The 113,191-nt window shown below is 57.3% G+C and carries 109 protein-coding genes, 3 tRNA genes and 1 pseudogene (2 of these 113 running past the window's edge); 71 read left to right on the top strand and 42 right to left on the bottom strand.

What is annotated here, in order from left to right; translation table 11 throughout:
* The 5 genes from AC2FJ5_RS10060 to AC2FJ5_RS10040 all read left to right on the top strand — a co-directional run.
* Window positions 1-515, top strand: partial view of a DMT family transporter gene (locus AC2FJ5_RS10060; protein WP_496793260.1) — the 3' portion only. Its footprint begins 394 nt before the window's first position; only the last 515 of its 909 coding nucleotides appear in the window; its start codon lies off the left edge, out of view; it ends in the stop codon at window positions 513-515.
* Between the two features lie 87 nt (window positions 516-602).
* Complete coding sequence (betI, locus tag AC2FJ5_RS10055) at window positions 603-1,175, top strand: choline-binding transcriptional repressor BetI (protein WP_271949443.1); 573 nt, start codon at window positions 603-605, stop codon at window positions 1,173-1,175.
* Window positions 1,172-2,680, top strand: a complete 1,509-nt coding sequence (gene betC / locus AC2FJ5_RS10050; RefSeq protein WP_142636786.1) for a choline-sulfatase — start codon at window positions 1,172-1,174, stop codon at window positions 2,678-2,680. Before betI ends, betC begins: the two co-directional genes overlap by 4 nt.
* An 86-nt stretch (window positions 2,681-2,766) precedes the next feature.
* On the top strand, window positions 2,767-4,425 hold the full coding sequence (gene betA, locus AC2FJ5_RS10045; protein ID WP_496702021.1) for a choline dehydrogenase: 1,659 nt from the start codon (window positions 2,767-2,769) through the stop codon (window positions 4,423-4,425).
* Between the two features lie 78 nt (window positions 4,426-4,503).
* Window positions 4,504-4,743, top strand: coding sequence for an HP1242/YdcH family protein (locus AC2FJ5_RS10040; protein ID WP_142636790.1), 240 nt, complete (start codon window positions 4,504-4,506; stop codon window positions 4,741-4,743).
* 59 nt (window positions 4,744-4,802) lie between these two features.
* On the opposite strand, the gene AC2FJ5_RS10035 is transcribed toward AC2FJ5_RS10040, so the two are convergent.
* Window positions 4,803-6,203, bottom strand: a complete 1,401-nt coding sequence (locus tag AC2FJ5_RS10035; RefSeq protein ID WP_142636792.1) for a helix-turn-helix domain-containing protein — start codon at window positions 6,201-6,203, stop codon at window positions 4,803-4,805.
* Between the two features lie 65 nt (window positions 6,204-6,268).
* On the bottom strand, window positions 6,269-7,474 hold the full coding sequence (locus AC2FJ5_RS10030; protein ID WP_281972733.1) for a multidrug effflux MFS transporter: 1,206 nt from the start codon (window positions 7,472-7,474) through the stop codon (window positions 6,269-6,271).
* A 183-nt stretch (window positions 7,475-7,657) separates the two neighbouring features.
* Between AC2FJ5_RS10030 and AC2FJ5_RS10025 the strand changes: the two genes are divergently transcribed.
* From AC2FJ5_RS10025 to AC2FJ5_RS10005, 5 genes are all read left to right on the top strand, one after another.
* Entirely contained in the window at window positions 7,658-9,190 is a 1,533-nt protein-coding gene (locus AC2FJ5_RS10025; protein WP_142636795.1) for an acyl-CoA carboxylase subunit beta, read from the top strand.
* A 257-nt stretch (window positions 9,191-9,447) separates the two neighbouring features.
* Complete coding sequence (locus AC2FJ5_RS10020; protein WP_271949451.1) at window positions 9,448-9,774, top strand: DUF6497 family protein; 327 nt, start codon at window positions 9,448-9,450, stop codon at window positions 9,772-9,774.
* Between the two features lie 73 nt (window positions 9,775-9,847).
* The gene (locus AC2FJ5_RS10015) at window positions 9,848-10,201 is read left to right on the top strand and encodes a hypothetical protein (RefSeq protein ID WP_142636799.1); all 354 of its coding nucleotides are present in this window, start codon (window positions 9,848-9,850) and stop codon (window positions 10,199-10,201) included.
* Between the two features lie 706 nt (window positions 10,202-10,907).
* Window positions 10,908-11,111, top strand: coding sequence for a hypothetical protein (locus AC2FJ5_RS10010; protein ID WP_496793259.1), 204 nt, complete (start codon window positions 10,908-10,910; stop codon window positions 11,109-11,111).
* 114 nt (window positions 11,112-11,225) lie between these two features.
* On the top strand, window positions 11,226-13,271 hold the full coding sequence (locus AC2FJ5_RS10005) for an acetyl-CoA carboxylase biotin carboxylase subunit (RefSeq protein WP_281972736.1): 2,046 nt from the start codon (window positions 11,226-11,228) through the stop codon (window positions 13,269-13,271).
* 76 nt (window positions 13,272-13,347) lie between these two features.
* On the opposite strand, the gene AC2FJ5_RS10000 is transcribed toward AC2FJ5_RS10005, so the two are convergent.
* Window positions 13,348-13,794 (bottom strand): DUF4174 domain-containing protein, encoded by a 447-nt coding sequence (locus AC2FJ5_RS10000; protein WP_496690937.1) that lies wholly within the window; start codon window positions 13,792-13,794, stop codon window positions 13,348-13,350.
* A 168-nt stretch (window positions 13,795-13,962) separates the two neighbouring features.
* On the opposite strand from AC2FJ5_RS10000, the gene scpA reads away from it, so the two are divergent.
* The 6 genes from scpA (at window position 13,963) to AC2FJ5_RS09970 (ending at window position 19,429) form a co-directional block, all read left to right on the top strand.
* Window positions 13,963-16,089, top strand: a complete 2,127-nt coding sequence (scpA, locus tag AC2FJ5_RS09995; protein ID WP_496793258.1) for a methylmalonyl-CoA mutase — start codon at window positions 13,963-13,965, stop codon at window positions 16,087-16,089.
* Window positions 16,090-16,197: 108 nt separating this feature from the next.
* A complete protein-coding gene (locus AC2FJ5_RS09990) occupies window positions 16,198-16,800 on the top strand; it encodes a VOC family protein (protein WP_271949459.1) in 603 nt (200 codons plus the stop codon).
* On the top strand, window positions 16,797-17,285 hold the full coding sequence (locus tag AC2FJ5_RS09985) for a GNAT family N-acetyltransferase (RefSeq protein ID WP_271949461.1): 489 nt from the start codon (window positions 16,797-16,799) through the stop codon (window positions 17,283-17,285). Before AC2FJ5_RS09990 ends, AC2FJ5_RS09985 begins: the two co-directional genes overlap by 4 nt.
* Before the next feature lie 45 nt (window positions 17,286-17,330).
* Window positions 17,331-18,011 (top strand): molecular chaperone DjiA, encoded by a 681-nt coding sequence (locus AC2FJ5_RS09980; protein WP_142636813.1) that lies wholly within the window; start codon window positions 17,331-17,333, stop codon window positions 18,009-18,011.
* Between the two features lie 4 nt (window positions 18,012-18,015).
* Window positions 18,016-19,020, top strand: coding sequence for an endonuclease/exonuclease/phosphatase family protein (locus tag AC2FJ5_RS09975; RefSeq protein ID WP_496793256.1), 1,005 nt, complete (start codon window positions 18,016-18,018; stop codon window positions 19,018-19,020).
* 37 nt (window positions 19,021-19,057) lie between these two features.
* On the top strand, window positions 19,058-19,429 hold the full coding sequence (locus tag AC2FJ5_RS09970; protein WP_496689681.1) for a hypothetical protein: 372 nt from the start codon (window positions 19,058-19,060) through the stop codon (window positions 19,427-19,429).
* Window positions 19,430-19,432: 3 nt separating this feature from the next.
* Here AC2FJ5_RS09970 and AC2FJ5_RS09965 read toward each other — a convergent pair whose 3' ends face one another.
* The 5 genes from AC2FJ5_RS09965 to AC2FJ5_RS09945 form a co-directional block, all read right to left on the bottom strand.
* Complete coding sequence (locus tag AC2FJ5_RS09965) at window positions 19,433-20,977, bottom strand: Ppx/GppA family phosphatase (RefSeq protein WP_271949467.1); 1,545 nt, start codon at window positions 20,975-20,977, stop codon at window positions 19,433-19,435.
* 49 nt (window positions 20,978-21,026) lie between these two features.
* The gene (locus tag AC2FJ5_RS09960; protein ID WP_496793255.1) at window positions 21,027-21,716 is read right to left on the bottom strand and encodes a P-loop NTPase family protein; all 690 of its coding nucleotides are present in this window, start codon (window positions 21,714-21,716) and stop codon (window positions 21,027-21,029) included.
* Entirely contained in the window at window positions 21,717-22,790 is a 1,074-nt protein-coding gene (locus AC2FJ5_RS09955; RefSeq protein ID WP_142636822.1) for an AI-2E family transporter, read from the bottom strand. It abuts the gene before it with no gap.
* 91 nt (window positions 22,791-22,881) lie between these two features.
* Window positions 22,882-23,856 carry an isopenicillin N synthase family dioxygenase gene (locus tag AC2FJ5_RS09950; RefSeq protein ID WP_496793254.1) on the bottom strand — a complete coding sequence of 325 codons (975 nt, stop codon included), beginning with the start codon at window positions 23,854-23,856 and terminating at the stop codon, window positions 22,882-22,884.
* Window positions 23,856-25,220: an FAD-dependent oxidoreductase gene (locus AC2FJ5_RS09945; RefSeq protein ID WP_496793252.1), complete on the bottom strand. Its 1,365-nt coding sequence runs from the start codon at window positions 25,218-25,220 to the stop codon at window positions 23,856-23,858. Before AC2FJ5_RS09945 ends, AC2FJ5_RS09950 begins: the two co-directional genes overlap by 1 nt.
* A gap of 167 nt (window positions 25,221-25,387) precedes the next feature.
* Here AC2FJ5_RS09945 and proS point away from each other — a divergent pair, with 167 nt between their 5' ends.
* Both proS and AC2FJ5_RS09935 read left to right on the top strand, forming a co-directional pair.
* The gene (gene proS, locus AC2FJ5_RS09940; RefSeq protein ID WP_271949474.1) at window positions 25,388-26,728 is read left to right on the top strand and encodes a proline--tRNA ligase; all 1,341 of its coding nucleotides are present in this window, start codon (window positions 25,388-25,390) and stop codon (window positions 26,726-26,728) included.
* On the top strand, window positions 26,712-27,602 hold the full coding sequence (locus AC2FJ5_RS09935; RefSeq protein ID WP_496793251.1) for a glycosyltransferase family 2 protein: 891 nt from the start codon (window positions 26,712-26,714) through the stop codon (window positions 27,600-27,602). Before proS ends, AC2FJ5_RS09935 begins: the two co-directional genes overlap by 17 nt.
* On the opposite strand, the gene AC2FJ5_RS09930 is transcribed toward AC2FJ5_RS09935, so the two are convergent.
* A complete protein-coding gene (locus AC2FJ5_RS09930) occupies window positions 27,599-27,958 on the bottom strand; it encodes a hypothetical protein (protein ID WP_281972745.1) in 360 nt (119 codons plus the stop codon). The genes AC2FJ5_RS09935 and AC2FJ5_RS09930 overlap by 4 nt on opposite strands.
* Window positions 27,959-28,205: 247 nt before the next feature.
* Here AC2FJ5_RS09930 and AC2FJ5_RS09925 point away from each other — a divergent pair, with 247 nt between their 5' ends.
* The 3 genes from AC2FJ5_RS09925 to AC2FJ5_RS09915 all read left to right on the top strand — a co-directional run bounded on the left by AC2FJ5_RS09925 (window position 28,206) and on the right by AC2FJ5_RS09915 (window position 31,326).
* Window positions 28,206-29,288 carry a DUF6492 family protein gene (locus AC2FJ5_RS09925; RefSeq protein ID WP_496702040.1) on the top strand — a complete coding sequence of 361 codons (1,083 nt, stop codon included), beginning with the start codon at window positions 28,206-28,208 and terminating at the stop codon, window positions 29,286-29,288.
* 63 nt (window positions 29,289-29,351) lie between these two features.
* On the top strand, window positions 29,352-30,647 hold the full coding sequence (locus AC2FJ5_RS09920; protein ID WP_496793250.1) for a lipoprotein-releasing ABC transporter permease subunit: 1,296 nt from the start codon (window positions 29,352-29,354) through the stop codon (window positions 30,645-30,647).
* On the top strand, window positions 30,640-31,326 hold the full coding sequence (locus tag AC2FJ5_RS09915; protein ID WP_496701624.1) for an ABC transporter ATP-binding protein: 687 nt from the start codon (window positions 30,640-30,642) through the stop codon (window positions 31,324-31,326). The genes AC2FJ5_RS09920 and AC2FJ5_RS09915 overlap by 8 nt, the downstream gene beginning before the upstream one ends.
* Here AC2FJ5_RS09915 and AC2FJ5_RS09910 read toward each other — a convergent pair.
* Window positions 31,310-31,747, bottom strand: a complete 438-nt coding sequence (locus tag AC2FJ5_RS09910) for a DMT family transporter (protein ID WP_271949483.1) — start codon at window positions 31,745-31,747, stop codon at window positions 31,310-31,312. The two genes, AC2FJ5_RS09915 and AC2FJ5_RS09910, sit on opposite strands and share 17 nt — an antisense overlap.
* 91 nt (window positions 31,748-31,838) lie before the next feature.
* Between AC2FJ5_RS09910 and AC2FJ5_RS09905 the strand changes: the two genes are divergently transcribed.
* Complete coding sequence (locus tag AC2FJ5_RS09905; protein ID WP_496706570.1) at window positions 31,839-32,243, top strand: c-type cytochrome; 405 nt, start codon at window positions 31,839-31,841, stop codon at window positions 32,241-32,243.
* A 3-nt stretch (window positions 32,244-32,246) separates the two neighbouring features.
* On the opposite strand, the gene AC2FJ5_RS09900 is transcribed toward AC2FJ5_RS09905, so the two are convergent.
* On the bottom strand, window positions 32,247-32,933 hold the full coding sequence (locus tag AC2FJ5_RS09900; protein WP_496793249.1) for a hypothetical protein: 687 nt from the start codon (window positions 32,931-32,933) through the stop codon (window positions 32,247-32,249).
* Window positions 32,934-32,977: 44 nt separating this feature from the next.
* Window positions 32,978-33,640, bottom strand: a complete 663-nt coding sequence (locus AC2FJ5_RS09895; protein ID WP_271949489.1) for a DNA-3-methyladenine glycosylase I — start codon at window positions 33,638-33,640, stop codon at window positions 32,978-32,980.
* Window positions 33,641-34,026: 386 nt separating this feature from the next.
* On the opposite strand from AC2FJ5_RS09895, the gene AC2FJ5_RS09890 reads away from it, so the two are divergent.
* The 5 genes from AC2FJ5_RS09890 (at window position 34,027) to AC2FJ5_RS09870 (ending at window position 39,460) form a co-directional block, all read left to right on the top strand.
* Complete coding sequence (locus tag AC2FJ5_RS09890; protein ID WP_271949491.1) at window positions 34,027-34,977, top strand: ABC transporter substrate-binding protein; 951 nt, start codon at window positions 34,027-34,029, stop codon at window positions 34,975-34,977.
* Between the two features lie 10 nt (window positions 34,978-34,987).
* Window positions 34,988-36,037, top strand: a complete 1,050-nt coding sequence (locus AC2FJ5_RS09885) for a quaternary amine ABC transporter ATP-binding protein (RefSeq protein ID WP_496689692.1) — start codon at window positions 34,988-34,990, stop codon at window positions 36,035-36,037.
* Window positions 36,034-38,097, top strand: a complete 2,064-nt coding sequence (locus AC2FJ5_RS09880; protein WP_496793247.1) for an ABC transporter permease — start codon at window positions 36,034-36,036, stop codon at window positions 38,095-38,097. Before AC2FJ5_RS09885 ends, AC2FJ5_RS09880 begins: the two co-directional genes overlap by 4 nt.
* A 105-nt stretch (window positions 38,098-38,202) precedes the next feature.
* Window positions 38,203-38,868, top strand: a complete 666-nt coding sequence (locus AC2FJ5_RS09875; protein WP_142636854.1) for an NnrU family protein — start codon at window positions 38,203-38,205, stop codon at window positions 38,866-38,868.
* A gap of 70 nt (window positions 38,869-38,938) precedes the next feature.
* Window positions 38,939-39,460: a DUF2478 domain-containing protein gene (locus AC2FJ5_RS09870; protein WP_496694801.1), complete on the top strand. Its 522-nt coding sequence runs from the start codon at window positions 38,939-38,941 to the stop codon at window positions 39,458-39,460.
* A 110-nt stretch (window positions 39,461-39,570) separates the two neighbouring features.
* Here AC2FJ5_RS09870 and AC2FJ5_RS09865 read toward each other — a convergent pair.
* Window positions 39,571-39,654, bottom strand: a tRNA-Tyr gene (locus tag AC2FJ5_RS09865).
* A 116-nt stretch (window positions 39,655-39,770) separates the two neighbouring features.
* Between AC2FJ5_RS09865 and rlmB the strand changes: the two genes are divergently transcribed.
* From rlmB to AC2FJ5_RS09845, 4 genes are all read left to right on the top strand, one after another.
* Complete coding sequence (rlmB, locus tag AC2FJ5_RS09860; protein WP_142636858.1) at window positions 39,771-40,544, top strand: 23S rRNA (guanosine(2251)-2'-O)-methyltransferase RlmB; 774 nt, start codon at window positions 39,771-39,773, stop codon at window positions 40,542-40,544.
* Between the two features lie 15 nt (window positions 40,545-40,559).
* Window positions 40,560-40,838: a hypothetical protein gene (locus tag AC2FJ5_RS09855; RefSeq protein ID WP_142636860.1), complete on the top strand. Its 279-nt coding sequence runs from the start codon at window positions 40,560-40,562 to the stop codon at window positions 40,836-40,838.
* Between the two features lie 108 nt (window positions 40,839-40,946).
* Window positions 40,947-41,393 (top strand): YHS domain-containing (seleno)protein, encoded by a 447-nt coding sequence (locus tag AC2FJ5_RS09850; protein ID WP_496789578.1) that lies wholly within the window; start codon window positions 40,947-40,949, stop codon window positions 41,391-41,393.
* Between the two features lie 200 nt (window positions 41,394-41,593).
* Complete coding sequence (locus tag AC2FJ5_RS09845; protein WP_496793246.1) at window positions 41,594-42,064, top strand: CoA-binding protein; 471 nt, start codon at window positions 41,594-41,596, stop codon at window positions 42,062-42,064.
* Window positions 42,065-42,068: 4 nt separating this feature from the next.
* Here AC2FJ5_RS09845 and AC2FJ5_RS09840 read toward each other — a convergent pair whose 3' ends face one another.
* The 3 genes from AC2FJ5_RS09840 to hisF form a co-directional block, all read right to left on the bottom strand.
* A complete protein-coding gene (locus AC2FJ5_RS09840) occupies window positions 42,069-42,635 on the bottom strand; it encodes a hypothetical protein (protein WP_496694804.1) in 567 nt (188 codons plus the stop codon).
* A 61-nt stretch (window positions 42,636-42,696) separates the two neighbouring features.
* The gene (locus AC2FJ5_RS09835) at window positions 42,697-43,014 is read right to left on the bottom strand and encodes a phosphoribosyl-ATP diphosphatase (protein WP_142636868.1); all 318 of its coding nucleotides are present in this window, start codon (window positions 43,012-43,014) and stop codon (window positions 42,697-42,699) included.
* Window positions 43,011-43,772: an imidazole glycerol phosphate synthase subunit HisF gene (gene hisF / locus AC2FJ5_RS09830; protein ID WP_271949509.1), complete on the bottom strand. Its 762-nt coding sequence runs from the start codon at window positions 43,770-43,772 to the stop codon at window positions 43,011-43,013. Before hisF ends, AC2FJ5_RS09835 begins: the two co-directional genes overlap by 4 nt.
* Before the next feature lie 170 nt (window positions 43,773-43,942).
* On the opposite strand from hisF, the gene AC2FJ5_RS09825 reads away from it, so the two are divergent.
* Window positions 43,943-44,335: a DUF302 domain-containing protein gene (locus AC2FJ5_RS09825; RefSeq protein WP_271949511.1), complete on the top strand. Its 393-nt coding sequence runs from the start codon at window positions 43,943-43,945 to the stop codon at window positions 44,333-44,335.
* A gap of 1 nt (window position 44,336) precedes the next feature.
* Here the strand turns inward: AC2FJ5_RS09825 and hisA are convergent, their stop codons facing one another.
* Window positions 44,337-45,056, bottom strand: coding sequence for a 1-(5-phosphoribosyl)-5-[(5-phosphoribosylamino)methylideneamino]imidazole-4-carboxamide isomerase (hisA, locus tag AC2FJ5_RS09820; RefSeq protein WP_496690915.1), 720 nt, complete (start codon window positions 45,054-45,056; stop codon window positions 44,337-44,339).
* A 134-nt stretch (window positions 45,057-45,190) separates the two neighbouring features.
* On the opposite strand from hisA, the gene AC2FJ5_RS09815 reads away from it, so the two are divergent.
* Entirely contained in the window at window positions 45,191-45,598 is a 408-nt protein-coding gene (locus AC2FJ5_RS09815) for a DUF2147 domain-containing protein (protein WP_142636876.1), read from the top strand.
* 4 nt (window positions 45,599-45,602) lie between these two features.
* Here AC2FJ5_RS09815 and hisH read toward each other — a convergent pair whose 3' ends face one another.
* Together hisH and hisB are read right to left on the bottom strand one after the other, a co-directional pair.
* Window positions 45,603-46,241 carry an imidazole glycerol phosphate synthase subunit HisH gene (hisH, locus tag AC2FJ5_RS09810; protein WP_496793244.1) on the bottom strand — a complete coding sequence of 213 codons (639 nt, stop codon included), beginning with the start codon at window positions 46,239-46,241 and terminating at the stop codon, window positions 45,603-45,605.
* The gene (gene hisB, locus AC2FJ5_RS09805) at window positions 46,242-46,829 is read right to left on the bottom strand and encodes an imidazoleglycerol-phosphate dehydratase HisB (RefSeq protein WP_496793243.1); all 588 of its coding nucleotides are present in this window, start codon (window positions 46,827-46,829) and stop codon (window positions 46,242-46,244) included.
* Between the two features lie 154 nt (window positions 46,830-46,983).
* Between hisB and AC2FJ5_RS09800 the strand changes: the two genes are divergently transcribed.
* The gene (locus AC2FJ5_RS09800) at window positions 46,984-47,223 is read left to right on the top strand and encodes an Lrp/AsnC family transcriptional regulator (protein WP_142636899.1); all 240 of its coding nucleotides are present in this window, start codon (window positions 46,984-46,986) and stop codon (window positions 47,221-47,223) included.
* Here the strand turns inward: AC2FJ5_RS09800 and AC2FJ5_RS09795 are convergent.
* The 3 genes from AC2FJ5_RS09795 to AC2FJ5_RS09785 form a co-directional block, all read right to left on the bottom strand.
* Window positions 47,220-47,375 (bottom strand): hypothetical protein, encoded by a 156-nt coding sequence (locus AC2FJ5_RS09795; protein WP_496793241.1) that lies wholly within the window; start codon window positions 47,373-47,375, stop codon window positions 47,220-47,222. The genes AC2FJ5_RS09800 and AC2FJ5_RS09795 overlap by 4 nt on opposite strands.
* 56 nt (window positions 47,376-47,431) lie before the next feature.
* A tRNA-Gly gene (locus AC2FJ5_RS09790) sits at window positions 47,432-47,506 on the bottom strand.
* A 33-nt stretch (window positions 47,507-47,539) separates the two neighbouring features.
* Window positions 47,540-47,614: transfer RNA gene (locus tag AC2FJ5_RS09785), tRNA-Gly, on the bottom strand.
* Between the two features lie 201 nt (window positions 47,615-47,815).
* Between AC2FJ5_RS09785 and AC2FJ5_RS09780 the strand changes: the two genes are divergently transcribed.
* Window positions 47,816-48,199: an MAPEG family protein gene (locus AC2FJ5_RS09780; protein WP_496690910.1), complete on the top strand. Its 384-nt coding sequence runs from the start codon at window positions 47,816-47,818 to the stop codon at window positions 48,197-48,199.
* 133 nt (window positions 48,200-48,332) lie between these two features.
* Entirely contained in the window at window positions 48,333-49,280 is a 948-nt protein-coding gene (locus AC2FJ5_RS09775) for a hypothetical protein (protein WP_496793240.1), read from the top strand.
* A gap of 53 nt (window positions 49,281-49,333) precedes the next feature.
* Here AC2FJ5_RS09775 and AC2FJ5_RS09770 read toward each other — a convergent pair whose 3' ends face one another.
* Both AC2FJ5_RS09770 and AC2FJ5_RS09765 read right to left on the bottom strand, forming a co-directional pair.
* The gene (locus tag AC2FJ5_RS09770) at window positions 49,334-52,771 is read right to left on the bottom strand and encodes a pyruvate carboxylase (RefSeq protein ID WP_281994913.1); all 3,438 of its coding nucleotides are present in this window, start codon (window positions 52,769-52,771) and stop codon (window positions 49,334-49,336) included.
* A 600-nt stretch (window positions 52,772-53,371) separates the two neighbouring features.
* A complete protein-coding gene (locus AC2FJ5_RS09765; protein ID WP_496793358.1) occupies window positions 53,372-55,159 on the bottom strand; it encodes a sensor domain-containing diguanylate cyclase in 1,788 nt (595 codons plus the stop codon).
* Window positions 55,160-55,340: 181 nt separating this feature from the next.
* Between AC2FJ5_RS09765 and AC2FJ5_RS09760 the strand changes: the two genes are divergently transcribed.
* The gene (locus AC2FJ5_RS09760) at window positions 55,341-57,737 is read left to right on the top strand and encodes an ATP-dependent helicase (RefSeq protein ID WP_496793239.1); all 2,397 of its coding nucleotides are present in this window, start codon (window positions 55,341-55,343) and stop codon (window positions 57,735-57,737) included.
* Window positions 57,738-58,131: 394 nt separating this feature from the next.
* Here AC2FJ5_RS09760 and AC2FJ5_RS09755 read toward each other — a convergent pair whose 3' ends face one another.
* Window positions 58,132-58,356, bottom strand: coding sequence for a DUF1127 domain-containing protein (locus AC2FJ5_RS09755; RefSeq protein WP_142635057.1), 225 nt, complete (start codon window positions 58,354-58,356; stop codon window positions 58,132-58,134).
* A gap of 917 nt (window positions 58,357-59,273) precedes the next feature.
* On the opposite strand from AC2FJ5_RS09755, the gene mraZ reads away from it, so the two are divergent.
* The 9 genes from mraZ to AC2FJ5_RS09710 all read left to right on the top strand — a co-directional run bounded on the left by mraZ (window position 59,274) and on the right by AC2FJ5_RS09710 (window position 68,916).
* Window positions 59,274-59,741 carry a division/cell wall cluster transcriptional repressor MraZ gene (gene mraZ, locus AC2FJ5_RS09750; RefSeq protein ID WP_246097158.1) on the top strand — a complete coding sequence of 156 codons (468 nt, stop codon included), beginning with the start codon at window positions 59,274-59,276 and terminating at the stop codon, window positions 59,739-59,741.
* A gap of 4 nt (window positions 59,742-59,745) precedes the next feature.
* On the top strand, window positions 59,746-60,738 hold the full coding sequence (gene rsmH / locus AC2FJ5_RS09745) for a 16S rRNA (cytosine(1402)-N(4))-methyltransferase RsmH (RefSeq protein ID WP_496793356.1): 993 nt from the start codon (window positions 59,746-59,748) through the stop codon (window positions 60,736-60,738).
* Window positions 60,735-61,103, top strand: coding sequence for a cell division protein FtsL (ftsL, locus tag AC2FJ5_RS09740; RefSeq protein ID WP_142635053.1), 369 nt, complete (start codon window positions 60,735-60,737; stop codon window positions 61,101-61,103). Before rsmH ends, ftsL begins: the two co-directional genes overlap by 4 nt.
* A complete protein-coding gene (locus AC2FJ5_RS09735) occupies window positions 61,100-62,887 on the top strand; it encodes a peptidoglycan D,D-transpeptidase FtsI family protein (protein WP_496793237.1) in 1,788 nt (595 codons plus the stop codon). Before ftsL ends, AC2FJ5_RS09735 begins: the two co-directional genes overlap by 4 nt.
* Before the next feature lie 21 nt (window positions 62,888-62,908).
* Window positions 62,909-64,390, top strand: coding sequence for a UDP-N-acetylmuramoyl-L-alanyl-D-glutamate--2,6-diaminopimelate ligase (locus AC2FJ5_RS09730; protein WP_496690903.1), 1,482 nt, complete (start codon window positions 62,909-62,911; stop codon window positions 64,388-64,390).
* Complete coding sequence (locus tag AC2FJ5_RS09725; protein ID WP_496793236.1) at window positions 64,387-65,781, top strand: UDP-N-acetylmuramoyl-tripeptide--D-alanyl-D-alanine ligase; 1,395 nt, start codon at window positions 64,387-64,389, stop codon at window positions 65,779-65,781. Before AC2FJ5_RS09730 ends, AC2FJ5_RS09725 begins: the two co-directional genes overlap by 4 nt.
* Before the next feature lie 24 nt (window positions 65,782-65,805).
* A complete protein-coding gene (mraY, locus tag AC2FJ5_RS09720) occupies window positions 65,806-66,888 on the top strand; it encodes a phospho-N-acetylmuramoyl-pentapeptide-transferase (protein WP_282021459.1) in 1,083 nt (360 codons plus the stop codon).
* A 147-nt stretch (window positions 66,889-67,035) separates the two neighbouring features.
* Window positions 67,036-68,430, top strand: a complete 1,395-nt coding sequence (murD, locus tag AC2FJ5_RS09715) for a UDP-N-acetylmuramoyl-L-alanine--D-glutamate ligase (RefSeq protein WP_496793235.1) — start codon at window positions 67,036-67,038, stop codon at window positions 68,428-68,430.
* A gap of 111 nt (window positions 68,431-68,541) precedes the next feature.
* Window positions 68,542-68,916 (top strand): glycine zipper family protein, encoded by a 375-nt coding sequence (locus tag AC2FJ5_RS09710; protein ID WP_246097157.1) that lies wholly within the window; start codon window positions 68,542-68,544, stop codon window positions 68,914-68,916.
* A gap of 22 nt (window positions 68,917-68,938) precedes the next feature.
* Here AC2FJ5_RS09710 and AC2FJ5_RS09705 read toward each other — a convergent pair whose 3' ends face one another.
* Window positions 68,939-70,120, bottom strand: a complete 1,182-nt coding sequence (locus tag AC2FJ5_RS09705) for a BaiN/RdsA family NAD(P)/FAD-dependent oxidoreductase (RefSeq protein WP_496793233.1) — start codon at window positions 70,118-70,120, stop codon at window positions 68,939-68,941.
* A gap of 483 nt (window positions 70,121-70,603) precedes the next feature.
* Between AC2FJ5_RS09705 and ftsW the strand changes: the two genes are divergently transcribed.
* The 15 genes from ftsW (at window position 70,604) to AC2FJ5_RS09630 (ending at window position 87,078) form a co-directional block, all read left to right on the top strand.
* Entirely contained in the window at window positions 70,604-71,767 is a 1,164-nt protein-coding gene (ftsW, locus tag AC2FJ5_RS09700; protein ID WP_496793232.1) for a putative lipid II flippase FtsW, read from the top strand.
* Window positions 71,767-72,864, top strand: coding sequence for a UDP-N-acetylglucosamine--N-acetylmuramyl-(pentapeptide) pyrophosphoryl-undecaprenol N-acetylglucosamine transferase (locus AC2FJ5_RS09695; protein WP_496793231.1), 1,098 nt, complete (start codon window positions 71,767-71,769; stop codon window positions 72,862-72,864). Before ftsW ends, AC2FJ5_RS09695 begins: the two co-directional genes overlap by 1 nt.
* A complete protein-coding gene (murC, locus tag AC2FJ5_RS09690; protein WP_282021454.1) occupies window positions 72,861-74,258 on the top strand; it encodes a UDP-N-acetylmuramate--L-alanine ligase in 1,398 nt (465 codons plus the stop codon). The genes AC2FJ5_RS09695 and murC overlap by 4 nt, the downstream gene beginning before the upstream one ends.
* Window positions 74,259-74,346: 88 nt before the next feature.
* Window positions 74,347-74,595, top strand: a complete 249-nt coding sequence (locus AC2FJ5_RS09685; protein ID WP_142635033.1) for a DUF2484 family protein — start codon at window positions 74,347-74,349, stop codon at window positions 74,593-74,595.
* Complete coding sequence (locus AC2FJ5_RS09680; protein ID WP_142635031.1) at window positions 74,592-74,846, top strand: DUF2484 family protein; 255 nt, start codon at window positions 74,592-74,594, stop codon at window positions 74,844-74,846. The genes AC2FJ5_RS09685 and AC2FJ5_RS09680 overlap by 4 nt, the downstream gene beginning before the upstream one ends.
* A gap of 45 nt (window positions 74,847-74,891) precedes the next feature.
* Window positions 74,892-75,818 (top strand): UDP-N-acetylmuramate dehydrogenase, encoded by a 927-nt coding sequence (murB, locus tag AC2FJ5_RS09675; protein WP_496793230.1) that lies wholly within the window; start codon window positions 74,892-74,894, stop codon window positions 75,816-75,818.
* Between the two features lie 146 nt (window positions 75,819-75,964).
* Window positions 75,965-76,843, top strand: coding sequence for a D-alanine--D-alanine ligase (locus AC2FJ5_RS09670; RefSeq protein WP_496793228.1), 879 nt, complete (start codon window positions 75,965-75,967; stop codon window positions 76,841-76,843).
* On the top strand, window positions 76,831-77,826 hold the full coding sequence (locus AC2FJ5_RS09665; protein ID WP_142635027.1) for a cell division protein FtsQ/DivIB: 996 nt from the start codon (window positions 76,831-76,833) through the stop codon (window positions 77,824-77,826). The genes AC2FJ5_RS09670 and AC2FJ5_RS09665 overlap by 13 nt, the downstream gene beginning before the upstream one ends.
* An 8-nt stretch (window positions 77,827-77,834) precedes the next feature.
* Window positions 77,835-79,169 (top strand): cell division protein FtsA, encoded by a 1,335-nt coding sequence (gene ftsA / locus AC2FJ5_RS09660; protein WP_281972769.1) that lies wholly within the window; start codon window positions 77,835-77,837, stop codon window positions 79,167-79,169.
* Window positions 79,156-79,569, top strand: a complete 414-nt coding sequence (locus AC2FJ5_RS09655) for a hypothetical protein (protein ID WP_496789560.1) — start codon at window positions 79,156-79,158, stop codon at window positions 79,567-79,569. The genes ftsA and AC2FJ5_RS09655 overlap by 14 nt, the downstream gene beginning before the upstream one ends.
* 347 nt (window positions 79,570-79,916) lie before the next feature.
* A complete protein-coding gene (gene ftsZ, locus AC2FJ5_RS09650; protein WP_496677586.1) occupies window positions 79,917-81,524 on the top strand; it encodes a cell division protein FtsZ in 1,608 nt (535 codons plus the stop codon).
* A gap of 212 nt (window positions 81,525-81,736) precedes the next feature.
* Complete coding sequence (gene lpxC / locus AC2FJ5_RS09645) at window positions 81,737-82,657, top strand: UDP-3-O-acyl-N-acetylglucosamine deacetylase (RefSeq protein WP_185956629.1); 921 nt, start codon at window positions 81,737-81,739, stop codon at window positions 82,655-82,657.
* Window positions 82,658-82,783: 126 nt separating this feature from the next.
* Complete coding sequence (locus AC2FJ5_RS09640) at window positions 82,784-83,626, top strand: outer membrane protein assembly factor BamD (protein ID WP_142635022.1); 843 nt, start codon at window positions 82,784-82,786, stop codon at window positions 83,624-83,626.
* A gap of 35 nt (window positions 83,627-83,661) precedes the next feature.
* Window positions 83,662-85,311, top strand: a complete 1,650-nt coding sequence (gene recN, locus AC2FJ5_RS09635; protein ID WP_496793227.1) for a DNA repair protein RecN — start codon at window positions 83,662-83,664, stop codon at window positions 85,309-85,311.
* Window positions 85,312-85,392: 81 nt separating this feature from the next.
* Window positions 85,393-87,078: a chloride channel protein gene (locus AC2FJ5_RS09630; protein ID WP_496793225.1), complete on the top strand. Its 1,686-nt coding sequence runs from the start codon at window positions 85,393-85,395 to the stop codon at window positions 87,076-87,078.
* 524 nt (window positions 87,079-87,602) lie between these two features.
* Here the strand turns inward: AC2FJ5_RS09630 and AC2FJ5_RS09625 are convergent.
* From AC2FJ5_RS09625 to AC2FJ5_RS09590, 8 genes and pseudogenes are all read right to left on the bottom strand, one after another.
* Window positions 87,603-88,490: a branched-chain amino acid ABC transporter permease gene (locus AC2FJ5_RS09625; RefSeq protein WP_496793224.1), complete on the bottom strand. Its 888-nt coding sequence runs from the start codon at window positions 88,488-88,490 to the stop codon at window positions 87,603-87,605.
* 3 nt (window positions 88,491-88,493) lie between these two features.
* Window positions 88,494-89,207: an ABC transporter ATP-binding protein gene (locus AC2FJ5_RS09620; RefSeq protein ID WP_496793223.1), complete on the bottom strand. Its 714-nt coding sequence runs from the start codon at window positions 89,205-89,207 to the stop codon at window positions 88,494-88,496.
* 12 nt (window positions 89,208-89,219) lie between these two features.
* Window positions 89,220-90,371, bottom strand: a complete 1,152-nt coding sequence (locus AC2FJ5_RS09615) for an ABC transporter substrate-binding protein (RefSeq protein WP_142635012.1) — start codon at window positions 90,369-90,371, stop codon at window positions 89,220-89,222.
* Complete coding sequence (locus tag AC2FJ5_RS09610; RefSeq protein WP_496793222.1) at window positions 90,368-92,248, bottom strand: branched-chain amino acid ABC transporter ATP-binding protein/permease; 1,881 nt, start codon at window positions 92,246-92,248, stop codon at window positions 90,368-90,370. Before AC2FJ5_RS09610 ends, AC2FJ5_RS09615 begins: the two co-directional genes overlap by 4 nt.
* Window positions 92,245-93,015 (bottom strand): N-formylglutamate amidohydrolase, encoded by a 771-nt coding sequence (locus tag AC2FJ5_RS09605; RefSeq protein ID WP_496793220.1) that lies wholly within the window; start codon window positions 93,013-93,015, stop codon window positions 92,245-92,247. Before AC2FJ5_RS09605 ends, AC2FJ5_RS09610 begins: the two co-directional genes overlap by 4 nt.
* Window positions 93,012-93,781: pseudogene (locus AC2FJ5_RS09600) on the bottom strand (Rossmann-fold NAD(P)-binding domain-containing protein). The gene AC2FJ5_RS09605 and the pseudogene AC2FJ5_RS09600 overlap by 4 nt, the downstream one beginning before the upstream one ends.
* A complete protein-coding gene (locus AC2FJ5_RS09595) occupies window positions 93,781-95,085 on the bottom strand; it encodes a glutamine synthetase family protein (protein ID WP_496708784.1) in 1,305 nt (434 codons plus the stop codon). Before AC2FJ5_RS09595 ends, AC2FJ5_RS09600 begins: the two are co-directional and overlap by 1 nt.
* Window positions 95,082-95,930 carry a MurR/RpiR family transcriptional regulator gene (locus AC2FJ5_RS09590; protein ID WP_496793219.1) on the bottom strand — a complete coding sequence of 283 codons (849 nt, stop codon included), beginning with the start codon at window positions 95,928-95,930 and terminating at the stop codon, window positions 95,082-95,084. The genes AC2FJ5_RS09595 and AC2FJ5_RS09590 overlap by 4 nt, the downstream gene beginning before the upstream one ends.
* A 145-nt stretch (window positions 95,931-96,075) precedes the next feature.
* On the opposite strand from AC2FJ5_RS09590, the gene AC2FJ5_RS09585 reads away from it, so the two are divergent.
* The 7 genes from AC2FJ5_RS09585 to AC2FJ5_RS09555 all read left to right on the top strand — a co-directional run bounded on the left by AC2FJ5_RS09585 (window position 96,076) and on the right by AC2FJ5_RS09555 (window position 101,735).
* Window positions 96,076-96,717: a cysteine hydrolase family protein gene (locus tag AC2FJ5_RS09585; protein WP_496793218.1), complete on the top strand. Its 642-nt coding sequence runs from the start codon at window positions 96,076-96,078 to the stop codon at window positions 96,715-96,717.
* A 772-nt stretch (window positions 96,718-97,489) separates the two neighbouring features.
* Window positions 97,490-97,843, top strand: a complete 354-nt coding sequence (locus tag AC2FJ5_RS09580) for a hypothetical protein (RefSeq protein WP_142635000.1) — start codon at window positions 97,490-97,492, stop codon at window positions 97,841-97,843.
* Between the two features lie 10 nt (window positions 97,844-97,853).
* The gene (locus AC2FJ5_RS09575; protein ID WP_496793216.1) at window positions 97,854-98,672 is read left to right on the top strand and encodes a hypothetical protein; all 819 of its coding nucleotides are present in this window, start codon (window positions 97,854-97,856) and stop codon (window positions 98,670-98,672) included.
* An 83-nt stretch (window positions 98,673-98,755) separates the two neighbouring features.
* Window positions 98,756-99,955 carry an N-acetyltransferase DgcN family protein gene (locus AC2FJ5_RS09570; RefSeq protein ID WP_281972778.1) on the top strand — a complete coding sequence of 400 codons (1,200 nt, stop codon included), beginning with the start codon at window positions 98,756-98,758 and terminating at the stop codon, window positions 99,953-99,955.
* Complete coding sequence (locus AC2FJ5_RS09565; protein WP_496793215.1) at window positions 99,952-101,073, top strand: alanine/ornithine racemase family PLP-dependent enzyme; 1,122 nt, start codon at window positions 99,952-99,954, stop codon at window positions 101,071-101,073. Before AC2FJ5_RS09570 ends, AC2FJ5_RS09565 begins: the two co-directional genes overlap by 4 nt.
* A 48-nt stretch (window positions 101,074-101,121) precedes the next feature.
* Complete coding sequence (locus AC2FJ5_RS09560; RefSeq protein WP_496701683.1) at window positions 101,122-101,334, top strand: hypothetical protein; 213 nt, start codon at window positions 101,122-101,124, stop codon at window positions 101,332-101,334.
* A 119-nt stretch (window positions 101,335-101,453) separates the two neighbouring features.
* Window positions 101,454-101,735 (top strand): hypothetical protein, encoded by a 282-nt coding sequence (locus tag AC2FJ5_RS09555; RefSeq protein WP_142634991.1) that lies wholly within the window; start codon window positions 101,454-101,456, stop codon window positions 101,733-101,735.
* A 339-nt stretch (window positions 101,736-102,074) separates the two neighbouring features.
* Here AC2FJ5_RS09555 and AC2FJ5_RS09550 read toward each other — a convergent pair whose 3' ends face one another.
* The 5 genes from AC2FJ5_RS09550 to cobS form a co-directional block, all read right to left on the bottom strand.
* Window positions 102,075-102,416 (bottom strand): DUF427 domain-containing protein, encoded by a 342-nt coding sequence (locus AC2FJ5_RS09550; RefSeq protein ID WP_142634990.1) that lies wholly within the window; start codon window positions 102,414-102,416, stop codon window positions 102,075-102,077.
* A 65-nt stretch (window positions 102,417-102,481) separates the two neighbouring features.
* A complete protein-coding gene (locus AC2FJ5_RS09545) occupies window positions 102,482-104,263 on the bottom strand; it encodes an aminopeptidase P family protein (protein ID WP_496793214.1) in 1,782 nt (593 codons plus the stop codon).
* A 53-nt stretch (window positions 104,264-104,316) separates the two neighbouring features.
* Window positions 104,317-106,194, bottom strand: coding sequence for a cobaltochelatase subunit CobT (gene cobT, locus AC2FJ5_RS09540; protein WP_496706505.1), 1,878 nt, complete (start codon window positions 106,192-106,194; stop codon window positions 104,317-104,319).
* Complete coding sequence (locus AC2FJ5_RS09535; protein WP_496793212.1) at window positions 106,191-106,553, bottom strand: hypothetical protein; 363 nt, start codon at window positions 106,551-106,553, stop codon at window positions 106,191-106,193. Before AC2FJ5_RS09535 ends, cobT begins: the two co-directional genes overlap by 4 nt.
* Window positions 106,553-107,536 (bottom strand): cobaltochelatase subunit CobS, encoded by a 984-nt coding sequence (gene cobS, locus AC2FJ5_RS09530; RefSeq protein WP_496793211.1) that lies wholly within the window; start codon window positions 107,534-107,536, stop codon window positions 106,553-106,555. The genes AC2FJ5_RS09535 and cobS overlap by 1 nt, the downstream gene beginning before the upstream one ends.
* 450 nt (window positions 107,537-107,986) lie before the next feature.
* Between cobS and AC2FJ5_RS09525 the strand changes: the two genes are divergently transcribed.
* Entirely contained in the window at window positions 107,987-108,874 is an 888-nt protein-coding gene (locus tag AC2FJ5_RS09525; RefSeq protein ID WP_496690878.1) for a Hint domain-containing protein, read from the top strand.
* 5 nt (window positions 108,875-108,879) lie between these two features.
* On the opposite strand, the gene AC2FJ5_RS09520 is transcribed toward AC2FJ5_RS09525, so the two are convergent.
* Window positions 108,880-109,506 (bottom strand): J domain-containing protein, encoded by a 627-nt coding sequence (locus tag AC2FJ5_RS09520; RefSeq protein WP_496689725.1) that lies wholly within the window; start codon window positions 109,504-109,506, stop codon window positions 108,880-108,882.
* 107 nt (window positions 109,507-109,613) lie between these two features.
* Between AC2FJ5_RS09520 and AC2FJ5_RS09515 the strand changes: the two genes are divergently transcribed.
* On the top strand, window positions 109,614-109,868 hold the full coding sequence (locus tag AC2FJ5_RS09515; RefSeq protein ID WP_142634975.1) for a BolA family protein: 255 nt from the start codon (window positions 109,614-109,616) through the stop codon (window positions 109,866-109,868).
* A 211-nt stretch (window positions 109,869-110,079) separates the two neighbouring features.
* Window positions 110,080-111,213: a glycosyltransferase family 4 protein gene (locus tag AC2FJ5_RS09510; protein WP_496793210.1), complete on the top strand. Its 1,134-nt coding sequence runs from the start codon at window positions 110,080-110,082 to the stop codon at window positions 111,211-111,213.
* A 55-nt stretch (window positions 111,214-111,268) separates the two neighbouring features.
* Here AC2FJ5_RS09510 and AC2FJ5_RS09505 read toward each other — a convergent pair whose 3' ends face one another.
* Window positions 111,269-111,700, bottom strand: coding sequence for a DUF4177 domain-containing protein (locus AC2FJ5_RS09505; RefSeq protein WP_281972785.1), 432 nt, complete (start codon window positions 111,698-111,700; stop codon window positions 111,269-111,271).
* A 182-nt stretch (window positions 111,701-111,882) separates the two neighbouring features.
* Window positions 111,883-113,191: the 3' portion of an Asp-tRNA(Asn)/Glu-tRNA(Gln) amidotransferase subunit GatB gene (gene gatB, locus AC2FJ5_RS09500; protein ID WP_496793208.1), read on the bottom strand. 203 nt of this gene lie beyond the right edge of the window; only the last 1,309 of its 1,512 coding nucleotides appear in the window; its start codon lies off the right edge, out of view; its stop codon occupies window positions 111,883-111,885.

Raw genomic sequence — 113,191 nt, 5'->3', positions numbered from 1 at the left:
TTGGTGTCGCATTGATCGGTGTCGCAATTATTCTCCGACCTGGGTTTCGGGATATCTCGGTTGGTCACGTGACCATGTTGGGGACTTCGTTGACGCTTGGTGCATCCTACCTGCTGGCCAAGATGCTGGTGCGAGATATGCCGCCCTCGGTCGTGGTTGCACATATGTCCATATGGGTGACGATGGCGCTGATACCTTTCGCCATTGCCGTGTGGTCCCCTCCAAGTCTCCATGATTTGGGTGTGCTGTTTCTGGTTGCCTGTTTTGCCACACTTGGACACTATCTGATGACCTTGGCCCTGCAGGCCGCCCCCGTAGCAGTGACGCAGCCCGTCACATTCTTACAGCTGATCTGGGCCACGCTGGTTGGGGCGTTGGTTTTCCACGAAAGCGTAGATTTGTGGGTGGTCGCCGGCGGCACGCTGATTCTGTTGGCAGTCAGTTTTATTGCCTGGCGCGAGGCCGTGTTGAACCGCAGCAGCCTGACGACCCCCAGTATTGCACCTAAACTCTAGCCGATTTCTGCCGAAAAAACGTTATTAATTGACGAGTCAATAAAAATCTCCTAGCGTTTTTCTATCAAAAGCAGTTGAGGGGTACGGATGCCGAAACTCGGAATGGAGCCAATCCGCCGTGATGCGATCGTAAAGGCAACGATTGCTGAGCTCGGGTCGAAAAAATCCCTCGATGTAACCGTCAGCCAGATCGCTAAGCGGGCTGGCATGTCCAGCGCGCTGGCACATCACTATTTCGGCGGTAAAGATCAGATTTTTCTGGCAGCGATGCGCCGCATCCTGTCGGATTTCGGGGCAGAGGTCCGGTCCGAACTGAAAGCAGCCACGCCAAGTGGACGCGCGCAGGCGATCATCCGGGCATGCTTTGCCCCATCCTGTTTCACGCCGGATGTGACGGCAGCGTGGATGACGTTCTACGTTCTTGCGCAGACTAATGACGACGCCCTGCGATTGTGGCAGATTTATCAGGCCCGTATCCGGTCTAACCTGGTTTATGCGCTGCGCCCGCATTTGGCCGATCCGGTTGAGGCGGCCGGGAACATGATCGCCTTGATAGACGGACTTTATATCCACGCCGCGCTGAGCGCCCCGGAAGAACCGCAACTGGCTGTAAACCACGCGATGCGCGTGCTCAGCACCTTGCTCGAGGCCGAGAAATGACAAAACCTAATATTCTGATCCTGATGGTGGATCAGTTGAACGGGACCCTTTTTCCTGACGGTCCTGTCGACTGGCTGCATGCGCCAAACCTGAAAAAGCTGGCCGAACGATCCACGCGATTTGCGAATGCCTATACGGCGTCGCCCCTGTGTGCGCCGGGTCGGGCCAGTTTTATGTCCGGTCAGTTGCCGTCGCGCACTGGTGTCTATGACAATGCCGCCGAGTTTGGCAGTGATATTCCGACATATGCCCACCATCTGCGCCGTGCAGGGTACTATACCTGTCTGTCGGGCAAGATGCATTTCGTCGGGCCCGATCAGTTGCACGGGTTTGAAGATCGCCTAACTACCGACATCTACCCCGCCGATTTCGGCTGGACCCCGGACTACCGTAAACCAGGCGAGCGGATTGACTGGTGGTATCACAATATGGGTTCGGTCACGGGCGCAGGTGTAGCCGAGATTTCCAACCAAATGGAATATGATGACGAGGTGGCCTATAACGCCAAGTCCAAGCTATACGATCTGGCCCGTGGCAAGGACGACCGTCCATGGTGCCTGACTGTAAGCTTTACACACCCGCATGATCCCTATGTTGCACGTCGCAAATACTGGGACCTGTACGAAGATTGCGAGCACCTTCTGCCCGAAATTGCCGACCTTGGTTATGATAATCAGGACCCGCATTCGAAACGGATTTTTGACGCCAATGACTGGCGCAGCTTTGACATCACTCAAGAAGATACCCGCAAATCACGCCGCGCCTATTTCGCCAATATCTCTTATCTGGACGACAAGGTCGGAGAAATCCTCGAGGTGTTAGAGACCACGCGGCAAGAGGCGATCATCCTGTTCGTTTCGGATCATGGCGATATGCTTGGTGAACGCGGATTGTGGTTCAAGATGACCTTCTACGAAGGGTCATCCCGCGTCCCGCTGATGATTTGTGCGCCCGATCTGCCAGCGGGCCGGATCGACGCTCCGGTTTCGACCATAGATGTGACGCCGACCTTGGGTGCTCTTGCCGGTGTCGATATGGCAGAGATCGCGCCGTGGACAGATGGCGAAAACCTTGTGCCGCTGGCCATGGGGCACGAGCGCAGTGCGCCGGTCGCGATGGAATATGCAGCCGAGGCCTCCTATGCGCCACTGGTGTCCTTGCGTTATGGCAAATGGAAATACAACCGATGTGCGCTAGACCCTGATCAACTGTTCGACCTCGAGGCGGACCCTTCCGAGTTGGAGAACCTCGCAGACAGGCCAGAGCACGCAGGAACGTTGCAGACCTTGCGTGCCAAGTCCGATGCCCGTTGGGATCTGGATCGGTTCGACGCCGAAGTTCGCGCCAGCCAGGCGCGTCGCTGGGTCGTGTACGAGGCGTTGCGCCAGGGCGGGTATTATCCTTGGGACTACCAGCCCCTGCAGAAAGCATCTGAGCGGTACATGCGTAACCACATGGATCTGAATATCGTCGAGGAAAGCCAACGCTTTCCACGCGGAGAGTAACAACCCGAATTAACAAGACCCTCTCCGGTCAGGCAGAGATTTTTCGATGAAAAATCTTGGCTCCGGTTGAGAATGGAGACCCGAAAATGGAAGCAGATTTCGTCATCGTCGGCGCAGGTTCCGCAGGCTGCGCGATGGCATATCGTTTGAGTGAGGCCGGTGCCTCGGTTCTGGTGATCGAGCATGGCGGTACCGACATGGGCCCGTTTATCCAGATGCCCGCCGCGCTAAGCTATCCGATGAACATGTCGCGCTATGACTGGGGCTATCAATCCGAGCCTGAGCCGCATCTGAACAACCGCCGCCTGGCCTGCCCGCGAGGGAAGGTGATCGGCGGATCCTCTTCGATCAACGGAATGGTTTATGTGCGCGGCCACGCCCGGGACTTCGATACCTGGGCCGAGATGGGCGCGGATGGCTGGTCTTATGCGGATGTGCTGCCGTATTACAAACGGATGGAGACCTGGCATGACGGCGGTCATGGTGGTGATTCCGCGTGGCGGGGCACTGACGGGCCGCTGCATGTGTCGCGGGGCCCGCGTGCGAACCCGCTGTTCCAGGCCTTTGTCGATGCGGGCCAGCAAGCCGGGTATGAAATCACGGGCGACTATAACGGTGAAAAGCAAGAAGGCTTCGGCCCGATGGAGCAGACCGTCTGGAAAGGGCGGCGCTGGTCGGCGGCAAATGCTTATCTGCGGCCTGCGCTCAAGCGCGAGAACTGCGATATCGTGCGCGGTCTTGCGACCCGGATTGTTCTGGAAAACGGAAGCGCTGTTGGTGTTGAACTGATCCGTGGCGGCAAGACAGAGGTCATCCGCGCCCGCCGCGAAGTGGTCATCGCAGCCTCGTCCATCAATTCGCCGAAACTTTTGATGCTGTCTGGAATCGGCCCGGCTGCGCATTTGGCTGAGCAGGGGATCGGAGTTGTTGCAGACCGTCCGGGGGTTGGCGCAAATCTACAGGACCATTTGGAGCTGTATATCCAGCAAGCCTCGCTTCAGCCGATCACGCTCTACAAACACTGGAACCTGGTCAGCAAAGGCCTGATCGGGGCGCAATGGCTGTTCACCAAGACCGGCCTTGGTGCCTCGAACCAGTTCGAAAGCGCGGCCTTCATCCGATCAAGGCCGGGTGTCGAATACCCCGACATCCAGTACCACTTCCTGCCGATGGCGGTGCGCTATGACGGGCAGGCTGCGGCCGAAGGGCACGGGTTCCAAGCACATGTGGGTCCGATGCGATCGGAATCACGGGGTGCTGTGACATTGCGCTCAGCTCGACCCGAGGACGCACCTGTCATCCGGTTTAATTACATGAGCCAGGAAAAAGATTGGGAGGAGTTCCGCACCTGTATCCGCCTGACGCGAGAGATTTTCGGGCAAGAGGCGTTCAGACCCTTTGCCGGGAAAGAGATTCAGCCCGGTGCTGCGGTACAAACAGATGAAGAGTTGAACGCCTTTATCGCTGAGCATGCCGAAAGTGCCTATCATCCCTGCGGCACCTGCAGGATGGGACGGGCGGATGACCAGAACGCGGTTGTCGACTCCGAAGGCCGGGTGATCGGCGTGGATCGGCTGCGTGTGGCGGACAGTTCGATCTTTCCGCAAATCACCAACGGCAACCTTAATGCGCCGTCGATCATGGTGGGCGAGAAAGTCTCGGATCATCTGCTGGGCAAAGATCCGTTGCCCAAAGCCAATGATCAGCCTTGGATTCATCCGCAATGGGCCTCGGCGCAGCGCTGATTTGATCCGCGTCAAAGCGGGGGGAGTGGGACCAATATAGACCTGAATCGCAACGCATTTTCTAAGGAGCGAACAGGAATGTCCCACACCCCGCACGAATTGGCCGAAGAGTTTCCCGACAAGGTCGAATTGATCAGTCAGCTTAAACAGTCCGATGCGCATTTTTCTCGTCTGGCTGAAGAGTATCATGAGGTCAATCGTATCGTGCACCGCGCGGAAACTAACGTCGAGCCGATGGAGGACCTTGCCGAAGGCGAGCTGCGCAAGAAACGCGCCGCACTGAAGGATGAGATCTGGGCGATTTTGTCGAACGCTTAAGGGTTGGGCGGGGGCATTGCCCCCGTTTCGGCTGGCCGCGGTTTTAGGCCGGGTAAAGCTCAGGTGACTTCATAGGGTAAGGTTCCGCGGGTATGAGTGTCGATGGACAGGCGACGTTCCAGCGGAGGAACTGACCGTTGGTGGCAGTTCTGGCGTTCGCAGATCCGGCACGAGATACCTATGGGCTCGTAGGCACTGGCGTTTGAGATATCCAGATTGTCGGCATAAACCAACGCTTCGGCGTGGCGGACCTCGCATCCCAGCGCAATCGCATAGCGCCGGACAGGCGCTCCGTACGAACCGCCCGATTTCGAAACATCCCGCGCCAGCGAGATATAGCGGACCCCGTCCGGGGTTTCGGCAAGCTGCCGCAGGAAGTGACCCGGAGTTTCAAAGGCGCGGTGCACATTCCACAACGGGCACGCACCGCCAAAGCGCGCAAATTGCAGGCGCGTGGCGGAGTGGCGTTTTGTGATCGTTCCGGCCTGATCCACCCGAACAAAGAAAAATGGTATCCCCTTTGCACCGGGGCGCTGCAGTGTCGAAAGCCTGTGGGCCACCTGTTCGATGGATGCTCCAAAACGATTGCTGAGCAATTCCAAATCATGGCGGTAAAGCTGGGCTGCACTGAGAAATTCGCCATAAGGCATCAGAGAGGCGCCAGCGAAATAATTCGCCAGGCCGATCTTCGCAATCGCGCGCGCCTCATCACTGTGAAATTTGGCGAAATCCAGTGTCGCTTCAAGCAGCTTGTCCTGATTGATTAGGGATACCTGCAAGAGCAGCTGAAACACTTGTGTTTGCGGTGCAATCCGTGATGACAGCAGCAATGTTTTGCTATCCGCATCGTATTTCCGGGTTTCTTCGATATCCGGGAACTGAACGCGAATACCGTTTTCACCCAAGCTTTCGATTGCGGCGGCGCGAATTCCGCCTTTGTCCTGGGCGCGGCCAGAAAATCGTTCTGCGGCCCGGTCAACCGCGTCTATGTAGTTGTCGCAATAATGGAAAAAGTCTCGCACTTCTTCCCAGGGGCTGGCCTGAATCTGTGCGTCTTCACGTCCCAGGGCTTCGTCCAGCGAGGCCAGCCTTTCATGCGTCTGGCGATACGTGCGGTGCAGGGCGATAAACGCTCGGGCCATTGCGGGGGCGTTTGAAGCTGTTAGGCGCAGATCAGCGAGCGGTGGCATGGCGTCATCAAACACGGGGTCCGCCAGCGCCTCGCGCAGGTCTGAGACCAGACGTTCGCTGTCGCCAGTGCTAAGTTCGGTCACGTCCATGCCGAATTCCTGCGCCAGAGCCAGAACAACCGTGGTCGAGATCGGGCGGTTGTTATTCTCCATCTGGTTCAGATAGGGAAGCGAAACCCCCAGTTTGGCTGCGAATTCTTTTTGTGTCAGCGTCAGGCGCGTGCGCATTTCACGCAGTTTTGCACCAGCATAGAGCTTTTGGGTCGCCATGGCGTGCCTTTGCAACTTTTCTAATCTTGAACGCTAGCTTTGCAAACCGTCCTGCGCAAGGCGTGTTACAGGCCCAAATACCGTTCGCGCCGGATCACGATGGCAATAGCAACGATGGCAAATGTTGCAGAGGCCAACATCAGCCACAGCAGCGGCATCGCGCCTGTTTCATGGGTTAGTATTGCGCCCGTGAGCGCGCTCAGGCCAGCTCCGCCGCCCAGCATGATGGCCCCGCTCAGCCCAGATGCTGTCGCGGCCAGGTGCGGGCGGACGGACAGTGCGCCTGAAGTTGCGTTTGGAATGGTCATACCATTGCCCACACCAACAATAGTCATGAACCCAAAGAAGCTGAGAACCGAGCCGAAGCCCGTAAGGAACACGATAGTCGACAGTGCAACGCCGGTTGCGTTCATCCAGCACCCCCAAAGAACCATCCGGTTCACGCCAAAGCGGACAGAGAACCTGCCGCTGAAGAAGTTGCCGAAGAAATAACCCACCGCAGGGGCGCCGAAGTAAATGCCAAGTTCTGACGCTGTTAGGCCGAACAGTTCAGTCCCGACGAAAGGCGCGCCGCCCAGATAGGCGAAGAAAGCGCCCGACGACAGGGCTGAGGCCATGGAATAGCCCCAGAACCGAGGGGATCTTAGCAATTCCGGGTATTCACGAAACTGCTGCAGCAAGGTCAGCCCGCTTTTGCGGGATGTTTCTCCGAAGTCGGAATAGGTCAGCATTAGCGCCAGTAGGCCCAGCCCAAAAGGAAGCCAGAAATTTGCCTTCCAGCCAAAGCTCTCTTCCAGAAAGCCGCCGATGGCAGGGCCGATCATTGGAACAATGGCCATTCCCATGGTGACATAGCCGATCATTGAAGCGGCTTGATCTGCTTCGTAAAGGTCTCGCACCGCTGCGCGGCTAAGGACCATTCCAACTGCTACGACCGCTTGAAACATCCTGAAGGCCAGAAATACTTCGGCGTTCGGGGAGTAGATGCAACCCAGTGTTGCAATCAGAAACAGAACCAATCCCCAGAGAATAACTGGCCTGCGGCCAACCTTATCTGCGATGGGGCCGATCAGAATTTGGATTACTGCGCTGATCATCAGATACAGAGCGATCGACAGCTGCATGACTTTGTAGTCTGCGTCAAAATACGCGGCCATATTGGGCAGGCTGGGAAGGAAAAGATTCAAGCTCAGCGCTGACAGCCCGGATAGCATCACAAGTGTGGCAATGGTGGGGGGCGAACGACGCGCTGGCGAAAAAGTAAACTGCATGGTTCACATGTATAGTGACGGTTTTTGGGATTGCCATCCGTGACCGTGTCTCAGTGCGAAACTTTGCATGTTTACAATTACCCAAAACTGTATTTTCAAAGATTTGCAAATTTGCCGAATGAGGCTTTGGTCTGAACGAAACTAAGTATAGTGTCGCGCCAAATTTCAAAGGGGATCATCGTTATGAAAGACATCCTTTCCGAGCTTGAAGGCCGCCGCAACGATGCACGGCTGGGAGGTGGGCAAAAACGTATTGATGCGCAGCATGCGCGGGGCAAGCTCACCGCACGCGAACGCATAGAGCTGTTGGTGGATGAAGGCAGTTTCGAAGAATTCGACATGTTTGTCAGCCATCGTTGCACGGATTTCGGGATGGAAAATCAAAAGCCTGCAGGCGATGGTGTCGTCACCGGATGGGGCACAATCAATGGTCGTATGGTCTATGTCTTCAGCCAGGACTTCACCGTTTTCGGCGGGTCTCTGTCGGAAACACACGCGCAGAAAATCTGCAAGATCATGGACATGGCAATCCAGAATGGTGCTCCGGTGATCGGCATCAACGATTCGGGTGGTGCGCGAATCCAGGAAGGTGTGGCCTCGCTTGCGGGTTATGCCGAGGTGTTCCAGCGTAACATCATGGCCTCGGGCGTGGTTCCGCAGATCAGTGTGATCATGGGCCCCTGCGCCGGTGGCGCCGTCTACAGTCCGGCGATGACCGACTTTATCTTTATGGTCAAAGACACCTCGTACATGTTTGTGACAGGCCCCGATGTCGTCAAGACAGTCACCAATGAGGTTGTAACCGCCGAAGAGCTGGGTGGTGCATCGACCCATACCAAGAAATCCTCGGTTGCCGACGGTGCATTCGAAAATGATGTCGAAGCACTGGCCGAAGTGCGCCGTCTTGTCGATTTCCTACCGTTGAACAACAAGGAAAAACCGCCCGTTCGTCCCTTCTTTGACGAGCCGGGCCGGATTGAGGCTTCGCTGGATACGTTGATTCCGGACAACCCGAACACGCCTTATGACATGAAAGAACTCATTGCCAAAGTGGCGGACGAGGGTGATTTTTACGAAATTCAAGAAGATTACGCCAAGAACATCATCACGGGCTTTATCCGTCTGGAAGGTCAGACCGTAGGTGTTGTAGCCAACCAGCCGATGGTGCTGGCCGGCTGTCTGGATATCGACAGCAGCCGAAAAGCCGCGCGCTTCGTCCGGTTCTGTGATTGCTTTGAAATTCCGATTTTGACACTGGTCGACGTGCCGGGCTTTTTGCCGGGAACCTCGCAGGAATATGGCGGTGTGATCAAACATGGCGCAAAACTGCTGTTTGCCTATGGCGAGGCGACCGTTCCGAAGGTCACAGTGATCACCCGAAAGGCCTATGGCGGTGCCTATGACGTGATGGCATCCAAACATCTGCGTGGCGATTTCAACTATGCCTGGCCCACCGCCGAGATCGCGGTGATGGGGGCCAAAGGCGCGACCGAAATCATCCACCGTGCCGATCTGGGCGATGCCGAGAAAATCGCACAGCACGCTCAGGACTATGAGGACCGGTTCGCCAATCCGTTTGTGGCTGCGGAACGTGGATTCATTGATGAGGTGATCATGCCGCATTCGACCCGCCGCCGCGTATCGCGAGCTTTTGCAAGCTTGCGTAACAAGCAACTGAAAAACCCCTGGAAAAAGCACGATAACATTCCGCTGTAAGCTGAAGGTCGCGGGGCAGGTGCTCTGGTGTGCCTGCCTCTCGGCACGTTGGTGTAAAGACCACCAAACGGCGAATTTGACTTTGAGAGCAAAGCTGCTAAATGAAATGCCTTATTGGACATAGAAAAGCGCGAGCCAGTAGGCATGCGCGCGCGATCCCGGAGAGAGGAGCTCGCCTTTGGTGGGTCTGGGATCGCGCCTTATGTCTGGCAATTCTCTGTCTTGGTTCGCCTACATTCGCTGAAGCATTGGTGCCGGTGCCCTCTGGGCAGCCTGTACATCTGAACGACGTCCTGCTGGACAACAATCCGGGCGAGTTATGGCTGCGCTTTCGGTTCATCGCGCCAAAGATCGGCTCGGATGTGGGACGCATTGGATATGATGTCGCCACGATCGACATGGAGCACCTGTGTCAGACGCTGGCCGTGGCCTATGTCGCGCACCACAAGCTGGAACCAGCCAGGGTTGTGATTTCCCTGTCGAACAAGCCGATAGATTTTGGCCATACCGCGCCGGATGCCACGCAGTTCTTCGAAGCGTATCTTCTGCAGGATTCCCAATGTGTCTGGGACGGAGGGATTTGAGAATGGTTGTCAATTACCACAATTTCTGTGCATTCCCCTTCGCCTCAAAGGACCTTAGCGAAGAGGCGCTGAAATGTTGAAACATCGCGGATTTCCCGGCCGTCTGACCGGGACGGATTATCAATTCACTATCAGACGGGCCAACCCAAAGGGTGTTACCCCACTGACAACGCGTGAACGGTTCCGGGATCGTAAACCTGCTGATCGTCGCGCGGATGCAGCCTTTATCGAGGCCTTGTGGGAGCATTTCGGCGACCAGCCATTCGAACGTGGCAATCTGGATGCCGGTCGCCTGAGCTGGTTTTTCGGGCGTGAGGTCATTCCGGCGGAGGATCCGTTTGACCCCGCCAGCTATGATGCCTTGCTGGTCATTGATCCGAGCGTGGCCAGAGCCTCGTTTCCTGACATTTTCGGCGGGGATAGCTGAAGGTGATCGACGTCGTCGCACATAAACGCCTTGAAAATTCCAACAGGGTTTCTTTGCCCCGGTTGGGCCAAGAAGGATATGTGCGCTGTGCAGATCGGGCGCGTGACAATCGCGCAAAATACCTGAGGGAAACGGCGCAAACCGCTGATTCTATGGCCTGTATAACCCGTGGCTTGGTGGCGGGAGAACCATCAAGGCTTGGGCAGGAAAAAGGCCGGTCGGCGGGGGTTGGCCGCGGCGACTTAGGATCGAATTCTTCAGGTCATGTGATCTCAGGTAGCGTTGATAAAACAAAGGTTTGCGTGACTGTCGGGGCGCGAATTTCACCCTGCTCAACCAAAGTTCACGCGAGCGGAATCGGCGCGTTTCTGCGCGATATTTCGCTGAATGGGCAGATTCTGGCCGGAAATTTCACCACTGGCCAATCCCGGTTTGCAGGTGCAACCGGGCCGTGCATGGTGAGCGGGTCGTGCGGCTCTACTTTGCCTGCGTCGCACGCGCACCTACTATTCCGTACCCCTTCCTTCCGCGGGCAGGCTTGTGGTTTTCACAATGTCCTGCCCGCGTTTTTCTTTGTGCAAACTTCAGTCATTGGATGGCATAAAACTGCGCAAATGGGCATTTCGGTAGGCTCGTTATTGAATAACAGTGGCGATTTCCCGCATCTGGCTCTGAAATTGTTAAAAAACCAAAAAGGGCAGACATCATGCGAATCTCGAAAGTCATTCTTGCAATGGCGATCTGTGCAGGGCTCGCGGCGTGCGGAGACTCGACCGGCGAGCAGGCGTTGCTTGGCGGCGGAGCCGGCGCCGTTGGCGCGGCAGTCGTCAGTGCCGACCCGCTGTTGGGTGCCGTGGTCGGCGCGGCAGGCAACGTGCTTTACTGCAAGACCCAGAACAACTGTAGATAACGAAATCTTCGGGGCCCCCGTCGCCCCGACCGTCATCGCGCGACACGCCGTCGTGGGGCCATTGCCCCGCGGCGGCGTTTTGCGTTTCCAGAACTTCAAGACAGAGGACGTTCCATGTTCAACAAGATCCTGATCGCCAACCGGGGCGAGATCGCCTGCCGGGTTATCAAAACCGCCCGCAAGATGGGCATCGGCACGGTCGCCATCTATTCTGACGCGGACAAGAACGCCCTGCATGTATCGATGGCGGATGAGGCGGTGCATATTGGCCCACCGCCTGCAAACCAGTCCTATATCGTCATCGACCGCGTGATGGAGGCAATCCGTCAGAGCGGCGCGCAGGCGGTTCACCCGGGGTATGGTTTTCTGTCGGAAAACTCGAGATTCGCCCAAGCTCTGGATGCCGAAGGCGTGGCCTTTATCGGCCCTCCGGTCGGTGCGATTGAAAGCATGGGTGACAAGATCACCTCTAAAAAGATCGCGCAAGAGGCCGGCGTCTCTACGGTTCCGGGCTATATGGGCCTGATCGAAGACGCCGACGAGGCCGTCAAGATTTCGAATGAGATCGGATATCCGGTCATGATCAAGGCCAGTGCTGGCGGCGGTGGCAAGGGTATGCGGATCGCATGGACCGACGACGAGGCGCGCGAAGGGTTCCAGTCCTCCAAGAATGAAGCCGCGAATTCCTTTGGCGATGACCGGATTTTCATTGAGAAGTTCGTGACCCAACCCCGTCACATCGAGATTCAGGTTCTGTGCGACAGCCATGGTAATGGCATCTATCTGGGCGAACGCGAATGCTCGATTCAGCGCCGAAACCAGAAGGTTGTGGAAGAGGCGCCATCGCCTTTCCTGGACGAGGCGACACGCAAGGCGATGGGCGAACAGGCGGTGGCCTTGGCCAAGGCTGTGGATTATGCCAGCGCTGGCACGGTCGAGTTTATCGTTGATGGTGACAAGAACTTCTATTTTCTGGAAATGAACACACGCCTGCAGGTGGAACACCCGGTGACCGAACTGATCACCGGTGTCGATCTGGTCGAACAGATGATCCGCGTCGCGGCCGGTGAGAAGCTGTCGATCTCGCAGGACGATGTCACACTGACCGGCTGGGCGATTGAAAACCGTTTGTATGCCGAAGATCCTTATCGTGGCTTCTTGCCGTCCATTGGTCGTTTGACGCGCTACCGCCCGCCGCAGGAAACTGCCGCTGGTCCGCTGTTGGTAAATGACAAATGGCAGGGTGAGGCCCCCAGTGGAGAGGCCGCCGTTCGCAACGATACCGGCGTCTATGAAGGCGGCGAGATCAGTATGTATTACGATCCGATGATCGCCAAGCTCTGCACCTGGGCCCCGACCCGTGATCAAGCGATTGAGGCGATGCGAGTGGCGCTGGACAGTTTCGAGGTCGAAGGCATCGGGCACAATCTGCCGTTCCTGTCGGCAGTGATGGATCATCCGATCTTCATCAAGGGCGAGATGACTACCGCGTTCATCGAAGAACAGTACCCCGATGGGTTCCAGGGCGTAGAGCTGCCCGAGGCTGACCTGCGCCAGATCGCAGCTTCCTGCGCCGCCATGCACCGGGTGGCTGAGATTCGCCGCACCCGTGTATCGGGCCGGATGGACAACCATGAACGCAAGGTCGGCAAACGCTGGGTCGTGACCCTGCAGGGCCAGGAATACGCAGTTCAGGTGAATGCCGATAAAGAGGGCGCGACGGTCAAATTCGAAGACGGCGCGACATTGCGCGTGGCCTCGGAGTGGACGCCGGGCGACCAGCTGGCGGTGCTGGACGTAGACGGTAGCCCGCTGGTTCTGAAGGCCGACAAAATCTCGGGCGGGTTCCGGATCCGCAACCGGGGCGCGGATATGAAGGTGCATGTGCGCCGTCCGCGTCAGGCGGAACTGGCCAAGCTGATGCCCGAGAAACTGCCGCCGGATACCTCGAAACTTCTGCTCTGCCCAATGCCTGGCCTGATCGTGAAGGTCGATGTCGAAGTGGGCCAAGAAGTGCAGGAAGGTCAGGCGCTGTGCACCATCGAGGCGATGAAGATGGAAAACATCCTGCGCGCCGAGAAAAAAGGCACCGTTGCCAAGATCAACGCAGGCCCCGGCGACAGCCTCGCCGTGGATGATGTGATCATCGAGTTTGAATGATCATGACCGTGCGTTTGACATATCCTGCAAGGGAACCGGCGGTCGCCGCCGGGGCCGTCGGGTATGGGAAACGCGTTCAGCCGCCCTCGCGCCGTTCACGGATTTCGCGTTGGCGCAGGGGGGTCTTGTCGATGGAGCGACCGATTTCACGCACGCTCCAAGGGGAAGGCTTGCGCAGTTTGACCACGCCGTCCTTGTCGACAAACACCATCTGGAACCCGCGCGGGCGCAGTTTTGACCGGATGGGCGAGCGGGCGTCAGGGTCAGTGTCGATCAGAACGACCACATCGCGGTCGCGCATGACGTCCTCCCCTTCCAAAAGCATGTCGACCTGCTGCTGGAATCGCGGGTCAGCAGGTGTATCGGCAAAGACAACAATGGGCCGCTTGATCCACAGATATTCGCTGAGCTCGCTATCCCCCACAGGGCGGACAAATTCATCGTCAGCCGGGGCTGCCCCGTCAGCTGCCAGGGCCGCCAGTGGAAATAGCGCCGAAAAAACAAAGGCTAGCGTTCGTGTCATTGGGCCTCCTGTTGGATTGAATATAGTCCCTGTGCGCACGAATGCGACCAGCGAAATGCACGCAGCCCATAAAATATTGCGTCCCATCCAATTCCAATGGGCGCAACCACGGATGATAACGCGCGGGCCACGCCCTTGCGCGACCCGAATTGAGAAAAGGATATCGCAATGACCAATAGGAAAGACTGGCAGGCGCTGGCCGAGAAAGAGCTGCGCGGTCGCCCGTTGGACGACCTGACAAAAGAGACGCTGGAAGGCATCGCCGTCAAGCCACTCTATACGCAGGAAGATACGGCTGATCTGCCACATATGGGCTCCATGCCCGGGTTTGGGCCGTTCACGCGCGGGGTAAAGGCAACAATGTATGCCGGTCGTCCTTGGACGATCCGCCAATATGCGGGGTTTTCCACCGCCGAAGAATCGAATGCCTTCTACCGTCGCAATCTGGCGGCGGGTCAGCAGGGGGTCTCGGTGGCTTTCGATCTGGCCACGCACCGCGGATATGACAGCGACCACCCACGCGTTGTCGGCGATGTGGGCAAGGCCGGTGTGGCCATCGACAGTGTAGAGGACATGAAGATTTTGTTCGACGGCATCCCGTTGGACAAGGTCTCGGTCTCGATGACCATGAACGGTGCCGTGGTTCCTATCCTGGCAAGTTTCATTGTAGCGGGTGAGGAACAGGGCCACGACAAATCCGTCCTGTCCGGCACTATTCAGAATGACATTCTGAAAGAATTCATGGTGCGTAACACCTATATCTACCCGCCTGAGCCTTCGATGAAGATCATCTCGGACATCATCGAATATACGTCGAATGATATGCCCAAATTCAACTCGATCTCAATCTCGGGCTATCACATGCAAGAGGCCGGGGCGAACCTGGTGCAGGAGCTGGCCTATACGCTGGCTGACGGGCGCGAATACGTTCGTGCAGCGACACAGGCCGGAATGGATGTCGACAAATTCGCTGGTCGCTTGTCGTTCTTTTTTGCCATTGGCATGAATTTCTTCATGGAAATTGCCAAGCTGCGTGCGGCCCGTACCCTTTGGCATCGGGTGATGACCGATTTCGGCGCGAAATCCGAGCGCTCTAAGATGCTGCGGACCCATTGCCAGACCTCGGGCGTGTCGCTGCAAGAACAAGACCCCTATAACAACGTGATCCGCACCGCCTATGAGGCGATGAGTGCGGTTCTGGGCGGCACCCAATCGCTGCATACTAACGCCTTGGACGAGGCGATTGCGCTGCCCACCGATTTCTCTGCTCGCATTGCACGGAACACGCAGCTGGTGCTGCAAGAGGAGACCGGGGTGACCGATGTGGTCGATCCGCTAGCCGGGTCTTTCTATGTCGAAAGCCTGACCAATGAGCTGGTCGAAAAAGCCTGGGCTCTTATGGAAGAGGTCGAGGAAATGGGCGGCATGACCAAGGCCGTTGCATCCGGCATGCCAAAGCTTCGGATAGAAGAAAGCGCCGCCCGACGGCAGGCGATGATCGACCGGGGTGACGAGGTAATCGTCGGCGTCAACAAGTACCGCAAGGAACGGGAAGACCCGATAGACATTCTGGATGTCGACAACGTGGCTGTCCGCGAGGCGCAGGTGGCACGTCTGGAACGCATCCGTGCCACGCGCGATGAGGCTGCCTGCCAAATGGCGCTGGACACCCTGACGACCACCGCCCGCGATGGCGGCAACCTGCTGGCCGCTGCTGTCGAAGCCGCCCGTGCCCGCGCATCCGTAGGAGAGATCAGCATGGCAATGGAAAAGGAATTTGGTCGCCACCGCGCCGAGGTCAAAACGCTGGCCGGTGTTTATGGGGCCGCCTATGAGGGCGACGAAGGCTTTGCCGCCATCCAGAAGTCCATTGAGGGTTTTGCTGAGGCCGAAGGCCGTCGCCCGCGCCTGCTGGTTGTCAAGATGGGGCAGGACGGGCATGACCGGGGAGCCAAGGTGATCGCCACAGCCTTTGCCGATATCGGCTTTGACGTGGACGTTGGCCCGCTGTTCCAAACGCCGGCCGAGGCAGCACAAGACGCGGTGGACAATGACGTCCATGTCGTCGGCATTTCGTCTCAGGCAGCCGGGCACAAGACGCTGGCCCCGCAGCTGGTCGAAGAACTGAAAAAGGCCGGGGCTGAGGATATCATCGTCATCTGCGGAGGTGTCATCCCGCAACAGGATTATAAGTTCCTCTATGATCACGGGGTTAAGGCGATCTTTGGTCCGGGTACGAACATCCCAGAGGCGGCACAAGATATCCTGCGTTTGATCGGCGAAGCCAAAGATTGAACCGGCACCAAGATTTTTCGTCGAAAAATCTTGTGATCCAGCGCCTTTGAGGAAAACATACGGCCAGACCCTTGCGGTCTGGCCGTATGTCATCTGGGGGGCTCATCCGTGTTACTTGATCACTTGGCGGTTGCTGGCGAAACGCTTGAACAGGCTTCGGCTCATGTCGAACAGGCGCTGGGCGTACCCTTGCATGATGGCGGCAAGCACGAGAAATTCGGAACTCATAACCGGTTGTTGGGCCTGCGGGACGGTTTGTATCTGGAAGCCATCGCGATTGACCCCGATGCACCCAATCCGCAAAGAACCCGCTGGTTCGATCTAGATCGGTTTCAGGGCGCTCCCCGCCTGACCAACTGGATTTGCCAGGTTCCGGATATCGAGGCCTCGCTGACGGTCTTTCCTGACGGAGTCGGCCAACCGATCGACCTAAACCGTGGCGCGCTGCGTTGGCGCATGGCGGTGCCTCCCAATGGGCGCCTGCCGTTTGATAATCTTTTCCCGGCGCTGATCCAGTGGCAGGGTGACCTTCACCCGGCAAACATGCTGAACGACAGTGGCTGCCAGCTGCGCCGCCTAGTCGTCTATCACCCTGATGCGCTGGATCTCGCCAAAGCGGTGGGGCCGTTGGGGCAAGTTGAGTTCGACAGCGGTCCGGCGGCGTTGCGTGCCGAAATCGACACACCGCACGGGGTACGGGTATTGGAATGAACATCCGGCAAGCCCAGCCAGAAGATGCACCCGCTGTTGCGGCGATCTGGAATGCGATCATCCGCGATACGCTGATCACATTCACCACTGACTTGCGCAACGATGACGCCGTTGCCTTGGATATCGTCTCCAGGGGGGCGGCGTTTCTGGTGGCCGAGCGTGACGGCGTTGTTCTGGGCTTCGCAACCTATGGTGCGTTTCGGTCAGGGCCGGGCTATGCCCATACGCGTGAACACTCGATCCTGTTGGCACCGCAGGCGCGGGGCCAGGGGATAGGCCGCGCATTGTTGCAGGCCTTGGAAGCCCGCGCACAGATGGACAATGTTCATGTTCTGATTGCGGGCATTTCCTCGGCCAACCCTGCGGCCATCGCTTTCCATACGGCTGCCGGATTTACACAAGTGGGCCTGATGCCCGAGGTGGGGTTTAAATGCGGTCAGTGGTTAGATCTTGTGCTGATGCAGAAAATTCTTGCCCCGCAGTGATCTGTCGCACCTGACAGTCGCGACGGAGCGGGTTAGGGTGCGCTCATGTCGATTTGGACCCGTATATCCGATGCGCTAAGCGCGCTTGCACAGGGCGAAAGCCTGACGGCCGTGTTCGAGAAACTGCGCACGCCGCCGGAACGCTCGGTCGCCTTTGCGATTGCGGTCATCGCCCTGGGGGCTAAGATGGCCAAGGCCGACGGGCAGGTCACGCGAGACGAGGTTACTGCCTTTCGGGATGTATTCCAGATCGCGCGCGAAGATGAGGCCGGTGCAGCCCGTGTCTTTGACATGGCGCGCACCGATGTCGCCGGGTATCAGGAATATGCCAGCAAAATTGCCTATATGTTCGCAGAAGACAGCACCACCTTGTGCGACCTGATGGAGGGGTTGTTTCATATCGCAATGGCCGACGGGTTTTATCATCCCAACGAAAATAAGTTTCTGGAAGATGTCAGCCGGATATTCGGTCAGACCGATGCTCAGTTTCTGGCCTTACGCGCACGGTTTGTACCGGATGCACCAAAGGATCCCTATACGGTGCTGGGTGTGCCGCGGAATATGCCTCTGCCCGACATTCGTAAGGTCTGGCGACAACTTGTACGCGACACTCATCCCGACGCCATGATGTCACGAGGCGTTCCGGAAGAGGCCATTCGTCTGGCCGAAAAAAAGATGATCGACATCAATCGCGCCTGGGATGAAATCAAAGGCGCGCAGGCCTGAACCGATGCGATTGGCAACCTACAATATTGAATGGTTCGCCAATCTCTTCGACCGGCAAGACCGTTTGATCGTAGATGACAGCTGGTCCGGCAGATACAATGTCACCAAAGCTGAACAGATCGAGGCCATCGCAAAAGTGCTGACGGCGATTGATGCGGATGCCGTGCTGATTGTTGAAGCTCCGAATACTGGTAAGACGCAGAACACGGTGCGTGCGTTGCAAGGGTTTGCCGAAGCGTTCGATCTCCGCATAGGAAACGCGATCATGGGGTTTCCGAACGATACCCATCAGGAACTTGCGTTTCTTTTCGATCCTCAGATCCTGTCATTGCGCCATGATCCCAAAGGAAACAAGGAAGGAAAAGGGGCTGCCCCTCGTTTTGATGGCGTGTTCAAGATCGACCTGGATATTGATGCAACCGAGGATCATGTGCGCTTTTCCAAGCCGCCAATGGAGTTGTCAGCGCAGACGTCAGGCGGGGCGACGTTCCGCCTGATCGGAGCGCATCTGAAATCCAAAGCCCCGCATGGGGCAGAAAGCCGCGATGAGGCGATCCGGATATCCATCGCCAATCGACGCAAACAGCTTGCACAGGCTGTCTGGTTGGGGCGGCGAGTACAGACGCATATTGCGGCTGACGAGCATGTCATCCTTTTGGGCGATCTCAACGACGGGCCGGGCTTGGATGAGTTTGAAAACCTGTTCGGGCGCTCATCTGTTGAAATCCTGTTGCAGACCGGTCTGTTCGATCCGCATGCGGTGATGGCAAATGAGGCTGAACCCGAAATCTTACCCTCGTCCGCGCGCTTTGTGCGCCGCGACAGGGCTGATCATCTTGAGGCGTTGTTGGATTATGTCATGATCAGCGAAGGGCTGCGCGCAAAGCGTCCGAAATGGCGCATCTGGCACCCCTTTCAGGACCCGGCTTGTTTGGCCGCGCCGGATCTGCACAAGGCGTTGCTGACTGCCTCGGATCACTTCCCTGTCACGCTGGATATTGATCTGTGACCTTTCATCGCCGGCGTGGGCGACTTATATCTGAAGCATGAAAAAGTTCATTTCAATATGTGTGGTCACAGCGGCCATGGGCGTTCCGGCACAGGCAGAGGACGACACAGGCAAATCCTTGATGGAACAAGGGGCTGAGTTGTTCTTTGAAGGGCTGCGTCAGGAAATGGAACCCGCGCTTGAGGATTTGTTGGGGCTGGCAGATCAATTCGGCCCCGCGATGCAGTCGTTTTTTGAGGAAATGGGACCGGCCCTGGCGGAACTGGCCGCCGAAGTGCAGGACTGGAGCGTTTACGAGGCTCCGGAAATCCTGCCGAACGGGGATATCATTATCCGCAAAAAGCCGCCCGAGCCCGAGGTTGAGCCGGAAAAACCCGAAAATGAGCCCGAAGGCGAGATTGATATCTGAGGGTCAGCCTTTGATGATCAAGCGGGGTTCGGATTTCAGCGTGCTTGCCAATGAGTTCAGTCGTGCTTCGGCCACTTCGCTAAAGAGAGGGGCTGCGGCTTCGGGCAAAATCAGCTCTAGCTGACGTTTTTTAGGGTACAGCCGAAGCGTGCCCATCGTGGCTTCGTTCTGCATCCACAGCATTGCACCAAAGCGCATGGCTTTGCCCAGAATCTCGGCCTGTTCCTGATCTTTTTCGCCCAACAAGTCATAGAGAGGGGTAAACCGGTTGCCTTCACGCTTGTTGCGATACCTGTGCTGCAGGGCCAGCCCGATATAAACCCGTTCGGAATGCTTTAAACCGCCCAAGTTGGCGCGAGTTACGTAATCAAAGCAGGTTTCGGCGCGGTAATCCGGATGGGCGCGCCAACTGACATCGTGCAAAAGACACGCAGCCTTGATCAGCCTGACCCGCGCGGGCGGCGCGGATTTGAACAGAGGCATGACGAATTCGAACAGATGTTTGCCAAACCCGGGCAGGCGGGCATCTTTGGCTTCGGAAAAATAGCTGGCTTCGATCAAAGGGTCACGATCGCGCAGGATTTGTGGCATCTGTTCGTAAAGCAGGCCTTCGCGGATGCCATAGCTGGAAACGGCAATGTCCTTGGGTTTGAACGTTCGCACCAGTCGCGCAAGCACATCCATCGCATAAGGGATCAGCGCCATCCGAGAACCCGAGACGCCTGCCAGACTGCGCAGTTTTTCCGGGTCACCCTTTTCGATGAATTTGATGGTCTGATGCACCTGCTTTGTCGTCATCCTATATTCATGCAGCACGTTCAGGGGATATCCCCGGCGCAGCATGTCGAGCCTTGCAAAGGCCCGCCAGCTTCCGCCCACCAGAAACAGACGATCGCGCTGAGGGCCCATCTGGTCGCGCAGGTTTTCCATCGTCTCCTTGATTTGCGCCTTGCGCGCGCGACGACCGCCCTTGATATCCCGCAGCTTCAGCGGACCCAGGGCCGACGAAAGGCGACGACCAACGTCTCCGCCACCGATCTCGGCCAGCTCCATCGAGGACCCGCCTATATCACAGATCAGACCATATGCACCGGGCCAGCCCAGTAAAACGCCCTGAGCGGACAGGCGTGCCTCTTCCCCGCCGTCGATGACCGAGACCGTCAACCCGGTTAGTGCGTGAACTTCGGCGCAGAAATCCGGGCCATCCTTGGCCTCTCGCACGGCGGCGGTGGCCACGACGTGCAGCCCCGGCAGACCCAGATCGTCTGACAGCCGGGAAAAACGCTTCAACGCAGCCAGGGCACGTATCCTGCCAAGCGGGTTCAGGCGGCCGGTCTCGGACAGGCCCGCGCCAAGCTCGCACATGACTTTTTCATTGTAGAAATAGGCAGGCGATCGCGCCGCACCATCAAAGATCACCATCCTGACCGAGTTCGACCCTACATCAACAACGCCGACGCGCGACAGGGCGCGGGCCTCGGGGTTGTCAAACAACGGCTTTCCGAAAGGTCCCCAGTCGGGAATGTTGGTATCTACGGCTTGATCCATATCTCGTCCAGATATTCCAGGCTTAAGATGCGAAATCACCGGGGACGGGTCAATCGCTGGTTTCGGCATCTTCCAGTTCCGCACTCAGTACCCGTACGGCCAGAGCCCGCGTGATGTCTCGTTTCTCGGACAGCGCCAGTTGATCCAGCAGCGCCACAGTGCTGGCGGCGGTTTCGAAACGGCGATCCATATGTTTGACGAGGTAAGCAATGACCTCGGGTCCGGGGTTCAGCTGTCGGTCTACGAACAGTTTGGCCAGCACGGCGCCCAGTAGCGCGTCATCGGGCGGGTCCAGCGCAACGTGATGTGCGCCTTCGATCCTGCTTTGCAGGTCAGGCAAGGGCAACTGCCAGAAATTTGGCGCCAGGCGCCCGGTCATCAGCAGAGCGTGGCCTTCTGCCAACACAAGATTGTGCAAATGGAATAGGGTTTTCTGCTGGTCCATATCGCCAGCAATCATTGGGACATCTTCCACCGCGATCGGTGTTTGGGCGAGGTCAGGAACCTCGTCGTGCTTAATCTGCGAGGCTTGCACAATGCGACCACCGGTCTCGGCCGCCCACACATGGGCCAGATGTGTCTTGCCCGCGCCAGCAGGTCCGCTGAGCACCAGTTTATTCCCCGGCCATGAGGTGGCCGAGATCATGGCCACGGCCAGCGCATTTGCGGGCGAGACGAAAAAATCCTCGCGCCCCAGCGCAGTCTTGGCCGGTAGATTAAAGCTCAGCTGTAGGGCCATTCAATCGTCTTCCTGGTCCAAACCCACAAGGCCAGTATACAGACGGCTATCCAAATAGATCGACGTGGCAAAGCGCGCCAGAACGCCAAGTGCTGCAGCGACCGGCACCGCGATCAGCATCCCGACAAATCCGAACAGGGCGCCAAAGACCGACAATGCCAGCAACAGCCAGACCGGGTGCAACCCGACCGAGCTGCCGACGAGCTTTGGCGTCAGAAAATTGCCCTCGGCCACCTGACCCAATGCAAAGACCGCTGCGACCAGCCCAATTTGCGTCCAGTCTCCCCAGAACTGGAACAGTGCCAAACCAATGGCCAGTGAGCCCCCGATCAAGGCGCCCAGATAAGGGATAAACGTGACTAAGCCGGCGATAAATCCAACGACCAGCCCGAACTGCAGTCCGACGGCCATCAGCGCGACGGCGTAATAGGTGCCCAGGATCAGGCAGACTGTGCCCATTCCACGTACAAATGAGGCCAGAACGCTGTCAATCTCACCAGCCAGCCGCTTGATGGTGGGGGCGTGGTCGCGGGGCAAAAGCTCTGCGATACGAGCAATCATGCGGTCCCAGTCCAACAACATGTAGACGGTGACCACTGGGACAATCACCAGCAAAACCACCACGTTGATGGCTGATCCAAGCGACGCAGCGACAGATTGCAGGACATCACCAGTTTTGGACTGAAGCGTCTCACCCAAGGACACCAGAAACTGGTGCGTGTTGGATTCGCGGTCCAAAAGCGACGGGAATTGCTGTTCGATAAACCCTCTTAGCTGCTTGAGAAGGCTGGGCATAACCTCGACCAGGTCGATCAACTGGGTGATCAGCGCCGGAACGACCATCAGGATAAGCAGTACGAAACCCAAAACGCCGACAACCGTGATAACCCCCGTAGCGGCCATACGGGACAGGCCCAGCTTTTCAAGCCTATCCGCAACAGGATCAAGGAAATAGGCAATCGCGCCACCGATTACAAAGGGCAGCAATACATCGCCAAGTGCCCACAACAGCAGTACAATAACCACTGCGGCGATGCCCCAGTACCTGAGTTGATCTCTTACCGGCAAAGCCATGGCTGTCCCCTTGTTTCGGCACGTGCAAACGTTCTTGGCGTATGCGGCCCCACGATGCAAGCGCTTCATGACCCGCCAGAATCGCGCGGGGCTAGTCGCTTAACGTGCCCAGTTCAGGGGTGGCGTCATGGGCTGTTTCGTCGGGCCAGTTGGTGCGCCAGATTTCGGCAGACCAATGGCCGCAATGAACGGATGGACGGTCAAAGCCGGGCAGAGGCGTCAAAAGCGGTTCGACAACCACATCATGCCGCGGCACCGTGAAATACGGGAAGGAATAGCGTTCCTGACCCGATCGGTTGACCACTCTGTGAGGGGTGGATTTCAACCGGCCACCCGACCAAAGCTCTAGCATGTCGCCGATATTGACGACAAATCCACCCGGCGGGCAGTCGGGTGTGATCCAGCCGCCATCGCGGGTCTGAACTTCAAGCCCGCCGACCGGGTCAGGGGCGATGATGGTCAGCGCATCTGTGTCCTTATGCGGGTGGATGCCATAGCCGGTATCGTCCGGGGCCTGAGGGGGATAGTGCAGCAGAGACATATTGGTCATAGGATCATGAAACGCGTCTCGCAGCTGGTTCGCAGGTAGCTTCAATCCCATCTCCAGCGCGCCCAGCAGCATATGCGCGACACCGTCCAGCTTTGACCAGTAATCCAGAATCACTGCCTGTGCCCGTGGAACATGGCGGGGCCAGATATTGGGGCCATAGAGGGCACAATCTCGGCGGATGGGCGCATCTAGGTCCACCTGATAATGCAGCTTGTAGCCTTCGTATTTATCCGCTTTGCCCGACCCGTCATTCGGAGTGAAAAATCCCATGGGTATGTATCCGCGATAGTTCTCGCGTGTGATCGCCTGATCCCATTTCGCATCATCGTCGATGTCGAAAATCGCCCGGACGCAAGTGCGCATGTTGTTGACGGTATCCCGCGAAACGCCGGTGCCGGTAATCGACAGGAACCCAATCCGGGTGCAGGCATCTATGACTGCCTGAACGGTTGCGTTGAAATCGGGGTGACTGGAGTCACCCAGCGGAGCAATGTCGATTGTTGGGATGTGGTCCATCAGCGTATCCTTACGCCTTGCCGTGCCAGTTCTTTATGCACCGGGGCAAGGTTCAATTTATCGAGGTCTTGGTTGCTTTTGAGTGAAAGCGCCGCAGCAATCCCCGCGCCCTGACCCATGACCGCACAGCAAGCCATGTTGCGCGTCGCCGCATGGGCAACCCGGTCCGCCCCATGTGACCGGCCCGCGACCAGCAAGCCTCTGATCCCTTTGGGCAACATCGACCGATAGGGGATATGCATGTACCGGCCCGTCGTGGGCAGGATCAGAATGCCATAGCCGTCGATGAATTCGGGGTAGATGCCGATGGTGTCTTCGAACCGGCCCTGATGGCGGGCGTCATCCGCGGTCATGTTGTACACCGCGTCGATCTTGCGGGTGTCGCGGATGCCGATGGTCATCCCGAAATTCCGCAGCCGGGCGTTCTCACACCCGGGCATGAACCGGCGCAGCGCCTCGATGGCGAGCATTGACTGACGCCGCCCTTCGATCTCACCGCGGGTCATGCTGTCGGGATCGGTGCCATCGATCTCGGCTAGATGAATCAGGTTCATATAGGTCAGCTCACCGGTGTCATGCATCGCACCCCAAGTGCCCGCGATGGTGTTCAGATGTGCCGGGATCAGCCCCTGATCAATCGCCTGCTGGAACGGTTTGTGCACAAAGGGCGAGTACATGTCGTCCTCTTTACCGCTGGTCTCAATGTTCCATTCGCCACCACCGCCCCAGTCCTTATAGGTCTGGGGGTCGGCCTTGACGCCTTCGATAAAGGCGCGCTTGTCGACGCCGGCCAGATGGAACATGACCGAGGCCGCCATCATGTCTTCGCGTGTGGTCTTGTGCGTGGGCGCACCGGCGCGATGGGCGACATCTGCGTCCCCGGTAGCGTCAATGACAACCTTCGCCAGTATCGCCTCGCGCCCGGCTTTGGATTCGGTGATGATGCCGGTGATCCGGTCGCCGTCCATGATCGGAGTCACGAATTGCCGGTGCAGCATCGGATGCACACCGGCCTCTTCGATCAGTTTGTCGGCGACCAATTTGAACCCTTCGCTGTCCAACTCATAACTCAGCGACTGGCTTTCTGGCACCGCCGCACCCATTTCTTTGGCGCGGGTTTCGAACTCCATGCCGATGCCGCCAGCCTCAACCGTTTGTTCGTGGCGATACCAGGCAAAGCCTTCAACGCCGACAGCGGTGATATTGCCGCCCATGCAGCCGAAGCGGTCGACCAGCGACACTTCGGCTCCGGCCCGTGCGGCCGCCAGCGCTGCGGCCAGACCTGCAGGCCCGGAGCCAACGACCAGAACGTCCGTGGAATGGACAACGGGGATCTGACGGGCGGGTTCTTGAATGGTCTGCATGGGCGCCTCGGTGACTTTACATTGCCGCCACATTTGACGCAGCTAACTGGCGGGTCAATCAAAAAACCGACAGGCCTGTGGTCGTAAAACCCCAATGCGTGATTGCCCCCGGCGGGGCTTTGGCATAATCACCTTTGAAGTCGAATTTTACCTCTAAAGGTCAAGCCATGCGCCTCAGCCGTTACTTTCTGCCCGTTCTCAAGGAAAACCCCTCCGAGGCTCAGATCGTCAGCCACCGGCTGATGCTGCGCGCGGGCATGATCAAGCAGGCCGCTGCTGGGATCTATTCCTGGCTCCCGCTGGGGTTCAAAGTTCTGCGCAAGCTGGAAAACATCGTGCACGAAGAACAGGCGCGGGCGGGTCACATCGCCATTCAGATGCCTGTCATGCAATCGGCAGATCTGTGGCGCGAATCCGGACGTTATGACGACTACGGCCAGGAAATGTTGCGCATGAAAGACCGGCATGACCGGGACATGCTTTTTACCCCGACTGCAGAGGAACTGGTGACCGATATTTTTCGGGGTCATGTCAGTAGCTACAAGGACCTGCCGCTGACGCTCTATCAGATCCAGTGGAAATTCCGCGATGAAATCCGTCCGCGTTTCGGCGTGATGCGGGGCCGCGAGTTCTATATGAAGGACGGTTATAATTTCGACTTGACCAAAGAGGATGCGCTGCACGCCTATAACCGCCACCTGGTTACATATCTGCGCACCTATGAGCGCATGGGTTTGCAGGCGATCCCAATGCGCGCCGATTCCGGCCCAATCGGTGGCGACGATACGCATGAATTCCTGGTTTTGGCTGAAACCGGCGAGTCTGAGGTATTCTATGACAGCGCCGTCACCGACCTGACTTTTGGCGACCGTCAGATTGACTATGACGACCGTGGTCAATGTCAGTCCATTCTGGAAGAGTTCACTTCAAAATACGCCCGCACCGACGAGACGCATGACGAGGCGCTGTTCAATCAGGTGCCGGAAGATCGGCGCCGTGTGGCGCGCGGGATCGAAGTTGGCCAGATCTTCTATTTCGGCACAAAATATTCCGAACCTCTTGGGGCAACCGTTCAAGGCCCCGATGGCAAACCAGTTCCGGTCCATATGGGTAGCCACGGCATCGGTGTCAGCCGCTTGGTTGGCGCGATCATTGAAGCCAGCCATGACGACAAGGGCATCATCTGGCCAGAGGGTGTGACCCCGTTCCATTGCGGTATCGTGAACCTGAAACAAGGCGATGACGAAGCGGACGCAGCCTGTGAAAAACTCTATGCCGCGCTGACCGTGCTGGGGTTGGAGCCACTTTATGATGACCGTAACGAACGGGCAGGCGGTAAATTCGCCACGATGGATTTGATCGGCCTGCCTTGGCGGATCACGGTCGGTCCGCGCGGCCTGAAGAACGGTGTGGTGGAACTGACTTGCCGCCGCACAGGCGAAAGCGAAGAGTTGAGCCCCGAAGCCGCCGTCACCAAGATCGCCGAGATCTATGAGCGTATCGCCTGAAACCGACGCGCCGCTGATCTCGGTCATCACGGCGACATATAACCTACTGTCCCAAGGGCGGCAGGACAGTTTCCGCGAAGTCATAGCCTGTATGGCCCGGCAGAGTTGCGACCGGGCCGAACATATCATTCAGGATGGCGCATCGGATGACGGCACTGTGGCGTTTCTGGAAGAGCTGACGGCAGGTGCACCACGAACGCGCGTGATCAGCGCGCATGATACTGGCCTGTATGATGCCATGAACAAAGGTGCCGAGGCTGCACAGGGTGATTATCTGCTGTTCCTGAACTCGGATGACTCGCTGGCATCGGATGACATTTTGAACACCCTTGCCGACCGGCTTGCGGAATCTCGACCGGATTTCCTGTATGGCTCGACCCTGCGCAAATACGAGGACGGTTCCGAAAGTCGGGAAAAGCGCATGTCGCTCAAAGCGATCCTGCAGCGGATGCCGTTCTGCCATAATTCGGTGTTGCTGCGGCGGGATGTGTTTCAGGCGCTTGGCGGGCATGACACGCAGTTTCGGGTGGCTGCGGATTATGACCTGATGCTGAGGCTTGTCGCTGCCGGATATCAGGGAGAGCGCACGGTTGAGCCTGTTTCCATGTTCTGGGGCAGGGGCGTAACCAGCGACATTGTCAAAACCGCCGAGGATTATGCCCGCGTCTGGGTTCAATTCTATTCAGGTTTCAATGCAGCGCGGACCCTGACCCAACAGGATTTCTTCCGGTTCTACCGCCGCGGACACATGCCTGCCAATCTGATGATCGAATTACTGCGGCGCCCAGATACCCCGGACGGGATCAAACTGGCGGCACGCCATAGCCTATGGAAAACGGCCCGCCGATCCGTACAGTTTTGGCGGCGCTATTAGTGGCCTGCCGCAGTCGGTCGGACGGATAGCAGATCGCCATCAGCCTCGGATCCGCGTGGAACAACGATCGGACGGCCCAAGCGATTGACCAAGTCCTTAAATTCGAACCCCAGAAAGCGTATTCCGCAAACACGGTCGCCAGTCATGCGATCGGTGATACATAACCGCCCCTGTCGAAACGCCAAATGGTACCCTTTATCTTTCAGGATATCCGTCAGATTGCCCCAGCTTGCGGCACCGGAAAATATCGGGCGTATCGCCGCGCGCAGCAGTGCTGCGGTCTCGCAATCAATTTCTGTAGATAGTTTCCGGGCCGAAATTGCGCCCGGTTGTTCTGTTTCAGTACGAATATTCATGAGCGACCCCCGCTCTGGAAATGAATTCCCCCACAAAGTAGGGTGACAAAGTTTCTTTAAATAATCAAAAAGCGAAATAATATTGCGCCTAAAATGTTGCATTTTGAGTGCAGTTTCACCCTGAATGCTCACATTGACTTCATAGCTGAAACAATGCGGTGCTGTCTGTGAAGGGCTTCACAACCAAGGGTATAATGCCGCATGTGGAAATCATCCATATTTTGAAAAACCCCGACCTGATTCGCCGATGGTTGAATTTCTTGCGGAATTGGATCACCTGGAATTTGCTGATACACGGGCCGAAAATCACAAAAGGATCCACGGTTTGCTGAGCTTCACAACCGTCGTCTATTCCAAAGACTTCCCCTTGCTTGAATTGCAGGCATTGTCTTTCGCCCGATTTGTTGACCCTGATCAGGTCGGCTCGATCCGGGTGATCATGAACGATGTGGACGAACCGGCACTGCGCGCGATGGTGGAACCGATTTTGGCTTCTTACGGTCCGTTGCGACCCAAAGTTGAAGTCCTGAGCGGCGATGACGTTTTGCTGTCTCCTGGGCAATGCGCGCGCCGGTCGATCTCGGACAGGATATTGGTCGAAAACCGATACCGCATTCCGGGCGCGCGCAAGGGTGGATGGCGTGGCAACAACGGATACCGGACACAGCAGGTTTTGAAATTGGGATCTGCTCGGGCTGCCTCGACAGAAAACATTGTAATACTGGACACCAAGAACCTGTTTCTGCGCCCCTTTCAGGAGGCCGAGTTTTTCTCGGACAGTGGTGCGGCGCGGATTCCGTTTATCGGTGTGAACAGCGATTATCATAGACGCTGGCTGGAACAGAGCTTTGATGCGCTGGGCGCGTCGATCCCGGAAACGGACGGCCTGCAGACAACAAATTTCGCAACGCCGTATCCTGTGCGCCGGTCGCTGATCCTGAATCTGCTGCAAGAGATAAATGCGCGCCACGGATCGGTTCAGTCGCTATTTGCCTCTCGCAGGCGCCCGTCTGAGTTTATGTTGTTGAATGCATTTTGTCTGAAATCCGAAGCCGGTTTTGCGCCTTGGTTCGAACCCTCGGGAAACACCAGCATAGGGCTGTGGCCATCCTTTTCGGCGCAGAAACTGACCGATGAGCTTTCCCGGCTGGACGATCCGGAAACTTTGACCCTAGGCTTGCATAACAGAGCGCTTTACAAGCTGCCCGCCGACATTCGAAACCGGGTGTTTCACGAGCTGGAAAGCCGCGGTATCTGCGATCGTTCCATCGCCGAGGCCGCCTTGAACAGAACCGCTGCTTTGACGGGGCAAGTCGAAGTGGGCGGATAACCGGCTTGACCCCCGGTCGAATTGCCGAGAGGGTCGCCACAAAACAAAACCAGCGGAGCAGACATGGCCAAGACACCACCGCCATTTGCGCTTTTTGAGTGGAAAATCGCTTGGCGATACCTGCGTGCGCGCCGTGCTGAAGGTGGCGTCAGCGTGATGACATGGATTTCGCTGATCGGGATTACCCTGGCAGTGTTTGCGCTGATCGCCACATTGGCCGTCAGGTCCGGTTTCCGGTCCGAATTTGTCGGAACCATTCTGGGGGCTAACGCCCATGTGACCGTGTATTCATCGGGTGAGTTCGCTGCGCAGGGGCAGGTCGATCGCACCATTGCGGATTATACGGACATGGCCGACCGGATCGCTCAGGTTCCGGGCGTTCAGCGTGCAGCACCTTTGGTGAAAGGTCAGGTTCTGATCACCAATCGCGACCGCAGCAGCGGGGTTGAGGTATTTGGCATCCAGCCCGAAGATTTGCTGGAACTGCCCGGTGTCGCCGAAAGCGAACAGGCGGTTGGTGATCTGTCGATGTTTCAGAACGGCCAGGACGTCATTGCCATAGGTTCAGGCGTCGCGCGCAGCATCGGGGCGACGGTGGGCGATACCATCAAGCTGACCTCGCCCAATGGGGTGAAGACCGCGTTTGGCACCTCTCCCCGAGTGAATGCCTACCAGGTGGTTTATGTGTTTTCTGCTGGGCGTTATGACATCGACCGGACGCGGGTCTATATGCCCTTCGAACAGGCGCAGGGTTTTTTCAACCGCGAGGGTGTGGCTGATGAGATCGAAGTTATGGTTGACCGCCCCGAAGAACTGACGCCGATCCTGATCCCGATCCTTGAAGCCGCAGGCGAGCGCAGCCAGATCTGGACATGGCAGGATGCCTCGGGCGGGTTCCTCCGCGCGCTTGAAGTGGAAGACAACGTCATGTTCATCATCTTGTCGATCCTGGTTCTGATCGCGGCGATGAACATCGTCTCGGGTCTGATCATGCTGGTGAAAAACAAGGGTCGAGACATAGGCATCCTGCGCACGATTGGCCTGAGCGAAGGCTCGATCCTGCGCGTGTTCTTTATCTGCGGCGCGTTTACCGGGATCATCGGCACTGCGTTGGGCGTGGTGCTGGGCTGTCTCTTTGCAATCTATATCGACCCAATCTTCAGTTTTGTGAACTTTGTGATGGGGGGCGGGGTTTGGGATCCGTCCATCCGCGGCATCTATGCGCTGCCTGCCGAGCTGCATCTTTCGGATGTGCTCAAGGCCGTTGGCCTATCTCTGGGCTTGTCCTTCCTGGTCACCTATTTCCCCGCCCGTCGCGCGGCGCGGCTGAACCCTGTTGAGGCGCTGCGCTATGAGTGATGTAATGATGCGATTGGCCGGTCTGACCAAGACTTACCTCAAAGGCACGCCGGGCGAAGTTCAGGTGTTGCGCGGTGTCGATTTGGACCTGCGTGCGGGCGAGGCCGTGGCTCTTGTGGCGCCCTCTGGTGCCGGTAAGTCGACGCTGTTGCATATTGCCGGATTGTTGGACACACCCGACACAGGATCGGTTGAGATTGCAGGCCAGAACGTGACCGGGAAAGGTGATCGCACGCGAACTGCGTTGCGGCGGCAGGATGTCGGCTTTGTCTACCAGTTTCACCATCTGTTGCCAGAATTCACCGCGTTGGAGAATATTACCCTCCCGCAGCTGGCCAATGGCGTGTCCGAGAGAGCGGCCCAGGACCGGGCGATGTCCCTTCTGGATCATGTCGGCGTCGCTGCGCGCGCCGATCACCGGCCGGCCGCCCTGTCTGGTGGTGAGCAGCAACGCGTGGCCTTCTGCCGCGCATTGGCCAACAAACCTCGGGTTCTTCTTGCGGATGAGCCGACCGGCAATTTGGACCCTGAAACCTCGGATCAGGTTTTTGACGCATTGATGGCTTTGGTGCGGGACGAGGGGCTCTCGGCTCTGATCGCCACACATAACATGCAGCTTGCCGCCCGGATGGACCGAACACTGAGGCTGGACGGAGGCGCGCTTAGGCCAGTTGAGTGATTGCAACGCCTGCAGCCATCACTGCGATACCGCTTGCGCGAACCCATGTCAGCGGGGTGACCTGCGCGCCAAACAAGCCGAAGTGGTCGATGGCTGCAGTGCTGACGAGTTGCCCAAGAAGGACAAAGAACACCGCGTTGCCGACCCCGAAATGTGGTGCAACATGGGTGATCGACAGAACATAAAAGGCGACAAGCACACCGGCCAGAAGCAGGTGCTTGGGGGCATCGGCAATTTTTGAAAGGGCGCCAAAGCCAGGAAAAACCACCATCAAGGCTGCACTTGATGCAAAGGCTATCGCAAACAGGACCACAGCCGCTGTTGTTGGCGACCCGATCAATTTGCCCAATGCGGCATTCAACGCGGCAAGGATCGGAACCCCAATTCCAGCCACAAGCATAATAGCAGCATATTGTGTCATGCGGTTTTCCTATTGCCTCGTTGATCTGGATCATTGCGCCAAGCCCAGGCACGGGCAAGCCTGAAAATGTCAAATCTGACAGGAGGATGTGATGATCAGACAGGCAATGGGGGCGCTATCGATAGCGGCGTTTGTGACGGCGTCTCAGGTCAGCGCGCAGGATGCAGATACCGGCGCCGAGCTGTACCAGCATTATTGTGCAACCTGCCACGGGATCGACGCGACGGGCTATGGTCCAATGGCAGGCGTCCTTGTTATTCAGCCAACTGACCTGACGCGGCTTGCAAGCAGCGAAGGGGTATTCCCGACCGCTCGTGTTGTGGCGCGCATAGATGGACGAGACCCGCTGGTCAGCCATGGCAGCCCGATGCCAGTCTATGGACCGTATTTCGAAGGGCAGGATACGGCGATGAAAACACCAGATGGGCAGCCGATCCTAACCAGCCAGCCGATCGTGGATCTGGTGGCTTATCTGCAGACGCTGCAGGTCAACTGAACGTTACCGACAGATTCCTTTGATCTCGGCATCGGCCCAGGGGATGACCACTGTGCTTTCACGCTTGTCACCACGTAGCGGAGCCAGATCGAAATGTGCGCCCAGCATCTCGTGCAGACGCCTGGTGCGGGGCGCCGAAGGATCCAGCGCCCGGCAACAAATGTATTCCTCGACAATGGCCCCCTGCTGTTCGTACCCGTAGGACAGGAAATCTGGTGAGTTCTCCAGATCGAATTGATAGGGGTCGTTATTCCCGCCATGCTCGGCTGCGGCGCGCAGTGGATGATAGCCGGTCTTCTTGCGGTTTTGCCATTGCCACACATGGGTCAGTTCATGACCCAGCAGCATCGCCGCGATCAGGTTCATCCGATCCGGGAATTCGGACATGTAATCGTCCAGATACCAGTCCCGGGTGAAATAGACCTTGTTGAACAGGGCCACTGCCGCGGGTTTTGCGGTAACGATACCTTCCTGCGGGGCGGGAAAAATGCGCTCGCGGCAGGCAAGGCGTGACCGATCTTTACGATAGAAAGTTATTGGCGCAACTGGTGCGCCTTCGACCAACCGCACTTTGTTGAGTTTCAGCGTATCACCCTGAAGTGTGCGGGTAAAAGCAGCCTCCTGATCAGTCAGTGGGCGACCGCAAGCGGTGAATACCAAAAGGGACGTCATCAAAATGAGGCGTAACATGACAAAAAATCTATTCTGGCAGCACACGTGTGCAAATGGTTTTTTTACAGGCTCATTGCTAGGACGCGGCTGATTTCCGTCAGAGATCGCCCGGACTGTTCCATCCATGTGTTGAATGCCGCTTGAACCGAGGCCATCGCCTTTTTCGATGTCGGCGGCTTATCGACCACGCCCTCGGCCACCAGCCGTGCGGTCACATCCTGCGACAGGATGAAACTGTCACGCCCCGCAAATCGCATCGCATATTGCGCCGATGCACCGCCCAGCCGCGACCCGCGCTTGCCCAGCATATTCAGCAGACCGACATAGTCATCCGAAGGCCACCCACCCAGAATCTTTCCGACGCCACCTTCTTGGCGCAGTTCCAGCAAAAAGGCAGCATTGTCGCGGACCGTGGCGATCTTGGTGCCATTGCGCACGATTCGAGTGTCCTGCAGCAGAGCATCGAACTTTTCGTCGTCCATAAAGGCGCAGCGTCCAATGTCGAACCCGTCAAAAGCGGTTTCGAACCCGTCCCATTTGTTTTCGATGACCTTCCAGTTAAACCCGGCCTGAAAGATGCATTTCGTGATAATCGACAGCCAGCGATCTTCGGGCATTTCGGCCAGTTCCGCAGGGCTTTTGGGTTTGGAAAGCTTGTTGCTCAGGGCATCTGTCCCGCCGTAACGGCTGGCGGCTATGGCGAAAATCTCGTCGAAATGGCGCATCTGCAGAATCCTCCAAACCTAGCGTCGCGTTTTGCGGTCGGTGTTGCAAGGTGGCCTGGGACACATGCCTGCCAAGGCAAAAAAACATCCCAAGCCCAAAAGAAATGCTCGACAAAGTGGGTGATTCTGGTTTGTGATTGACTCGTCAATCAATATCCGCATCGCAATGCTGGGGAAATGCAGTGTGCGCGGGCGCGTAGCATGATGCTGAAAGAGTGGAAACACTGGGGCAAAGGGGCGAGTTATTCCGTGCCGCGCCGAACTGTCTGCTTCCCTTCTTCGCCAGTTTTTGTGCATGTTGCGACATGGATTTGTCACATGACAAGCCGACTGGCGCGTAACAGCGCGCCGGACCGGGCAAAACGAATATTGCAGGGAGAAAATCAATGAAAAAACTGAGTGTAAGCCTGATGGCGCTGACCGTTGCAGGCTCTGCCTATGCCGCCGAGATGGGGGCCGTGGATCAGCCGATCAAACTGGCGATCAACGAATGGACTGGCCAGCACGTGACCACCCATGTCGCGGGTGAGATGCTGAAAGCTGCCGGATACAATGTGGAATATGTGACTGCAGGCATGATGAATCAGTTCCAAGCGTTGGCCGATGGTGACATCGACGCGACCCTGGAAATCTGGTCGTCCAACGTATCGGATGAATATGCCAAGAAGATCGACGAAGGCACCGTCGTTGAAATCGGCGATCTGGGCCTCGACGCCAAAGAAGGCATCGCCTATCCCGCGCATGTGGCTGATCTGTGTCCCGGCCTGCCCGCATGGGAAGCGCTGAAGGACTGCGCGCAGGTGTTTGCGACGGCCGAAACGCTGCCCGGGGGCCGTCTGGTCGATTACCCGGCCGATTGGGGTACGCCCGGCGCTGACCGTATGGTGGGCCTGGATCTGCCGTTCAAAGCGGTTCCCGCAGGTTCCGAGGGGGCTTTGATTGCCGAGCTTCGGGCCTCGACCGAGCGCAACTCGCCGCTGCTGATCACCTTCTGGCAACCGCATTGGGCCATGTCGGCCTATGATGTGCAATTCGTCGAACTGCCAGCCGGGGAAGACGCCTGTTTCACCGATCCCGCTTGGGGCCCGAACCCGAACGCTGTGAACGATTGCGATTTCTCGCCGTCGCGCATCTTCAAGGCGGGTTGGAGCGGCATGGAAGACAAATGGCCCGCAGCCTATGAAATCCTGACCAACTATCAGCTGGCGGTCGAAGATCAGCAGCCGATGATGGGTGCGATCGACGTTGAAGGTGGTTCCGTCGAAGAGGTCGTCGGCGCTTGGATGGCTGAAAACGAAGGCAAATGGCGCCCTGTTGTTGACGCGGCAACGCAGTGAGCTGACATCAGTGACTGATGTAAATTCGCCAGCCATCGCCTGCCAGAATCTCTGGCAGGTGTTTGGCCCTGGCGCTGACAAAGCCCTGACCGACGCGCTGTCTCGGTCAGGGAATGACGCTGACAAAGCCGCTGCCGATCTGCGGGAAAACGGGTTCATCCCCGCCGTTCAGGATGCCAATTTCGAGGTCAAGGAGGGCGAGCTGTTTGTGATCATGGGCCTGTCCGGATCGGGCAAGTCCACTTTGATCCGCTGTATCTCGCAGCTTTTGCCGGGCACGGGTGGCGAAATCCGTGTGGATGGCGAGAACGTCATCGGCGCGTCAAAGAAAGCCATGACCGAGCTGCGCCGCAAAAAGCTGGGCATGGTATTTCAGCATTTCGGCCTGTTCCCGCATATGACCGTTGCCGAAAACGTCGCCTATCCGCTGCGTGTTCAGGGTGTTAGCCGCAAAGAGCGGATGGCCCGCGCGCAGGAGGTGATCTCGTTGGTCGGGCTGGAAGGGCGCGAAGACAGCTTCCCGCGTCAGCTTTCGGGTGGTCAGCGGCAGCGCGTCGGGATTGCCCGGTCTCTGGCCGTGAACCCCGATATCTGGTTTTTGGACGAACCATTCTCGGCCCTCGATCCCTTGATCCGCCGTCAGTTGCAGGATGAATTCCTGCGCATTCAGGCGACGCTGCAGAAATCCATCGTCTTCATCACCCACGATATTCAAGAGGCGCTGAAACTGGCCGACCGGATTGCCATCATGCGCGACGGCAAGATAGTCCAGATCGGTACACCCACCGATATCGTACTGCGCCCGGTGGATGATTACGTGCGAGAGTTTTCAAAGGATGTCGCCAAGGGTCAGCATGCCAAGGTCGCATCGGTCATGCGCCAAGACGGAGAGCGGGGACCAGATGACCCTGGCCTAACAACCTCGATGACATTGGACGCTGCATTGGCGCATTGCATGGAGTTATACGAACCGGTGCCCGTCAGGGATGCCGATGGTAACATCGTCGGAACGGTTCATCCGTCCGATCTGGCCGCCGCCCTGCAGGTTGATGAAACATGACTGTAGCGACGGAAGTTTCTGTGCCGCAGGCGCGCCTGAGCATTGGCGCGCGCGCCGCACTGATCACAGTGATCGTCGGTGCGCTGTGTCTGGCGCTGGAAGGCGTCGCGCCCTGGCTGGTCAAATGGCCCGCAGGCTGGGAACTGCCTGCAACGCAATGGGTAGGCACGTTTCTGGACTGGTTCCTGAACGGGATCAAACCGGCGGCGCGGCTGTTTTCCGATCTCATGGCCTATCCCATGAACTGGGCCAACTTTGTGCTTGGCAATACGCCATGGCCCATCCTGATCGGTCTGGTGACTGCGCTGGGTTGGTATCTGGGCGGCTTGCCGATGGCGGCGCTGGGCTTTGTGGGCCTTAGCTTTGTGTTGGCATCGGGCTATTGGGCCGAAAGTATGAACACCCTAGCGTTAGTGGCCGTTTCCGTGCCGGTTGCGCTGATCATGGGCGGAGCTATCGGTATCCTTGCCAACGAAGTTCCGCGCGTGAAGTCATTTGTGCAGGCCGTGCTGGACGTGATGCAGACCGTGCCGACATTCGCTTATCTGACGCCGCTGCTGCTGCTGTTTGGTTTCGGTCCTGTGGTTGGGCTGATCGCCTCGGCCATCTATGCGGCCCCTCCGATGGCGCGCAACGTGATGTTGGGGCTGGAGCGGGTCGAACCGGAAATCAAAGAGGCTGCCATCATGTCCGGCGGCACGCGGTTTCAACAGCTGTTTCAGGTCGAGATTCCGGCTGCAGCCACGCAGATCATGGTCGGTGTGAACCAGTGCCTAATGGCTGCGCTGTCGATGGTTATCATCGCAGCCGTCATTGGCGGCTTCAACGATATCGGTTGGGAGGTTCTTCTGACCATGCGCAAGGCACAGTTCGGCGAAGCCTTGATGGCCGGTCTGGTGATCGTGGTCTTTGCCGTCGTCATCGACCGGATGAGCGGGACGCTGGCGACCGAACGTAAACGCTATGACCAGCGTGTAGCCTGGGCAGTAATTGGCGTTGCCGTGCTGTTCACCGCTGCCTTTTGGACCAGGCTGCCGAACCCGTCCGAACTGACCATTCTCGACCCGCTGGCCGGGGTGATTGACGGCGGGCTGACGGCGTTTACCCAGGCTAATGGGCCTTGGCTTGACGCGCTCAAGAACAACTCTTTGTTCTATGTGCTGCTGCCGCTTCGGATTGGTTTGGACCAGGCCGTGCTGCCGTTCACATGGGGTTTTCAGTGGACGCCCGTGATGAGCTATGGCCTGTTCGCCGCCGCCGCAGCGATTGCTGTGCTAATGGCATGGCGCGGACACCTGACCGGCGGGCTGGTGATGCTGATCCTGATCGGGATGCTGGAAACCGGCATTGCCAATCTGCCCTGGCCTTTCGTTCTGACTGCCGCCGCCGCGTTGGGTTGGGTGGCAGGGGGCTGGCGATTGGCGGCGCTTTCGGTCGGATTGCTCTGTACCATTCTTGTCTCGGGCCTGTGGGAACGCGCGCTGTTATCGCTGTATCTGAGCGGTGCTGCGGTGTTTTCCTGTGCCGTAGTCGGAGGTGTGATTGGTCTGGCCAGTGCAGTCTGGTTGCCTGTTTGGAAGGTGGTCCGCCCCGTCTGTGACATGTTGCAGACGATCCCACTGTTCGTGTTCCTGATTCCTGTGCTGATGGTGTTTCAGATCGGCGAGTTTTCGGCCTTTCTGGCAATCTGTGCCTATGCCGTTGTTCCGATGATCCGCTACACACGGCACGGGCTGGTCAACACACCGGATGAGATGATGGAGGCCGCCATCTCTAGTGGCGCGACCGAGTGGCAGATCATGCGTGACGTGCGCGCGCCTTATGCTGCGCCGACTATCTTACTGGGTCTGAACCAGACCATCCTTTACGCCTTTGCCATGCTGGTGATCGCTGCGCTGATCGGAACCACCGGTCTGGGCCAGTCGATCTATCTGGCGCTGGGGCAGGCGGATGTGGGATTGGGGATTTCAGCAGGGGCGGCGATGGCTATCCTTGCGCTGATAGCTGACCGCATCGTGCAGGGCTTTGCCGAGGAACGTCGCAAGGCGCTGGGCCTGTAAACATCGGCAGAAAGGCGGAACAACCGCCTCTCTGCCTCATTTGATTTTGGGCAAGGACGTTCCGGCGCAGGTGATTAAACCTGGTGCAAATGATCGGAGACTACCATGGCAGGCTGGCCCCTATTCTTTGCTGCACTGATAGCGTTTCTGGCGACCCATGCGATACCAGCGCGCCCCGCTGTGCGCGATCGCCTGATCACTACGTTCGGACGGCGCGGGTATTTCGTGGCTTATTCCATCTTGTCTCTGCTGGTTCTGGGTTGGTTGATCATCGCCGCAGCGCAAGCCCCGTATGTCGAGGTGATCCCACCCATTTGGATATTCCGCTGGATTCCCGTTCTGATGATGCCCGTAGTGTGCTGGCTCGCGGTTGCGGGCTTGACGATCCAGAACCCGTTTTCATTTGGTGGCTTGGGCCAGCGCCCGTTCGATCCGGAAAAGCCCGGCATTCTGCGCACCACGCGCCACCCTGTTTTGGTGGCGCTGTTGGTGTGGGCTGTCGCTCATCTGCTGGCCAATGGCAGCCTGTCCCACGTGATTTTGTTCGGTTTGTTTGCGGTATTTGCTGCGATGGGGCTGCCGCTGATCGATCGACGCAAGTCCCGTCAGATGGGTGCTGAATGGGGTCGGCTGTCGCGCAACACTGCAAGGTTTTCTTTGCGTGCGCCACGCCCTTGGCCGCCTGTTTGGATCGGGTTTGTAGCGCTGGCGGCATTTGCAATCCTGCTTCACCTACACGAACCGGTGATCGGATTGTCTCCGCTGCCATAAGCTGAGTGGTGGTCGGGGCGGGTCGTGCGTGCTATTTGATGTTTCGAATTGTTGCGACAAGGGGATTTGCATGTACCTCGCCTATGTTACGACCACCGACCGCGGTGCAACCGACCGTCTGCTGAGCGCGGCTGCGGATCGCCTTTTGGCCGCAGATGCGCAGTTGGCGGGTGTGGTGCAAACCAACACCGAATGCGCCGACAGCAGCAAGTGCGACATGGACGTCCGTGTCCTGCCTGAGGGAGAGACCATCCGGATTTCGCAGTCTTTGGGTACACAGTCGCGCGGCTGCCGTCTGGACCCTGCGGCACTTGAGCGGGCAGTTGGATATGTGACGGCATCGCTGGCAGAGAATCCCCATTTGCTGATCGTTAACAAGTTCGGCAAGCACGAGGCGGATGGGCGCGGTTTTCGCCCGGTCATCGCTGAAGCACTGGCGCAGGACATTCCGGTTCTTGTCGGGGTGAACGGTTTGAACACGGCCAAATTCGAAGAATTCACGGGCGGCGGTGCCGAGCAGATTGAGCCCGACCTTGAGGCGATCTTGGCCTGGTTTGACCGGGTCACTGCGCAACGTGAAGCTGCCGCCTGACAGAGCGGTCATAAGGCGGGGCCATCGGTCCTGCCAATTTCTGCTTGGTACGGTGTGATCAGCCATTCATCACTCGCGCTGGCAAAGCTTGCTGGATGTCTGGAAGAAAATGGTGGGCGACCCTGGAATCGAACCAGGCGTGCGTCTCCGCGAGGGAGTTACAGTCCCCTGCCACACCTTGCGGCCTGTCGCCCACTGTCAGGCGTTGCACCTGACGTGGAGGCGTGATTACTAGCGCTCTAAAGGAGCGTCAACAGGAAAATACTGCTTTGACGCAGGAAACCGAATTCGCGGCCCGGAGGCCAAAGAAATGAAGAAACCCAAGTGGGTCGTCGAAAAAGAACAGGCGCGCAAAGCTGCCGCATCCGAAACTGTTTGGCTGTTTGGTCTGCATGCGGTGCGGGATGCGCTGATGAACCCAAACCGCACAAAATTGCACCTGATTGTGACGCGGAATGCGCGGGACAAGCTGGTGGAAGCCATTGAATTTGCAGGTATTGAGCCCGAGATGGTTGATCCACGCAAATTTACCGCTCCGATTGACCCGGGGTCGGTTCATCAGGGCGCGGCCCTTGAGGTTAAGCCTTTGGAATGGGGTGGTCTGGCGGAAAACTGCATCGGGCGCGAACACCCGCGCGTCATTTTGTTAGACCGCGTAACCGACCCCCATAATGTCGGAGCGATTCTACGGTCAGCTGAGGTTCTTGGAGCCAGCGCTGTAGTCGGTATGCGCCATCACGCGGCGCCGGAAACTGGCGCGCTGGCCAAGACCGCCAGCGGCGCACTGGAACGTCAACCCTATCTGCGGGTGCGTAACCTGGCTGATGCCATTGTCGAGTTGCAGGGAATGGGGTTTCTGGTCCTAGGACTGGACGGCGAGGCGGACGACACGATCGAGGCCGCCTTGGGAGGTAACCCGGACCAGCCAGTGGCATTGGTGTTAGGCGCAGAGGGACCGGGCCTGAGGCAAAAAACCAAAGAAACCGTCGACAAGTTGGTCAAAATTGACGCTGTGGGCGGGTTTGGTTCTCTCAATGTCTCAAATGCGGCGGCGATTGCCCTATATGCTTCTAGGCAAAGATAACGACAGGAGAACGCCATTTCCACGCCATCCAAAATTGCGACCTGCTGTTATTGTGGGACCCGGGCAGCGCTTGTTCTAAAAGGCACGCAGCGCCAAGAGCTCAGTTGTTCAAGCTGCGGTGCTCCGCTGCATAACCTCAAGATGATGCCAAAGCGCAAACTGGATGATGCCAAGGCGAACCGTCAAACAGCCAAGCAGGATCGTCCCTACAAAGGCAAAAAGAAGAAGAAAAAAGGCGTTTTCTCACGGGTGCTGGATGAAGCCTGGGATGTGATCGAGGACATTTTCGACTAAAGGCTGGCGTTGCCGGTTCGAATGTTCACAAGCGCGTTAAAAGGGGTTTCAGTTGCGATAATAAATTGCATCTTGATACCCTGAGTTTCTATTTGTGATCCGATGACCATGAACAGACGTTTCCTTTTTGGCGCGATTGCCGCCAGTGTGATTGCTCTTCCTGCGTTTGCGCAGGATCTGCCCGTCTTCTATCGGACGGATGGTGCAGCCATGGCCGGATATGATGCGGTGTCCTATTTCAATGGCGAAACACCTGTTCGGGGTCAGCCTGAATACGCGGTTATGTGGAAAGGCGCCGAATGGCACTTTGCCACCGCTGAGAATCGGGACGCGTTTGAGATGAATCCGCGTGCCTATGCACCTCAGTTCGGCGGGTACTGCGCCTTCGCAATGGCGCAAGGAGAGCTTGTCAGCACCGATCCGACTATTTGGCAGGTGATTGACGGTCGGCTGTATCTTACCCACTCGCCCGAAATCGAGCGCATCTGGCAGACCGATACCGCCGCCTATATCCGCGAGGCCGAGGCGCATTGGCCAAGCGTTCTGTATGAATAACAGGGCGACGGCCGTTTTTTCTGATCTGTCATCACAAAATCGCGCGCTACCTCTTTTTTTCTCTGAACTCATGCTTAAATGTCACAGTGACCGCGGAACGGAACTGCCGCGGGTCATTTCACTGTCCCTCGTTCCAACAACTGGCGCTCAGGTATTCCTGGGCGCTTTTTTCTTTTGGAAAGGGCGACTAGGGTGCCCAAATGACTGAATATTCCGATGAATTCCTGACCCAGATCCTGAAACATACCAAAACCGTTGCTGTGGTTGGGGTGTCGATGGATCCTGTGCGACCCAGCTATTATGTGGCGCGGTATTTGTCACTCAGGGGATACAAAGTGATCCCTGTTAACCCCGGCCATGCGGGCAAGATGCTGTTTGGCCAGACAATCCGTGCGTCGCTATCCGAGATTTCCGAACCGGTAGACATGGTCGATATCTTTCGCCGATCCGAAGCTGTACCACCCAAAGTGGACGAGGCGCTTGAGGCGTTTCCCAATCTGCGCACAATCTGGATGCAGATTGGAATAGAACATACCACGGCTGCGGCCACAGCGCAGGCGCGCGGGGTGGATGTCGTGATGAACCGCTGCCCGAAGATCGAATATCAGCGTTTGTTTGGCGAATTGCGCATGGGTGGTTTTGCCACCGGAATGATTTCGTCGAAACTCTGAGCGGTTATTCACCGAGATATGGTTGCAGTTCGCCGAATTGTTCCAAACGTCGCCTTTCCAGAACCACTTCGCGCGGGACCCAGTCATAGCGCGTGTCTTGTGGTAAGGGCGTCCAGTACAGCACGCCGCCATAGCGCCAGGGGTCCAGCACAACACCGTCATACATTGTCTCGCCTTTGCGACTGATGATTGCCGTGCTGTGGTCGATCCGGAACGGGTTGTCGGCATTAGCGATGGCGCGGTGCATTTCCAGCGTCTGGAAGTTTTCTTGATCCAGCCGCCGTTCGATATCCTCGGCCCAGTGCCAACACAGTCCGCGCGGCTTCAGGCCCTTGTTGACTTTGGCATTGTGGATCAGTGGCGGGTCGGTGATCTGATATTCCTGGGCCAGTTGATCGGTGTAGGCATAGGCAATGCGCGCGGCGCGGTTGGCCTCTTCAGGGTCGATGTCAGGCCCGAGGTTGCGGATTTCAGACGCCAAGCGCTGAACTTCATCACTGGTGGACGGCGGGGCAATTGCGCAGGCCCCCAGAACGGCTAGCGCCAGCCCAAATACCAAAGCTCTGATCATCTGCGCGCCCTTTGACCTGCGAACCTGTCAGGATCAGAATAATGGATCGACAACACCTGCGTCACCCCTTGGGTCGCGCGGCCTTTTCCGCGATGCCGCTGGTGCCCTGACGCCGGGCCAGTTCGGCCAGCACATCATCCAGCGCCACATCGCGCGCGGCCAGCATGACCAGCAGGTGATACAGTACATCCGCCGCCTCTGAGGTCAGCTTGGCCTGATCGCCCTTGACCGCCTCGATGATGGCCTCAACCGCCTCTTCGCCGAATTTCTCGGCGCATTTCTCGGGGCCTTTGGCCAACAGCTTGGCGGTCCAGCTGCCTTCAGGATCCGTCCCTTTGCGGGCCTCAATCGTTTGGGCCAGCTCGTGCAGAATGCTCATGTCAGCCTCATCGGGATGCCAGCGGCGGCCATGTGTTCCTTGGCCTCGCGGATGGTGAATTCGCCGAAGTGAAAGATCGATGCGGCAAGGACAGCGCTGGCACCGCCTTCGGTGACGCCTTCGACCAGATGATCCAGAGTTCCAACCCCGCCCGAGGCGATCACTGGTACATTCACAGCATCCGAAATGGCGCGTGTCAGCGGCAAGTTGAACCCGGCTTTGGTACCATCGCGATCCATCGAAGTCAGCAGAATCTCACCCGCGCCCTTGGCGACGACGGTTTTGGCGAACTCAACCGCGTCGATGCCAGTGGGCTTGCGTCCGCCATGAGTAAAAATTTCCCACTTGCCGGGGCTGACGGTCTTGGCGTCGATGGCACAGACGATGCACTGGCTGCCGAATTGATCGGCGGCTTGGGCGATCACATCCGGGTTTGCCACTGCCGCCGAGTTGAAGCTGACCTTGTCTGCACCCGCCAGCAAAAGAGCGCGCACGTCTTCCTTGGTCCGCACGCCGCCGCCAACGGTCAGGGGTACAAAGCACTGTTCCGCTGTGCGCTGCACCACATCGAACATGGTCCCGCGGTTTTCATGGGTGGCATGGATGTCCAGAAAGCAAATCTCGTCAGCGCCTGCCGCGTCATAGGCCTTGGCGGATTCCACCGGGTCACCCGCATCGCGCAGGCCAACAAAGTTAACACCTTTGACAACGCGGCCATCGGCGACATCCAGACAGGGTATGATACGGGTTTTCAGCATCTCTCGTCCTTTGTTGGCGCACCTCTAACGGCAAAGCCCCGCCGATGCCAGACTTGTGATTGTCACAACTCTGGAACCTGTGAAAACTGTCCCCAATTCATCAGGAGATCAATGAGATGCGTAGACTCTTTTTAGCAACCACTTTCATTTTCGCAGGAGCAGCTGCCGCAATGGCTGACGATATCATCAAGATGAAGACCGACAAATCGGTGACACAGGCGCTGGACGCGCTTGAGACGGCGATTGGCAACGCGGGTGCAACGGTTTTTGCGCGGGTTGACCACGCGGCCGGGGCCGAAAAGGTCGGAACGCCAATACCACCCAATCAGGTGCTGATCTTCGGCAATCCTGCGCTGGGTACGCCTGCAATGCAGATCGACCCGCGTGCCGGACTGTTCCTGCCGCTCAAGGTGCAAGCGTATGAAGATGCCGACGGTCAGGTTTGGCTGATCTATGAAGATCCAAAAGAGACGATGGATGAGTTCGACGCGGTCGAAAACTCTCCCATCATCGAGAAAATGCGCGGGGCGCTGGCAAAGCTGACTGCGGCTGCCGCGCAGTAAATCAGGTCAGGGCGCGAATGGCCTCTGCCAGGTCAATCGCGCCGTCATACAGCGCCCGGCCGGAAATCGCGCCGTTCAGTTCCACACCGCAATCACGCAGAGCAATCAGATCATCCAATGAGCTGACGCCGCCTGACGCGATCACCGGGATCGATACGGCACGGGCCAAGTCCGCGGTGGCCTCAATGTTAGGGCCCTGCATCGCGCCATCGCGGTTGATATCAGTATAGATGATTGCAGCAACGCCGGCATCCTCGAAGCTGCGCGCCAGATCAGTGACCTGCACATTCGTCTCTTCAGCCCAGCCTTTGGTCGCGACCATGCCGTTGCGGGCATCAATGCCAACGGCAACTTTGCCGGGAAAGGCTTTGGCCGCCTTGCGCACCAGATCCGGGTTCTCGACCGCGATTGTGCCCAGAATCACTCGGGCCAGACCTTTGTCGATCCAGGTTTCAATGGTGGCCATGTCGCGGATACCGCCGCCAAGCTGGGCGGGAACGTTGCATTCCTTCAGAATTGCCTCGACTGGAGCGGCGTTGACCGGCTCACCGGCAAAGGCACCGTTCAGGTCAACCAGATGTAGCCATTCGCACCCCGCGTCGACAAAGGCACGGGCCTGGGCGGCGGGGTCTTCATTGAACACGGTCGCTTTGTCCATTTCTCCGCGCAGCAGGCGCACGGCCTGTCCGTCTTTGAGGTCGATGGCAGGATAGAGGATCATGTTGTCAGGCCTTGAATCGCTGTTTTCCCGGCGGGATATCGCACAGGCAGGGCAGGGGATGCAACGCGACGCAAAGTCAATCTTGCCCCACGTCCACCAGCGCGCCAGACTGCTGGTCAAATAGGGAGGATTTTATGAAGAAAACAACTTTTGCAGCAGCCTTGGGGCTGGCATCTCTGATTTCGGGAGCGGCGATGGCCGACCCGGTTGACGGTCTTTGGAAAACCCAGCCCGGAGACACCGGCGGATATCTGCATGTTTCGATCGCCGAATGCGGCAGCGCGATTTGCGGTACCATCGATACCGCTTTTGACAAAGACGGGAATGAACAGCTTGAATATGAAAACCTCGGCAAACAGATCATCTGGGATATGGTGCCCGATGGCGACGGCACCTATGGCGGGGGCAAGATCTGGGCTCCGGACAGAGACAAGACCTACAGCTCGAAAATGACCCTGGACAGCCAGAACAAGCTGACCGTCAAAGGTTGTGTTGCGGGTGGATTGGTGTGTCGCGGGCAGGACTGGACACGGGTTCAGTAACCACTCAGGGCGTCCAGGTCAGGAAATTCCCGATCATGCGCAGGCCCACATCCTGGCTTTTCTCAGGATGGAACTGCATCCCGACCATAGTGTCACGGCCAATTACGGCCGTGACGTCCTGACCGTAATCCACATAGGCCAGACGCTGTGCCGGATCGCTGACCCGGAAATGGTATGAGTGGACGAAATAGGCGTGATCGCCTGATGTGACCCCGGCAAAGACAGGGTGTTCGCTTTCCAACACCAGATCGTTCCAACCCATATGCGGCACTTTCAGCGACCGGTCTGACGGCGCAATCTGCACCACATCCCCGGCAATCCAGTCCAACCCATCGGTGTCAGTGTACTCATGACCTTTCGAGGCCATCAGCTGCATACCCACGCAGATACCCAAAAATGGGCGGGCTTTCTGCTCGACCGCTTCGACCATCGCGTCATAGATACCCTTGTGCCCGCGCAGCTCAGCCGCGCAGGCAGGGAAAGCGCCGTCGCCGGGCAGCACCAGCCGGTCGGCGCGTGCAACGACATCCGCGTCTGAAGTTACTACGACCTCGCCGGTGTCCAGTTCCCGCGCCATGCGCTGAAACGCCTTTTCAGCGGAATGCAGATTGCCGCTTTCATAGTCGATAATGGCGGTGAGCATTTACAACGCGCCCTTGGTCGACGGAATCGCATCTGCTTTGCGCGCATCGGTCTCAACCGCGTCGCGCAATGCGCGCGCGACAGCTTTGAACGCCGCTTCTGCGATGTGGTGGCTGTTGAACCCGTGCAACTGGTCGATATGCAGCGTGATGCCGCCATGAGTGGCCAGCGCCTGAAAGAACTCGCGCACCAGTTCAGTGTCGAAGGCGCCAATCTTGGGTGTCGGCAGGTCTACGTTCCAGATCAGAAACGGTCGCCCTGACAGATCCAACGCACAGCGCACCTGTGCATCGTCCATCGGCAGGTGACATTCGCCATACCGCCGGATGCCCTTTTTGTCGCCCAAGGCCTGTGTCAACGCTTGCCCCAGTGCGATTCCGGTATCCTCGACCGTGTGGTGGTCGTCGATGTGGTAATCGCCCTTGGCGCGGATCGTCATGTCGATCAGAGAATGGCGCGCTAACTGATCCAGCATGTGGTCAAAGAAACCGACGCCGGTCTGATTGTCATACTGGCCGGTCCCATCCAGATTGACCTTGACCGTGATCTCGGTTTCGGCGGTCTGACGGCTGATCTTTGCGCTGCGCATGGGCGAATTCCTTTTACTACAGGCGTGCTTATAGACGGGGTAGGGCGGGTTGATCCAGACCATCCGTCGCAATCGCCGCAAACTGTTGCAGGGGATTGCGCCCGGGCGCAGCCCATGTCAGCCTGCGACCAACTCAACCAACAAGGCCCGGCCCATGTCCACCTGTGTTTTCATCCAGATCCGCTGCAAACCCGGCACCACTTACAAGGTGGCTGAAGAGATCGCGTTGCGCGAAATCCACTCGGAGCTCTACTCTACCAGCGGCGAATATGACCTGCTGCTGAAGCTTTACATCCCCGAGGCCGAGGATGTGGGACATTTCATCAATGAAAATCTGCTGGTGATCTCGGGTATAGAACGCTCGCTGACCACAATGACGTTCAAGGCCTTCTAGCCCTGCTCAAACGTGGTCACGCGGAAGATTCGGTCCGGGTCGTGATTGGAGTGCTTCGGCGCGGTGTCAAAGACGTTCTTACGCGCCGCCCGCGCGGCCAATGTGACGGCGGCTTTGTTCGGTTGCGGCATATGAACATATACGCGGGTCATGCTTTTTCAGCAGGCCGCGCCATAAGAAAACAGCGTTGAGTGAGAGGGTTTGTATCTGGAGCGGGCGAGGCGATTCGAACGCCCGACCCTAACCTTGGCAAGGTTATGCTCTACCCCTGAGCTACGCCCGCATCAGATACATATTTGGTCCGGAGACCTCTCAATGGAGCGGGCGAGGCGATTCGAACGCCCGACCCTAACCTTGGCAAGGTTATGCTCTACCCCTGAGCTACGCCCGCGCCGTTGAGTGAGGCGTGAAGTATTAATTCTGGCGGAAAGCTGCAAGGGGAAAAACGCGACTTTTGCAAAAAATCTTCTCGTGCGGAGGAAATCCAGACAGACTTGACCTTGCGTAGCAGCAGCCCGGTTCAACTGGACCGGTCGAGATTCCGCGTTAAGCTTCGCCCAGAGCTTAGGAATATTAATAGACGGAGCCACCCATGCTGACAATTACACCGGTTTATGCGGCATTAGCCGCCTTTTTGTATCTGGCGCTGAGCCTTCGGGTCATTGGCCACCGACGAGGCGAAAAGGTTTCCTACGGGGATGGTGGCAAGGGTCAAATGATCAAGGCTATCCGAACTCATGGCAATTTCGCCGAATACGCGCCGTTTGCGCTGTTATTGATGGCAATGGTTGAATTGCAGGGCGCCAGCGGGTTGCTGTTGAACCTGTTGGGATTGGCCTTGCTGGGTGGTCGCCTGCTTCATGCATATGGGTTTGGCAGGTCTCCGCAGATCGTTATCCTCAGGCAAATCGGAATGCTGCTGACATTTGGTTCAATCCTCGTAGCTGCAATAGCCAATATTGTGCTGGCGGTGTGAGCGCGGTGGGTCGCTCACGCCGAAAAAGGCCACCGTTTTACCCAAATTCAATTATTAACTAACTGTCAACATTATCTCAGGCGCTTGATTTTGGGTATCTGCTGCCACTGCTCAAGAAGGACAGGTGAATAATATGAAACGGTTCTTGTTACTTTCGCGTGTAGTTGCGACAGCATTTCTGCTGCTTGGCGCTGTAAGCTTTGTGGCAGTTGTTGCCGCACCTGATATGGCCATCGCCAAAAATGGTGGCGGCAAAGGTAATGGCGGTGGCAAAGGCAATGGCGGTGGCAAAGGCAATGGTGGTGGAAATGGGAACGGCGCGGATAAGTCTGGCGACAAGTCTTCACAGGTGAAAGGTGGCAAGTCCTTGGGTAAAAAGGGGACGGGCAAAGGGTTGCTCGCCAGTCTTGGCCTGAAAAAGCAAAAAACTGCCAAAACGGGCGCTACGACTCAAAAGAAAAACGGGCTGGTCGCTTCGATTGGTAATCTGGTCAGGGGCAATAAGAAACCTGCCAAGATGACCAAAGTTACCACTGCTGTCGTTGATGAGAAGCCGGTTCACCCCAACAAGCACGGCAAAATTGCATCGGAGCTTAAAGGTCTGAACGCGGCCCATGCCAGCCAAACGGCTCTCATGAATGCGTCCCCGAACAGTATGCCAGGAAAGCTGTACTCTTATCAGCAGAACATCCTTGGTCATACCGACGCGACGACAGATCTGCAGGATAAGAACGACGAACTGGAAGACCTGCATGAACTGACCGCAGAAGAGATCGAAGAGGCCTATGAGCCGACCGAGGACGAGCTTGCCGAGGGCATCACCGCTCAGGACAAGTACGACGACGCGGTCGAAGAGGCTGAGCTGGCTGTAGAGGAGGCCGAGACAAACCTGGCCGGATCATCTGACCCGCAAGAGGCTCTGGATACTCTGACCGGCGGTCGCGAGTTGTCTGACGACGCCCTGAACGAGCTGCACGACCTGCTGGGTCTGCCGGCGCTTGCGGATTATGATGTTTCTGATGATGAAACAGAAAAGGCATTGGTCGAAGATGAGGTTGAAGAAGAAACCGTAGACGGCTGAACCTTAACCCAATGAGATGGAAAAGGCGCGCCCCAGAGGCGCGCCTTTTTTTGCTATTCCAGCTCGATCAGCAGGTCCTTGGCGTCAATTTGACCGCCTGGCTGAACGTGGATGGCTTTGACTACGGCGTCCCTTTCGGCGTGAATGCCAGTCTCCATCTTCATGGCCTCGATGGTCAAAAGCATATCGCCTTCTTTGACCTCTTGTCCCGCAGTAACCGCAACGGTTGCCACGACACCCGGCATCGGTGCGCCGATATGTGCGAGGTTGCCGATTTCTGCTTTGGGTCGGGCCTGCGTGGTTGATGTCACCAAACGGTTTGGCACCCGGATCACACGGGGCTGACCGTTCAGTTCAAAGAACACTTTGACCTCACCATTTTCATCGGTTTCACCGATGGCCTGACAGCGAATTTCCAGAGTCTTGCCGGGATCGATTTCCGCGGCGATCTCTTCGCCGGGCTCCATTCCATAGAAGAATGTGCGCGTGGGCAGGGTGCGGACGGGGCCATAGATCCGATGGCGACCCATGTAATCAAGGAACACCTTGGGATACATCAGGTATCCGTTCAGATCCTCGTCGTCGACCTCTTTGCCGTCCAGTTGTTTGGATAGCTCGGCGCGCGTTTCCTCCAGATCGACCGGGGGTACGTCTTTGCCGGGGCGGTCAGTGTTGGGGCTTTCGCCCTTAAGCGCCTTGCTGATGATCGCATCAGGGAACCCGCCCGGAGGCTGCCCCAGATTGCCGCGCATCATGTCGATGACCGAATCCGGGAAGGCCACATCCGAGTCCGGGTTTTCGACATCGGCGCGCGTCAGCCCCTGGCTGACCATCATCAGCGCCATGTCGCCAACCACTTTGGACGAAGGCGTGACTTTGACGATATCGCCGAACATCTGGTTCACGTCCGCATACATCTGCGCCACTTCATGCCAACGCTCTTCCAGGCCAAGGCTGCGCGCCTGAGCCTTGAGGTTGGTGAACTGGCCACCGGGCATCTCGTGCAGATATACCTCGGATGCAGGGGCCTGCAGGCTGGATTCAAAGGCCGCATACTGGCCTCGGACCACCTCGAAATAGTCGCTGATTTCGCGGATGGCCTTGATGTCCAGACCGGTGTCGCGTTCCGTATGGCGCAGCGCTTCGACCACAGTGCCCAATGTCGCCTGAGAAGTGTTGCCACTGAAGCTGTCCATCGCGCAATCCACTGCGTCCACACCCGCCTCGGAGGCGGCCAGAATGGTGGCGCTGGCGATACCGGCAGTGTCGTGCGTGTGGAAGTGGATTGGCAACCCGACCTCTTCTTTCAGCGCACGGATCAAAATCTTGGCCGAGGCTGGTTTCAGCAGGCCGGCCATGTCTTTCAGGCCCAGAATATGAGCCCCGGCATCGCGCAGCTCTTTCGCCATGCCAACATAGTATTTTAGGTCATATTTGGCACGGTTCGGGTCCAGAATATCGCCAGTATAGCAAACGGTGCCTTCACAGATTTTACCGTTCTCGACCACCGCATCCATCGCGACACGCATATTTTCGACCCAGTTGAGAGAGTCGAAGACGCGGAACACGTCGATATTTTCTGACGCCTGACGAACGAATTCCTGCACCACGTTGTCGGGGTAATTGGTGTATCCAACCCCGTTTGCGCCGCGCAAAAGCATCTGGGTCATCAGGTTCGGCATCACCTCGCGCAGGTCACGCAGACGTTGCCACGGACATTCCTGCAAGAACCGATAAGCCACATCGAAAGTGGCGCCGCCCCAGCATTCGACGCTGAACAGCTGCGGCAGGTTGGCCGCATAGCTCGGGGCCACTTTGATCATGTCGATCGACCGCATCCGCGTCGCCAGCAGCGACTGGTGCCCGTCGCGCATCGTGGTGTCGGTGATCAGCAACTGGCGCTGAGCCTTCATCCAATCGGCCACCGCCTGCGGGCCCTTTTGTTCTAGCAGATTGCGGGTGCCCATCTGCGGTTCACTTTTCAGAGCCGGGGCCTTGGCCTCTTTCAGATCGGTACGCGGTTCGGGACGATCCTTGGTTTCGGGATGCCCATTCACGGTGATATCCGCAATATAGGTTAGAACCTTGGTGCCCCTGTCACGGCGTCGTTTAAAGGTGAACAGCTCGGGCGTCGTGTCAATGAACTTGGTGGTGTATTCATTCGACAGGAAGGTCGGGTGTTTCAGCAGGTTGATGACAAAGTCGATATTGGTGCTGACGCCACGAATACGGAACTCGCGCAGCGCTCGGTCCATTCGCGAAATCGCGGCCTGTGGCGTCGGGGCCCAGGCCGTGACCTTGGTCAGCAGCGAGTCGTAGTACCGCGTGATTACACCGCCCGCATAGGCCGTGCCGCCATCTAGGCGAATGCCCATGCCAGTAGCCGAGCGGTATGCGGTGATGCGACCGTAGTCGGGAATGAAGTTGTTCTGCGGGTCTTCGGTTGTGATCCGGGTCTGAAGGGCATGACCGTTCAGGTGCACATCCGCTTGGCTGGCGGCGCCGGTGGCTTCGGCCAACGATTTACCCTCGGCGATCAGGATCTGTGCCTGCACAATGTCGATACCTGTGACTTCTTCGGTGACGGTATGTTCCACCTGAACGCGCGGGTTCACCTCGATGAAGTAGAATTTGCTGGTTTCCATATCCATCAGGAACTCGACGGTGCCTGCGCATTCATAATTTACATGGGCGCAAATCTTGCGGCCCAGTTCGCAGATTTCCGCGCGTTGTTCTTCGCTGAGATACGGGGCAGGCGCGCGTTCCACGACTTTCTGATTACGGCGCTGGACCGAGCAGTCGCGCTCATACAGGTGGTAAATTTCGCCATGTTTGTCGCCCAGAATCTGCACCTCGACATGGCGGGCGCGGATAATCATTTTTTCCAAATAGCCCTCGCCATTGCCAAAGGCAGCCTCGGCTTCACGGCGGCCTTCCAGGACTTTTTCTTCCAGTTCGTCCTCGGATTCGATTGGGCGCATGCCGCGGCCACCTCCGCCCCAGGATGCTTTGAGCATCAGGGGATATCCGATCTCTTTGGCTTGTGACCGGATCGCGTCCATATCGTCGCCCAGCACTTCGGTCGCTGGGATCACCGGAACTCCGGCGGCGATGGCCACGCGGCGGGCGCTGGCCTTGTCGCCCAATGCGCGCATGGTTTCGGCCTTTGGTCCAATGAAGGTGATCCCGTTCTGGACGCAGGCATCCACGAAATCTGGGTTTTCCGACAACAAGCCATAGCCCGGGTGGATGGCATCCGCACCACATTCCTTGGCCACGCGAATAATCTCGTCAATGCTGAGGTAAGCGGCAACCGGCCCCATCCCCTCGCCGATGCGATAGGCCTCGTCCGCCTTGAAACGGTGCAAGCCAAGCTTGTCCTCTTCCGCATATACGGCGACTGTGCGTTTGCCCATCTCATTCGCAGCGCGCATCACGCGAATAGCAATCTCGCCGCGGTTGGCGATCAGGATCTTGTCGAAATGTGTCATATCAGGTCCCGGTCCTGTTTGTTTGGCGAACTTCTAGGCGAACAATACGCGCAGGTATATCGGTGATTTGGGTAGAACCGGCATGTTAACGCTCGCAAACGCCTCCTGTTGGTGAATGCTTGATAGCCTTGCTGCGCTGCGGCATCAAGACTGGTGAATTGCGGCGTGATTTGGCGTGTTCATTAAAGACTTTTTGGCCACGGTCGGCAGGTGCTTTCCCAAGTTTCGACATAGCAGGCAAGTTGCGCGCATGGTCGTGCCGGGTGCCGAGCCGATTGACTTCAAGCACGTTGGGAATGAAAGGCCTGACCGTGTCCGGTTATCGTGGATGTGCAGCCCCGAGAGTTTTGGGCAGATCGTTTGCGTACCGCTTGCCTCAAATCATTGCGTCACTTCTTTATCCGATCCTCTGAAAGATCACCGACCGTTTATGAGTCTGGGGATTGTGCCGCTCAAAAGCGATAGGGCTGGCTAGGACGGTTGGCAAGATCGCGATGTGGCCAAGATCTTGGAGAAAGCTAACAAGTATAGAAGTGGCTACCTTGCCCGCGCAGTCAGGCGCCGGGTAACTGGAGTTTTTGCTAAGTATTAGCTAGAGCTTCACGCCGCCGCGACTGGGCCTGAAGTCCGAACCTTTTGGCCGTTGCTATCAGCGGACCCGGTTTCGGTTGGCGTTCCCTTGGCGACTTGCACCTGATTGCGTCCTTTGTCTTTTGCCATATACAGCGCGTCATCGGCGGCGCGCATCAAATCTTGCGGCATGGTTCCATGCGCCGGGTAATGCGATACACCAACCGAAATCGTTATTCGCGGCAGCGACTTGTCACCGTATCGGACCGAGACCGCTTCGACCGACTGCCGTAATTTCTCGGCACGGCTCACCGCGTCATCCGGGGTGTTGTCCGGCAAGATCAGCATGAATTCCTCACCACCAATACGGCAGGCAACCTCGTCCCGGTCACAGCCCTGTTCCAAGGCGGCTCCGACTGCGCGCAGCACCATGTCGCCTGCATCATGGCCATGAGTGTCGTTGAACTTCTTGAAATGATCGACATCAACGGCGATCAGGCTCAGCGGTACACCGGTCTGTTGACTGCGTGAAATAGACTTGCGCAGGGTTTCCGTCATATGACGACGGTTGAACAGTCCGGTCAAAGGATCACGCACGGACTGGTCGTGCAGCTGATCGCGCATCCTCACATTTGCAATGGCCATGCTGATCTGTTCAGCGCAGAGCTGCGCCAGTTTCCTGCTGACGTGAAACTCTTCTTCGCAGTTTTCATGTGCCCGAAGATGCAACAATCCAACCGTCTCGCCATGAGCCAGAATCGGAAAGCAGAAATATTGGCGCCCGTCATGCGGTTCAGCATGCTCGCAGATGAAATCAATCTCGGAGGCGCCGAATTCATAGGTACGCCCCCGGCGCAGACCCCAGCACCCCTCGGGGTGGATATGCGCTTTATGGGTGCCGCCGTTCCAGCTGGCACATCCATCCAGCACATCGCGCGAGTTCGAGTAGACGTAAACGCTGCCCTCTGCTTCGGGCAGGATATGGGTCATAAAACGTGAGACCATGTCGAACAGCTCATCCAGAGAACGGCTGGATTGCAGCCACTCGTTCAGCTCTCCCAGCAGCCGCACCTCACGCGCCAGCCGCAACTGGTCAGCCATCAGATCACGCTCTTTCTCGGATTGTTTGTGCAAAGAGCGCAGTTGCGCCCGGTTGGTCCTGTAGGTCACCAATGACACCATCGCCAGCGCCAACAGGGCCACACCGCTTAGAACGATCAGCGAAATTCTCAGCCGGGTTATGAAGGTCGCCCGCAAATCCGAGATATCGGTAAAAAACTCTATCGCACCGATGAAGCGACCGTTTTTTGTAACCGGCATAAAGACTTTGACTATGTGATGCGCACTGGAGTTCTGAATGTTGCCTGTGTGCAAGTCCAGGCCGTCAATCTCGGATAGGGGCACAACCTCTTGTAAATAGTACACCATTCCCCGGGCAACATCGGCGCGAAAGAACGCGCTGTCTTCGCGCAGGCCGACCTCACCTTGACGAGTGGACCAGACCACGCGTCCACTCGTGTCGAACAACCTGAACCGGTAGACATCCGATGCTTCGGGCATCGAAGTCAGAAACTCTGCGTCATGCCCGTCTATATGGCCGGTTCGCAGCGTTGTTTCGGGGTCTTCAAGGTGCAAAACAACCCTGCGTTTCCACAATTCTGACTGCTTGAGGATATCTGTCCGCAGCATCCGTTCCACCAAGGGCGCAGGGAGCCTATAGACACCCCAGCCCGCTCCAATGGCGAGGCTGATCAGCAATAGGGTGATCCCGGTCCATTTGAGTCGATGATTGATCGCCCCCCGCTCAGCCAATGCCATATCCATATGCTCCCAAACCTTTGAGCCAAGCATCTGACCTAAGGCTTTACAGAGAGTTAATGGCATCAGTCGAACACCGCTTCATTTGGTTAGAATTGAACGCAAGGAAAATCTTAAAAGCTTGTGAACAAGCCGTGAACAAAGCCTTTCCCTTTGCGCCCATCCGGCGTAGTTTGAGAGTATGAGCAGTTTTGACGAAATGGACGCCTTCGAGGGCGCATCGCTGTCGGCGCGGGCGATGCCTGCGGTGGCTGCCGACTATTTGAACGACCTCAACCCGGCACAGCGCGAAGCGGTCGAGCGGCTGGACGGTCCGGTTTTGATGCTGGCAGGTGCCGGCACGGGCAAGACCAAGGCACTGACCGCGCGGATCACCCATCTGCTCAGATCGCATCGGGTACGCGAGAACGAGATTTTGGCCGTGACCTTCACCAACAAGGCCGCGCGCGAGATGAAAGAACGGGTCGGGCGCATGCTGGGCCGACCTGCCGAAGGGATGCCGTGGCTGGGAACGTTCCACGCGATCTGCGTCAAACTGTTGCGCCGCCATGCCGAACTGGCGGGCCTCAAGTCGAATTTTACCATTTTGGATACGGATGACCAAAAGCGCTTGCTCAAGCAACTGACTCAGGCAGCCAATATCGACGACAAACGCTGGCCTGCGCGGATGCTGGCCGGGATCATTGATGACTGGAAAAACCGCGCGCTAACACCAGATAGAGTGCCTGCTGCGGATGCCGGAGCTTATAATAACAAAGGCATTGAGCTTTATGCCCAATACCAGACCCGCCTGCGTGAGCTGAATGCGGTGGATTTCGGCGATCTGCTGTTGCACGTGGTGACGATCTTTCAAACCCACCCGGATGTGCTGGAGCAATACCAACGCTGGTTCCGCTACATCCTTGTCGACGAGTATCAGGATACCAATGTCGCCCAATATCTCTGGCTGCGTCTGCTGGCCGGGGGGCATAAGAATATCTGCTGTGTTGGCGATGACGATCAGTCGATCTATGGCTGGCGCGGGGCTGAGGTGGGTAACATCCTGCGGTTTGAAAAGGATTTCCCCGGCGCTTTCGTGGTGCGGTTGGAGCAGAACTATCGCTCGACCCCGCATATTCTGGCGGCGGCTTCGAACGTTATTCGGGGCAATGAAAGCCGGTTGGGCAAAGAGCTTTGGACCGACAGAGAAGAGGGTGAAAAGGTTCGCCTGATTGGACATTGGGATGGTGAGGAAGAGGCGCGTTGGATCGGAGAAGAGATCGACGCGATGCAGGGCGGGACGCGTGGCGTGCGCCCGATGAACTTGGACGAAATGGCTATCCTCGTGCGCGCGTCGCACCAGATGCGCGCGTTCGAGGATAGGTTTCTGACCATTGGGATGCCCTACAAGGTGATTGGCGGGCCGCGGTTTTATGAGCGGATGGAGATTCGCGATGCCATGGCCTATTTCCGGCTGGTGGTCAGCCCCGAGGATGATTTGGCGTTTGAGAGGATCGTTAACACGCCCAAGCGCGGCCTTGGTGACAAGGCGCAGCAGACCATTCAGGTGGTGGCGCGTGAAAACGGGGTGTCCCTGGTCGAAGGGGCGCGGATCGTGGTCGAACAGGGGCTGATCAAGGGCAAGGGTGGCAAGGCGCTGCGCGAGTTGACCGACGGGCTGGCTCGGTGGAATGCGATGACACGCGGACCACGGATCGAAGTGGATGATGACACCGTCATTGATGACGGGGTGTCTCCGATCCGCTATGGCGCGCCCGAGCACACGCATATCGAACTGGCGCAGATCGTGCTGGACGAGTCCGGCTATACCGCCCATTGGCAGAATGAGAAAACGCCCGAGGCGCCGGGGCGGCTGGAAAACCTCAAGGAACTGGTCAACCAGTTGGACAATTTCGAGAACCTGCAAGGGTTTTTGGAACATGTCAGCCTAGTCATGGACAATGAAAAGGAAACGGATGGGGCAAAGGTCTCGATCATGACTCTGCATGCGGCCAAGGGGCTGGAGTTTCCCGCCGTGTTCCTGCCGGGTTGGGAGGACGGGTTGTTCCCGTCGCAGCGGTCGATGGACGAAACCGGAATTAAGGGGCTCGAAGAGGAACGGCGTCTAGCCTATGTGGGCATCACCCGTGCCGAAGAGGTCTGTACGATTTCCTTTGCCGCCAACCGCCGGGTGTTCGGGCAATGGCAGAATTCGATGCCATCACGGTTTATTGACGAACTGCCCGAGGAGCATGTCGAGGTTCTGACGCCTCCGGGGCTCTATGGCGGGGGGCAGCCGTCGGCCGGGATCGAAACCCGCGCGGCTGAGGCAAATGTCTATAACTCACCCGGCTGGAAACGGCTGCAGGCGCGGCAGGGACAATATGGCATGTCGCAACCGCGCGAAACCCGCAACACGGTGATCGACGCAACCGCGGTGGCAAGTTTCACACTGGGTGAACGGGTGTTTCACAAGAAATTCGGCTATGGCGCTGTGGAGGGCATCGAGGGCGACAAGGTTGAGGTCGCGTTCGACAAGGCGGGCACCAAGAAGGTTGTTGCCCAGTATCTTTTTCCGAAGGACGACGTTCCGTTTTAACCAAAAGGAATGCGCCTGACGGCGCATGCTCAATGTTTTGAAAGGCGCCTGGGTGGGCGCCTTTTTCTTTGGGGGAAACGAAAAACGGCGGTTCCCAGGGAGGAGGAAGGAAACCGCCGTTCTTTTCAACACCAAGGCAGGGAGGAGGAGAGCCCCGATGTATCCGAACCCGGGTTTGATCCCGGTATGAGGAAGACGCGGCGACGTCAGGGAGGAGGAGAGACGTCGCCGCGTACTTTCAACATCAGGGCAGGGAGGAGGAGAGCCCCGATGTATCTGCTTCCGGCGTTCAGGGCCGGTATAAAGGGCGGCAACGTCAGGGAGGAGGAGAGACGTTGCCGCAGATTACAGACCCAAGGGAGGAGTAGGGTCTGATCTCTGTATTGCTGTGCGCTTAACGCGCGAATTGTTCTTCTGCGGCCTGCATTGCCAGCCGACGGATCATTGAGCGGTGCAGGCCCAGATCGGCCAACTCGCGATCGGACAGCTCGGACAGTTCGTTAACCGTCTGGCGGTAGGCCCGATAGCGTGCAAACCGGGTCTTTGCGGTTTCGATCATCGAAGCCAGGCCGAATGCCGGAGCGCTTCTCAGAGCGGTTTGTTGTGTTGCTACACCCATCTGCGTAACCCGTTTCGTATGTTGGTGCCGAAGTGTTTCGGCGTTTGCTTGAGGATGAAAATAAGCAAATGCTGCGATTGCACAATGGTTGACGTCGTCAATGCTGCTATGCAGCAAATGCATGGATATCAAAGAGTTGAATGTTGGCAATCGAATATGCCTTAAAAATATGGGTTTGAGTTGCGCCAAGGGTGTCGCTTCTAATGCGGTTCCACTGAAAACCATAGGATCGTGACGTAAGGTCCGATTGCTTCGGTACGGTTATCGAAGAAGCCGAATGGCTGTGGTCGTGCGTATATGGGAAATCGTGGGTTCAGGTGGTTTTTAGTAACTTGGGAGTGCGTGGGAACCGAGCCACCTTTGTTGATTCGTAGTTTGGAATGGAGGATTTGCTGGCTCTATCTACAGGGAATCGATGAAAGTGAAAAAAGTTGGGAATTCATGGGACGCTTATAATTTCTCTGATTTGTCTATATATGGTTGCTTTTAGGTGGTTGTGTTCTAATTCTGGTGTGTAAATAGAGTTTCCATTCATTTTCTTATCGAGTACATTGTGAATTGGGACGTGAATGTGAGAAATTTTCTGTTGATTTCCATGAATTCCCATGTCATCCCTTAGTTATCCGATGAGGACGAGGCACATGGGGCGCTAAACGACCCCGAACCAATAAAATCAGGTTTCATACAGGCATCTCGCTTTCATCAATCAAGAGATCCGGCGCGCGGGCGAGCAGACATCCCCCCAGGTGGCGCGCGCAGCTGGACATCCCGCAAAGCGGGTCAATGCGGCGGGTTGATCAGTGGCAGCAGATCAACCCGCCGTTTTAATTCTGGGGGGAGTGAGAATTTCAAGTGGGGCGCAAGCGAAAGGGACAGTCGTCTTGGCGCGCAGGTTTAGAGGTGAAAGCCACCATAAGGTGGACACGAAGGGCAGGGTCTCGATCCCGGCCTCGTTTCGCCGTGTGCTTGAAGCTTCTGATCCCAACTGGCAGCCCGGTGACAATCCCGAACTTGTAATTGTTTATGGCGACCACCGGCGCAAATTCCTTGAATGCTATACCATGCAGGCGATTGACGAAGTTGACGCCAAGATTGATGCGCTTCCACGGGGTTCAATGCAGCGGAAGACATTGCAGCGCATGTTCCACGGACAATCCTTTCCGACAAACGTGGATGAGACCGGGCGTCTGGTTCTACCCGCCAAGCTGCGCAGCAAGATTGACCTAGAGGGTGAAGCCTTCTTTATTGCCGCTGGGGACACGTTCCAGATCTGGAAGCCTGAAACCTACGAGTCTGATGAATTGGCGGCGGCCGAAGAATGGCTGGATGATCAGCCCGAAGATTTTGACCCTCTGGTGTTCCTAGATGGCGTCGGGGACGCGTGACGGCATGGCCGGTGCGCAACCCTCTTCTGACAAACCACATATTCCGGTATTATTGCGCCCTTTGCTGGCTGCGGTCTCTCCGGTGTCGGGTGTTTGGTTGGACGGAACCTTTGGTGCCGGGGGATATACCCGTGGCCTGCTCGAGGCAGGCGCGGACAAGGTCGTCGGCGTTGATCGTGATCCGCTGGCCTTTGAAATGGCTACGGACTGGGCCAAGGGTTATGGCGATCGGCTGGTGATGCAGCCCGGCGTCTTTTCGCGTCTGGACGAATACGCGCAGGACTTGGACGGGGTGGTGCTGGACCTTGGGGTTTCCTCCATGCAGCTGGATTTGGCCGAGCGTGGCTTTTCCTTTATGAAGGACGGCCCGCTGGACATGCGTATGAGCCAGGACGGCGAAAGCGCGGCTGATCTGGTCAACACCGCAAGCGAAGCGCAGCTCGCCGACATCCTGTTTCACTATGGTGAAGAACGCGCCAGCAGGCGAATTGCCAGGGCTATCGTCAAGGCGCGGGCTGAAGAGCCGATCACAACCACCTTGCGGTTGGTGGGGCTGATCGAATCCTGCCTGCCCCGGCCAAAACCCGGCCAATCGCATCCAGCCACACGCAGTTTTCAGGGGCTGCGCATCGCGGTGAATGCTGAATATGAAGAATTGTTCCAGGGCCTCATGGCCGCTGAACGCGCGCTGAAACCGGGTGGGCAGCTGGCTGTTGTTACGTTTCATTCGATCGAAGACCGCATGGTCAAGCGGTTCTTTCAGTCGCGGGCGGGCAAAACCGGCCGGGCCAATCGCTATGCGCCCGAAATTGAGCAGGACCTGCCGCAATTTACGCTTAAAACCCGTAAGGCGGTGGGGCCGGACGATCAGGAATTGCAGGAAAATCCGCGTTCGCGCTCAGCCAAGCTGCGTGTTGCGGTGCGCACCGAGGCTCCGGCAGGGGAAATTGAAGCCCGCGCCATTGGGATGCCGCAACTAGGGGGAAGGGCAAAATGAAGAGTGTATTGTATGTGTTGACTGCCTTGGCCGTGTTCGGGGTGGCCCTTTGGGCGTATCAAGAGAACTACCGCACCCAGCAAGTTGTGAAAGAAACGCAAACACTGCAACGAGAGATCGGCGTGGCGCAGGTCCGACTGGCCGTTCTGAATGCGGAATGGGCTTATTTGAACCGTCCTGATCGTCTTCGAGAGCTGGCGGATCTGAATTTTGAACGTCTCGGCCTGCTGCCCTTGCGAGCAGAGCAGTTCGGACGCGCGGATCAGGTTGCCTATGCCGAGGATCCGGATCTTCCGATTGTCGATCCCATCGAATTGCAGGCGATAACCAACATTAAGGCGTTGGGAGAGGTGCAGTTCCCATGACGCGCACGCCCCTCCGCCCTCTGGCCCGTGTCCTGGATGCGCGCGCACGCGGTGACAACCCCAAGGTTATCGAGCGCGAAAACATCCAGAAGCGCCACGAAGATATGAAGGACAGAGCCCGCGCTCGGGCCGAGGGCCGTTTGCTGGTGCTGGGTCTTTTCTTCTTTTGCGCCTTCTCGGTGGTTGGTGTTCGGATGGGGATGCTTGCGACATCCGAGGCGCAAGAGCCCTTGGCCAACGCTCCCGGTGCCACAATCGCGATGCAGCGCGCCAATATTGTTGACCGCGAAGGGCGCATTCTGGCGACCAACCTGGACACCTATTCCGTCTATGCCCAGCCGCCGTTGATGATCGATCCGATTGCCGCCGCGGATCAACTGGTGGCAATCTTCCCGGATTTGGAAAAAGACCGTCTGATCAAGGATTTCACTGGCAACCGCAAGTTCCTGTGGATCAAAAAGCGTATCTCGCCCGAGCAGAAGCAAGCCGTGCATGACATCGGTGATCCAGGTATTCTGTTTGGCCCCCGCGAAATGCGCCTTTACCCGAATGGCAAGCTGGCAGCACATATCCTTGGCGGGTCAGGTTTTGGGCGTGAAGGAGTGAGCGCTGCCGAGGTGATAGGCGTGGCCGGGATTGAAAAGCAGTTTGACGATTATCTGCGGGACCCTGCCAACGGAAACAAGCCGCTGCAACTCTCGCTGGATCTGACTGTACAGGCCGCTGTCGAACAGGTGCTTTTTGGTGGCATGAAGATCATGAACGCCAAAGGCGCCTCAGCCGTTTTGATGGATGCGCATACGGGCGAGGTCATCTCGGCGGCGTCGCTGCCATCCTTTGATCCTAATGATCGCCCGCGCCCCCCGACGTCGGGGTTTGACCCTTCGGACAGCCCCTTGTTCAACCGCTATGTGCAGGGCGTGTACGAGTTGGGATCGGTGTTCAAGATATTCACCGCCGCGCAGGCAATTCAGCTTGGTCTGGTGAATTCTGAAACGATCATCGACACCTCGGGTCCGATGAAAATCGGTCGTTTTCCGATTGGTGAGTTCAACGGCAAGAATTACGGCAAGATCAGCGTGGCGGATGTGATCGTCCACAGCTCGAACCGGGGTACTGGGCGTCTGGCGCTGCAAATTGGCGCGCAGCGGCAACAGGAATTCCTGCGTTCGCTGGGCATGTTCGAACCCACCCCGTTCGAGATTGTCGAAGCAAAAGGTGGCGAACCGCTCAAGCCCAAGAAATGGGGTGAGCTGAGCACCGTGACCATTTCTTATGGCCATGGCTTGTCGACCAGCCCGATGCATCTGGCTGCGGGGTATGCGGCGATTGCCAATGGCGGATACTATGTCAGCCCGACCATTTTGCGCCGGAGCGGGTCACAATATGGCCCGCGCGTGATGTCTCTGGGGGCTGCGACGCAGGCACAGAAGATGCTGCGCAAGGTTGTCACCGATGGCACGGCCAGCTTTGGCGATGTCGCCGGGTATGACGTGGCGGGCAAAACCGGTACCGCAGACAAACCCAAGCCGCGCGGCGGGTATTATGATGACAAGGTCATTGCCACATTCGCCACGATCTTCCCGGCTTATGATCCGAAATACGTGCTGATCGTCACGCTGGATGAACCGTCCATCGTGGCCTATGGCGAAAAGCGCCGGACGGCGGGGTGGACAGCCGTCCCTGTGGCCGCGGAATTGATCGGACGGATTGCCCCACTGCTGGGCCTGCGTCCCCGGCTTGAGCCTGAGGCGCGCGCTGCTATAACGCTGACCTCGAATTAGGCGTCCGGCGAAAGGTGGGTCATGGGCACTAGGACTAAGAAACTCAGCCAACTGGCCCTGACTGCGCGCGCAGGTGCGAACCCCGACATCACCGGGTTGGCCGTTGATAGCCGCGAGGTCAAAGACGGTTATCTGTTTGCGGCACTTCCGGGAACGCGGGTCCATGGCGCAGAGTTCATTCAATATGCTCTGCGCATGGGGGCCGCCGCAATCCTCACCGATGCCGAAGGGGCCGAGGTCGCAGCGGGCGTGCTTGCGGGGACGGATGCCGCGCTGGTGGTGGTTGAAGACCCAAGGCAGGCGCTGGCAGGATGCGCAGCACTGTGGTTCGGAAAGCAGCCTCAGACCATCGTGGCTGTGACGGGGACCAATGGTAAAACCTCTGTCGCGACCTTTGTCCGCCAAATCTGGATGGAACTGGGTCATGCCGCCGTCAACCTGGGCACAACCGGGGTCGAAGGCGCATGGACGGCCCCTTTGGCGCATACAACGCCCGAACCGATCACCCTGCATCGGTGTTTGGCCGAGGCGGCTGAGAATGGCGTGACGCATGCGGCGATGGAGGCATCCTCGCATGGTCTCGAGCAGCGCCGCCTCGACGGGGTACAGTTGGCGGCAGCGGGTTTCTCGAATTTCACCCAGGATCATCTGGATTATCACGAAACCTTCGAGGCGTATTTTGCCGCCAAAGCAGGACTTTTCGACCGCGTGTTGCCTCAGGACGGCACGGTTGTGGTCAACATGAGCGATCCAAAGGGTGGGCAGGTTCGTCGTATCGCTGAAACCCGTGGACAAAATGTGCTGACCGTTGGATTGGGTGATGCAGATCTGTGTCTGCTCAATCAGCGCTTTGATGCAACCGGGCAGGATCTGCGGTTTTCGTGGCAGGGTAAGGTTTATCAGACCCGATTGAACCTGATCGGTGGGTTCCAGGCTGAAAACATCCTGCTGGCATGTGGGCTGGTGATCGCTGGTGGCGAAGATCCCACGCGTGTTTTCGAGACCCTGCCGCATCTGACGACGGTCCGGGGACGGATGCAACTGGCTGCGACGCGTGAAAACGGGGCTGCTGTGTTTGTCGATTACGCCCATACGCCAGATGCTGTGGCCACGGCACTCAAGGCTTTGCGCCCTCATGTAATGGGCCGGCTGATTGCCGTCATCGGTGCCGGCGGAGATCGTGATGCGACCAAGCGCCCGCTGATGGGCAAGGCTGCGACCAATAACGCTGATGTGGTATTTGTCACCGACGACAATCCCCGCACCGAAGACCCGGCCACCATTCGTACTGCGGTGATGCTGGGCGCGCCCGAGGCGACCGAGGTGGGTGATCGTGCCGAAGCCATCCTGCGCGGCATAGATGCCCTGCAACCGGGTGATGCGCTGCTGATCGCCGGTAAAGGGCACGAGACAGGCCAGATCGTGGGCGATCAGGTTTTACCTTTCGACGACGTAGAACAGGCCAGCATCAGCGTGGCCGCCCTCGACGGGAGGGTGGCATGACGCTCTGGACTGCGGCCGAGGCCGCTGCGGCCACGGGTGGGCGTGCCACTGCTGATTGGCAAATCAATGGCGTATCCATCGACACCCGGACACTGCAGTCCGGCGACTTGTTTGTTGCTCTCAAAGCGGCACGCGACGGCCACGATTTTGTGGCGCAAGCTCTTGAGAAGGGCGCAGGCGCTGCGTTGGTGTCGCGGATTCCCGAAGGTGTTTCCTCGGATGCTCCTTTGTTGATCGTCGAAGATGTGCAGACCGGGCTTGAGGCGCTGGGGCAGGCGGCCCGCGCCCGGACAGAGGCGCGCGTGATTGGCGTGACCGGGAGTGTCGGCAAGACATCGACCAAGGAAATGCTGGCCAATATTCTGGAAACGCAGGGGAAGACCCATGCCAGCGTTGCCAGTTACAACAACCATTGGGGTGTGCCGCTGACGCTTGCCCGGATGCCGCGCGACACTGAATTTGCCGTGATAGAAATCGGGATGAACCACCCCGGAGAGATTGCTCCGCTGGCGCGTCAGGCCCGCCCGCATGTGGCCTTGGTTACCACCGTCGCGGCAGTCCATCTGGAAGCATTCGAGTCCGTCGCAGGTATAGCCCAAGAGAAAGCAGCGATATTTGAAGGGTTACTCCCAGGCGGCGCGGCCATCGTAAATGCGGATATCGAACATGCCGACATCCTGCGCCAATACGCAACTCAGGCTGGGGCAGGGATTGTCGACTTTGGACGCGCTGCGTCAGATTACGTGCTGACCGGAGTTGTGCAGAAACCGGACTCGGTCCATGCAACGGCCAGGGTCGACGGAAAAGCCATCTCCTTTGATGTGCAATCAGCAGGCACTCATTTTGCCATGAATGCACTTGGGGCATTGGCGGCCTGCGTTGAACTTGGTGTCGACCTGAACGAAGCCATCGCAGGCTTGGGCAACTGGTTGCCGGTAAAAGGTCGCGGCTTTCGCGAGCAGATTTCACTGGCGGATGGTGGTCAGGTCGAATTGCTGGACGACAGCTATAACGCCAATCCAACTTCGATGGAGGCTGCCTTGGAAGTTTTGGCCGCCTCACAGGGCAGGCGCCGGGTCGCATTTCTGGGTGATATGAAAGAGCTGGGCGCACAAGAGATCCCCATGCATGCAGCGATGGCAAATGTCGCGGCTATGACGCAGATGGATCAGGTTCACTGCATTGGCCCGCTTATGAAAGCGCTTTACGATGCGTTGCCAGCGGAAAAGCGCGGACTTTGGTTTGAGACCAGCGTTGAGATGGCTGAACGGCTGCCAGAGCTGATCTGCGCAGGCGACACTGTTCTTGCCAAAGGATCACTCAGCATGGCGCTGGCGCGAATTGTTGACGGTTTGCGGGAAATGGGGCAAGGGGACGCGCTTGAGCCATGATCGCCGCACGGGAAAGGTATTGATATGCTCTATTGGTTGACCGGCCTGTCGGACGGAGGGGATTTTTTCAATCTCTTCCGGTACATCACGTTCCGGGCGGGCGGTGCCTTTATGACAGCGCTGATTTTCGGGTTTATCTTTGGCAAACCGCTGATCAATGTTCTGCGCCGCAAGCAGGGCAAAGGGCAACCGATCCGGGATGATGGCCCCGAGGGGCACTTCTCCAAAGCGGGCACGCCGACCATGGGCGGCTTGCTGATCGTAGGCGCGCTTGTCACATCGACACTGGTTTGGGCACGGTGGGACAACCCCTATGTCTGGATGGTCTTATTCGTGACGCTGGCCTATGCCGCCATTGGGTTTGCAGATGACTATGCCAAGGTCTCCAAGCAAAACACCAAAGGTGTTTCGGGGAAAATGCGGTTAGGACTTGGTGTGGTTATCGCAGTTCTTGCGTCTATTTGGGCCACGATGCACCACCCTGAGGCGCTGCAGAATCAGCTTGCTGTGCCGGTATTCAAAGACACGCTGCTCAATCTGGGGATATTCTACATTCCCTTCGCGATTGTCGTGATCGTTGGGTCAGCAAATGCGGTGAACCTGACCGATGGGCTGGACGGGCTGGCGATCATGCCCGCAATGATCGCCGCATCGACCCTGGGGATTATCGCCTATGCAGTGGGCCGGGTCGACTTCACTGAGTATCTGGATGTGCATTACGTGCCCGGAACCGGCGAAATCTTTATTTTCACCTCGGCCCTGTTCGGTGCTGGCCTTGGGTTTCTATGGTATAACGCGCCGCCTGCGGCCGTGTTCATGGGCGATACTGGATCGCTTGCCTTGGGCGGCGCTTTGGGAGCGATTGCGGTGGCCACCAAACACGAATTGGTGTTGGCTGTCGTCGGAGGTCTGTTCGTGGTCGAAGCGCTGAGCGTGATCATCCAAGTGCTGTATTTCAAACGCACAGGTCGTCGCGTGTTTCTGATGGCCCCGATCCATCATCACTATGAGAAGAAGGGCTGGGCCGAGCCCACCATCGTGATCCGGTTCTGGATCATCTCACTGATCCTGGCGATGATTGGGCTTGCGACGCTGAAGGTCCGGTAGGCTCCCGCCAGGTTCGGAGGACAGCCGGCCCGCCGCCTCCTGTTGGGCCGGGCTCGCGCTGCGCACGAACCTGCTGTCGATCTTGCCAATGGCAGGTTCATCTGTGCAGTGTGTCGGCGCATTTGAAGTCGAAAGAAGGTGGGAAATATGATCCCGGTCAAAGGGTTTTCAGGACAGAAAGTTGCGGTTCTGGGGCTGGGTCGGTCTGGCCTGACCACGGCGCGCGCCTTGCGGGCCGGTAAGGCCGAACCCGTCTGCTGGGATGATAATCCGGCTGCACGCGCGGCGGCCGAAGCCGAAGGGTTCACATGCTGCGATCTAGGCCGTCACGGGGCGTTTGATGATGTCGCCACTCTGATCGTGTCGCCGGGGATCCCCCATCTGTACCCAGAGCCTAACCCGGTTGTGGCGGCCGCGCTTGAGGCCGGGGTACCGGTGGATAACGATATCGGTTTGTTTTTCCGCTCGTTCGCCGGGCCAGAATGGGACAATCTCGATACTCCGCCCCGCGTGGTCGCGGTGACCGGGTCGAACGGGAAATCAACCACCGCCGCACTTATCCATCATATCCTGACCGAAGCTGGCCGTGAGGCACAGCTGGCGGGGAATATCGGCCGAGGCGTATTGGACATTGATCCAGGGGGCAATGGCTCGGTCGTGGTGTTGGAGTTGTCGAGTTATCAGACAGAGCTTGCGCGGTCGCTGACACCTGATGTGGCCGTTTTCACCAATCTGTCACCGGATCATCTGGATCGTCACGGTGGCTTGGGGGGCTATTTCGCCGCCAAGCGCCGTCTGTTTGCCGAAGGTGGCCCTGACCGTGCCGTGATCGGCGTGGATGAAGACGAAGGCGCCTTTCTGGCTGGTCAGCTGGCCGAAGCGCCAACGGATGACCGGGTGATCCGTATCTCGGTTGCCCGCAAGTTGACCGGACCCGGATGGCAGGTATTTGCGCGCAAAGGGTTCCTGTCGGAATATCGCAAGGGGCGACAGGCGGGGTCGATTGACCTGCGCGAGATCAAAGGTCTGCCCGGTGCACACAATCACCAGAATGCCTGTGCCGCCTACGCCGCGTGCCGCGCGTTGGGGTTGGCCCCTCGGATCATTCAGGATGCGTTGCACAGCTATCCGGGCCTGCCGCATCGCAGTCAGATCATCGCCCAAGCGGATGGGGTCACCTATGTGAACGATTCAAAGGCGACCAATGTCGACAGCGCAGTAAAGGCGTTGAACGCGTTCAAGAAGGTCCGCTGGATCTGTGGCGGGCTTGAGAAAGAGGGCGGGTTGTCTGCACTCAACTCAGCCAGTGAACATGTGCTCAAGGCTTATGTGATCGGGCGCGAAGCTGCCGGATTTGCAATGCAGTTACAGGCAGATACCGTGGTTTGCACCACAATGGCAGAAGCCGTTGAACAGGCAATAAACGACGCGCAGTCGGGCGAGACGATTTTGCTGGCCCCCGCCGCAGCCAGTTTTGATCAATATGACAATTTCGAACAACGCGGTGAGGATTTTGCAGAACAGGTTCGTAAACGGCTTTAGGACACGCCATTTGCAATAGATCGCCGGTTGGGCCAAGCTGAGATGCTATCAGCTTGACGCGCCATATTTTTTGGTTTTGCTACCCGTCAAATTCAACACGAGGTTATGACTATGCCATATCGTAAGTTTTCCCTGATCTTGCCTGCCATTCTGATTGCGGGTGCCTGCACCAACACTGGCGCAAACTACCAGCCGATCATCGATGGTCCGGTTGGCCCTAATTACAACGTTGATCTTCAGCAGTGCCAACAGCTTGCGGCATCGCAGGCATCTGTTGATGGCACCACGGCCGGGAATGCAGCCATCGGCGCCGTTGGCGCAGCCGCAGTGACCGGGATCGTACAGGACAGCAGCGATAATCTGGGCCGTGCTGCAGTTGCAGGTGCGTTGGTTGGCGCCGGTGCGGATGTGATCAACAAGAACCAGAACAAAGAAGTGTTGGTGCGTAACTGCATGCGCGGCCGTGGGTACAACGTCGTCGGCTAGTGCCGCGCAAATACCGTGTCGGCTAACCACGGCTGGCGATTGCAGTTCCAGTGGCATAGCCTGAGGACCATGCCCATTGGAAATTGTACCCGCCCAGCCAACCGGTGACATCCACCGCTTCACCTATCGCATAGAGGCCGGGGACATCCCTGGCCTCCATCGTTTTTGACGACAGATCATCGGTGTCGATGCCGCCCAGCGTGACCTCGGCGGTGCGATAGCCTTCGGTCCCGGACGGGGTCAGATGCCAGTTCGACAGGGCCTCGACCAGGTCCGAAAGGGCAGTGTCCGATTGATCAGCCAGATTGCCGGTCATAGGGATCTGCTGGCTGAGGTGATCCACCAGACGCGCGGGCAGGTGTCGGGAAAGTTCAGTAGTCAGGGCTTTGCGTCCGCTGTTTTGGCGCTGATCTCGCAGCAGGTCGAACAGTGGCATATCCTGGATGAGGTTGACCCGGATCGCCTCACCCTCGCGCCAGTATGAGGATAGTTGCAGCGCAGCTGGTCCGCTGAGGCCGCGATGTGTGAAAAGCAAAGCCTCGTCAAAGCTGGTCCGGTCGTTCGACAGCCGCGTCGGCAGCGAGACGCCGGACAACTCGCTGAACTTGCCGTCGGAAAAGGTGAACGGAACCAGCGCCGCACGCGTTTCGGTGAGCGACAGTCCAAACTGCTGCGCAATGTCATAGGCCAGACCCGTCGCCCCCATTTTAGGGATCGACTTGCCACCCGTGGCCAGTACCAGATTGGTGCAGGTCAGGGCATGACGCTGCCCCTCGCGTTCAACCGTCAGCGCGAAACCAGTGTCGGTTTTGCGCAGGTCCTTCATCTCGGTCCTTACCCAGAGCTCGGCCCCGGCGCGCTCTATTTCATCCAGCAACATTTGGATGATCTGTTTCGAGGAACCGTCGCAGAACAGCTGTCCCAGTGTTTTCTCGTGCCAAGCGATGTCATGACGCCCGACCATTTCAATGAAATCCCACTGCGTGTAGCGCGCCAATGCGGACTTACAGAAATGCGGGTTCTGAGACAGGAAGTTGCCCGGCCCCGCGTACATATTGGTGAAATTACACCGCCCGCCGCCCGAGATGCGGATTTTCTCACCCGGCGCCTTCGCGTGGTCGATCACCAGAACGCGCCCAACGCAATGGGCGGCACACATCAAGCCAGCAGCACCGGCGCCCAGGATGATCGTATCATAAGTCATGCGCGGGGGATGGCGTGGAATGGCTGGGATGGCAAGGGGGAGACGTGAAAACGCGCTGCAAACGTCCGTCCGTGACTGTGGCTCCGTCCTCTGATTGGTTTGGGAAAATGGAATGAAATTGGCAGTTGGAACATTTGTGATTTAGGCCGGAATACCATGTGCCAGAATACGCCCGACAAGGAAGCTCAATTTGACGCACTGCACAGGAGAGCGGTTCAGTGATCACGCGCATTTCCCAAGTCACAGTTCGACTGGGAAAAAAGGCTGAATTGGTCGAATCTAGATGGATAAAGCACTACGATCTTGTTCCCTAGGTGATCCGAACGCCTGGGACTGGAAGCCCTGAAGCGGATCACTGGCTTGAAGGCGCCAATTTCCCCATGTTGCGGCGTCATTCCACTAGCCCAAACGCTAAAACCCCTGTAGACTCGCACGTAGACCCCGAAAACGGGGCGTTAACGAGGCAGATAGTGGCGGTATCTCATGACTGAGATGGTGTATGGCGCGGTCCAGAACCAGCGCGGAGAACCGATTCTACCAAAGTGGTGGCGGACGATTGATCGTTGGACGATGTCCTGCGTACTGATCCTGTTTGTCATCGGGCTGTTGCTGGGGCTGGCCTCATCGCCGCCGCTGGCTGGTCGCAACGGGTTCGATCCGTTCCATTACGTCGAACGCCAGGCGTTGTTCGGCGGAATGGCGCTTGTTGCGATGCTGCTGACCTCGATGATGTCGCCCACACTGGTTCGACGTCTGGCGGTGTTGGGGTTTCTTGCTGCTTTTGTCGCGCTGGTCTTCCTTCCCGTCTTTGGCACAGATTTTGGCAAAGGTGCGGTGCGCTGGTATTCGCTTGGCTTTGCCTCGCTGCAGCCGTCTGAATTTCTGAAACCCGGGTTTATCGTTGTGGCGGCCTGGTTGCTGGCCGCGTCACAACAGATCAACGGCCCGCCCGGTCGGCTATGGTCTTTTGCGCTGTGCATGGCGATTGTCGCCATGTTGGTTATGCAGCCCGATTTTGGTCAGGCCTGCCTGATCCTGTTTGGCTGGGGCGTGATGTATTTCGTTGCCGGTGCGCCGATGTTGTTGCTGGTTGGTATGGCGGGGTTTGTCGTGCTTGGCGGTATGTTCGCCTATTCCAACTCGGAACATTTCGCCCGACGCATTGACGGGTTCCTGAACCAAGAGGTCGATCCGACCACTCAGCTGGGCTATGCCACCAATGCGATCCGCGAGGGCGGGCTTTTCGGTGTCGGCGTGGGTGAAGGGCAGGTGAAATGGTCGCTGCCCGATGCCCATACGGATTTCATCATCGCTGTCGCGGCCGAGGAATATGGCCTGATCCTGGTGCTGATTATCATCGCACTGTATTCCCTGATCGTCGTGCGGTCATTGCTGCGGCTGATGCGCGAGCGCGACATGTTCATCCGTCTGGCGGGCACCGGTCTGGCCTGCATGTTCGGGGTTCAGGCGATGATCAATATGGGCGTCGCCGTGCGCCTTTTGCCTGCCAAAGGCATGACTTTGCCGTTCGTCAGCTATGGTGGGTCCTCGCTGATTGCAGGTGGTATTGCAATCGGCATGCTTCTGGCGTTTACCCGCACCCGCCCACAGGGCGAACTTGGTGATATTCTACGCGGACGAGGCTGATGGGCAAACCCTACCTTCTGATTGCGGCTGGCGGGACCGGGGGCCACATGTTCCCGGCTCAGGCGCTAGCCGAGGCGATGCTGCACAGGGGCTGGCGTGTGCGCTTGTCCACCGATACGCGCGGCGCACGATATACGGGTGGCTTTCCGCATTCGACTGAAATTGTCGAGGCGTCTTCGGCCACCTTCGCTCGTGGCGGACTGCCCGCCAAACTGATGGTCGGCCCCAAGGTCGCAGGTGGTGTCGCCGGTATGGCGTTTCAGATGCTGCGCGATCGACCGGACGTCGTGGTCGGCTTTGGCGGTTACCCCTCGATCCCAGCGCTGGGCGCTGCGACGATGTTGAAGATCCCGCGCATGATCCATGAACAGAACGGCGTTTTGGGCCGCGTGAATCAGCTGTTTGCGACTCGCGTGGCGCAGGTGGCTTGTGGTGTCTGGCCGACTGATCTGCCGGACGGTGCAAAGGGCATACATACCGGCAACCCGGTTCGGGCCGCTGTGCTGGACCGGGCTGCGGCGGGCTATATCCCACCGGGCGATTACCCGATGTCGATCCTGGTGATGGGTGGCTCGCAAGGTGCGCGCATCCTTAGTCAGATTGTGCCCGAAGCGATTGCCGCGCTGCCTGATGAGATGCGCCGCCATATTCGTGTCGCACATCAGGCCCGTGACGAAGACGGCGCCCGTGTTTCCGCGTTTTATGACGACCACGGTATCCGTGCCGAAGTGAAACCGTTCTTTCAGGATGTGCCCCGTCGTATGTCCGATGCGCAGCTGGTGATATCACGCTCAGGTGCGTCAAGTGTTGCGGATATTTCCGTCATCGGACGGCCCTCGATCCTGATCCCGTATGCCGCCGCAGCGGGCGATCATCAGACCGCCAATGCACGCGGGCTGGTTCAGGCCGGAGGGGCAATCATGATCCCAGAGAACCTGCTTGACGTTCCTTCGCTGACACAGCAAATCACCGCAGTTCTGACAAACCCCGAAGCCGCGCAAAAGATGGCCCATGCCGCCTTATCGACCGGCGCACCGGACGCGACCGAGCGTTTGGTCGCCCAGGTCGAACAGTTGGCGCAGAAGGAGACCGCATGACCCCAGCAACCAAACTGCCGCAGGATGTCGGGCCGATCCATTTCGTGGGTATCGGCGGGATCGGGATGTCGGGCATTGCCGAGGTGCTTTTGAATCTGGGCTACCGGGTGCAGGGCTCGGACCTGAAAGCGTCGAAAATCACCGACCGCCTTGCTGGTCTGGGCGCCGAGATCTTTGTCGGTCAAAGTGCTGAAAACCTTGAGAACGCCGCCGTGGTTGTGGTGTCGACCGCGATCAAACCGGGCAACCCGGAGCTGGACGGTGCCCGTGCGCGCGGCCTGCCAGTGGTGCGTCGGGCCGATATGCTGGCCGAGTTGATGCGCTTGAAATCCAACATTGCCATTGCCGGAACCCACGGCAAGACCACCACCACCACGATGATGGCTGAACTGATGGTGGCAGGGGAATTTGACCCGACCGTGATCAATGGCGGTATCATTCACGCTTATGGCTCGAATGCGCGGATGGGGCAGGGCGAATGGATGGTGGTCGAGGCGGACGAATCCGACGGCTCGTTCAACCGGCTGCCCGCGACCATTGCCATTGTCACCAATATCGACCCCGAGCATATGGAGCATTGGGGTGATTTCGACCAGCTGCGCGACGGGTTCTACGAATTTGTCTCGAACCTGCCGTTTTACGGGCTTGCCGTCTGCTGCACCGACCACGCCGAAGTGCAAACACTGGTGGGTCGCATCACAGACCGGCGCGTGCGGACCTATGGTTTCAACGCGCAGGCGGATGTGCGGGCCGAGAACCTGACCTATAAGGGCGGCGTCGCACATTTCGACATTCACCTGCAATACGAAGACAAGAGGATCGAGGGTTGCACCCTGCCGATGCCAGGCGACCACAACGTCTCGAACGCATTGTCGGCCGTTGCTGTTGCCCGCCATCTGGGCATGAAAGCCGCCGAAATCCGCGAAGCGTTAGCTAATTTCGGTGGCGTCAATCGTCGCTTTACCAAAGTGGGTGAGGTCGATGGCGTCACAATCATCGACGATTACGGTCACCACCCGGTTGAAATCGCAGCGGTTCTGAAAGCCGCACGCCAGGCCACCGAAGGCCGTGTGATCGCGGTCCATCAACCCCACAGGTATTCGCGTTTGTCTAATCTGTTCGATGATTTCTGTACCTGTTTCAATGACGCCGACGTTGTTGCCATCGCAGATATATTCGCTGCCGGAGAGGACCCGATCGAAGGGGCGTCCCGCGATGACCTGGTTCAGGGGCTGATCCGGCATGGGCATCGACATGCCCGCGCTTTGATGGACGAATCCGATCTCGAACGTCTGGTTCGTGAACAGGCCCGCCCCGGAGACATGGTTGTCTGCCTTGGTGCCGGTACGATCAGCGCCTGGGCCAATGGCCTGCCTTCGCGCTTGCAGAAATAACAGGCGATGTGACGTAATGGACTCTTTTGTGGTGCAACCCTAAAGAGTGATCGTGCAACCGCAGAAAAAGCGGTCTCGGAGGCAAGATTTGGCGTATTCGGTATTATTTGCAGGGTTGTGGGTCATAGCGTCGACTATCGTGGCCATGCTACCGATGCGCCTGCAATTTCCACCGGGGATTGTGTTGGTTATCGTTGCGCCGGCGCTGATTGTCTGGCTGGGTTACGATTTCGGCTGGTTCTTTTCGGTCCTGGGCTTCGCGGCTTTTGCATCCATGTTCCGCAACCCAATTCGCCACTATTGGCAACGTTGGACAGGCCGAGGGGACGACGAATGAATTGGTCCATTGCCCTTGCCGCCCTGTGGGGAGTTGTTGCGAATGTCCTGGCGATGATCCCCAGCAAGGATAATCACTGGACCCGCGCCTATTTCTTGATTGCTGCGGGTATTCCTATCGTTGGCTATGTCACGCTGCAGAACGGCCCATGGATCGGGTTGATTGTTCTGGTTGCTGGGATCTCGGTACTGCGTTGGCCCGTGATTTATCTGGGCCGGTGGTTGCGTCGGATCCTGGGTGCCGCGCAATAGCGGATACAGCTTGCTTTGGCGGTTCAAATCCGCGAATTAGCGGCCATGACTTCTGTTCCCTCGCCACGCGGCAAGCTCACCCAGAACCGCCCGCTGAATGATCTGACCTGGTTGCGGGTCGGAGGACCGGCGGATTTCCTCTTTCAACCCGCCGACCAGGAAGACCTGCAGCAGTTTCTGCGCGACTTGCCTGACGATATCACGGTTTTCCCGATGGGCGTCGGCTCTAACCTGATCGTCCGGGACGGAGGGCTGCGCGCCGTGGTGATCCGGTTGGGCCGGGGATTTAATGGCATCTCGATTGAGGGCAACATTGTCACCGCAGGCGCGGCGGCGCTGGATGGGCATGTGGCGCGCAAGGCAGCTGATGCGGGCGTGGACCTGACGTTTTTGCGAACCATTCCGGGGTCGATTGGCGGCGCTGTGCGGATGAATGCGGGATGTTATGGCAGCTATACGGCGGATGTTCTGTGCAAGGCGACGATCATCACGCGGCAAGGGCAGGTCGTCGATCTGACGCCCGAAGAACTGAATTTTCGCTATCGTCAGTCGGATCTGCCTGAGGGAGCGGTGCTGATCTCGGCCACGTTCGAAGGCCCCCTAGATGATCCTGATGAACTGCATGCCCGCATGGACTCGCAGTTGAAAAAGCGGGATGAGACTCAGCCGACCAAAGATCGCAGCGCGGGCTCGACCTTCCGCAATCCGGCCGGGTTTTCCTCGACGGGCCGCGCAGATGATGTGCATGACCTCAAGGCCTGGAAGGTGATCGACGACGCAGGAATGCGGGGCGTGATGCGGGGCGGAGCGCAGATGAGCCCCAAGCATCCCAATTTTCTGATCAACACCGGCTCTGCCACCGCTGCCGACCTCGAAGGGTTGGGCGAAGATGTGCGAAAAAAGGTTTACGAAACAAGCGGCATCACGCTAGAGTGGGAAATCATGCGGGTCGGTGATCCGCTGACAGATTAAAGCTCCGACCGTCAGACCCAAAACAGGCAAAATAGGGCGACGGATCAAAGGCATAAAGCAGGACGGACCACCACATAAGGTCCGCAGGATTTGAGGCGCACGACGTGGGTAGTTCGAGCAGGACAAACCCCAAAGTGGCGGTATTGATGGGTGGACCCTCGGCGGAACGTGAGGTGTCTCTCAGCTCTGGGCGCGAATGCGCAGCCGCCCTAAGGGGAGAAGGCTTTGAAGTGGTCGAACTGGACGCGGGTCTGGACCTCTATGCGCGCCTTTTGGATATCAAGCCGGATGTGGTCTTCAACGCTCTGCATGGTCGCTGGGGCGAGGATGGCTGCGTGCAGGGTCTGCTGGAGTGGTTGCGTATTCCCTATACCCATTCGGGTGTGCTGGCTTCGGCGTTGGCCATGGACAAGCAGCGCAGCAAAGCGGCGTTCCGTATCGCCGGTCTGCCAGTCGCCGAAAGTGTGATCGAGGCCAAATCCGAAGTTGCCGCGCGTCATACGATGGAACCGCCCTATGTGGTCAAGCCCAACAATGAGGGTTCCAGCGTCGGCATTTATCTGGTGCATGAGGGCGCCAATACTCCACCGAAACTGGCAGACGACATGCCCGAACTGGTAATGGTCGAACAATATGTGGCTGGCCGCGAGTTGACCGTCACAGTCATGGGCGACCGCGCCCTGACCGTGACAGAAATCATGACGGATGGCTGGTACGATTACGATGCCAAGTACAAGCCGGGCGGGTCGTGGCATGTGCTGCCTGCTGAAATCCCGCAGGACATTTTTGACCTTTGTATGGGCTTTGCCAAACAGGCGCATGATCTGCTGGGTTGCAAAGGCGTCAGCCGCACAGATTTTCGGTGGGATGACAGCAAGGGCGCAGAGGGCTTGTTCCTGCTGGAAACCAACACCCAGCCAGGAATGACGCCGACGTCACTGGCTCCGGAACAGGGCGCGCATTGCGGGATAACCTTCGGCCAGTTTTGCGCATGGATGGTGGAGGACGCATCATGCGACCGCTGACAGCCACCCGTGCGCCGGTTATCCATCGGTCAAAGCCACTTGCCGGTCCGGATGCCGATTTCGCTTCGGGGGACCGCAACAATGTAGAACCCAAGTTCCGCCTGCGGCGACTTTGGGGGCGTAAGTCATCGGCGTTTGATCCGGCGCCGTCCCGCCTAAGCTATCGGTTGCAGCGCTGGATGTTGACGCCTGGTGTTCGCCGTGGCCTGAAATACGGGCTGCCGGTCTTCGCTGTGTGTGCTGCGCTTGGCGGGTATTTCAGCTCTCAGGACCGGCGCGAAGCGATTGTGGCTCATGTCCATGATGTGAAAATCTCGATCCAGCAGCGACCAGAATTCATGGTCAACCTGATGGCGATTGATGGGGCGGGAACCAACCTTTCGGAAGACATTCGTGAAGTGGTGCCACTGGACTTCCCAATCAGTTCCTGGGACCTGGATGTCGAACAGATGCGCGAAACGATCACAGGATTGGATCCGGTTAAATCCGCCTCTGTGCGCATCCGTCCCGGAGGTATCCTGCAGGTGGATGTTGTCGAACGGCAGCCCGCCATTGTCTGGCGCACCCGCCGAGGGGTCGAATTGCTGGATGAAACCGGCGCGCATGTTGAAATCATCGCATCGCGGCAGGATCACTCCAATCTGCCACTGATCGCGGGTGAGGGCGCGGATTCCTATGTACCCGAAGCGCTGCAACTGACGGCCACAGCCAGCAGTCTTGGCAATCGGGTGCGCGGTCTGGTGCGAATTGGCGAACGTCGCTGGGATCTGGTTCTGGATCGCGGTCAGCGCATCATGTTGCCGACAGAACGGCCAGTGCGCGCATTGGAACGCGTGTTGGCCGTGAACGAGGTTCAGGATCTTCTGGAACGCGATGTGGCCGTAGTGGATATGCGCCTGGGTCAGCGACCGACAATCCGAATGACCAAAGCCGCCAGCGAAGACTGGTGGAATACAAAAGTAGATGTGAGTAGTGGGCAGTAACGACAATGATGACCGATCTTTATCAGTCCCAACGGGCCATGCGGCAAATGCGCAGGCAGGCGATGCAACGCGGCGTTGTCGCTATTCTGGATGTCGGGAGCTCAAAGATTTCCTGCCTTGTGCTGCGGTTCGACGGCGCCGGGCGTTTGCACGAGGACAGTGGCATCGGGTCTCTGGCCGGACAATCCGGGTTTCGGGTGATCGGTGCCGCGACCACGCGATCGCGTGGGGTTCAGTTTGGCGAAGTCACTGCAATGCAAGAGACCGAGCGCGCCATTCGCACCGCGCTTCAGGCCGCACAGAAAATGGCGGATATCCGGGTCGACCATGTGATCGCCTGTTTCTCGGGCGCGAACCCGCGGTCCTATGGCTTGGACGCGCAGGTGGATCTGGAAGGCCAGCTTGTCACCGAGGCCGAGGTCGGCCGGGTTCTGAATGCCTGCGATGTGCCCGACTATGGTGCGGGCCGCGAGGTTCTGCATGCCCAGCCGGTGAATTTCGCGCTGGATAACCGCTCGGGCCTGATCGACCCGAGGGGCCAGATGGGGCAATCGCTGGCCGTCGATATGCACATGCTGACCGTGGACGCGGTTGCAATCCAGAATATCGTGCGCTGTATCAAGCGTTGCGATCTCGAATTGGCCGGTATCGCAAATTCGGCCTATGTCTCGGGTATTTCGGCGCTGGTTGAGGATGAACAGGAACTTGGTGCGGCCTGTATCGACATGGGCGGTGGTACCACGAGCGTGTCAATATTCATGAAGAAACACATGATCTATGCCGATTGCGTGCGCATGGGTGGGGATCATGTGACCAGTGACATCTCGATGGGGCTGGGCGTTCCGGCGTCTGTTGCCGAACGGATCAAGACATTCAATGGCGGCGTTCACGCGACAGGCGCGGATGACCGCGACCTGATCGACATTGGCGGTGATACCGGCGATTGGGAACATGACCGCCGTACCGTCAGCCGGGCAGAGTTGATAGGTATCATGCGTCCACGTGTCGAAGAAATCCTGGAAGAAGTGCGTGTACGGCTGGATGCGGCTGGCTTTGAGCACATGCCCAGTCAGCAGATCGTCCTGACCGGAGGCGGTAGCCAAATCATGGGGCTGGACGGGTTGGCCTCTCGTATTCTGGGCCAGCGTGTTCGCCTTGGTCGCCCGCTGCGGGTCCATGGGTTGCCGCAATCGGCCACAGGGCCGGGGTTCTCTTCGGTTGTGGGGCTAAGCCTGTTTGCAGCCAACCCACAGGATGAATGGTGGGATTTTGAAATCCCCGTAGACACTTATTCCGCACGCCCGTTCAAGCGCGCTGTGCGGTGGTTCCGTGACAACTGGTAAGGCCGCGATCGCGGCGCTGGTCATGGCTGTGCCGTCAGCGATAGAGGCTCAGACCCGTATCACACCCGAAGCCTTCCTGGGGGCCGTTCAAGGAAAGACCGTAAAGTTTCACGTCTATAACAGCGGTATGCTGGTCGGCACCGAAGAGTTCCTGAGCCCGACTCTCTCGGTCTGGCGTATGGAGGGCAAGGGTTGTGTGTACGGGAAAATTACAACTCCTAATGGGCAGATTTGCTTTCTGTACGACGATGACGAGGATGGTCTGCCAGTTTGCTGGTGGCCGTTTTTGTATGAAGACCAGTTGATGGTGCGAATGGTCGGTTTCTCCAGGACAGAAATTCAAGAGGTCAGGGACATTTCTGAGAAAGGTCTTAACTGCCCAAGTGCCCCAATTAGCTAAAGAAATATCTTGCAGGGGCTGTCAAAATCCCGCAAGATATCCACAGGGCCCGTCAGAGGCCTTGCGAGAGGGCTTGAGCAGTTTTCCGCAAACACATGTGAATGAATTGCAAGTGACGCGCCCGTCAACAGTGGCGCGAGCGTCGCATGTTTTGTGGTGCTTTGAGATAATTCCGCAACATCTGGCAATCTCTGCCAAATACTGTTTTCAAGTGCCTTATTTCCTCCATATTTTGTGGATTTTCGCGATTTTTGGCGTGACGTTTGCCGTTTGGATCGGTAGGATTGTTAGTGGATAGGTAAGAAAAACACCGCGTTGGCGGGTTATATAAACAGGCGGACAGAAGCATGACATTGAATCTTTCGATGCCCGGGCACGACGAGCTGAAGCCTCGGATTACAGTTTTTGGCGTTGGCGGAGCGGGCGGTAACGCCGTCAACAACATGATTGAAAAACAGTTGGACGGTGTCGATTTTGTCGTTGCCAACACCGATGCCCAGGCGCTGCAGCAAAGCCAGTCTTCGTCACGAGTTCAACTAGGCGTGAAAGTCACCGAAGGTCTGGGTGCGGGCGCGCGTCCGACAGTGGGTGCGGCAGCGGCCGAAGAAAGCATCGAGCAGATTGTAGACCATCTGGCAGGCGCGCATATGTGCTTCATCACGGCCGGTATGGGTGGTGGCACCGGCACGGGTGCCGCACCGATCATCGCGCAGGCAGCGCGTGAATTGGGTGTTTTGACCGTCGGTGTTGTGACCAAGCCTTTCCAGTTCGAAGGCGCCAAGCGGATGCGTCAGGCCGAAGACGGTGTTGAAGCCTTGCAGCGCGTAGTCGACACGCTGATCATCATTCCAAACCAGAACTTGTTCCGTCTGGCCAACGAAAAGACCACGTTTACCGAGGCGTTTTCGATGGCGGATGACGTTCTGTATCAGGGTGTCAAAGGCGTGACCGACCTGATGGTGCGTCCGGGCCTGATCAACCTCGACTTCGCGGATGTTCGCGCCGTTATGGACGAGATGGGCAAGGCGATGATGGGCACGGGCGAAGCCACCGGCGAAGATCGCGCGGTTCAGGCCGCCGAGAAGGCCATCGCCAACCCGCTGTTGGACGAAATCAGCCTCAAGGGCGCCAAGGGCGTTCTGATCAACATCACTGGCAGCCACGACCTGACCCTGTTCGAACTGGACGAAGCCGCAAACCGTATCCGTGAGGAAGTGGACCCAGAGGCGAATATCATCGTCGGCTCCACGCTGGATACCGCAATGGAAGGCGGCATGCGCGTTTCGGTTGTGGCAACAGGTATCGACGCCAGCGAAAAGCAGGATGATGTGCCTGTCGCGCGTCGTTCGATGTCGGCACCGCTGACCCGTTCGGTTTCTGCAGAGGAAGCGGCCCTAGAAGAAATGTCAGTGGCGGCAAGCGCCGAACCTGAACCTCAGCCCGAACCAACGCGTGAACCTTCGCTGTTTGAGGCAACTGAAGAGCCGATGGAACCGCAGTTCCAACCGCGCGCAGAACAGGATGATGACGGCCTGCCACCCCCGGCTTATCAGCCGCGCGTGGCCGAATTCGAGCCGACTCCCGAGCCGGTCGAATACGCCCCAGAAAGCTTTGTCGCACCTCAGCCGCAAGCACCCGCAGGATCGCCATCACCTGAAGCGCTGAGGCGCTTGCAGGCAGCCGTCCAGAATGTACCTCCGGCTGAAAGAGGTCATCCTGCGCCTCGACCGCAGGAGGTCTCCGATAATCATGGGGATGCCGACCGCCCGCGATTTGGTTTTAACCGCCTGATTGATCGCATGACCGGCCACGCAGCCGATACTCCGGCGCAGCAACCGGCCCGCCAGCAGCCGGTATTGCGCCAATCTGACGCTACGGCACCTGCACATGTCGAGGACGACCCGGAGCAGGATCGGATCGAAATACCGGCCTTCCTTCGCCGTCAAGCCAACTGATCGCGGTAACAATATACTAAAGAGGGGCTGCCATTTGGCGGCCCTTTCTTATTTTAAAACAGTGCATTATCCCTATGTGAGCAGGGTTTTGCCGACCTGTCACATTCATGTTTCATTCGGTTGCAAAGAGTGAGTTGAGCCTTTTGACCTGCTTCCTTAGTTGAATGCCAACACGGCCATCACAGGTCGGACGCCACTCACCGAGGTCACACTTGCAACATACGCTCAAATCTCCGATCACGTTTACAGGCCTGGGGCTGCACAGCGGTAAGCCTGCGACGATGATCCTGAAGCCGGCTGCTGCTGGCCACGGCATCTGGTTCAAACGGACGGATATCGAGCTGGGCAATGCGTTGATCCCTGCAATCTACGATGTGGTCGATCGTACCCCGCTTTGTACCCGACTGGTCAATGAAGCGGGCGTTACGGTTTCCACCGTCGAGCATATCATGGCAGCTTTGGCTGGATGCGGTGTCCACAATGCGCTGATCGAGATTGATGGCCCCGAGGTGCCGATCATGGACGGGTCTTCGATTGAATTCGTTCGTGGCATCATGTTGAAAGGCGTGCGTCGTCAGGCAAGCCCGGTCCTGGCCTATGAGGTTCTTAAACCTGTGACCGCAACCCGTGAGGGTGCCAGTGCTTCGATTGCGCCTGCGGACGGTTTGATTATCGATTTTCATATCGATTTTGAAGACAGCGCCATTGGTCGTCAGACTAAGACGCTGGATATGTGCAATGGCTCTTTTGCACGCGAGCTTAGTGATTGCCGGACATTCTGCCGTCGTACCGACGTCGAAGCAATGCGCGAGAACGGCTTGGCTCTTGGCGGCACGCTTGAAAATGCTGTGGTCGTTCAGGGCGACGAAGTTCTGACCCCGGGTGGCCTTCGCCACGCAGACGAGGCGGTGCGTCACAAGATGCTAGATGCTCTGGGTGACTTGTATTTGGCGGGTGGACCGATTCTGGGTCATTTCACCGGCGACAAGTCTGGTCATGCGATGACAAACACGCTTCTGCGCAAGCTGTTTGAAACGCCCGGTGCTGTGCGTCCGATCCTGTGTACCCCCGAACAGGCCGCGCGTCTGCCCGGACAGGGTCTGGTCTGGGACGAAATCCCCGAAGTCGCCTGATTGGTTCCACTCTGCTGACAAATCCGCCAAAGGGCCTACTAAGGCGTTTTGCACTGGAATTTTATGTGCTAGACCAAGGCCCAAACCGGGGTATTCCCATTAAGCAAGACGACAAGGATTGGCGGAATGATAGGCACCAAAGCGGCGGTCAGATTCGCAGGGGCGGTACTTCTGACAGCAGTTTTGACAGCGTGCAACAGCGGGGGCGCTGACCGCAATCAGAACCTAGAAGGGTTCACCCCCGAACAGATTTTCACGCGTGGGGAATTTGAGCTGTCGGAGAATCGTTCCGACGATGCGGCGTGGTACTTCTCTGAGGTTGAACGTCTTTACCCTTACTCTGACTGGGCAAAGCGCGCGCTGATCATGCAGGCGTTTTCGTACCATGCAGATGAGAATTACGAAGAAAGCCGTGCAGCGGCACAGCGCTATATAGATTTCTATCCAACCGACGAAGATGCGGCCTATGCCCAATATCTGTTGGCACTCAGCTATTATGACCAGATTGACGAGGTGGGCCGCGATCAGGGCCTGACGTTCCAGGCGCTTCAGTCATTGCGCACGGTGATCGAGGTCTATCCGGACAGCGAATATGCCACCTCCGCCGTGCTGAAATTCGATCTGGCCTTTGACCATCTGGCTGGCAAAGAAATGGAGATCGGACGTTATTATCTGCGTCAGGATCACTATACTGCCGCGATCAACCGGTTCCGCGTTGTGGTAGAGGATTTTCAGACAACCTCGCATACCGCCGAAGCGCTCTATCGCCTGATCGAGGCCTATCTCTCGTTGGGTCTGGTGGATGAGGCGCAATCGGCCGGTGCAATTCTGGGTTACAACTACCAATCCTCGGAATGGTATGACGCTGGCTATAAGCTGCTGACCTCTCGCGGGCTGAAACTCAAAAGCCGCGGCAACAACTGGCTCAGCACGATTTATCGCCAGACCGTCAAAGGTCAGTGGTTGTAATCGCCATGGCTAAAGGCGTGGGACGCTGAGACCCGATGCTGCGCGCCCTTGATATCCGCGATATGCTGATCATCGACCGGTTGGAACTGACGTTCCAGCCGGGATTGAACGCGTTGACCGGCGAGACCGGCGCGGGCAAGTCGATCCTACTGGATTCGCTTGGGTTCGTTCTGGGCTGGCGCGGGCGGGCAGAGCTGGTGCGTCAGGGGGCCGCTCAGGGCGAAGTTGTGGCCGAGTTCGAGCTGCACGAAAACCACCCCGCACATGCGATTTTGGCCGAAGCCGGATTGCCCGGAGGCGAAGAGCTGATCCTGCGCCGCGTGAACACAGCCGAGGGTCGGAAAACCGCATGGGTCAATGACCGGCGTTGCTCGGGCGAGGTGCTGCGGGCCTTGTCGGAAACCCTGGTGGAACTGCATGGCCAGCACGATGATCGCGGCCTGCTGAACCCACGTGGCCACCGCGCGATGCTGGATGATTTTGCCGGGGCAGGGGGGCAACTGGCCACTGTGCGCTCCGCATGGTCCGAGATGTCGCGCGCGCGCAAGCTTTTGTCTGAGGTCGAATCTGCCTTGGCTGCCATGCGGGCAGAGGAAGAATTTCTGCGCCATGCGGTCACTGAGCTTGATAAGCTTGATCCGCAGCCCGGCGAGGATGCCGAACTGGATGCAAGGCGCCGCATGATGCAGGGGGCAGAGCGGATTCGCGATGACGTCGCCCGTGCCTATGACTTGCTTGGCAGTGATGGGGCCGAGGGCGCGATGTCTGATGCTCTGCGCTGGCTGGAAGGCGTGTCCGATAATGCAGGCGGGCAGTTGGAAGAGCCTGTTGTCGCACTGGGGCGTGCACTGGTCGAATTGGGCGAGGCGCAAGATGGCGTTAATGCCAGTCTTCAGGCGCTGGACTTCAATCCGGTTGAACTGGAGGCAGTCGAGGAACGGCTTTTCGCCATTCGTGCGTTGGCCCGAAAGCATGACGTTGCCCCGGACGACTTGGGCGGGTTCGCGGACACCTTGCGTGAGCGGCTGAACCGTTTGGATGCTGGTGACGCTGATCTGGCCGACAGGCGCTTTGCGGTTGAGACTGCGCAGGCAGTTTATCACAAGGCTGCGGAAGCACTCAGTAGCCTGCGCCAACGGGCAGCGGGTGAACTTGACACCGCTGTGATGGCCGAGCTTGCACCGCTGAAAATGGAACGCGCTGTGTTCCAGACCGAGATCACCCCGTCCGATCCCGGCCCCGAAGGTGCGGATGCTGTGGCGTTCACCGTTGCCACCAACCCCGGTGCACCGTCTGGACCGTTAAACAAAATCGCCTCGGGCGGTGAACTGAGCCGCTTCTTGCTGGCGCTCAAGGTCTGTCTGACCGGCGATGACAGCGTGCGCACGATGATCTTTGATGAGATCGACAGGGGTGTTGGCGGCGCGACTGCGGACGCCGTCGGCAGGCGTCTGGCATCGCTGGCACAGGGCGGGCAGGTATTGGTCGTGACGCATTCGCCGCAGGTCGCTGCCCGTGCCGCCTATCACTGGCGTGTTCAGAAACATGTGACCGACGGGCAAACCCTGTCGACCGTGGTTCCATTGACCCAGGCCGACCGGGTGGACGAAATTGCCAGGATGGTCGCGGGTGATACGATCACGGACGAAGCGCGCGCCGCTGCCCGTGCTCTTCTGGACGCATAGGCCCTCACAGACACGCGATCCGGCTTTTAACCGTGCCCTCCGTGGCTTAGTAAGGGGTGTATTCTGATCCCCCGAGGGCAAATGACCCAGTCAACCCGCACCGTTCTGCGCAACCAGCTCAACCAGGCTCTGGCCGCGATGAAGGACGCGTGGCGGGTGATGCGCAGGCGCGGGCCCAGCCAAATCCAGTTCTGGTTCATCGCGCTGGCGATTGGGATTGCCGCAGGCTTTATGGCATTGGGATTTCGTAAGGCAATTCAGGCATTGCAGGCCTATGTCTACGACACCGGGGATATCTCGTTACTGCACAGCCATGTGGAAAAGCTACCCTGGTTCCTGATCCTGATCACACCGATCATCGGCGGTCTTATCGTTGGCATCATCCTGCACCGGTATACCGATGACGGGCGCGTGCGTTCAGTTGCCGACGTAATCGAAGGCGCTGCCCTCACCGATGGTCGGGTCGAAGGCAAGGCGGGTATCGCGTCTTTTTTCTCCTCGCTGATTACGCTCAGCACAGGTGGGTCCACGGGTCGAGAAGGGCCGGTTGTGCATATGGCAGGCGTGATCTCGACCTGGGTCAGTAATCGTATCCATGCCGACGGAATTACCGGGCGTGATTTGCTGGGATGTGCAGTGGCGGCGGCGGTTTCGGCCAGTTTCAACTCACCCATTGCCGGTGCTCTGTTCGCGCTTGAGGTGGTGCTGCGCCATTTCGCGGTGCATGCTTTTGCGCCCATCGTTATCGCTTCGGTCGCCGGGACGGTGATTAACCGGCTGGAATACGGCGACGTGACCGAATTCACTCTGGATACGCCCGGATCACTGCAATTCTATGTCGAGCTGCCCGCGTTTCTGATCCTTGGGTTGATCTGCGGGTTGGTGGCCTTGCTTCTGATGCGGTCGATCTTTTTTGCAGAAGATATTGGCAATCACATTCAAAGCCGGCTTACCTTGCCCGGATGGCTGCGTCCTGCTGTATCAGGCGCAATGTTGGGGCTGATCGCGATCTGGTTTCCCCACATCATCGGCGTTGGATACGAAACCACGATCCGGGCTCTGGCCGGAGATCTGGTTCTGACAACTGCCATTCTGTTCGCAATCATCAAAACTGTGGCTGTTGCGATCACGATGGGTGGCCGTATGGGTGGAGGTGTGTTTTCACCCTCGCTGATGATAGGCGCGTTGACCGGGTTGGCATTCGGGTTGATTGCAACAGGTTTGCTGCCCGATGTATCGGGGACCCATACCCTTTATGCATTTGCCGGGATGGGCGCGGTTGCCGCTGCCGTGCTTGGTGCCCCGATTTCGACCACGATGATTGTCTTTGAACTGACCGGAGATTGGCAGATCGGTCTGGCGGTGATGGTGTCGGTTTCAATGTCCACGGCGCTGGCTTCGCGCCTCGTGGATCGATCCTTCTTCCTGACCCAACTGGAACGGCGCAATGTGCATCTGGCCGCGGGGCCACAGGCCTATCTTCTGGCGATGTTGCGCGCAGGCGCAGTGATGCGACCGCTTGGCGATGCACGTTCAATCACCCGGGAAGAAGCACAGGTTTTGATTGATCAGGGTCTTTTTGTTCAAGCAAGCGCTACGCTTGAGGCGGCGATGCCGTTCTTCGACCGAGACGAAATCCTCTGCATACCGGTGGTGGTGAGCGGTAATGACGGAGCTGAGACGCCAGTCGGTACGCTCTACCATATTGATGCGCTAAAGGCCTATAACCGCGCGTTGGCAGCCACGGCTGCAGAAGAACATTCATAACAGGGGCCCCTGCAACATTGGTCCTTGTCAATCTTGTTCCTTGAAACAGGCGAGGCATTGACGCGATACGATCTTTGGATCTGCACCTACCGGGCGTGGCCAGTCGAAATCCAGAGGCTCATATGTTTGATCTGACAAGCTGTGCAGAACTGAGCTTTCTAGCTGAAAAACATCAGGCCTTGGAGCGCTTGTGAAGGACTAACTTTACCTCACTGACGCTCTGGAATTTGTGGAACGACGCGCAACTTTGAGCCGCCGACAGCTTCCCAGGATATTTTCGAGCCAGCGAGTCATGCAATATTGGCCGTAACATCGAGGAATTCTGATCTATTGCGGACTTTTGTCGGTATCTGGTCAAAGAACGGCAGTGCGGCGCAGCCCAATTCCGCTGCGGCTGCGCCAATGTCTGATTTTGGAAGTTAGATTCAATTTCCTCAGAATCCGATTTGTACACTCTTTGTCTTTCATCGCGCTCTGAGGGCAACAATCCAAGCGAGTGATGAACTTTGCGCCAACACCGCTCCTTACGATCTGTTGGCATTCGCCGCTGGAAGGAGGCCATCCGGGCGCAACAGCAGCAGCAAGATGACTGAGGCCAGAACCATTGCATCCCGGTATGGGGCCAGACTGTCTGGCAGGAAAGCCTGTAGCAGAACCTCCAGCCCGCCGACGATGAACCCACCAAGGACAGCGCCGCCCAAGCTGCCCAAACCCCCAAGTACGGTCGCTATGAAGGCCTTGAGAACGGGAAAAAATCCCATCAGTGGATCCACTGACCCGCGTTGTGCCGTCCAGATGACAGCGGCAAAACCCGCAAGTAGCCCTGACAGGGCAAAAGCCACAGCAACGACCCGGTTGGCCTTGATACCCAGCAGTTTGAGCATCTCGATATCTTCGGCAGCGGCGCGCATGGCCATGCCAATCGTTGTGCGCCGCAACACGAATGTCAGGCCTGCAAGGGCTGAAAATGTTACGATGATTGATACGGTCGGGATAATGCCAAATGTCGTCTGGCCGATATGATAGGTGCCAGACCATGACGCTGGAAAAGAGATCGGGACGGGTCTGGCGGAAATTCCGTTCTGGAACAGAACTTTGAGGATCTCGGATACCGCGAAAGATGTGATCAAAAGTGCAACGACATCCGCGCCGCGCATGGCGCGAAACGCTGTACGCTCCATTGCCATGGCCATGAACACAGAAGCGCCAAGCCCGACAACAAGAGCGGCGATCGGCGGCAGGCCAAAGCTCATGGCCAGAAAGATGCCATAGCCCCCGAACGTCATGATTTCGCCATGCGCGAAATTGATCAATCGCACAATAGAGAACACAATCGCCAGCCCCAGGGCCAGCATCGCATAAATTCCCCCAAGGCTAAGCGCGTTGATCATTTGTTGAAGAAGAACATCCATCGCTCAAGCCGCCAGATATGCGGATTGCAAGACCGCGTCATTTGCTAGTTCCGACGGTGCACCGGCAGCGGCAACAGCGCCATTCGCCAGCACGACAGCATGATCGGCAATGTCCAGGGCAAGAGCCGCGTTTTGCTCGACCAGAAGCACTGAAATACCGTCGGCTTTCAATTCTTCTACGATGTCGAAAATCTGATCCACGACCTGCGGCGCAAGGCCAAGCGACGGTTCGTCCAGCAACAGCAAGCGCGGTCCGCTCATCAAGGCACGTCCCACCGCCAGCATCTGTTGTTCGCCCCCCGACAAAAGCCCCGCCATCTGACGGCGGCGTTCGCCCAGGATCGGGAAACGCTCTTTCATCTCGGCCAAACGTTTGGCGCTGAGCGTCTCGTCGCCCAGAATTGATCCGGCCAGCATAAGATTTTCTTCGACCGTCAGCTGCGCAAACACGCGGCGTCCTTCCGGTGAGATGGCCACACCCGCCCGCACAATGGCGTCGGGTGTGGCCCCTGTCATATCCTTGCCAAAAAGGGAAACAGCGCCCGATACCAGGGGCAAAGCACCTGCGATGGCCATGACCGTCGTTGTCTTGCCTGCGCCATTGGCCCCTAAAAGCGCCGTTATGCCGCCTTTGGGGACGATCAGGTCAATGCCCTGAACCGCGCGGATTGGGCCATAGCGGACGTGCAAGCCTTGGATATCGAGTGCTGTTTCCATTGGGTTCAGACCTTACGGCTGTGGCAGGATTGCGGGATCAGCTGAGGTGCGCAGGACAAACTCTTTTTCGCCTGCATCGGTAATCCGTGCGACCACAACATCACGCAGAGGCATCCGGTCGGTCCCCGCGAAAGTGAAGTTGGACATGATACCCTCACCATTCTCAATGCCGGCCATTGCGGCAGTCACGGCAGCAGGGTCTGTCGTGCCAGCCGCTGCGACAGCATCCTCGATCATATGCGCAATATCGCAGCCATTGACGTAGTAATTGTTGTCAGGCGTGATCCCCTTTGCAGCAGAGAACCGCGCGATGAAATCGGCATAGGCAGAGCCTTCGTCTGGGAAGCCACCAGATGTATGCGCTACGCCTGTGACGACATCACCAAGGCCGCGTACGGTTGGTGAATCGAGTACGTCACCTCCCATCACCTGGGTATCAACCCCGGCACCGCGCAGCGCACGGATGAAGGCCGGGAAATCAGGCTCCCACGCCCATGTGACGATCACATCCGGGGTGGTATCCGCATTCTTGATGGTCGTCACGATGGCAGAAAAGTCCGGCTGGTTCAGCGAATAGTTGCTTTCTCCGACAACGGCGCCACCAAGCGATGTGAAGGCCTCGCCAAAGTACTCGGGCCCACCCAATGTGTAGGCACTGTCTGGGGATTTCACGAGCCAGACACGTTCGAACCCTTGCTCGCGTGCGTGGCCTGCCAGTACGGCGGCCTGCTGGTTGTCCGCGGGGTAACTGCCAAAGACATGTTCACCGACTTGCGTCAGAACCGGGGCTGTTCCGGCAAAGGTCATTGTTGGGATGCTGTCAGCCGCTGTGATCTGGGCCGCGGCGATTGTCGGATCGGCATCGGCTGACGCCACGATGAACTGCGCGCCGTCATCGATCATTTCCTGTACAACTTTAACGCCTTCGGCGATGTCAGACCGGGTGTCGCGCACAATCAACTCAACCGGTGTTGTGCCGTTCAGGCCCCCCTTGGCGTTCATTTCGTCAATGCAGAACTGGAACCCGGCATAGGCGGGTCCATCATAGGGGGCCAGATAGCCCGATTGCGCGGACATTACGCCGATTTTATAACTCTCAGCCATCGCTGTTCCAGCCAGGCCGGTGATAACTGCTGTTGAAAGAAGAAGGGCATTACGTATCATTTTATTGCTACCTCTGTTGGTTGACTTCGGTTGGTTTCGCTAATTTCTGCTTTTTGGGCTGTGCGCCCTTTGCCGATGTAAGCCTCGATGACTTTGGGATTTGCGCGCACGTCTTCAGGCGTGCCTTGCGCGATGACGCCACCTTGGTGCATCACCACGATCCAGTCCGACAGGCGGTTCACGAACCTCAGGTCATGATCGATCAGAAGGACACCGGTGCCGCGTGTTTTGCCGACCTTAATCAGCCGATCAGCCAGGTCATCTGTTTCGCCGGGATTCATGCCAGCGGCCGGTTCATCCAGTAAAAGAATCTTAGGGTCTTGTGCCAAAGCGCGGGCGATTTCCAGGCGCTTGCGGGCACCATATGGCAGGCTGTCGGCGCGATACCCGGCGACTTCCCCAAGATCAAAGGCATCCAGTTCACGCAGGGTGATAGCCGCGGCAGTCTTGCGGTCGTGACCTGCGGCCAAAGCGGCAACAAGAACATTTTCATAGGCTGTCAGACCGCTGAACAGGCGCAAGTTCTGGAAGCTACGCGAGACACCAAAGCCTGGCACTTTGTGATGCGCGACACGGGTCAGGTCAACCTCGCCCATATGCGCAGAACCGGTGTCCGCCTGATAGGCGCGTGTCAGCAAGTTAACAAGCGTGGACTTGCCAGCACCGTTGGGGCCAATCAGGCCAGTGATGCGCCCAGTCGGAGCTTCGAAACTGACGTCTCTTACGGCTTTGACGCCTGCGAAACTTTTTGACAGGTTTGATGCTTTCAGCGTGGCTGGGACGACGGGCTCGGGCGTGCGCGCAGGAGTTACTCGGGACTTCAGGCGCCCGAGCAGATTTGCATCGGCGCCAGGGCCAAGTTCAAAGCCTCCGACCAGACCCTGAGGTCGCGCCCAGATCACCAGCAGGATGGCAAGCCCCAGGACAATCGTCGTCAGGCCAAAGACCTCGGGCAAGGTGACGCCAAGCACAGTTGAGCCGCCTTCGAACTGGCGCACAGTGTCCTGCAGCAGCGTCACCGCGATCACCCCGACCACTGCGCCGCCAACCGATGACATTCCGCCGACAATCATCATGACCACCTGCGCAAAGACGAGCCCAAGGTAGAAGGATGCGGGTGAAAATGCCCCTAGCATATGCCCGTAAAGTGCACCCGCGACTGTCGCCATGGAACCAGAGGCACACCAAGCGATGAATCTTGTGCGTCGGGCATTGATGCCAAGTGCTGTTGCGGCATCCTCATCGTCACGGGCCGCGCGGGAAAACAGGCCCAAACGGCTTTCGCGATACCAACGGGCCAGCAGGATTGCGACCGTGGCCGCGCCGAGGGCCAGAACCAGATCTGTCACCCTTGGCACACCGTAAAACGTCTGGCTGCCGCGTGTGATTTCGCGTGCGGCGATGGCCACGCCATGGGCGATGATCAGCAGGCCAAGCGTGGCAATCGTGGCAGACGCACCCACAAGCCGAGCGATGGCGCTTCCGGTTAGAGCTGCAAAGGCAAGTCCCGCAAGGGCGACCACCGGCAGCGACACCCAGATCGTTACTTCATGGCCTGCCAGAAATGACGGTAGATCCGGTAGGGCAGAACGTTGAAGAGCAGCAGGCATGGTGAGAATGCCTGACAGATAAGCGCCTAGCGCCAAAAACGCGCCATGCCCGAAAGACACAATGCCCGTGTTGCCGCAATAAATCGCAAGGGCCACTACGGCGACCACATTGACACACATCTGTACAGCAATCCGCTCGCCAGTGCGTCCAAAAATCAACGTCAGCCCAAGCACCACAGCCAGCAGCACAGCAACCGCCGCCGCCGTCCGGAGCAAGTTGGACGCCCGCAAGCGTCCGGGATGTGTATGAAGAGGGGCGATGCTCATGAGGGAATGTCCCCTACCGCTGTAAGGATTGCGTCTGCCAGCAGATCCGCCCACAGCCCGACTTGCGATTGTTCGCGGATTTGATCGTTTCGAATTTCAATCAGGCAATGCACAAGCTCACGGGGTTCTGCATGCGCTGGAATAAACCAATCGCCCTCAGTTTCGATCTGATAGGGCTTGTTCAACGCAAAGGTCATGTCAGGGCGGAGCTGCGCGATATGTGCCATCAATGCTTTGGCAGCACCGCCTGTACTGCGGCTTAAAAAGCCTGCCTGCCAAGGCCGGTCCTTGCCATCGAGATGCGGTGTAAAGGAATGGATCGAAAACGCGGCACGACGCGGACGGTTGGCAAAGAGCCGATTCAACTCTGCATCCATAGGTCGAAAGATTTCATCGACACGCATGGCCCGGCTCAATTCGGTGATCGCGCTGTTCCCCGGCACCTCAACCTGGTCGCTGATCGCAGGGACCGCCAAGGGGCTGTCAGGGGGACGGTTACAGTCAAATACCAGCCGTGAGTAATTTTGGACGACGAGAGGCGCGTTCAACTGTTCAGCCAACTGGCGCGCTACATCCTGGGCACCAATGTCCCAGCCGCGGTGGCTTTCAATGACGTCGCGGGAGACTCCCAAATCTCCAAGAATCTCGGGGACCGCATTGCCTGCATGCTCACACAGCAGCACGATCTCCGACGTGCTATCTGCATTAACGACGTCAATCGGCGCAGGATCGTTCGGCCCCAATAAGGTATGAGTACACAAATTCATGCAGCTTGGACCGCACGGTGTGTGTATCGTCTTGTCATACCGAGCAGAACCTTGGGATCGTGCGGGTCGGCAATCAGATCCAGCATTTCGCTTGGGGCGTCGTCAGTCGCTTTTTGGTGCAGCCAGCGCGTGGCCGAGAAATCCTCGACCACAAAGCCAACACCATCAAAAACCGTGATCTGATCTTCGGAGGTTCGTCCCTTTTTAGAACCGGTTAGAACCTGCCACAGTTCGTTGACCGCGTGATCCGGGTCGAGTTGCTGGATATCGCCCTTGATGCGCGTCTGTTTTGGGTACTCTACAGAAATGTCATTGCGCATCAGAATATCCTGTAGCCGATACTCGCAGCGGTTTTAGCTGATTTTGGGGCCAATATACGCGTCACCATCGCCGATGTTGCCACCGTGCGAAGCGCCGTCAGAAGGGTCATTTCAGAAAAGGGCTGTGGATAGCCGGTATCAACAGAGTCCAGCACACCAACGGCGGTTAGGGTTTGCAGGCCGACCTTGGTGTTCGATCGGTGCCCGTTCATGGACTTGAAGGTGTGATCCACACCATCAGAGGTTGGCATCAGTTCAATAACACCGACCTTAGAATGGGACGCCACGCGCGGTGTCTTGTCAAATACCGGCCAGCGTTTGAAATCGGCTTCGATCATATTGGCCAATTCTGCAAGGCAGTCCCGTAGGCCATGCTTATGGACCAGGGCCCGCATGTTTTCGACGCTGACAAATGGAACCAATGCTCTGTCAGAGGGCGCGCTCATCAGTATGTTCCTTCATACGCGGCGCATTTCTGTGCTGTGTCCATGCCTTTTACCGCGTCGATTTCTGCAGCCTTATGGGCGGCGTAGACGCTCGCGAAATCTGGACCAAACCAACCGGTGACTGTCGTATCCGCCTGAAACGCCTCGAGGGCGGCCTCAAGCGTTTCGGGCAGGCGCACAAATCCACGCGCCGTGAGATCGTCCGCTGACAGAAGCGACAGGTCTTCCTCGGTCGGCGCAGGCGCTTTCAGCCCATCTTCGATCCCCTGAACACCAGCATGTACAACAGCGGCCAAAGCCAGGTAAGGCGACGCCGCTGCATCCGCCGCTCGGTATTCAATGTTGAATTGTCTGGCGATTGAAGCGGGGTCCTTTGCCGTCACAGGGCAGACCCTCAACGAGGCCTCGCGGTCTCGGAACCCGAGATTGTTATACGCAGCCGACCACCGGTGCGGAGTAAGGCGTTCGTATGACACGACAGACGGTGCCGTCAGCGCTAAAATGTTAGGCAGGTATTTTAGCACGCCAGCAGCGAACCCATCAGTAAGTCTGGACATCCCGCAGGGGCCGCTTGCATCAAATGTGACCGGCTCGCCGGCATCGTCGACAAAGCTCATGTGGATATGAACGCCATTGCCGACGCTCGCCACATCGCGGATTGGCGTAAAGGTTGCGGCCTCACCCAGATGACGCGCTGCCGAGCGAGTAAGCTCGCGCAGGATTACCGCCTCATCTGCCGAGCGCACACCCTTGGCAGGGCCGATAACGACCTCGTATTGATTGGGGCCGAATTCCTTCATGATACTGTCTGGTTCAAGCCCGTTTTCGGCGAGTGTCGCCATCAGCACTTCGCAAAGCTTCCGCTGAATCTCGAACCCTTCGCGTCCGTATCCCTGATTTTCCACCGCCGGTGGGCTTTTCAGTTGAAACTCGTGCTCGAACGCCGAGATCAGATGAATGCCCGCCACATCATGCAGGCGCTTCAGCGCGGATTTGAGGATAGCGCGCGTACAAAAGGCCCAAGGATCCCCGTCAAGCGTGACGACATCGCCCATCAGGAAATGCTCGGTCACATCTCCAAATGTCGCCCGGGCCTCTGCGTTTGCATCGGGAATCAAAAGCAAATCACCTAGCGCGCCGAACGGGCTGTCAGCGATTATGTCGAAACAGGTGATCTGCACATTGGTAGGGGTCCAGCCGACCCCCCGCACCAGCCGTTTTTCCAACTGATCAGCGGGAAAGGCTTTGCCGCGCACCTTTCCGGCAACATCGGATATGGCAGCAAAAATTAGCGGCAGGGTCATTTTTCATTTTCCTCTTGAGTAAAGCGCAAAGCATCCCAGGCCTTGATGCGGTCTCGGGTCTGTTCCCAGTTGTCCTCGGCAATCCGCGTCACGATGGCCTCGGTCACCGAGAGAGCCGCCGAGTAAGTATCCCACAAGGTGCCGCTATCAATTGGCACCGGCATGACCTCATGGGCGTGTTTGGCAATCGGTGAAATCCATTTGTCCGTCATCAGGATCACACGGGCACTCCGATCGCGTGAGGCAACAAGCGACAGCTGCTCCAGCGCCGGTTGGTAGCGGCGAAAATCAACAGCATAAAGGATATCCCCGGGCCGCATCCGCAACAGATATTCTGGCCAGCCTTCAGGCGTATCAGGCAGATGAAACACATCCTTGCGGATCTGACGCAGGTGGAACGAAAGATGCTTGGCGATCGTATCGCTGATCCGGCCACCCAGCACGTAAACGCTGCGTTTCGGGTCGGTCAGAAGGGTGCAGATCTGGTTAAACTGATCTTCGGTGATCGCATCAGCCGCCATGGCCATCTGGCTGGCCGATTTGGAAATAAAGTCCTTCAGATATCCCCCATGAACGGGCCGTTCCGTCTGGTGGAGTTGAACAGGCGAGCGGTGCCCTTCTTTCAATTCCGCGATAAGATCACGTTGGAAATCCTGATATCCATCAAGTCCAATCTTGGTAACAAACCGTGAGATTGAAGGCGGTGACACCTCGGCGTGTTTTGCCAGCTCCTGGATCGAGGAAAGGCCAGCAAATGGGTAATCCGACAGGATAGCTGCAGCAAGTTTGCGCTCTCCGCTGGTTAGCATATCGGCTGCGTTTTCGATGCGGTCTCTGATCAACATGCGCTATATGGTGGTGGAAAAATATTTTCTGTCAATCTAAATTGAATTGACTTTGGAATTTTATTTTCTTTTAGTATGGACGTCATGATCGCCCTCATTCATAAAATTAGACCTCTTGGGCAAACATTTGAAAGCAGAGACAGACATGGAATTGACCCGCGATCTTCCACTAGAACATGACCAATCGGGATTGCTGTTTATTGACGTGCAGAACTTTGCAGCCCACAGGGATGGTGCCGAATTCGAAGGGCTGACAAATGCCGAGTTTGACGCAAAGTTTGGCTGGTTTTTTGAGCAGCTGAAATCCAGTATCGTACCTAATATGCAAGCCTTGCAAAAGGGATTTCGCGCGGCGGGAATCGAGGTTCTTTACACAACGATTGAAAGTCTGACCAAAGACGGGCGCGACAGATCTCTGGATTACAAAATCACGGGCTTCAACGTGCCCAAAGGATCCTGGGACGGCAAGGTGATCGACGAACTGGCACCAGCCGATGATGAGATCGTGTTTCCAAAATCTTCGTCCTCAGTCTTTGTCTCGACCCACATAGATTACGTGCTGCGCAATCTCGGCATAAAGCAATTGGTGCTGGCAGGGATCGTGACCGATCAATGCGTCGAAAGCGCAATTCGCGATGCCTGTGATCTGGGCTATCTGGTCACCCAAGTGACGGATGCCTGCATGACCTACACGCAAGAGCGTCACGACAATTCCCTGCAAACGATCAAAGGCTACTGCCGTCAGGTGACGACAGCCGAATTGCTTGACGAAATCGGTCGTGGCTAGGTCGGTGAGGCGCCCAGCCGATCCGTTTGGCGGCGCGTCTCAGGCGTTATCCACACCCGTTTTCTCGCCAAATTCCGATTTTTCCCTGCGCGTCAGTCCAACCTGTCATCATCCAAAAAATCGTTCAGAAATATTTGGCGAGGCACACTCAAAACAGCATGTGAGATCAGAGACAAACCCACACTTTTCGGTAAAACGTCCAAGCATTATCTGCCCTCACCACATGTTTTCCTTGATGCAGCGAATGCCAGTTTCAGAGTGACATAGTAAAAAGGCTACATAAGTGGTCACGGATTTGCCGATAAACAAAGCAAATGCCAGGTTGAAACCATTTTTTTGATCGGTATCGGGGCCTTGGGACCAGCGGTAGGGCCACGAGCGTTGTAATTGCGTCTCCAAGTGGTTACATAGGGAACACTAAAGTTCTGGTTTTCTGCAGCCCAGGCGTATCGCCTGCTAGAGTGAACTAAGTTCTTCCATCATGAAAATTCAGCTGTCACGTCCTCTACTTGGATTTGATGTTTGGGAAAGTTGCCGATGTTTTCGCGCACGACCACATCGCTTGTGACGTTAGTTGATCCGTTTGTGGTGATCAGACGCACCGATGGCTTGCCAATAAGCCACAACGCAACCGTTGATCAAATGAGCTTCCGATAGGCAAAAACTGCGCCTATCGACCATCGCGTTCTGGGATTGGCCCGGGCGCAAGATCAAGATTGCGCAGAAAGACATAAAACAGCGAGGCGGCGCTTTCTCCGCCAGAGGAACTAAAATGACATTTCCAGAATGGACGAAACCAGGCATCTACGGTGCTTTGTGTGGTGCGGTTGCGGTCTCAATCCTTGGCTTTACCTGGGGCGGATGGACAACCAGCGGCAGCGCTCAAGAGTTGGCGAAAGACCATGCAAGCGAAGAAGTAACGCTTGCGATGGTGCCGGTCTGCCTGAACAGGTCAACCGCTGATCCCAAGCGCGAAGAAATAATCGAAACACTGCAAGAGGCCTCTGGCTTCAACCGCCGCAAGGCCATGATGGATACAGGTTGGGCAACACTGCCGGGGTCAGATTCGCCAAGCCGCGACCTCGCAGATGCCTGTATCGCGGGGCTTGAGCTGGATGGATCATAAGGCAAAGGCAATGCCGAAACTCTTTCGGACGACTTGGCGCGCAAATCTGTCACTAGGCATTCAGATGAGTGCGGCGCTGATTGGGTTTACACTCGGTGCTTTGCTTTTATTTTCGATGCCTGCATTCGCTCAATCTACATCGCAATCGGTGCCAGAAAATGCCACTGCAACGAGTTACGGTGACGGTTGGAAATGCAACGCCGGGTATAGGTTGAGTGGCGACGTCTGCGCAGCTGTCGTAGTGCCAGAAAATGCCTATCCGACCAACCGTACCTATGGTTTGGGTTGGGAATGTCTTCATGGTTTTCGCGAGAACGATGAAGCGACCTGTGTTGCGGTGATTGTACCCGATGGCGGATTCCTTGATTCATCAGGTGAACGTTGGCATTGCTCGCGCGGTTTTCTCAAAATCGACGATACGTGCCAAGAAATTGTCGTACCCGCAAACGCTTATCTGGCTGATACGACCTATGGACCCGCGTGGGAATGCAAACGTGGGTTCGAAGCATTGGACGACCGTTGCGTCGCCATTGTGGTCCCGGCCAACGCGTATTTGAATTCATCAGGATACGGCCAACCCTGGACATGTGAACGTGGATATTTTGTACAGGATGGCACGTGCGCGGCCGTCGTGATCCCTGAACATGCCTACTTGGACGATGCAACGTACGGCACGGGATGGAAGTGCGAGCGGGGATACGCGACCTCAGGTGTGAATTGCGAAACAATAGAGATTCCTGCGAATGCCCATCTTGACAGGTCCGGAAACCGTTGGAACTGCAACAAGAATTTCAAGTCATCTAAAGGCCTGTGCGTTCTCGATAACTGAGCGCGCGGCGCGACTATTTCGACTTTGGTATCCGATGGTGACGACCGTGTTGCCTTGGGTGTCGACCACACAAAGGAAACATCATGAAAACCGACTTTAACGTGGCAAACACGATCCGTCGTCCTGTTAGCGGGGCGCAGGCGCCGCCATTTACCAGCGACGAACCCATAAGATCAACTTCTGCCACTCAGATCATCTTGCCGCCAACTGCGATTGTCTATTGCCAAGGTAACTTTGCCAAGGCGGATGGCAAAACTGCAAATGGCCTCGTTCGCCATTCAGAGGCCTATAGGATCCTGTCTGTCATAGATAGCGATCACGACGGCAAAGACAGCGGGTTGGTTCTTGACGATACTGTAAACCACATTCCGGTCTTCAGAAGTCTGGACGCTGCTGTTGTCCATGAAGCTGTAATCCCGGATACCCTCATTTACGGGATGGCACCATCTACGGGCAGGCTCTCATCGACAGATCGTGACGTTGTTCTCGACGCGATATCACTTGGTATGAACATCGTCAGTGGATTGCATGAGTATCTGGGCGATGATCCAGAAATCGCCTCTTTTGCGGCCGAACGCAAAGTCACCATCCGAGATATTCGCAAACCTAAACCCAGCAAGGATATGCGCCTGTTCGATGGGAGTATTTCTGGTGTGAAAGCACTGCGCATAGCGGTTCTTGGGACCGACTGCGCCATCGGAAAGCGGACAACAGCGACTGTTTTAGCCCGTGCCTTGAACACAAGAGGCATCAAGACTGTCCTTGTTGGTACGGGCCAGACAGGTTTGATGCAGGGTGCAAAATATGGGGTGGCAATGGATGCCGTACCACCGCAGTTCTGTTGCGGCGAACTTGAAGGCGCGATCGTCGACGCTTCCGAGTCTGAACGACCCGATGTCATATTGATCGAAGGTCAAGGGGCGTTGAGCCATCCGGCATTCTGCACATCCGCCTTTATCCTGCGGGGCAGCCAGCCGGACGCCGTAATCCTCCAGCACGCTCCAAAGCGCGCGCATCGCTGTGACTTTCCCAATATGCCGATGCCCAAGCCTGCAAGTGAGATTGCCCTAATCGAAGCATTTGCTGACACAAAGGTCATTGGTGTCACGCTCAATCATGAGGGGATGTCCGAGGCCGAGGTAACCGACACGATCGCCGCACAGTCACAAATACTCGGGCTGCCTGTAACGGATGTACTCAGCCGGCCGGCTTCGCATTTGCTTGCAATGGTTGTTGCCGCTTACCCTGGGTTACGTCACTCCACACCCGTGGCTGCGATATGAGTACCCCTCGCATTGAGGTGCATCTGAGCAAGATACGTCACAATGCGAAGACTGTTGTCGAGCGCCTCAAGACACGCGGCATCGGTGTCACCGGTGTGACCAAGGCAGTGTGCGGGCATCCGGCCATCGCTCAGGCAATGCTCGACGGCGGCGCTGTGGGGCTTGCGGAAGCGCGGCTTAGTAACGTGCGAAGGTTACGCAACGCGGGCATGACATGCCCGATCACATTGATCCGTACACCAACGCTGAGCCAGGTCGATCAGGTCATCCAATACTGTGAGGCGAGCTACAATACAGAAATCCTCGTGATTACCGCTCTGGCCGCCGCCGCGATCCGGAAAGACTGCATTCACGGCATTATCCTGATGGTTGAGATGGGCGATCTGCGCGAAGGGATCATGCCAAAAGACCTCGGCTCAGTTGCACAGCAAGTGGTGGACATGCCCGGCGTTACGCTGAAAGGCATCGGAGCGAACTTTGCATGTCTGGGGGGAATTGCCCCGAATGCTGCAGATATGGAGGCCCTATCTGACCTGGCGAATGAAACAGAGGGGCAGTGTGGTCCCTTCCTTCACACGGTATCTGGCGGAAACTCGGCCAACCTTCCTTGGGCCCTCGGCGGACACCCAGCTTGTCGCATCAATGATCTAAGGCTGGGGGAAGCAATGCTTCTGGGCGTTGATCCGGTTTCCGGAGATCAGATAGGCGGGATGTATACGGATGCATTTACGCTTGTCGCTGAGGTAATTGAAACAGGGTCCAAACCTGCATCTCACCCTCAGAGTATCTGCGATCCGGTATTCAAAAGACTTCACCTCGTCCCGAAAAGCGGACAGAGCACACAAATAATCCTGGCCGTTGGTCAGCAAGATACGGACATTTTGGGGCTTTCGATGCCCCCTGGATATAGGCTTATTGGTGCAACAAGCGATCATCTTGTCGTTGGCACTTACCATTCGACGCAAAGCGTAGGATCGGAAATGAAGTTCCAAATGAACTATAGTGCATTGATGAATGCTATGTCCGCTCCTGACGTTAAGACAAAGCTGCTCCGTGGCAGTCATTCACGACACGCGCATGTCTCTCAAGGATCAGGCAATCACCTGGCATCGATTTGAACACTCAACTGATAAATGCACCGTTGAAAACGGTTAGGAGAATAACCATTGGCAAAGCTGACAAAAAAAACTGTCTTCAATGCACACGTTCCCAGGGCGGAAACACCGATGGACAAAACAACGCGGATCGTTAGAGAAATGGTCAATGAAGAAGCAGAGCAAAGACAGATCAAGAATGCCCGGCTCCGCAAAACTCGGCTCGAAAGGGATGCGAATACATTATCTGAAGCCTGTCCGCCGAAGCCCGTCAAAAAGCGGTGACAGGATTGTCGCCCCTTCTTTTTGCCCGACTTGAATGATCGAAACACGAACAAAGCGGCTAGCGAGCATTGTTTTTCCCATGCATCACTCGCACCCATACTCATTTTACGGATACTGCCATGACAATCTCAGATGAGAGCTCAGAAAAAATTCACTATATCTGCCAGACATATGTGGAAAATAAGCCCGGTCGCGGAGGGCAAGGAAACTTGAAAATTGGCAAGCAATTTGAATACTCCACGGCGGCGGAAGCACAAAACAGAGCAGAAAGGGAAGCGCTATCCGACGATTGCGCTGGCGCTGATGCCTACATGGTCAGTGAGGACCCGAACAGTGGCGAGGTCGGGGCGCCAAGCTTCATCATTAGGCTTGGAAATGTTCCGGAATTTGATGAGTTTTAGATCTTGAGCAGGCTTCAGTTTAACTCTCTAAACTCACCTTGATTGCGGCATTAGATCGACAAAAAGCAAATCTATTTGGTGCCAGAAAAACAGACCATTTAGGGCGTGGGTTTTGCCAAGAAACTGCGCCATGAATACCGGAAAAAGCAGATATTAGTGTAGGCGCAGCGAGAAATCCCAAGGTGCAGGTCGGGCTCGTATGATACTTTCGTGGTATCCAGCGAAAAGGATCGTTCACTTACTTCGAGCCAGGTTTTGACGTGAAGGCCAAAGCGATCTGGCCTTTCATATTGTGCAACAACTAGATTGAGTAGAGGTATTGCGCATCTGGGACATACGTCAGATTTGTTCGACCTTCACGGAATCAAGCGGGTAGAAGGCGACATGGCCTTTGATGTCTAAGGCAGAATGGATCGGGTCTTCATAGCTCCAAGCAGCGTTTTCAGTGACCGAGGATTTGTTGACGATCGAAAAATGCGTGGCTTGGCCCTTGTGTTTGCACTGCGTGACCTTGTCGGTAACATCCAGAAATGCCATCGCGATATCGGTACGAGGGAAATAGATGACCGGATCAAGATCGCCCTCGAGCAATTCCAGAGCATTTGTGGTTTCACCCAGAATGGCGCCTCCTGAACGGACGCTCCATTTGCCTGGTGTCTTGCGAATGGTGATCTCGGTCATCTTTGCTCTTTCCTCTGGTCCGGTTTCCCGCTTGTCCACTGCCCGGTAAATGTAACGATGCGGTGTCAGATCGGTGCGGTTGCGGCATCCAACCACAGTTGGGCGTCATCTCCCAGCCTTGGTCGAACATTTTCGGCAACTTCGCGGTGATATGCGTTCAGCCAGTCGCGTTCGACTGCTGTCAGCATATCGGTCAGAACCAAGCGTCGGTCGATAGGGACATAGGTCAATGTGCGCCATTCCAACATGGGACGTTCCGCGTCACCACTGGGCAGGGTAGGGGCAGATTGCACCACCAAAAGGTTTTCAATCCGGATTCCAAAGGCACCTTCGCGGTAATAACCCGGCTCATTCGACAAGATCATGCCCGGCAGCAAGGGCTCATGGCTGGCTTTGGACAGACGCTGAGGACCCTCATGCACACTCAGATAGGCACCGACGCCGTGCCCGACACCGTGATTAAAGTCCTGACCCGCTGCCCATAGGGGCACACGCGCCACGGATTCGATATCACGTCCAGCCAACCCGGCAGGCCAGCGCAGCATAGACATGGCGATCATGCCTTTCAGCACGCGAGTAAAGCAGGCTTTTTCTTCTTCACCCACATTGCCGATAGCAATGGTCCGGGTGATATCAGTCGTGCCATCCAAATATTGTCCGCCGCTGTCCAGCACCAGGATATGACCGTCTTGCAGCAGGCTGTCGGTTTCCTCGGTCACCCGGTAATGCATGATCGCGCCATTGGGTCCTGTCCCTGCAATCGTATCGAACGAGATATCCTGCAGGGCATTATCCTTGCGCCGGTTCTCCTCAAGCCGAGTGACCACCTGCGTTTCCGTAACATCGCCAGCGGCTTGTGCATCCAGCCAGCACAGCGTTTCGATCACAGCGACAGCATCGCGCAGATGTGCCTCGGCACTGCCTGCGATTTCGGCAGGGTTCTTGCAGGCTTTGGGCAGCGCACAAGGGTCGCCGCCATCGACCATCTGCCCCTCTAGCACATCGGCCACTGCCTGTGGCAGCGTACCAAGATCAACCTGAACCTTACCGTCAAGCGCTGCGACAGCCGTCAAAAACGTGTCCGGCGCATGAACTGTGACTGAATCGGCCATCGCCACGTTCAGCTTTTGGTGCGCCATGAACAGATCCACGCGGCCATCCGCATGCAGTATAGCAAACCCATGCGCCACCGGGTTGTACCCGATATCGGAGCCCCGAATATTCAACAACCACATGATCGAGTCGGGCAGGGTAATCACCGCTGCGCTACAGCCCGCGTCCTGCAGGGACTGCGCCAGACGCGCGATTTTTCTGTCTGCGTTTTCGCCCGCGAATTTGATCGGGTGCAGCTTTACCGGGTTCATTGGTGGATCGGGTTGATCCCGCCAAACCCGGTCCACCAGATTGTCGCTGCGCACCAGTGTAATATCTCGGCCTTCAAGGTCGGTCTGCGTTTTCGCGATCTGACCCGCCGAATGTAGCCACGGATCAAAGCCAACCCGACCACCCTGCGGGAGTTGTTCCTTTAGCCACGCGGCAAGGCTGACCTCGGGCCATGGAACAGGTGTGTAATCGGCGGCGACCTGCGCTTTGACCTGCGTGCGATAACGTCCGTCAATGAAGACGCCGGCCTTTTCTGCCAAAACCACGCAGAACCCGGCCGAACCTGTGAACCCGGTCAGCCAGGCAAGCCGTTCGTCGCGCGGGGCCACATACTCGCCTTGATGCACATCCGCGCGCGGGACCAAGAAACCGTCCAACCCATCGCGTGTCAATTCGGTCCGCAGATCGGCCAGCCGAGGCGGGCCCTGTTCCGGCCGTGCGGTCACGGCGAAGGACTGAAACATGTCATACCTCTATCAGTTTGGAGCGCGCGACGCCATGTTATGGAAAAGGCGATTCAGCCTACTCTCTTCATTCCCATCACCCGTGCTCGTGCGCGCGGATCACTGTCAAACAGAGCGGCCAGTTGTTCGGTCATGGCTCCGGCCAGTTGCTCGACATCCGTGATGGTCACGGCGCGGTCGTAATACCGGGTCACGTCATGGCCGATGCCGATGGCAAGCAATTCCACCATCTTGCGCTTTTCGACCATCCCTATCACATCGCGCAGGTGCTTTTCCAGATAGTTTGCTGGGTTCACGCTGAGCGTTGAATCATCGACCGGCGCCCCGTCCGAGATTACCATCAAAATCTTGCGCTGCTCGCGCCGTGCCATCATCCGGCGATGCGCCCATTCCAGTGCCTCGCCGTCGATATTTTCCTTCAGTAGCCCTTCTTTCATCATCAGCCCCAGATTGGGCCGGGCGCGTCGCCACGGGGCATCCGCGCCTTTGTAGATGATATGGCGTAGATCGTTCAGACGACCGGGCTGCTGTGGGCGGCCATCGTTCAGCCAGGCCTCGCGCGCCAGCCCGCCTTTCCACGCTCGCGTGGTAAAGCCCAGAATCTCGACCTTGACGTTGCAGCGTTCCAGCGTGCGTGCCAGAACATCCGCGCAGATCGCCGCGATCGAAATAGGTCGCCCGCGCATCGAGCCCGAATTATCCAACAGCAGCGTCACCACCGTATCGCGGAACTCAGTGTCCTTCTCGACCTTAAAGCTCAGCGGTGTGGTTGGGCTTGCAACAACACGCGCCAGACGGCCCGCGTCCAGAATGCCTTCTTCGCGGTCGAACTCCCAGCTGCGGTTCTGTTGCGCCTGCAACCGGCGCTGCAATTTGTTGGCCAAACGGCTGACGGCGCCTTTCAACGGTTCTAGCTGTTGATCCAGATAGGCCCGAAGGCGTTCCAGCTCAGCGGGCTCCGCCAGATCCTCGGCGGCGATCTCTTCGTCATGGGTGCTCAGGTAGACCTTATAGTCGGGATCAGCATCGGATGCAGGCGGAGGGGCAGGCGGCTCCAGCGGGGCCTCGCCCTCGGGCATCTCGGCCTCTTCTCCCATTTCATCCTCGGCCATCTCATCCATGGAGACTTGGGCCTGAGACTGATCCTGCTGTTCTTCCTGTGACTGCTCAGGGGTCGCATCCGCGTCCTGTTCGTCCTGATCATCCTGACCAGTGCTGTCGGGGTCGGGCTGTTCTTCGGCGTCGTCTTCGGCCTGATCTTCCTGATCTTCGTCCAGCTCATCCGGGTCATCGCCCAGCTGATCGCCATAGCCCAGATCCTTGATCATCTGGCGTGCAAACTTGGCGAATTCGGCCTGGTCCGAAAGCACCTCGTCAAGGTTCTCCAGTACGCCCCCCGCCTGATCTTCGATAAACCCGCGCCACAGGTTCATGACATTGTCAGCCGCAGGCGGCAGGTCGCGACCAGTGGCCAGATGCCGGATCAGATAGCCGGCGGCCACCGAAAGAGGCGCGTCAGCTGGCTGTTTGCACTGATCATACCCACGCCGGATCGCTTCGTGCCCGATCTTGACGTCGATGTTGGACGCAGTGCCTGGCATGTCCCGCGCACCCATCGCTTCGCACCGGGCAACCTCCATCGCCTCGTACAGATCGCGGGCCATGTCACCCGGAGGCGCATAGCGATTATGAGTAGCATCATCGTGATAGCGTCGCTGCAAAGCCAAAGCATCCGCGGTCCCGCGCGCCAACAGAACCTCTTCCCGCGTCATGCGCCGCGAGACCTGAGGCAACCGCATCGACTCACCCGACAGGCCCGACGGGTCGACCGTATAGCTCACCGTAAGTTCCGGATCGTCGGCCATCACTTTGGTGGCTTCGGCCAGAGCTTTCTTGAACGGATCAGCGGGGTTGTCTTTGGGTTTGCTCATATTGGGTTTCCAGACTCCGGGTCGGCGTATTGCGCGAAGACAACATCTGGGTCTTGTTGAAGCATGTATCTGCAGTGCACCCGAGAATTCTGGCTTAGTTTCAACTCCGAGACAAAGGATTTCGGCTTCTTCCACTGTTGAGCAATGATGCCTACAGCCACATCATCCAGTTCAACCAACCAGGTCGCTCTGCCTCCGGAAATGCGTGCCAAATATCCTTGCGTTTGAATGGCTTTACATAAATCTAAGCCAGTTGCGGGTAAAGGAACAGAAAGATCTGCATCATGAGGTGCAGACACATCATCCCCTGCAGTCACGCTATCTCGTGTCAGCAACAATGAATAATGCGTGTTGCGCATCACCCCAAGCTCGTACTTGCAGCGCTTTCCGGGAGTTCCTCGTCAAAACACCGCTGATAGAACTCGGCCACTGTCTGGCGCTCCAGCTCGTCGCATTTGTTCAGAAAGGATAGGCGGAAAGCATAGCCGACATTGCGGAAAATCTCGGCGTTTTGCGCCCAGTTGATTACCGTTCGGGGGCTCATCACGGTCGAAAGATCACCGTTCATGAAGGCGGTCCGAGTCAGATCGGCAACGGTGACCATCTGAGCGACGATCTTGCGGCCCTCGGCAGTGTTGTAATGCGGCGCTTTGGACAGAACGATCATCGTTTCTGCGTCATGGCTAAGGTAGTTCAGCGTCGCGACCAGAGACCAACGGTCCATCTGGGCTTGGTTGATCTGTTGTGTGCCGTGATACAGGCCGGTCGTGTCACCCAGCCCAACAGTATTGGCGGTGGCAAACAGGCGGAAATACTTGTGCGGCGTCAGAATCTCGTTCTGGTCCAGCAGGGTCAGGCTGCCATTGGTTTCCAGAACGCGCTGGATCACAAACATCACGTCTGCGCGCCCGGCATCGTATTCGTCAAAGACGATCGCAACAGGGTTACGCAGAGCCCAGGGCAGAATTCCTTCGTGGAAATCCGTGACCTGCTTGCCGTCGCGCAGTTTGATCGCGTCCTTGCCGATCAGGTCGATCCGGCTGATATGGCTGTCGAGGTTCACACGCACAGCCGGCCAATTCAGGCGTGCGGCAACCTGTTCGATATGGGTCGATTTACCGGTGCCGTGATAACCCTGAATCATCACGCGGCGGTTATGGGTAAACCCTGCGAGGATTGCCAGCGTCGTATCTGGGTCGAACTTATATGTCGGGTCGGTCTCGGGAACCCGTTCTGTCTGTTCGTAAAAGCGTTTGACCTGCATGTCAGAATCGATGCCGAACACATCTCGGACCGAAATCTCTTCTGTTGGTTTTGCGTTTGCGTCAATCGGCCAATCCATGCCTGTCGTCCTTATCCTGATACCGCGGCCCCCGCGCGGGCTTCTGAACCCGTGTGTGGTGCAACATATTGCGGGTAAGGGCAAGGGGAAGCGGCGAGGCTAAAAGGCTGAGGCGCAGTTTCATTCGTATTGACGCACTCGGCATACCGCCTCGGTTCGTTTCAGATAGAGGCACAGTGCCCAATCGGTTTACACATAAGAAGATGGTCTTGGTGAAATTGCACTTTTACATCAGGCGATATTGTTGGCCAGCAGGCAACAATATGCATTCAAATATGAAAATATCACTTAGTTTGGGGGTAACTGTGTTTTAGACTGAACATATTGGTGAGTTTTGATGGGTTACGAGTGAGGTGGTTTATGAGAAGCTTGGTTCAGGCTGCTTTCAGTTCTGTACTTTCCATGGTCATTTGTTGGTGCACTCGCTCGTCGGCATCCTGGGCTTGACCAATGGCTTTTGATGCCCTTCTCCATACTGTCAACAGCACCGGCCGCGGAGACCTGATCGTTCAGGACACGACCGTTCCTGCCATTATCTCTGGCTCTACGATCTCGTTCGACGGTGGGGCAACGTTCCAGACCTACACATATCTTGGCCAAGGCAATTACCGTGGCACAGGGGAATCTGGCGAGTTCATTCGGGTGGGCGGCCAGGTTTATGCCTGGGACACGGCGAACCCGACGGGCCCGATGACATTGGGGAACTGGAAGATCACGACCTCGGATCTTGATCCAACAGACCCACCCTGTTTTGTTTCCGGGACTTTGATTGATACCGACAACGGACCGGTTCCGGTCGAGAAATTGGTTGTTGGCGACAGGGTGCTCGTCTCGAATGGCGGGGCACTGCCTATTGTCTGGATCGGCAAAAGGGCTCTTAGCACTATGGCTTTGCACAGCAGGCCAAAGTTCAGACCTGTCTGCATCCGGAGAAATGCTCTGGGCAAAGGGGTGCCGGATCAGGATTTGTACGTGTCGCCTCAGCATCGGATCGTGCTGGAAGGCTGGCGGGCCGAGTTATTGTTTGGCGAAGCAAAGGTTTTTTCGGCTGCCATCCATTTGGTCAATGGCGATACGGTCTATCAAGTGTCGCCCGATAAGCCGGTAGAATATTTTCACATTGCCTGCGAACGGCACGAGATTTTGACATCCAATGGCGTGCGCAGCGAAAGCCTGTTTCTGGGCGACAGGGCGCTGCAATCCTTTCACCGCGAAGACGTCGACGAATTGCGCGCGCTATTCCCTGAACTGTGTGCTGAGGCGTCGGTTCCTCGAACGCGGTTACGTTGCTTGAAGCGCCCCGAAGTGCTGGCGCTGCAGGGTATGGCCAGCAATTAAAACGCCTATTTAAAGTTCCGGCTGTCTTTGATCTGGTCCCAGGCCCAGACAACCTCTTGCAGCTGCTCTTCCTGCGAGCGGTCGCCGCCGTTCATATCGGGGTGCAACACCTTGATCAGCTTTTTATAGGTCTTTCGGATTTCGGCCTTGGACCAGCTGTCATTGGCTTCCAGAATCTCGATAGCGCGACGTTCGGTCGGGGGCAGGCGGCGGCCGCCTCCGCCTGTAGTGCGCCCTTTGTTCTGGGTACTGTTCGCGCCCAGCACCTGGTGCGGGTCTTCGATTCCCAAACGGGCCCAGGCACGTGCCTCGGGATCGCCCATGGGTTTGGTTTCACGCTCCCAGACTTTGTCCTTAGACTGTTGAGCATTCATTTCGGCCTCGGTCGTGCCGTCGAAGAAATTCCATTTCTGGTTATACTCGCGCACATGCTGCTGGCAGAACCAGAAGAAATCATCCAAAACATCCGGTGCTTTCGGGGCCCGAAATTTACCAGGCTCTTCACAGCCCTCATGGTCACAGATTCGCACCGAAGTTTCAGACGCGCCAGACATACCACGCCGTCCACGCGGGTTTTTTTTCTTCGCGCTGGAGACGGACATATCGAATCCAAATGGGTCTGATTTCGTCATGCTATGATCCTTAAGAACGCATCTTCTCGACTCGGAGGCAGCAGTTTAGTCTAAGCAGCCGAAAGTAGAAGAGGGGGGCGGTAATATTTTTGCCGCTGAGCGTAAAAATGACCGTGACCGAAGAAATGCGAAGCCGCCTGCAATCGGCGTTTGATCCACATGAGCTTGAAATCGTTGACGACAGCGAAAGCCACCGCGGGCATGCCGGATTCCAAGAAGGTGGTGAAAGCCATTTCAACATCCGAATCCGCGCGGCTGCATTCGAGGGGCAATCTCGCGTTGCCCGCCACCGCGCAGTGCACAAGGCGCTTGGAGATATCGTGCCGCGGATCCATGCTCTGGCATTGGATATAGGTGTTTAGGCAGGCTTTTGTAACGCGGCCCGGAACGGTCGCACCCCTGCAGAGAAGACAATTCGCGGGTTTTGCCGTGATCGTTCAGAGATTGGTACAGGGTCGCGGGTTGGATAGGTGAAAGCCGGCCGGTAATTTTTCGGTGTTTTGGTGATTTCGACCGGTTTCTTGCACTGATTGCAACAAATCAGGAAATTCAGCCTGAATGTGAAAACATTCCATGCATAACAGTTGCTCGAACGCGGGCCCTAATCTACCCTCCATTGACGGGATGTTTTTCAGGTATTTGGTTTTGAGAGTTCTTTTTGTGCAGGCTGGATTTGGGCCTGGGGGGGCAGAGAAAGTAATCGCCATGGTTTCAGGGCATTTTGCCCGGCGCGGTTGTGCTGTTCACGTTACCGGTTTTCAGATGCCGACCGATGGTCCCTATTTCCCGATGCATCTCGATGTTGAACTCAGCGTTGCAGAAAAGGCGACGGGACAGGCGTCACGTATTACGCATATCCGCTCTGTCATAAAGAAATTCCGACCGGACGTTGTAATCTCATTCCTGACCAAGGTGAATGTTCAGACTCTTCTGGCAAGCGTTGGAACCGGGATTCCCGTTATCATTTCTGAACGCAATAATCCGCTGCGACAGGACGCACATCCCCTTTGGGCACCGCTTCAAGGGATTGCGGGGATAAAGGCAGCAAAGGTTGTCGGGCTGACACATCGCGGATTGGCGGATCTTCCCTTCACTTTGCGCAAGAAGGGGATGGTTATTCCGAACCCGATCCTCCCCTTTGAGCGAGTTGAATCCTCTGGCACGAGGCAGGGTGTGCAACTGGTCGCGGTTGGCCGCCTCGTTCGGCAAAAGGGGTTCGACATGCTGCTGCAGGCGATGCAGCGCATTCATTCCCAAGCTCCAGATACCAGGTTGATTATCTATGGTGAGGGCAGCGAGCGGGAAAATCTGCAGAAACTGCGCGATGATCTGGGGCTACAGTCGGTTGCTCGGCTGCCCGGCAATACGATCGAGGTCGGAGAATGGGCGCAGCGTGCGGACATTCTGGTAGCCACCTCGCGGTTCGAAGGGTTTCACAATGTCGTCGCTGAGGCGGCGGTCAGCGGGATACCGGTCGTGTCTTTCGATTGCGATTACGGTCCGTCAGAGTTCATTCAAAACGGACGGAACGGATATCTGGTTCCCGTCAACGATGTCAGTGGTTTGGAACAGGCAGTGCTGAAGCTGATCCATGAACCCGACCTCAGGGCGCAGATGTCCAAGGTGTCACCTACGCTAAAGGCCGATCTGTCCCCAGATCAGGTCTTTGCCCAATGGGACACGCTAATTCGCGACGTCACGAGCTGAGATTCAAAACGCTACTCCTGACAGCCGTTTTTTTTGACAGGCCCGGTTAGGGCAATCAGGTTTTTTGACCTTCAGTCTCTGCAGTTTCGTCTTCCGATTTTTCTGTTTCAGCACCTTTCAGCGACAAAGGCGGCTCTTTGGCCTGTTCTGCAATGGGGGCCGGGGCCTGAACGGTATCGGGACCAGGAACAGGTTGAGCAAGAGCAACGCCATCCTTCGTTTCGGTCGGGCCAGGTGTCGGGGCAACAGGCACATCAATTTCACGGCGGAATATCAGCACATTGCGCCAGTTCACGGTGCTGCCGGTCAGGCCGGAGCGTTCCTCGCTGGGCAACAACTCGGCGCGTTGATATTCCCAGCCATCCTGCCCCATCTGGTTTAGCACTTGTTCAATAGAAGCAGCGAAACGTCCCTCGGCTGACTTTTCACCCTTGGTCTTGGCAGACTTTTGGGGGGAAGGGACAACTTTGTATTCGTAGCGGGGCATCGGAATTCCTACCTGTAAGTTCCGGGTAATCTAGCAGGTTGATCACAATGGGAAAGTCATCATAGCGCGGCGGGCGAATTCCGGCACATCTGCTGGTGCGGGCCTGGTGCCACAAATGACAAGCGGCGGGACTTTGCGCAAAGGCTAAAGTCCCGCCGCCGAAATCAGTAAAACCGAAAGATCTACGATCCCAGTTTCTTGGCAATCAGCTCGTTGACGGCCTTGGGATTGGCCTTGCCACCAGTCGCCTTCATCACCTGACCAACGAACCAGCCGGCCAGTTTCGGGTTTACCTTGGCCTTCTCGACCTGTGCCGGATTGGCGGCTATGATCTCGTCCAAAGCGGCCTCGATCGCGCCCGTGTCCGTCACCTGCTTCATGCCGCGGTCTTCGACGATCTGCGCCGGATCTCCGCCTTCGGTATAGACGATTTCGAACAGGTCCTTGGCGATCTTGCCCGAGATCGCGTCCGAGGAAATCAGGTCGATGATGCCGCCAAGCTGTGCAGGTGAAACCGGCGAGTCGGTGATCTCGTGATCTTCCTTTTTCAGGCGGCCAAACAGTTCGTTAATGACCCAGTTTGCAGCCAGTTTGCCATTGCGACCCTGCGCGACCTCTTCGAAATAGGCAGCCGATTCAACATCAGCAGTCAGCACCGATGCGTCATAGTCCGTCAGTCCGAACGTGCTGATAAAACGCGCTTTTTTATCGTCAGGCAGCTCGGGCAGGTTGGCGGCGATGTCGTCAACCCAGGCCTGCTCGATCTCTAGCGGCAGCAGGTCAGGGTCAGGGAAGTAGCGATAGTCATGCGCTTCTTCCTTGGACCGCATCGAACGCGTCTCGCCCTTGTCCGGGTCATACAGGCGGGTTTCCTGATCGACCTTGCCACCACCTTCGACGATCGCGATCTGGCGGCGGGCTTCGACCTCAATGGCTTGCTGGATGAAGCGCATCGAGTTCATGTTCTTGATCTCACAACGGGTGCCCAGATGCGAGAAATCCTGTGTTTCCTGATACTTTTCATAGGCCCCCGGCAAACAGATCGAGACGTTCACGTCTGCCCGCAAATTGCCGTTCTGCATGTTGCCGTCACAGGTGCCCAGATAGCGCAGGATCTGACGCAACTTGGCGATATAGGCGGCGGCCTCTTCCGGGCCGCGAATGTCGGGGCGGCTGACGATCTCCATCAGGCAAACACCGGTTCGGTTCAGGTCGACGAAGGACATATGCGGGTCCATGTCGTGGATTGATTTGCCCGCGTCCTGTTCCATATGGATGCGTTCGATCCGCACCATGCGCGCGGTGCCGTCGCCCATCTCGACCAAAACTTCACCTTCGCCGACAATAGGCTGATAAAGCTGGGAAATCTGATAACCCTGCGGAAGGTCGGGGTAGAAATAATTCTTGCGGTCAAAAGCCGATTTCAGGTTGATATCGGCTTTCAGGCCCAACCCGGTGCGCACGGTCTGTTCGACGCAATATTCGTTGATC

This window comes from Ruegeria sp. CDSA221 (genome assembly GCF_059611825.1).
The sequence above is the reverse complement of the archived record's forward strand: the minus strand, read 5'-3'. Positions and strand labels throughout refer to the sequence as shown.

Coding starts and splice junctions, on each gene's coding strand:
- betI (WP_271949443.1), top strand. CDS start 603: ATGCCGAAACTCGGAATGGAGCCAATCCGCCGTGATGCGATCGTAAAG.
- betC (WP_142636786.1), top strand. CDS start 1,172: ATGACAAAACCTAATATTCTGATCCTGATGGTGGATCAGTTGAACGGG.
- betA (WP_496702021.1), top strand. CDS start 2,767: ATGGAAGCAGATTTCGTCATCGTCGGCGCAGGTTCCGCAGGCTGCGCG.
- AC2FJ5_RS10040 (WP_142636790.1), top strand. CDS start 4,504: ATGTCCCACACCCCGCACGAATTGGCCGAAGAGTTTCCCGACAAGGTC.
- AC2FJ5_RS10035 (WP_142636792.1), bottom strand. CDS start 6,203: ATGGCGACCCAAAAGCTCTATGCTGGTGCAAAACTGCGTGAAATGCGC.
- AC2FJ5_RS10030 (WP_281972733.1), bottom strand. CDS start 7,474: ATGCAGTTTACTTTTTCGCCAGCGCGTCGTTCGCCCCCCACCATTGCC.
- AC2FJ5_RS10025 (WP_142636795.1), top strand. CDS start 7,658: ATGAAAGACATCCTTTCCGAGCTTGAAGGCCGCCGCAACGATGCACGG.
- AC2FJ5_RS10015 (WP_142636799.1), top strand. CDS start 9,848: ATGTTGAAACATCGCGGATTTCCCGGCCGTCTGACCGGGACGGATTAT.
- AC2FJ5_RS10010 (WP_496793259.1), top strand. CDS start 10,908: ATGCGAATCTCGAAAGTCATTCTTGCAATGGCGATCTGTGCAGGGCTC.
- AC2FJ5_RS10005 (WP_281972736.1), top strand. CDS start 11,226: ATGTTCAACAAGATCCTGATCGCCAACCGGGGCGAGATCGCCTGCCGG.
- AC2FJ5_RS10000 (WP_496690937.1), bottom strand. CDS start 13,794: ATGACACGAACGCTAGCCTTTGTTTTTTCGGCGCTATTTCCACTGGCG.
- scpA (WP_496793258.1), top strand. CDS start 13,963: ATGACCAATAGGAAAGACTGGCAGGCGCTGGCCGAGAAAGAGCTGCGC.
- AC2FJ5_RS09985 (WP_271949461.1), top strand. CDS start 16,797: ATGAACATCCGGCAAGCCCAGCCAGAAGATGCACCCGCTGTTGCGGCG.
- AC2FJ5_RS09980 (WP_142636813.1), top strand. CDS start 17,331: ATGTCGATTTGGACCCGTATATCCGATGCGCTAAGCGCGCTTGCACAG.
- AC2FJ5_RS09975 (WP_496793256.1), top strand. CDS start 18,016: ATGCGATTGGCAACCTACAATATTGAATGGTTCGCCAATCTCTTCGAC.
- AC2FJ5_RS09970 (WP_496689681.1), top strand. CDS start 19,058: ATGAAAAAGTTCATTTCAATATGTGTGGTCACAGCGGCCATGGGCGTT.
- AC2FJ5_RS09965 (WP_271949467.1), bottom strand. CDS start 20,977: ATGGATCAAGCCGTAGATACCAACATTCCCGACTGGGGACCTTTCGGA.
- AC2FJ5_RS09960 (WP_496793255.1), bottom strand. CDS start 21,716: ATGGCCCTACAGCTGAGCTTTAATCTACCGGCCAAGACTGCGCTGGGG.
- AC2FJ5_RS09955 (WP_142636822.1), bottom strand. CDS start 22,790: ATGGCTTTGCCGGTAAGAGATCAACTCAGGTACTGGGGCATCGCCGCA.
- AC2FJ5_RS09950 (WP_496793254.1), bottom strand. CDS start 23,856: ATGGACCACATCCCAACAATCGACATTGCTCCGCTGGGTGACTCCAGT.
- AC2FJ5_RS09945 (WP_496793252.1), bottom strand. CDS start 25,220: ATGCAGACCATTCAAGAACCCGCCCGTCAGATCCCCGTTGTCCATTCC.
- proS (WP_271949474.1), top strand. CDS start 25,388: ATGCGCCTCAGCCGTTACTTTCTGCCCGTTCTCAAGGAAAACCCCTCC.
- AC2FJ5_RS09935 (WP_496793251.1), top strand. CDS start 26,712: ATGAGCGTATCGCCTGAAACCGACGCGCCGCTGATCTCGGTCATCACG.
- AC2FJ5_RS09930 (WP_281972745.1), bottom strand. CDS start 27,958: ATGAATATTCGTACTGAAACAGAACAACCGGGCGCAATTTCGGCCCGG.
- AC2FJ5_RS09925 (WP_496702040.1), top strand. CDS start 28,206: ATGGTTGAATTTCTTGCGGAATTGGATCACCTGGAATTTGCTGATACA.
- AC2FJ5_RS09920 (WP_496793250.1), top strand. CDS start 29,352: ATGGCCAAGACACCACCGCCATTTGCGCTTTTTGAGTGGAAAATCGCT.
- AC2FJ5_RS09915 (WP_496701624.1), top strand. CDS start 30,640: ATGAGTGATGTAATGATGCGATTGGCCGGTCTGACCAAGACTTACCTC.
- AC2FJ5_RS09910 (WP_271949483.1), bottom strand. CDS start 31,747: ATGACACAATATGCTGCTATTATGCTTGTGGCTGGAATTGGGGTTCCG.
- AC2FJ5_RS09905 (WP_496706570.1), top strand. CDS start 31,839: ATGATCAGACAGGCAATGGGGGCGCTATCGATAGCGGCGTTTGTGACG.
- AC2FJ5_RS09900 (WP_496793249.1), bottom strand. CDS start 32,933: ATGTTACGCCTCATTTTGATGACGTCCCTTTTGGTATTCACCGCTTGC.
- AC2FJ5_RS09895 (WP_271949489.1), bottom strand. CDS start 33,640: ATGCGCCATTTCGACGAGATTTTCGCCATAGCCGCCAGCCGTTACGGC.
- AC2FJ5_RS09890 (WP_271949491.1), top strand. CDS start 34,027: ATGAAAAAACTGAGTGTAAGCCTGATGGCGCTGACCGTTGCAGGCTCT.
- AC2FJ5_RS09880 (WP_496793247.1), top strand. CDS start 36,034: ATGACTGTAGCGACGGAAGTTTCTGTGCCGCAGGCGCGCCTGAGCATT.
- AC2FJ5_RS09875 (WP_142636854.1), top strand. CDS start 38,203: ATGGCAGGCTGGCCCCTATTCTTTGCTGCACTGATAGCGTTTCTGGCG.
- AC2FJ5_RS09870 (WP_496694801.1), top strand. CDS start 38,939: ATGTACCTCGCCTATGTTACGACCACCGACCGCGGTGCAACCGACCGT.
- rlmB (WP_142636858.1), top strand. CDS start 39,771: ATGAAGAAACCCAAGTGGGTCGTCGAAAAAGAACAGGCGCGCAAAGCT.
- AC2FJ5_RS09850 (WP_496789578.1), top strand. CDS start 40,947: ATGAACAGACGTTTCCTTTTTGGCGCGATTGCCGCCAGTGTGATTGCT.
- AC2FJ5_RS09845 (WP_496793246.1), top strand. CDS start 41,594: ATGACTGAATATTCCGATGAATTCCTGACCCAGATCCTGAAACATACC.
- AC2FJ5_RS09840 (WP_496694804.1), bottom strand. CDS start 42,635: ATGATCAGAGCTTTGGTATTTGGGCTGGCGCTAGCCGTTCTGGGGGCC.
- AC2FJ5_RS09835 (WP_142636868.1), bottom strand. CDS start 43,014: ATGAGCATTCTGCACGAGCTGGCCCAAACGATTGAGGCCCGCAAAGGG.
- hisF (WP_271949509.1), bottom strand. CDS start 43,772: ATGCTGAAAACCCGTATCATACCCTGTCTGGATGTCGCCGATGGCCGC.
- AC2FJ5_RS09825 (WP_271949511.1), top strand. CDS start 43,943: ATGGCTGACGATATCATCAAGATGAAGACCGACAAATCGGTGACACAG.
- hisA (WP_496690915.1), bottom strand. CDS start 45,056: ATGATCCTCTATCCTGCCATCGACCTCAAAGACGGACAGGCCGTGCGC.
- AC2FJ5_RS09815 (WP_142636876.1), top strand. CDS start 45,191: ATGAAGAAAACAACTTTTGCAGCAGCCTTGGGGCTGGCATCTCTGATT.
- hisH (WP_496793244.1), bottom strand. CDS start 46,241: ATGCTCACCGCCATTATCGACTATGAAAGCGGCAATCTGCATTCCGCT.
- hisB (WP_496793243.1), bottom strand. CDS start 46,829: ATGCGCAGCGCAAAGATCAGCCGTCAGACCGCCGAAACCGAGATCACG.
- AC2FJ5_RS09800 (WP_142636899.1), top strand. CDS start 46,984: ATGTCCACCTGTGTTTTCATCCAGATCCGCTGCAAACCCGGCACCACT.
- AC2FJ5_RS09795 (WP_496793241.1), bottom strand. CDS start 47,375: ATGACCCGCGTATATGTTCATATGCCGCAACCGAACAAAGCCGCCGTC.
- AC2FJ5_RS09780 (WP_496690910.1), top strand. CDS start 47,816: ATGCTGACAATTACACCGGTTTATGCGGCATTAGCCGCCTTTTTGTAT.
- AC2FJ5_RS09775 (WP_496793240.1), top strand. CDS start 48,333: ATGAAACGGTTCTTGTTACTTTCGCGTGTAGTTGCGACAGCATTTCTG.
- AC2FJ5_RS09770 (WP_281994913.1), bottom strand. CDS start 52,771: ATGACACATTTCGACAAGATCCTGATCGCCAACCGCGGCGAGATTGCT.
- AC2FJ5_RS09765 (WP_496793358.1), bottom strand. CDS start 55,159: ATGGCATTGGCTGAGCGGGGGGCGATCAATCATCGACTCAAATGGACC.
- AC2FJ5_RS09760 (WP_496793239.1), top strand. CDS start 55,341: ATGAGCAGTTTTGACGAAATGGACGCCTTCGAGGGCGCATCGCTGTCG.
- AC2FJ5_RS09755 (WP_142635057.1), bottom strand. CDS start 58,356: ATGGGTGTAGCAACACAACAAACCGCTCTGAGAAGCGCTCCGGCATTC.
- rsmH (WP_496793356.1), top strand. CDS start 59,746: ATGGCCGGTGCGCAACCCTCTTCTGACAAACCACATATTCCGGTATTA.
- ftsL (WP_142635053.1), top strand. CDS start 60,735: ATGAAGAGTGTATTGTATGTGTTGACTGCCTTGGCCGTGTTCGGGGTG.
- AC2FJ5_RS09735 (WP_496793237.1), top strand. CDS start 61,100: ATGACGCGCACGCCCCTCCGCCCTCTGGCCCGTGTCCTGGATGCGCGC.
- AC2FJ5_RS09730 (WP_496690903.1), top strand. CDS start 62,909: ATGGGCACTAGGACTAAGAAACTCAGCCAACTGGCCCTGACTGCGCGC.
- AC2FJ5_RS09725 (WP_496793236.1), top strand. CDS start 64,387: ATGACGCTCTGGACTGCGGCCGAGGCCGCTGCGGCCACGGGTGGGCGT.
- mraY (WP_282021459.1), top strand. CDS start 65,806: ATGCTCTATTGGTTGACCGGCCTGTCGGACGGAGGGGATTTTTTCAAT.
- murD (WP_496793235.1), top strand. CDS start 67,036: ATGATCCCGGTCAAAGGGTTTTCAGGACAGAAAGTTGCGGTTCTGGGG.
- AC2FJ5_RS09710 (WP_246097157.1), top strand. CDS start 68,542: ATGCCATATCGTAAGTTTTCCCTGATCTTGCCTGCCATTCTGATTGCG.
- AC2FJ5_RS09705 (WP_496793233.1), bottom strand. CDS start 70,120: ATGACTTATGATACGATCATCCTGGGCGCCGGTGCTGCTGGCTTGATG.
- ftsW (WP_496793232.1), top strand. CDS start 70,604: ATGACTGAGATGGTGTATGGCGCGGTCCAGAACCAGCGCGGAGAACCG.
- AC2FJ5_RS09695 (WP_496793231.1), top strand. CDS start 71,767: ATGGGCAAACCCTACCTTCTGATTGCGGCTGGCGGGACCGGGGGCCAC.
- murC (WP_282021454.1), top strand. CDS start 72,861: ATGACCCCAGCAACCAAACTGCCGCAGGATGTCGGGCCGATCCATTTC.
- AC2FJ5_RS09680 (WP_142635031.1), top strand. CDS start 74,592: ATGAATTGGTCCATTGCCCTTGCCGCCCTGTGGGGAGTTGTTGCGAAT.
- murB (WP_496793230.1), top strand. CDS start 74,892: ATGACTTCTGTTCCCTCGCCACGCGGCAAGCTCACCCAGAACCGCCCG.
- AC2FJ5_RS09670 (WP_496793228.1), top strand. CDS start 75,965: ATGGGTGGACCCTCGGCGGAACGTGAGGTGTCTCTCAGCTCTGGGCGC.
- AC2FJ5_RS09665 (WP_142635027.1), top strand. CDS start 76,831: ATGCGACCGCTGACAGCCACCCGTGCGCCGGTTATCCATCGGTCAAAG.
- ftsA (WP_281972769.1), top strand. CDS start 77,835: ATGACCGATCTTTATCAGTCCCAACGGGCCATGCGGCAAATGCGCAGG.
- ftsZ (WP_496677586.1), top strand. CDS start 79,917: ATGACATTGAATCTTTCGATGCCCGGGCACGACGAGCTGAAGCCTCGG.
- AC2FJ5_RS09640 (WP_142635022.1), top strand. CDS start 82,784: ATGATAGGCACCAAAGCGGCGGTCAGATTCGCAGGGGCGGTACTTCTG.
- recN (WP_496793227.1), top strand. CDS start 83,662: ATGCTGCGCGCCCTTGATATCCGCGATATGCTGATCATCGACCGGTTG.
- AC2FJ5_RS09630 (WP_496793225.1), top strand. CDS start 85,393: ATGACCCAGTCAACCCGCACCGTTCTGCGCAACCAGCTCAACCAGGCT.
- AC2FJ5_RS09625 (WP_496793224.1), bottom strand. CDS start 88,490: ATGGATGTTCTTCTTCAACAAATGATCAACGCGCTTAGCCTTGGGGGA.
- AC2FJ5_RS09620 (WP_496793223.1), bottom strand. CDS start 89,207: ATGGAAACAGCACTCGATATCCAAGGCTTGCACGTCCGCTATGGCCCA.
- AC2FJ5_RS09615 (WP_142635012.1), bottom strand. CDS start 90,371: ATGATACGTAATGCCCTTCTTCTTTCAACAGCAGTTATCACCGGCCTG.
- AC2FJ5_RS09610 (WP_496793222.1), bottom strand. CDS start 92,248: ATGAGCATCGCCCCTCTTCATACACATCCCGGACGCTTGCGGGCGTCC.
- AC2FJ5_RS09605 (WP_496793220.1), bottom strand. CDS start 93,015: ATGAATTTGTGTACTCATACCTTATTGGGGCCGAACGATCCTGCGCCG.
- AC2FJ5_RS09595 (WP_496708784.1), bottom strand. CDS start 95,085: ATGACCCTGCCGCTAATTTTTGCTGCCATATCCGATGTTGCCGGAAAG.
- AC2FJ5_RS09590 (WP_496793219.1), bottom strand. CDS start 95,930: ATGTTGATCAGAGACCGCATCGAAAACGCAGCCGATATGCTAACCAGC.
- AC2FJ5_RS09585 (WP_496793218.1), top strand. CDS start 96,076: ATGGAATTGACCCGCGATCTTCCACTAGAACATGACCAATCGGGATTG.
- AC2FJ5_RS09580 (WP_142635000.1), top strand. CDS start 97,490: ATGACATTTCCAGAATGGACGAAACCAGGCATCTACGGTGCTTTGTGT.
- AC2FJ5_RS09575 (WP_496793216.1), top strand. CDS start 97,854: ATGCCGAAACTCTTTCGGACGACTTGGCGCGCAAATCTGTCACTAGGC.
- AC2FJ5_RS09570 (WP_281972778.1), top strand. CDS start 98,756: ATGAAAACCGACTTTAACGTGGCAAACACGATCCGTCGTCCTGTTAGC.
- AC2FJ5_RS09565 (WP_496793215.1), top strand. CDS start 99,952: ATGAGTACCCCTCGCATTGAGGTGCATCTGAGCAAGATACGTCACAAT.
- AC2FJ5_RS09555 (WP_142634991.1), top strand. CDS start 101,454: ATGACAATCTCAGATGAGAGCTCAGAAAAAATTCACTATATCTGCCAG.
- AC2FJ5_RS09550 (WP_142634990.1), bottom strand. CDS start 102,416: ATGACCGAGATCACCATTCGCAAGACACCAGGCAAATGGAGCGTCCGT.
- AC2FJ5_RS09545 (WP_496793214.1), bottom strand. CDS start 104,263: ATGTTTCAGTCCTTCGCCGTGACCGCACGGCCGGAACAGGGCCCGCCT.
- cobT (WP_496706505.1), bottom strand. CDS start 106,194: ATGAGCAAACCCAAAGACAACCCCGCTGATCCGTTCAAGAAAGCTCTG.
- AC2FJ5_RS09535 (WP_496793212.1), bottom strand. CDS start 106,553: ATGCGCAACACGCATTATTCATTGTTGCTGACACGAGATAGCGTGACT.
- cobS (WP_496793211.1), bottom strand. CDS start 107,536: ATGGATTGGCCGATTGACGCAAACGCAAAACCAACAGAAGAGATTTCG.
- AC2FJ5_RS09525 (WP_496690878.1), top strand. CDS start 107,987: ATGGCTTTTGATGCCCTTCTCCATACTGTCAACAGCACCGGCCGCGGA.
- AC2FJ5_RS09520 (WP_496689725.1), bottom strand. CDS start 109,506: ATGACGAAATCAGACCCATTTGGATTCGATATGTCCGTCTCCAGCGCG.
- AC2FJ5_RS09515 (WP_142634975.1), top strand. CDS start 109,614: ATGACCGTGACCGAAGAAATGCGAAGCCGCCTGCAATCGGCGTTTGAT.
- AC2FJ5_RS09510 (WP_496793210.1), top strand. CDS start 110,080: ATGCATAACAGTTGCTCGAACGCGGGCCCTAATCTACCCTCCATTGAC.
- AC2FJ5_RS09505 (WP_281972785.1), bottom strand. CDS start 111,700: ATGCCCCGCTACGAATACAAAGTTGTCCCTTCCCCCCAAAAGTCTGCC.